107 protein-coding genes, 5 tRNA genes, 1 pseudogene and 1 riboswitch (2 of these 114 only partly in view) are annotated in these 111795 nt (G+C 69.5%); of the genes and pseudogenes, 54 read left to right on the top strand and 59 right to left on the bottom strand.

Translation table 11 applies throughout. The annotated features are described in order from the left end of the window. The 8 genes from serS to CGL27_RS24090 form a co-directional block, all read right to left on the bottom strand. Window positions 1–214 carry the 5' end (the start) of a serine--tRNA ligase gene (serS, locus tag CGL27_RS24125; RefSeq protein ID WP_078642366.1) on the bottom strand. Its footprint begins 1064 nt before the window's first position, so only the first 214 of its 1278 coding nucleotides appear in the window; it begins with the start codon at window positions 212–214; its stop codon lies off the left edge, out of view. A gap of 643 nt (window positions 215–857) precedes the next feature. Continuing rightward, entirely contained in the window at window positions 858–1793 is a 936-nt protein-coding gene (gene pheA / locus CGL27_RS24120) for a prephenate dehydratase (RefSeq protein WP_119989962.1), read from the bottom strand. 114 nt (window positions 1794–1907) lie between these two features. Continuing rightward, a complete protein-coding gene (efeB, locus tag CGL27_RS24115; RefSeq protein ID WP_078642364.1) occupies window positions 1908–3149 on the bottom strand; it encodes an iron uptake transporter deferrochelatase/peroxidase subunit in 1242 nt (413 codons plus the stop codon). Further along, the gene (locus CGL27_RS24110) at window positions 3146–5287 is read right to left on the bottom strand and encodes a copper resistance protein CopC (RefSeq protein ID WP_119989961.1); all 2142 of its coding nucleotides are present in this window, start codon (window positions 5285–5287) and stop codon (window positions 3146–3148) included. Before CGL27_RS24110 ends, efeB begins: the two co-directional genes overlap by 4 nt. A 6-nt stretch (window positions 5288–5293) precedes the next feature. Then, window positions 5294–5797 (bottom strand): copper chaperone PCu(A)C, encoded by a 504-nt coding sequence (locus tag CGL27_RS24105; protein ID WP_119989959.1) that lies wholly within the window; start codon window positions 5795–5797, stop codon window positions 5294–5296. Next, window positions 5794–6456: an SCO family protein gene (locus tag CGL27_RS24100; protein ID WP_119989957.1), complete on the bottom strand. Its 663-nt coding sequence runs from the start codon at window positions 6454–6456 to the stop codon at window positions 5794–5796. Before CGL27_RS24100 ends, CGL27_RS24105 begins: the two co-directional genes overlap by 4 nt. 144 nt (window positions 6457–6600) lie before the next feature. Continuing rightward, window positions 6601–7347 (bottom strand): YcnI family protein, encoded by a 747-nt coding sequence (locus tag CGL27_RS24095; RefSeq protein ID WP_119994524.1) that lies wholly within the window; start codon window positions 7345–7347, stop codon window positions 6601–6603. 105 nt (window positions 7348–7452) lie between these two features. Further along, the gene (locus tag CGL27_RS24090) at window positions 7453–8268 is read right to left on the bottom strand and encodes a hypothetical protein (protein WP_119989955.1); all 816 of its coding nucleotides are present in this window, start codon (window positions 8266–8268) and stop codon (window positions 7453–7455) included. A 201-nt stretch (window positions 8269–8469) separates the two neighbouring features. On the opposite strand from CGL27_RS24090, the gene CGL27_RS24085 reads away from it, so the two are divergent. Further along, a complete protein-coding gene (locus CGL27_RS24085) occupies window positions 8470–8973 on the top strand; it encodes an ATP-binding protein (protein WP_014061889.1) in 504 nt (167 codons plus the stop codon). On the opposite strand, the gene CGL27_RS24080 is transcribed toward CGL27_RS24085, so the two are convergent. Beyond that, on the bottom strand, window positions 8936–10453 hold the full coding sequence (locus CGL27_RS24080) for a PLP-dependent aminotransferase family protein (RefSeq protein WP_119989953.1): 1518 nt from the start codon (window positions 10451–10453) through the stop codon (window positions 8936–8938). The two genes, CGL27_RS24085 and CGL27_RS24080, sit on opposite strands and share 38 nt — an antisense overlap. A gap of 47 nt (window positions 10454–10500) precedes the next feature. Here CGL27_RS24080 and CGL27_RS24075 point away from each other — a divergent pair, with 47 nt between their 5' ends. Further along, the gene (locus tag CGL27_RS24075) at window positions 10501–11019 is read left to right on the top strand and encodes a carboxymuconolactone decarboxylase family protein (RefSeq protein WP_119989951.1); all 519 of its coding nucleotides are present in this window, start codon (window positions 10501–10503) and stop codon (window positions 11017–11019) included. A 68-nt stretch (window positions 11020–11087) separates the two neighbouring features. Here the strand turns inward: CGL27_RS24075 and CGL27_RS24070 are convergent, their stop codons facing one another. After that, window positions 11088–12584: an aminopeptidase P family protein gene (locus CGL27_RS24070; RefSeq protein ID WP_119989940.1), complete on the bottom strand. Its 1497-nt coding sequence runs from the start codon at window positions 12582–12584 to the stop codon at window positions 11088–11090. A gap of 101 nt (window positions 12585–12685) precedes the next feature. Beyond that, on the bottom strand, window positions 12686–14314 hold the full coding sequence (locus CGL27_RS24065; protein WP_119989938.1) for a PP2C family protein-serine/threonine phosphatase: 1629 nt from the start codon (window positions 14312–14314) through the stop codon (window positions 12686–12688). 583 nt (window positions 14315–14897) lie between these two features. Between CGL27_RS24065 and CGL27_RS24060 the strand changes: the two genes are divergently transcribed. Continuing rightward, a complete protein-coding gene (locus CGL27_RS24060; RefSeq protein WP_078642354.1) occupies window positions 14898–15572 on the top strand; it encodes a bifunctional DNA primase/polymerase in 675 nt (224 codons plus the stop codon). Window positions 15573–16158: 586 nt separating this feature from the next. Here CGL27_RS24060 and CGL27_RS24055 read toward each other — a convergent pair. The 3 genes and pseudogenes from CGL27_RS24055 to CGL27_RS24045 all read right to left on the bottom strand — a co-directional run bounded on the left by CGL27_RS24055 (window position 16159) and on the right by CGL27_RS24045 (window position 18948). Then, window positions 16159–17127, bottom strand: a complete 969-nt coding sequence (locus tag CGL27_RS24055; RefSeq protein ID WP_078642353.1) for a DUF5926 family protein — start codon at window positions 17125–17127, stop codon at window positions 16159–16161. 397 nt (window positions 17128–17524) lie between these two features. Then, a pseudogene (locus CGL27_RS24050) lies at window positions 17525–18061 on the bottom strand (ATP-binding protein); the annotation flags it as partial. 53 nt (window positions 18062–18114) lie between these two features. Then, the gene (locus tag CGL27_RS24045; RefSeq protein WP_119989934.1) at window positions 18115–18948 is read right to left on the bottom strand and encodes a glycerophosphodiester phosphodiesterase; all 834 of its coding nucleotides are present in this window, start codon (window positions 18946–18948) and stop codon (window positions 18115–18117) included. Between the two features lie 217 nt (window positions 18949–19165). Here CGL27_RS24045 and CGL27_RS24040 point away from each other — a divergent pair, with 217 nt between their 5' ends. Both CGL27_RS24040 and CGL27_RS24035 read left to right on the top strand, forming a co-directional pair. Next, entirely contained in the window at window positions 19166–20662 is a 1497-nt protein-coding gene (locus tag CGL27_RS24040; RefSeq protein ID WP_119989932.1) for a trypsin-like peptidase domain-containing protein, read from the top strand. A gap of 39 nt (window positions 20663–20701) precedes the next feature. After that, window positions 20702–20788 (top strand) — tRNA-Ser (locus CGL27_RS24035). A gap of 146 nt (window positions 20789–20934) precedes the next feature. Here CGL27_RS24035 and CGL27_RS24030 read toward each other — a convergent pair. Continuing rightward, entirely contained in the window at window positions 20935–21690 is a 756-nt protein-coding gene (locus CGL27_RS24030; protein WP_119989930.1) for a GntR family transcriptional regulator, read from the bottom strand. Window positions 21691–21768: 78 nt separating this feature from the next. Between CGL27_RS24030 and CGL27_RS24025 the strand changes: the two genes are divergently transcribed. From CGL27_RS24025 to CGL27_RS23995, 6 genes are all read left to right on the top strand, one after another. Further along, window positions 21769–22047 carry a hypothetical protein gene (locus CGL27_RS24025; protein ID WP_119989928.1) on the top strand — a complete coding sequence of 93 codons (279 nt, stop codon included), beginning with the start codon at window positions 21769–21771 and terminating at the stop codon, window positions 22045–22047. A gap of 13 nt (window positions 22048–22060) precedes the next feature. Next, the gene (locus CGL27_RS24020; RefSeq protein WP_119989926.1) at window positions 22061–22372 is read left to right on the top strand and encodes a hypothetical protein; all 312 of its coding nucleotides are present in this window, start codon (window positions 22061–22063) and stop codon (window positions 22370–22372) included. 256 nt (window positions 22373–22628) lie between these two features. Beyond that, window positions 22629–22919, top strand: coding sequence for a hypothetical protein (locus tag CGL27_RS24010; RefSeq protein ID WP_119989922.1), 291 nt, complete (start codon window positions 22629–22631; stop codon window positions 22917–22919). Window positions 22920–23823: 904 nt separating this feature from the next. Beyond that, entirely contained in the window at window positions 23824–24510 is a 687-nt protein-coding gene (locus CGL27_RS50175; RefSeq protein WP_162953059.1) for a hypothetical protein, read from the top strand. Between the two features lie 180 nt (window positions 24511–24690). Continuing rightward, complete coding sequence (locus tag CGL27_RS24000) at window positions 24691–25305, top strand: hypothetical protein (protein ID WP_119989920.1); 615 nt, start codon at window positions 24691–24693, stop codon at window positions 25303–25305. A 738-nt stretch (window positions 25306–26043) separates the two neighbouring features. Beyond that, window positions 26044–26838 (top strand): NUDIX domain-containing protein, encoded by a 795-nt coding sequence (locus CGL27_RS23995; RefSeq protein WP_119989918.1) that lies wholly within the window; start codon window positions 26044–26046, stop codon window positions 26836–26838. Here CGL27_RS23995 and CGL27_RS23990 read toward each other — a convergent pair. After that, window positions 26822–27865: an XRE family transcriptional regulator gene (locus tag CGL27_RS23990; RefSeq protein ID WP_205587941.1), complete on the bottom strand. Its 1044-nt coding sequence runs from the start codon at window positions 27863–27865 to the stop codon at window positions 26822–26824. The genes CGL27_RS23995 and CGL27_RS23990 overlap by 17 nt on opposite strands. A gap of 424 nt (window positions 27866–28289) precedes the next feature. Here CGL27_RS23990 and CGL27_RS23985 point away from each other — a divergent pair, with 424 nt between their 5' ends. From CGL27_RS23985 to CGL27_RS23940, 10 genes are all read left to right on the top strand, one after another. Continuing rightward, window positions 28290–28637 carry a hypothetical protein gene (locus CGL27_RS23985; protein ID WP_119989914.1) on the top strand — a complete coding sequence of 116 codons (348 nt, stop codon included), beginning with the start codon at window positions 28290–28292 and terminating at the stop codon, window positions 28635–28637. A 2-nt stretch (window positions 28638–28639) separates the two neighbouring features. Continuing rightward, window positions 28640–29995 (top strand): FtsK/SpoIIIE domain-containing protein, encoded by a 1356-nt coding sequence (locus CGL27_RS23980; RefSeq protein ID WP_119989912.1) that lies wholly within the window; start codon window positions 28640–28642, stop codon window positions 29993–29995. An 84-nt stretch (window positions 29996–30079) separates the two neighbouring features. After that, window positions 30080–30748 carry a DUF2637 domain-containing protein gene (locus CGL27_RS23975; RefSeq protein ID WP_119989910.1) on the top strand — a complete coding sequence of 223 codons (669 nt, stop codon included), beginning with the start codon at window positions 30080–30082 and terminating at the stop codon, window positions 30746–30748. Window positions 30749–30769: 21 nt separating this feature from the next. Continuing rightward, a complete protein-coding gene (locus CGL27_RS23970) occupies window positions 30770–30961 on the top strand; it encodes a mobile element transfer protein (protein ID WP_030830084.1) in 192 nt (63 codons plus the stop codon). Between the two features lie 14 nt (window positions 30962–30975). Further along, window positions 30976–31131: a hypothetical protein gene (locus CGL27_RS23965; RefSeq protein WP_119989908.1), complete on the top strand. Its 156-nt coding sequence runs from the start codon at window positions 30976–30978 to the stop codon at window positions 31129–31131. A gap of 20 nt (window positions 31132–31151) precedes the next feature. After that, a complete protein-coding gene (locus CGL27_RS23960) occupies window positions 31152–31481 on the top strand; it encodes a SpdD-like protein (protein ID WP_119989906.1) in 330 nt (109 codons plus the stop codon). Window positions 31482–31571: 90 nt separating this feature from the next. Next, entirely contained in the window at window positions 31572–31757 is a 186-nt protein-coding gene (locus CGL27_RS23955; protein ID WP_119989904.1) for a hypothetical protein, read from the top strand. After that, window positions 31750–33111, top strand: a complete 1362-nt coding sequence (gene repSA, locus CGL27_RS23950; protein ID WP_119989902.1) for a replication initiator protein RepSA — start codon at window positions 31750–31752, stop codon at window positions 33109–33111. Before CGL27_RS23955 ends, repSA begins: the two co-directional genes overlap by 8 nt. A gap of 2 nt (window positions 33112–33113) precedes the next feature. Beyond that, window positions 33114–33323, top strand: coding sequence for a helix-turn-helix domain-containing protein (locus CGL27_RS23945; protein WP_046085260.1), 210 nt, complete (start codon window positions 33114–33116; stop codon window positions 33321–33323). Next, window positions 33323–34429, top strand: a complete 1107-nt coding sequence (locus CGL27_RS23940) for a tyrosine-type recombinase/integrase (RefSeq protein ID WP_119989900.1) — start codon at window positions 33323–33325, stop codon at window positions 34427–34429. The genes CGL27_RS23945 and CGL27_RS23940 overlap by 1 nt, the downstream gene beginning before the upstream one ends. Before the next feature lie 1763 nt (window positions 34430–36192). Here the strand turns inward: CGL27_RS23940 and CGL27_RS23935 are convergent. Further along, window positions 36193–36663: a VOC family protein gene (locus CGL27_RS23935; protein WP_119989898.1), complete on the bottom strand. Its 471-nt coding sequence runs from the start codon at window positions 36661–36663 to the stop codon at window positions 36193–36195. Between the two features lie 327 nt (window positions 36664–36990). Between CGL27_RS23935 and CGL27_RS23930 the strand changes: the two genes are divergently transcribed. After that, window positions 36991–37323, top strand: a complete 333-nt coding sequence (locus tag CGL27_RS23930; RefSeq protein WP_228053110.1) for a helix-turn-helix transcriptional regulator — start codon at window positions 36991–36993, stop codon at window positions 37321–37323. Between the two features lie 66 nt (window positions 37324–37389). Here CGL27_RS23930 and CGL27_RS23925 read toward each other — a convergent pair whose 3' ends face one another. Both CGL27_RS23925 and CGL27_RS23920 read right to left on the bottom strand, forming a co-directional pair. Then, window positions 37390–38187, bottom strand: a complete 798-nt coding sequence (locus tag CGL27_RS23925) for a hypothetical protein (RefSeq protein WP_119989896.1) — start codon at window positions 38185–38187, stop codon at window positions 37390–37392. Between the two features lie 363 nt (window positions 38188–38550). Beyond that, window positions 38551–39564, bottom strand: coding sequence for a bifunctional DNA primase/polymerase (locus CGL27_RS23920; RefSeq protein WP_119989894.1), 1014 nt, complete (start codon window positions 39562–39564; stop codon window positions 38551–38553). Between the two features lie 688 nt (window positions 39565–40252). On the opposite strand from CGL27_RS23920, the gene CGL27_RS23915 reads away from it, so the two are divergent. The 6 genes from CGL27_RS23915 (at window position 40253) to CGL27_RS23890 (ending at window position 46569) form a co-directional block, all read left to right on the top strand. Further along, window positions 40253–41242, top strand: a complete 990-nt coding sequence (locus tag CGL27_RS23915; protein WP_205587744.1) for an OB-fold domain-containing protein — start codon at window positions 40253–40255, stop codon at window positions 41240–41242. A gap of 89 nt (window positions 41243–41331) precedes the next feature. Next, window positions 41332–41832, top strand: coding sequence for a MaoC family dehydratase (locus tag CGL27_RS23910; protein WP_119989892.1), 501 nt, complete (start codon window positions 41332–41334; stop codon window positions 41830–41832). Beyond that, window positions 41829–42995: a lipid-transfer protein gene (locus CGL27_RS23905; RefSeq protein ID WP_119989890.1), complete on the top strand. Its 1167-nt coding sequence runs from the start codon at window positions 41829–41831 to the stop codon at window positions 42993–42995. Before CGL27_RS23910 ends, CGL27_RS23905 begins: the two co-directional genes overlap by 4 nt. A gap of 53 nt (window positions 42996–43048) precedes the next feature. Further along, window positions 43049–43945 carry a DUF1906 domain-containing protein gene (locus CGL27_RS23900; protein ID WP_119989889.1) on the top strand — a complete coding sequence of 299 codons (897 nt, stop codon included), beginning with the start codon at window positions 43049–43051 and terminating at the stop codon, window positions 43943–43945. Window positions 43946–44217: 272 nt separating this feature from the next. Further along, window positions 44218–44748: a SigE family RNA polymerase sigma factor gene (locus CGL27_RS23895; protein WP_078642344.1), complete on the top strand. Its 531-nt coding sequence runs from the start codon at window positions 44218–44220 to the stop codon at window positions 44746–44748. A gap of 165 nt (window positions 44749–44913) precedes the next feature. Continuing rightward, complete coding sequence (locus CGL27_RS23890; RefSeq protein WP_119989887.1) at window positions 44914–46569, top strand: long-chain fatty acid--CoA ligase; 1656 nt, start codon at window positions 44914–44916, stop codon at window positions 46567–46569. A gap of 161 nt (window positions 46570–46730) precedes the next feature. Here CGL27_RS23890 and CGL27_RS23885 read toward each other — a convergent pair whose 3' ends face one another. After that, window positions 46731–51296, bottom strand: a complete 4566-nt coding sequence (locus CGL27_RS23885; RefSeq protein WP_119989885.1) for a PAS domain-containing protein — start codon at window positions 51294–51296, stop codon at window positions 46731–46733. A 213-nt stretch (window positions 51297–51509) separates the two neighbouring features. Next, a complete protein-coding gene (locus tag CGL27_RS23880) occupies window positions 51510–51959 on the bottom strand; it encodes an SSI family serine proteinase inhibitor (protein ID WP_119989883.1) in 450 nt (149 codons plus the stop codon). Window positions 51960–52284: 325 nt separating this feature from the next. On the opposite strand from CGL27_RS23880, the gene CGL27_RS23875 reads away from it, so the two are divergent. Next, window positions 52285–52375 (top strand) — tRNA-Ser (locus CGL27_RS23875). A 447-nt stretch (window positions 52376–52822) separates the two neighbouring features. After that, window positions 52823–52895: transfer RNA gene (locus CGL27_RS23870), tRNA-Arg, on the top strand. Window positions 52896–52986: 91 nt separating this feature from the next. Here the strand turns inward: CGL27_RS23870 and CGL27_RS23865 are convergent. From CGL27_RS23865 to CGL27_RS23825, 10 genes are all read right to left on the bottom strand, one after another. Next, window positions 52987–54036, bottom strand: a complete 1050-nt coding sequence (locus CGL27_RS23865; RefSeq protein ID WP_119989882.1) for a tyrosine-type recombinase/integrase — start codon at window positions 54034–54036, stop codon at window positions 52987–52989. Window positions 54037–54051: 15 nt separating this feature from the next. Then, window positions 54052–55068 (bottom strand): IS3 family transposase, encoded by a 1017-nt coding sequence (locus CGL27_RS23860; protein WP_346345717.1) that lies wholly within the window; start codon window positions 55066–55068, stop codon window positions 54052–54054. Beyond that, complete coding sequence (locus CGL27_RS53565; protein WP_346345718.1) at window positions 55065–55511, bottom strand: hypothetical protein; 447 nt, start codon at window positions 55509–55511, stop codon at window positions 55065–55067. The genes CGL27_RS23860 and CGL27_RS53565 overlap by 4 nt, the downstream gene beginning before the upstream one ends. A 58-nt stretch (window positions 55512–55569) precedes the next feature. Continuing rightward, on the bottom strand, window positions 55570–55833 hold the full coding sequence (locus tag CGL27_RS23855) for a hypothetical protein (protein WP_240450616.1): 264 nt from the start codon (window positions 55831–55833) through the stop codon (window positions 55570–55572). After that, entirely contained in the window at window positions 55833–56015 is a 183-nt protein-coding gene (locus CGL27_RS23850; protein ID WP_044572847.1) for a helix-turn-helix domain-containing protein, read from the bottom strand. Before CGL27_RS23850 ends, CGL27_RS23855 begins: the two co-directional genes overlap by 1 nt. Then, a complete protein-coding gene (locus tag CGL27_RS23845) occupies window positions 56012–57475 on the bottom strand; it encodes a replication initiator (RefSeq protein ID WP_119989880.1) in 1464 nt (487 codons plus the stop codon). Before CGL27_RS23845 ends, CGL27_RS23850 begins: the two co-directional genes overlap by 4 nt. A 131-nt stretch (window positions 57476–57606) precedes the next feature. Further along, window positions 57607–58281, bottom strand: coding sequence for a DUF2637 domain-containing protein (locus CGL27_RS23840; protein ID WP_119989878.1), 675 nt, complete (start codon window positions 58279–58281; stop codon window positions 57607–57609). A gap of 49 nt (window positions 58282–58330) precedes the next feature. Next, window positions 58331–59722, bottom strand: coding sequence for an FtsK/SpoIIIE domain-containing protein (locus tag CGL27_RS23835; RefSeq protein WP_119989876.1), 1392 nt, complete (start codon window positions 59720–59722; stop codon window positions 58331–58333). Continuing rightward, the gene (locus CGL27_RS23830; RefSeq protein ID WP_119989874.1) at window positions 59719–59925 is read right to left on the bottom strand and encodes a hypothetical protein; all 207 of its coding nucleotides are present in this window, start codon (window positions 59923–59925) and stop codon (window positions 59719–59721) included. Before CGL27_RS23830 ends, CGL27_RS23835 begins: the two co-directional genes overlap by 4 nt. Next, entirely contained in the window at window positions 59922–60260 is a 339-nt protein-coding gene (locus CGL27_RS23825; RefSeq protein WP_119989872.1) for a hypothetical protein, read from the bottom strand. Before CGL27_RS23825 ends, CGL27_RS23830 begins: the two co-directional genes overlap by 4 nt. Before the next feature lie 143 nt (window positions 60261–60403). On the opposite strand from CGL27_RS23825, the gene CGL27_RS23820 reads away from it, so the two are divergent. Next, the gene (locus CGL27_RS23820; RefSeq protein ID WP_119989870.1) at window positions 60404–60817 is read left to right on the top strand and encodes a GntR family transcriptional regulator; all 414 of its coding nucleotides are present in this window, start codon (window positions 60404–60406) and stop codon (window positions 60815–60817) included. Between the two features lie 1198 nt (window positions 60818–62015). On the opposite strand, the gene CGL27_RS23810 is transcribed toward CGL27_RS23820, so the two are convergent. Beyond that, complete coding sequence (locus CGL27_RS23810) at window positions 62016–62387, bottom strand: DUF6415 family natural product biosynthesis protein (RefSeq protein ID WP_119989866.1); 372 nt, start codon at window positions 62385–62387, stop codon at window positions 62016–62018. A 580-nt stretch (window positions 62388–62967) separates the two neighbouring features. On the opposite strand from CGL27_RS23810, the gene CGL27_RS23805 reads away from it, so the two are divergent. Continuing rightward, window positions 62968–63876 carry a transcriptional regulator gene (locus CGL27_RS23805; RefSeq protein ID WP_346345739.1) on the top strand — a complete coding sequence of 303 codons (909 nt, stop codon included), beginning with the start codon at window positions 62968–62970 and terminating at the stop codon, window positions 63874–63876. Here CGL27_RS23805 and CGL27_RS23800 read toward each other — a convergent pair. After that, window positions 63857–64516 (bottom strand): HAD family hydrolase, encoded by a 660-nt coding sequence (locus CGL27_RS23800; protein ID WP_119989862.1) that lies wholly within the window; start codon window positions 64514–64516, stop codon window positions 63857–63859. The genes CGL27_RS23805 and CGL27_RS23800 overlap by 20 nt on opposite strands. 350 nt (window positions 64517–64866) lie before the next feature. Between CGL27_RS23800 and CGL27_RS50170 the strand changes: the two genes are divergently transcribed. Beyond that, window positions 64867–65406, top strand: coding sequence for a hypothetical protein (locus tag CGL27_RS50170; protein WP_162953058.1), 540 nt, complete (start codon window positions 64867–64869; stop codon window positions 65404–65406). A gap of 362 nt (window positions 65407–65768) precedes the next feature. Then, window positions 65769–66881, top strand: coding sequence for a toll/interleukin-1 receptor domain-containing protein (locus tag CGL27_RS23795; RefSeq protein WP_119989860.1), 1113 nt, complete (start codon window positions 65769–65771; stop codon window positions 66879–66881). A 981-nt stretch (window positions 66882–67862) separates the two neighbouring features. On the opposite strand, the gene CGL27_RS23790 is transcribed toward CGL27_RS23795, so the two are convergent. Then, the gene (locus CGL27_RS23790; RefSeq protein ID WP_119989859.1) at window positions 67863–68261 is read right to left on the bottom strand and encodes a hypothetical protein; all 399 of its coding nucleotides are present in this window, start codon (window positions 68259–68261) and stop codon (window positions 67863–67865) included. A 463-nt stretch (window positions 68262–68724) separates the two neighbouring features. After that, the gene (locus CGL27_RS23780) at window positions 68725–69186 is read right to left on the bottom strand and encodes an ATP-binding protein (protein ID WP_205587743.1); all 462 of its coding nucleotides are present in this window, start codon (window positions 69184–69186) and stop codon (window positions 68725–68727) included. 217 nt (window positions 69187–69403) lie between these two features. Here CGL27_RS23780 and CGL27_RS51055 point away from each other — a divergent pair, with 217 nt between their 5' ends. Both CGL27_RS51055 and ribD read left to right on the top strand, forming a co-directional pair. Beyond that, window positions 69404–70567, top strand: coding sequence for a hypothetical protein (locus tag CGL27_RS51055; protein ID WP_205587742.1), 1164 nt, complete (start codon window positions 69404–69406; stop codon window positions 70565–70567). 298 nt (window positions 70568–70865) lie between these two features. Further along, entirely contained in the window at window positions 70866–71759 is an 894-nt protein-coding gene (gene ribD / locus CGL27_RS53210; protein ID WP_119989853.1) for a bifunctional diaminohydroxyphosphoribosylaminopyrimidine deaminase/5-amino-6-(5-phosphoribosylamino)uracil reductase RibD, read from the top strand. A 30-nt stretch (window positions 71760–71789) separates the two neighbouring features. Here ribD and CGL27_RS23760 read toward each other — a convergent pair whose 3' ends face one another. Together CGL27_RS23760 and CGL27_RS23755 are read right to left on the bottom strand one after the other, a co-directional pair. Beyond that, the gene (locus CGL27_RS23760) at window positions 71790–72251 is read right to left on the bottom strand and encodes a hypothetical protein (RefSeq protein ID WP_240450614.1); all 462 of its coding nucleotides are present in this window, start codon (window positions 72249–72251) and stop codon (window positions 71790–71792) included. 415 nt (window positions 72252–72666) lie between these two features. Further along, window positions 72667–73344: a hypothetical protein gene (locus CGL27_RS23755; RefSeq protein ID WP_240450613.1), complete on the bottom strand. Its 678-nt coding sequence runs from the start codon at window positions 73342–73344 to the stop codon at window positions 72667–72669. A 494-nt stretch (window positions 73345–73838) separates the two neighbouring features. On the opposite strand from CGL27_RS23755, the gene CGL27_RS23750 reads away from it, so the two are divergent. Further along, window positions 73839–74399: a hypothetical protein gene (locus CGL27_RS23750; RefSeq protein WP_078642336.1), complete on the top strand. Its 561-nt coding sequence runs from the start codon at window positions 73839–73841 to the stop codon at window positions 74397–74399. An 823-nt stretch (window positions 74400–75222) separates the two neighbouring features. Here the strand turns inward: CGL27_RS23750 and CGL27_RS23745 are convergent. The 4 genes from CGL27_RS23745 to map form a co-directional block, all read right to left on the bottom strand. After that, on the bottom strand, window positions 75223–75789 hold the full coding sequence (locus CGL27_RS23745; protein ID WP_119989849.1) for a GNAT family protein: 567 nt from the start codon (window positions 75787–75789) through the stop codon (window positions 75223–75225). Window positions 75790–75846: 57 nt separating this feature from the next. Beyond that, window positions 75847–76320, bottom strand: coding sequence for a hypothetical protein (locus tag CGL27_RS23740; protein WP_119994521.1), 474 nt, complete (start codon window positions 76318–76320; stop codon window positions 75847–75849). Window positions 76321–76592: 272 nt separating this feature from the next. Then, the gene (locus CGL27_RS53560; protein ID WP_346345738.1) at window positions 76593–76781 is read right to left on the bottom strand and encodes a hypothetical protein; all 189 of its coding nucleotides are present in this window, start codon (window positions 76779–76781) and stop codon (window positions 76593–76595) included. Between the two features lie 217 nt (window positions 76782–76998). Next, entirely contained in the window at window positions 76999–77781 is a 783-nt protein-coding gene (gene map / locus CGL27_RS23730) for a type I methionyl aminopeptidase (RefSeq protein WP_119989847.1), read from the bottom strand. 82 nt (window positions 77782–77863) lie between these two features. Between map and CGL27_RS23725 the strand changes: the two genes are divergently transcribed. Continuing rightward, window positions 77864–78166, top strand: coding sequence for a helix-turn-helix transcriptional regulator (locus tag CGL27_RS23725; protein ID WP_119989844.1), 303 nt, complete (start codon window positions 77864–77866; stop codon window positions 78164–78166). Between the two features lie 39 nt (window positions 78167–78205). Here the strand turns inward: CGL27_RS23725 and CGL27_RS23720 are convergent, their stop codons facing one another. Continuing rightward, window positions 78206–79918: an FAD-dependent oxidoreductase gene (locus CGL27_RS23720; protein WP_119989842.1), complete on the bottom strand. Its 1713-nt coding sequence runs from the start codon at window positions 79916–79918 to the stop codon at window positions 78206–78208. A 68-nt stretch (window positions 79919–79986) separates the two neighbouring features. On the opposite strand from CGL27_RS23720, the gene CGL27_RS23715 reads away from it, so the two are divergent. The 3 genes from CGL27_RS23715 (at window position 79987) to CGL27_RS23710 (ending at window position 80955) form a co-directional block, all read left to right on the top strand. Beyond that, window positions 79987–80601 (top strand): TetR/AcrR family transcriptional regulator, encoded by a 615-nt coding sequence (locus CGL27_RS23715; protein WP_119989840.1) that lies wholly within the window; start codon window positions 79987–79989, stop codon window positions 80599–80601. A 77-nt stretch (window positions 80602–80678) separates the two neighbouring features. Beyond that, a complete protein-coding gene (locus CGL27_RS50165; protein ID WP_159037810.1) occupies window positions 80679–80819 on the top strand; it encodes a hypothetical protein in 141 nt (46 codons plus the stop codon). Window positions 80820–80881: 62 nt separating this feature from the next. Further along, window positions 80882–80955, top strand: a tRNA-Met gene (locus tag CGL27_RS23710). Window positions 80956–81067: 112 nt separating this feature from the next. Here CGL27_RS23710 and CGL27_RS23705 read toward each other — a convergent pair. Beyond that, complete coding sequence (locus tag CGL27_RS23705; RefSeq protein WP_119989838.1) at window positions 81068–81694, bottom strand: hypothetical protein; 627 nt, start codon at window positions 81692–81694, stop codon at window positions 81068–81070. A gap of 310 nt (window positions 81695–82004) precedes the next feature. Between CGL27_RS23705 and CGL27_RS23700 the strand changes: the two genes are divergently transcribed. Beyond that, window positions 82005–82916, top strand: a complete 912-nt coding sequence (locus CGL27_RS23700) for an amidohydrolase family protein (protein ID WP_119989836.1) — start codon at window positions 82005–82007, stop codon at window positions 82914–82916. 71 nt (window positions 82917–82987) lie between these two features. On the opposite strand, the gene CGL27_RS23695 is transcribed toward CGL27_RS23700, so the two are convergent. Then, the gene (locus tag CGL27_RS23695; protein ID WP_119989834.1) at window positions 82988–83866 is read right to left on the bottom strand and encodes an LLM class F420-dependent oxidoreductase; all 879 of its coding nucleotides are present in this window, start codon (window positions 83864–83866) and stop codon (window positions 82988–82990) included. A gap of 197 nt (window positions 83867–84063) precedes the next feature. Here CGL27_RS23695 and CGL27_RS23690 point away from each other — a divergent pair, with 197 nt between their 5' ends. The 6 genes from CGL27_RS23690 to CGL27_RS23665 all read left to right on the top strand — a co-directional run bounded on the left by CGL27_RS23690 (window position 84064) and on the right by CGL27_RS23665 (window position 93064). After that, complete coding sequence (locus tag CGL27_RS23690; protein ID WP_078642327.1) at window positions 84064–84801, top strand: response regulator transcription factor; 738 nt, start codon at window positions 84064–84066, stop codon at window positions 84799–84801. Window positions 84802–84881: 80 nt separating this feature from the next. After that, a complete protein-coding gene (locus CGL27_RS23685; protein WP_240450612.1) occupies window positions 84882–86777 on the top strand; it encodes a HAMP domain-containing sensor histidine kinase in 1896 nt (631 codons plus the stop codon). A 26-nt stretch (window positions 86778–86803) separates the two neighbouring features. Next, complete coding sequence (locus CGL27_RS23680; RefSeq protein ID WP_162953057.1) at window positions 86804–88102, top strand: bifunctional glycosyltransferase family 2/GtrA family protein; 1299 nt, start codon at window positions 86804–86806, stop codon at window positions 88100–88102. After that, complete coding sequence (locus tag CGL27_RS23675) at window positions 88099–90510, top strand: glycosyltransferase family 39 protein (protein ID WP_119989829.1); 2412 nt, start codon at window positions 88099–88101, stop codon at window positions 90508–90510. The genes CGL27_RS23680 and CGL27_RS23675 overlap by 4 nt, the downstream gene beginning before the upstream one ends. 168 nt (window positions 90511–90678) lie before the next feature. Further along, window positions 90679–92202, top strand: coding sequence for an MFS transporter (locus CGL27_RS23670; protein ID WP_119989827.1), 1524 nt, complete (start codon window positions 90679–90681; stop codon window positions 92200–92202). Between the two features lie 79 nt (window positions 92203–92281). Beyond that, the gene (locus CGL27_RS23665; RefSeq protein ID WP_119989825.1) at window positions 92282–93064 is read left to right on the top strand and encodes a TetR/AcrR family transcriptional regulator; all 783 of its coding nucleotides are present in this window, start codon (window positions 92282–92284) and stop codon (window positions 93062–93064) included. A gap of 166 nt (window positions 93065–93230) precedes the next feature. Here CGL27_RS23665 and CGL27_RS23660 read toward each other — a convergent pair whose 3' ends face one another. Continuing rightward, window positions 93231–94082: a YceI family protein gene (locus CGL27_RS23660; protein WP_078642322.1), complete on the bottom strand. Its 852-nt coding sequence runs from the start codon at window positions 94080–94082 to the stop codon at window positions 93231–93233. Between the two features lie 31 nt (window positions 94083–94113). On the opposite strand from CGL27_RS23660, the gene CGL27_RS53205 reads away from it, so the two are divergent. Continuing rightward, complete coding sequence (locus CGL27_RS53205) at window positions 94114–94248, top strand: hypothetical protein (RefSeq protein ID WP_276147878.1); 135 nt, start codon at window positions 94114–94116, stop codon at window positions 94246–94248. Window positions 94249–94373: 125 nt separating this feature from the next. Here CGL27_RS53205 and CGL27_RS23655 read toward each other — a convergent pair whose 3' ends face one another. Both CGL27_RS23655 and CGL27_RS23650 read right to left on the bottom strand, forming a co-directional pair. Then, on the bottom strand, window positions 94374–96995 hold the full coding sequence (locus tag CGL27_RS23655) for an MFS transporter (RefSeq protein WP_078642321.1): 2622 nt from the start codon (window positions 96993–96995) through the stop codon (window positions 94374–94376). Window positions 96996–97003: 8 nt separating this feature from the next. After that, window positions 97004–97492: a MarR family winged helix-turn-helix transcriptional regulator gene (locus CGL27_RS23650; RefSeq protein WP_078642320.1), complete on the bottom strand. Its 489-nt coding sequence runs from the start codon at window positions 97490–97492 to the stop codon at window positions 97004–97006. Between the two features lie 203 nt (window positions 97493–97695). On the opposite strand from CGL27_RS23650, the gene CGL27_RS23645 reads away from it, so the two are divergent. Next, window positions 97696–97896 carry a hypothetical protein gene (locus tag CGL27_RS23645; RefSeq protein ID WP_059147250.1) on the top strand — a complete coding sequence of 67 codons (201 nt, stop codon included), beginning with the start codon at window positions 97696–97698 and terminating at the stop codon, window positions 97894–97896. A 68-nt stretch (window positions 97897–97964) separates the two neighbouring features. Here the strand turns inward: CGL27_RS23645 and CGL27_RS23640 are convergent, their stop codons facing one another. The 4 genes from CGL27_RS23640 to CGL27_RS50160 form a co-directional block, all read right to left on the bottom strand. Continuing rightward, entirely contained in the window at window positions 97965–98807 is an 843-nt protein-coding gene (locus tag CGL27_RS23640; protein WP_119989824.1) for a hypothetical protein, read from the bottom strand. A gap of 66 nt (window positions 98808–98873) precedes the next feature. Next, on the bottom strand, window positions 98874–99704 hold the full coding sequence (locus tag CGL27_RS23635; protein WP_078642318.1) for an RNA polymerase sigma factor SigF: 831 nt from the start codon (window positions 99702–99704) through the stop codon (window positions 98874–98876). Between the two features lie 188 nt (window positions 99705–99892). After that, the gene (locus tag CGL27_RS23630; protein ID WP_059147253.1) at window positions 99893–100726 is read right to left on the bottom strand and encodes an RNA polymerase sigma factor SigF; all 834 of its coding nucleotides are present in this window, start codon (window positions 100724–100726) and stop codon (window positions 99893–99895) included. A gap of 161 nt (window positions 100727–100887) precedes the next feature. Continuing rightward, window positions 100888–101052, bottom strand: a complete 165-nt coding sequence (locus tag CGL27_RS50160) for a hypothetical protein (protein WP_162953056.1) — start codon at window positions 101050–101052, stop codon at window positions 100888–100890. A 242-nt stretch (window positions 101053–101294) separates the two neighbouring features. Between CGL27_RS50160 and CGL27_RS23625 the strand changes: the two genes are divergently transcribed. Beyond that, on the top strand, window positions 101295–102320 hold the full coding sequence (locus CGL27_RS23625) for a 6-phosphofructokinase (protein ID WP_078642317.1): 1026 nt from the start codon (window positions 101295–101297) through the stop codon (window positions 102318–102320). Window positions 102321–102324: 4 nt separating this feature from the next. Here the strand turns inward: CGL27_RS23625 and CGL27_RS23620 are convergent, their stop codons facing one another. Continuing rightward, window positions 102325–103209 carry a universal stress protein gene (locus CGL27_RS23620; protein ID WP_119989822.1) on the bottom strand — a complete coding sequence of 295 codons (885 nt, stop codon included), beginning with the start codon at window positions 103207–103209 and terminating at the stop codon, window positions 102325–102327. 301 nt (window positions 103210–103510) lie between these two features. On the opposite strand from CGL27_RS23620, the gene CGL27_RS50155 reads away from it, so the two are divergent. Beyond that, the gene (locus CGL27_RS50155) at window positions 103511–104974 is read left to right on the top strand and encodes a DUF6777 domain-containing protein (protein WP_162953055.1); all 1464 of its coding nucleotides are present in this window, start codon (window positions 103511–103513) and stop codon (window positions 104972–104974) included. Between the two features lie 83 nt (window positions 104975–105057). On the opposite strand, the gene CGL27_RS23610 is transcribed toward CGL27_RS50155, so the two are convergent. The 5 genes from CGL27_RS23610 to CGL27_RS50150 all read right to left on the bottom strand — a co-directional run bounded on the left by CGL27_RS23610 (window position 105058) and on the right by CGL27_RS50150 (window position 108324). Next, complete coding sequence (locus CGL27_RS23610) at window positions 105058–105687, bottom strand: hypothetical protein (RefSeq protein ID WP_119989819.1); 630 nt, start codon at window positions 105685–105687, stop codon at window positions 105058–105060. Between the two features lie 984 nt (window positions 105688–106671). Then, a tRNA-Ser gene (locus CGL27_RS23605) sits at window positions 106672–106758 on the bottom strand. A gap of 79 nt (window positions 106759–106837) precedes the next feature. Continuing rightward, a complete protein-coding gene (gene tadA / locus CGL27_RS23600; protein WP_059148221.1) occupies window positions 106838–107338 on the bottom strand; it encodes a tRNA adenosine(34) deaminase TadA in 501 nt (166 codons plus the stop codon). 101 nt (window positions 107339–107439) lie between these two features. Then, complete coding sequence (locus CGL27_RS23595; protein WP_162953054.1) at window positions 107440–107976, bottom strand: hypothetical protein; 537 nt, start codon at window positions 107974–107976, stop codon at window positions 107440–107442. A gap of 180 nt (window positions 107977–108156) precedes the next feature. After that, window positions 108157–108324 carry a hypothetical protein gene (locus CGL27_RS50150; protein ID WP_162953053.1) on the bottom strand — a complete coding sequence of 56 codons (168 nt, stop codon included), beginning with the start codon at window positions 108322–108324 and terminating at the stop codon, window positions 108157–108159. Window positions 108325–108512: 188 nt separating this feature from the next. Here CGL27_RS50150 and upp point away from each other — a divergent pair, with 188 nt between their 5' ends. After that, on the top strand, window positions 108513–109148 hold the full coding sequence (gene upp, locus CGL27_RS23590) for a uracil phosphoribosyltransferase (protein WP_078642311.1): 636 nt from the start codon (window positions 108513–108515) through the stop codon (window positions 109146–109148). Window positions 109149–109245: 97 nt separating this feature from the next. Here the strand turns inward: upp and CGL27_RS23585 are convergent, their stop codons facing one another. Together CGL27_RS23585 and CGL27_RS23580 are read right to left on the bottom strand one after the other, a co-directional pair. After that, window positions 109246–109947: a LytR C-terminal domain-containing protein gene (locus CGL27_RS23585; protein ID WP_078642310.1), complete on the bottom strand. Its 702-nt coding sequence runs from the start codon at window positions 109945–109947 to the stop codon at window positions 109246–109248. A gap of 132 nt (window positions 109948–110079) precedes the next feature. Further along, the gene (locus CGL27_RS23580; protein ID WP_014061825.1) at window positions 110080–110379 is read right to left on the bottom strand and encodes a type II toxin-antitoxin system VapB family antitoxin; all 300 of its coding nucleotides are present in this window, start codon (window positions 110377–110379) and stop codon (window positions 110080–110082) included. A gap of 164 nt (window positions 110380–110543) precedes the next feature. Further along, window positions 110544–110715, top strand: a riboswitch (TPP riboswitch). Between the two features lie 25 nt (window positions 110716–110740). Here CGL27_RS23580 and CGL27_RS23575 point away from each other — a divergent pair. Next, window positions 110741–111795, top strand: partial view of an SDR family oxidoreductase gene (locus tag CGL27_RS23575; protein WP_240450611.1) — the 5' portion only. Its footprint extends 550 nt past the window's final position; the window shows 1055 of its 1605 coding nt (coding positions 1–1055); its start codon is at window positions 110741–110743; the stop codon falls past the right edge of the window.

The raw sequence follows: 111795 nt of genomic DNA, 5'->3' as shown, positions 1-111795 counted from the left end.
TCAGCAGCTCGGCCTTCTCGTCACCGGCGGCCTTGGGGATGAGCTTGCCGAGCGCCTTCTGTTCGGCGCGCAGCTCGTCGAAGCGGACACTGGAGGACCTGCGCCGCTCGTCGGCGGTCAGGAGGGCGTCGACGATGCCGACGTCCTCTCCACGGGCGCGCTGGGAGGCGCGCACACGATCGGGGTCCTCACGGAGCAGGCGAAGGTCAATCACCCCACCAGGTTACCGGTGTGACCTCGGGTGCTCGACGCGATATTCCTTTGCGTCCCGTTTTGCCCTCTTTTGGGGCTGTGGGTAAACCGGGGAATTCCTGTGACGGCCGCCGTCAAGGAATGCATGCGCATTCCCCGAAAAGGGGCAAAGAGGCGGCGTCGAGTCGACCTTCTTCCCTTGTGTACAGGGCGAGTTGAGGCCCGGTTGTCCACAGGGGTGAGGGGAATCCCCGAAGTTATCCACAGGCTGTGTGTGAGATCTGTGGATGCCGCGGTGATCGCTTGGGCCCCCCAAGTGCTCGGCGATGGATTCCCCCATCAAACCGCGTTCACACACTCCACAAGAGAGGAATCCCTCACTCCAAAGAGTTGGTCGAGGGAATTGGGGTGACAGATAAGCGATGTTCGGTGATGGGGGCGGATGCGGCTTATATCGTGATGTGACCGTCTCGCCGGATTGATGATGTCGACTTATCCCCAGCGTGCCGCATCAGCCTGTGGATAACTTTTCCGCAGCGATTCCGACGATCCCCAGCACCCGGGCGGCGGCGGCGCTCAGCCCCGGCTCCAGCCGCCCGGCCGCCCGCCACCGGAGTGCCCCCGGCGCACGCTCGCTACGGCCGGTCGCTACGGGTGGGCTCGGCTCAGGCCCGGCCGTCCTGGCAGCGGGCCAGCCACTCCGCCGCCTCCGTGAACGCCTCGTCCGAGGTCCCGTGCCGCAGCTCCGCCAGGTCCTCCGGCGTCACACCCGCCCGGGGATACGAGCCCAGGAACCGCACCTTGGGGCAGATCCGTTTCAGCCCCATCAGGGCCGAGCCCACCCGCCGGTCGGTGATGTGCCCCTCGCAGTCCACCGAGAAGCAGTAGCGGCCGATGCCCTCGCCGGTCGGGCGCGATTCGATCCGCATCAGGTTGACCCCGCGCGCGGAGAACTCCTGCAGCAGCTCCAGCAGCGCGCCCGGGTGGTCGTCCCCGAGCCAGATCACCACGGACGTCTTGTCCGCGCCCGTCCGGGCGGCGGGCCGGGCGGGGCGGCCGGCCAGGACGAAGCGGGTCATCGCGTTCTGCGCGTCGTGGATGTCGGTGACCAGCGGCTCAAGACCGTACCTGGACGCCGCGAACTCGCCCGCGAACGCCGCGTCGTACCGCCCCTCCTGCACCAGCCGCGCGCCGTCCGCGTTCGAGGCGGCCGATTCCCACAGGGCGTCCGGGAGGTTCGCCGCCAGCCAGTTGCGGACCTGGGGCTGGGCGACCGGATGCCCGGTCACCGTCTTGATGTCCGCGAGCGCGGTGCCCGGCCGTACGAGCAGCGCGAAGCTGATCGACAGCAGCACCTCGCGGTAGATCATCAGCGGTTCGCCGGTGGCCAGCTCGTCCAGGGTCGCGGTGACCCCGCCCTCGACCGAGTTCTCGATGGGGACCAGCGCGGCCGCCGCGGCACCGGAGCGCACCGCGTCGAGCGCCACCGGCACCGAGACCATCGGCACCAGCTCCCGGGTGGCGGCCTCCGGCATGGACCGCAGGGCGGCCTCGGTGAAGGTGCCCTCGGGGCCGAGGTAGGCATAGCGGCTGGCCGACATCACGGTCGCTCCCTGTGATCAGACGAGACCGCCACGATACTCGCGTCCGCGAAGCCGGCGGACTCGCTGTCACCCCTTGGACGCGGGCGACCGGGGGCGGCTCGTCCCCGTCTCCTATCCCTCCAAGAGTGCCTGACCCACGTACTCCCCCGGGGCGCAGCCCGGGGGCACCGCGAACAGCGCGCTGGCCTCGTGCCGCAGGAACCGCGACAGATCGTCGCCCAGGTCCAGCTTCCGCTGCACCGGGACGAACCCCTTCATCGGATCCGCCTGCCAGGCGATGAAGAGCAGCCCGGCGTCCGGCGCCCCGTCGTCGCGGAAGCCGTCGTGGTACGAGAAGGGCCTGCGCAGCATGGCGGCGCCCTGGTTGGACGCGGGCGCCGCGACCCGCACATGGGCGGCGCCCGCGATGGCCAGCGCACCGTCCCCGTTGATCTTGTCGAGCCGGACCGGGGTGGTCTCCGTGCCGCCGGACAGCGGGGCGCCGTCGGACTTGCGGCGGCCGACCACCTTCTCCTGCCGTTCCAGGGAGAGATGGTCCCAGGTGTCCAGCAGCATCCGGATGCGCCGGACGACCGCGTAGGAACCGCCCGCCAGCCACGCGGGCTCGCCCTTCTCCGGTACGAAGATCCGCCGCTCGAAGTCGTCGTCGGCCGGCTTGGGGTTGTTGGTGCCGTCGATCTGTCCCATGAGGTTGCGGGTGGTCATGGGGCGGTCGGTGGCGCCGGGGGTGCGGTTGAAGCCGTTCATCTGCCAGCGCAGCCGGGCCGTGCCCGCGGCCTCGCGCTGCAGGGCGCGCAGCGCGTGGAAGCCGACCAGCGCGTCATCGGCGCCGATCTGGATCCACAGATCGCCGTTGCTGCGCTTGGGGTCGAGGGCGTCCGAGGCGAAGTCGGGGAGCGGAGCGAGCGCCTCCGGCAGTTGGTCGTCGAGTCCCGCCTTGCCGAAGAAGGTCCGGCCGAAGCCGAAGGTGACCGTAAGGGAGGAGGGACCGGCGTCCAGCGCGATCCCCGTGTCGTCCGGTGGGGCCTCGCCCGCCATCAGCTCCTGGGCCGTGCGCGACCAGCGGCGCAGCAGTGCGGCGGCCGCCTTACGGTTCGCACCGGGCGCCAGGTCGAAGGCGAGGAGATGGCCATGGGCCTGGAGGGGGGTGGTGATGCCCGCCTGGCGCCTGCCGTGGAAGGGCACGGCGGTCGCGCCCAGGGAGCTGAGGGGTTCGGGTGCCTCCCGCGTCGCCTCGGACGCGTAGGCTCCGGCGGCTCCGCCGGCGACCAGTCCGGCCGCGCCGGCGGCGCCCGCCGAGCCCAGCAGACGCCGCCGGGAGATGCCGGACGAGGGTGCTTGCTCTGTCGTCATTGAGCGACTTTCACGTTCCTGGTCTCCGTCACCTGGTCGATGTCGGAGGTTCGTACGGTCAGGGAGAGCTGCCAGGTGCCGGCCATGGGGAGCTGGACGGTCTTGGCGCTCCAGTGCCCGGTCGAGAGGCGCTCGAGCGGGATGCGCAGCGGCCCGATCCCCTTCGACTTCAGCGTCAGCGACAGCTTGACCTCGGGGACGTCCACGGGACGGTCGGCCAGGTCGGTGGTGAAGACATGCAGCGCGTTGTCGCCCGGCAGAGCGGGTTCGATCATGACAACGGCCTTGCCACGGCCGCTCTTGGGGCCCGTGTTGTAGGGGACCAGCACGCTCACCGGGTCGACGTTCAGCTGGCCGCCGGGCTTCGTGGCCGAGGCGCTCGCCTGCTCGGTTTCGGCCCGGCCGGGCTGGGTGCCGCTCAGCACGGTGGCCACCGCGAGCAGCACGACGGCCACGATGGTCTCGGCGATCACCGACCGGCGCAGGGCGCTGCGCTCGCGGTCGGCGTCGCGCTCCCGCAGCGTGGCGGTCTTGTCCTTGGCGGCCCGCTGACGGGCGAGCTGGGCGGCGCGTTCGGGATCGTCGTCGGCGGCGTCCGAACCGGCGCCGTCACCGGGCCCGTCACCGGACTCGGTCTCGGCGTCGGCCGGGGTGTCGACCGCCGCGTCGGCCGCGCCGGTACGGACCGGCTGCGCGGCCTTCACCCCGGCCTTCACCCCGGCCTTCACCGCGGCCTCCGCCTCAGCCTCTGCCGTGGCCTCCGCTTCCGAGGCCGCCGAGGCCGCCGGAGCCGCCTCCGACGCGCTCTCCGCCTCGGCCTCCGCGTCCGTCTCCTCCGCCGTGTCCGCCGTGGCATCCGTAAGGCGGCCGGTCCAGCGTCGCGAGATGGCCGCGATGCCCAGGAGCACCGCCACCAGGCCCACCTTGACCAGCAGCCATCGCCCGTACTCGGTGTCGGTCAGCGCGCCCCAGGAGCCCACCTGCCGCCACGACTGGTACAGCCCGGTGACCACCAGGGCGACGACCGAGCCGAAGGCCAGCCGCGAGAAGCGGCGCACGGCCGCCCGCCCGATCGGCTCACCCGCCCGGAGCGTCACCGCGAGCGAGGCCAGGCCGCCCAGCCACACCCCGACCGCGATCAGATGGATCATGTCCACCGGCATGGCCAGTTGCCGCTGGAGGCCGACCGAGGCGTGCTCGGCCATCGCCCAGGTCGCGGAGAGGCCCACCGCCATCACCGTGCCGCCGAAGCCCAGCCCGAAGGCCAGGTCCTGGCGGCGCCGCGCGTCCGCCTCCCGCTCCCCGGTGCGACGGGTGTACGAGCCGAAGAGGACGGCCAGGAAGACCGCCGCCGCGCCGAGCAGCAGCAGCCGGGACAGCAGCGCCGCGCCCGGCTTGGTGGACAGCACATCGCCCAGCCTGCCGAGGTCGAGGATCCCGCCGATCCCCTCGCCGTCGGTGTACGGCCCGCGCAGCAGCAACAGCACCAGGCTGGCCGTGAAGACCGTCACCCAGCCGCCCACGGCGATCTTCCGCACCGGTCGGGAGGACCGGCAGAGGCCGGCGAACACACTGCCGCCCACCATGGCCGCGAAACCGCCGTAGGCGGCGTACCGGCCGATCCCGTAGAGCGTGCTGACGGTGCTGTCGGACGCCTCGCCCGTGGGCACCTTCGCCGTGGTCTTGGACGGGGCGCCGATGGAGAAGGTGAACGCGCCGCTCACCGGGTGGCTGTCCTCCGAGACCGCCTTCCACGCCACCGTGTAGGTGCCGTCCGGAAGCCCGGAGTGCAGCCCGGCGGCGGCGGTCGACGACTTGCCGCCGACATGGGCGGTCTTCCCGGTGTCCACGCGCTTGCCCTTGGGGTCGAGCACGCGCACCGAGTCGCCGGAGAGCAGCACGCCCTCCGAGAAGTTCAGCGTGACCTCCCTGGGCGCGGTCTTCACGACCGAGCCGTCGGCGGGGTCGGTCGAGGTGAGCGCGGCATGCGCGGACGCGGAGCTCGCGCCCACGCTCAGCGCGCACAGCAGCGCGGCGAGCAGGGTGCCGCAGATCGCCATCAGGCGCCGGGCGGTCGCGGTGGTCCGGGAGGGGGTCGCGGTGGGCCCGGCGGGGGCCAGGGAGGTCAACGAGGGCATCGGGTGTCAGTCCTTGGGGCGGTACGTCGTCGGCTCGACCGGGACTTTGATCTCGATGGGGGCGGAGGTGGCGAAGTGAAGGGTGAAGCTGACCTTCTCACCGACCTTCGGCCGGTGGGAGAGGTTTGTCAGCATCAGATGATCTCCGCCGCTGGACAGCTCGAGCCGGTTGTCCGCCGGAACATCGAGCGAGCTCACCTGCTTCATCCGGGTGCCCTTGGTGGTATGCAGGGTGACCTCGGAGGCGAGCGGGGTGGTGACGGACGTCAGCTCGTCGGCGCCGCCACCGGCGTTCCGTACGGTCAGATAGCCCGCCGCCATGTCGGTCATGGGCGGCTGGGAGACGTAGGCGCCGGTCACGGACAGCTTGGGGTCGCCCCCGCCCTTCCCGCCGCCGTCGCCGCCGCCGTCGTCGCCCGAGCAGGCGGCGAGCGTGGCGGACAGACCGAGGGCGAGGACCACGGCGGCCGCCTTACGGACGCCAGGAATGCCAGGGGCCGCCGCCGTCACGGGTTCCGCCCCTCGATGATCTTCGGCAGGTCCTTGGCGTAACGATCCGCCGTGGCCTCCGTCGTGTAGATCCAGTGACCCTTGTCGTCCTTGGGTGAGAAGCCGACCACCTCGGCGCCGTGGCTGACGGTGATGCTGCCGTCCTTCTCCTTCTTCGGCTTCTCGATGAAGATGCCCAGCGGCCGCGCGGCGGCCTCGATGGTGTTGAAGTCGCCGGTCAGGCCGACGAAGTCGGTGCCGCCCTGGGCGTCCAGCCAGGAGCGCATCCGCTTGGGGGTGTCCCGGGCCGGGTCGGTGCTGACGAAGACGACCCGCAGCTTCTCCCGCTCGGCCTTGGGCAGCTTCTTCACGGCGAGGCCGACGTTGCTCATGGTCAGCGGGCAGACGTCCGGGCAGTGGGTGTAGCCGAAGAAGAGCAGGGTGGGTCGGCCCTTGGTCTCCTTGAGCAGGTCGTACTTCTTGCCGTCGGTGTCGGTGAGGGCGAGGTCCGGCTTGGCCTTCGCCTGGTCGAGGACGATGGCCTGTCCTGACCTCTGGCCGCCCTTGACCTCGGCGGCGGCTTCGTTGTCGCCCTTGCCGCCGCTGTCCGAGCCGCCGCAGGCGCTGAGGGTGAGTGCGGCGGCGGCGACGATGGCGGTGGCCAGGATTTTGGTGCGCATGGAGCTGTTCTCCAAAGAGAGAAGTGGTTCGGTGGCGCGCGGGGGCGGCGGACACGGGGGCCCGCCGCCCCCGCCGGGATCACGCGGTCGGTTCAGGACCGGCGGTCACCGGCGGTACACGCGTCTCGGTCGGGTGGCCGGCGGTCAGGCGGAGCGGCGGCGGCTGGCGACCACGCCGTAGGCGACACCGGCGGCGCCGATGACGATGCCCACGATGCCCAGCACCCGGGCCGTGGTGTCGCTGCTGTCCTTGTCGTCGGAGGAGTCGGCCGAGGCGGAGTTCTCGGCGCCGGCCTTCTCGGAGCCGCTGTCCTTGCCCTGTCCGGAGGCCGCGGCGGCGTCATGGCCGTCCGAGCCCTCGGCCGGGGCGACCAGCTTGAGCACCGGCGCCGGGTTCTCCGGTTCGGCGGCGCCCTCCTTGGGCTCCTCGATCCAGCGCACGACATCCTTGTCGTCGTACGTCTGGAGCGCCTTGAAGGCGAGCTGGTCGGCGTCGTCGGGCAGCTGGCCGACCGACAGCGGGAACTGCTGGAACATCCCCGGCTCGATCTTGCCGCCGGACCAGGTGACCTTGGTGACCGCCTCGCTGATCTTCTCGCCGTGCATCTCCATGGGCTTGGGGAGCTTGGACTTGGTGACCTTGACGTCCCAGCCGGGCACCGGCTGCGGCATCACCGAGGCGAGCGGATGGTCGGCGGGCAGCGTCACCTCGAGCTTGACGGTGGAGGCGTCGTCGCGCTCGTTCGGCACCTTGAAGTTGATGGTGCTGTAGCCGCCCTTCTCGGCCTGGCCGGGCTGCACGCTGACGTGCGCGAAGGCGGGGCCCGCGGTGAGCAGCACCAGGCCGCCCGCGGTGAGGGCTCCGATGATCGGCAGACGGCGGATACGCATGGCGTTCATGTCAACACTCCAGGGACAGGAATGATCAGATGGGTTGGCGCGCGTGCGGCGACGTCGCGGCCACCCTCCGGTCCCGCTGGAGGAGCGTCGCGTCGGTCAGGCCGCGAGGTCGCAAGCCGGCGGTCCCCGCCTGATCACGCTGTGCTGGAGGGCGAGGGCCGTCGTCCCGCCCTCGTTCCGCTCGGCCGTGCGCGGACGGCACGGCCCGCCGTAAGGCGCCCCCGAAGGGGCCAGGAGCACCCGTACGAGCTTCAGGGCGGCGCGCAGCGCCCGTACGAGCGCGGCCTCCGCGACCCCGCGCGCCCCGTCCACCGACAGCCGCACCGCCCGCCATACGGCCATCTCGCCCCGGCGCAGCAGCCAGCCGATGGTGAGCGCGGCGAGCAGATGGCCCAGGGTCATGGGCAGCGACGGCAGCAGGCCCGCCATCCCGGCCGCCTGCTCCGCCGGGGCGGCGGACGACGGCATGGCGTGCGGGCTGTGCGCGGCGGACGGGTCGATGCCCGCGTGCGCGACGATCCGATGCGCCGTGGCGGCGTCGAGCCGTCCGGGGCCCGACGCGCACAGCAGCCTGGCGGCCAGGCCGATGACGTGGCCCTGGGTGGCGTCGGCCCGCTGGGCGGCCTCCTCGGCGGCCGTCGCCCGGTGCTGCCCGAGCGCGAACAGCGCGTGCAGCGCGAGCTGCCCGATGGCCAGCAGGGCCGCGATCCCGGGCAGCGACCGCTCCCGCCCGGCCAGCGTCAGCGCCACCGTGAACATCGCCGCACAGCCCACGCCCACCGTCCACAGCGGCACGGTCGCGCAGGAGGCCAGCACATGCCCCGCCGCGGACAGCACGACACAGACCGCGGTGAAGACCGCGGCCCGCAGCATTCGCAGATCGGCGCCGGCACGGGCGACAGGGGAAGCCATGGCGGCGACATCATCCCACTGGGCGGGCGCGTTCCCTACGGCGGGTGGGGCGTACCGGCGCACACCAGGACAGGCCCATACACCGGTTCGCGCATCGAGCGCGTCCGCCGAATGAGCGGAGTCACGTTGATAAGACGCTTACGGACCATGGACCCAGGCAATACGTAACGGTATGTCGAGCCGCGGCCGGGAGGCTGGAGCATGAGCATCTGGTGGTCACTCCATTTGCCCCGCGAGGCGGCGAGCGTTCCGCTCGCACGACGACTGCTCCTCGGCACCATGGAGACGGCCGGAGTCGATCCGGAGATCTCCTACGATCTGTCGGTCGCCCTCTCCGAGGCGTGTGCGAACGCGGTGGAGCACGGGGGCCGCGACGGCACGGGCGGGGATTACCGAGTCACGGCCTATATCGACGGCGACACCTGCCGTATCGAGGTCACCGACTCCGGCCCCGGCTTCGCCGGACGCGGTGCCGTCCGCCGCGAGGGCCGCACCCGGAACGAGCGGCGTCCGGCGGGCGCGCCGAGACCACAGCAGCCGCGCAGCCCGGCTCCGCCCCAGGCGGAGCACGGGCGGGGGCTTTTTCTCATCGAGGCTCTCACCGACCATGTCCGCTACCGGGACCGTCCGGGGCGCGGCGGGGTGGTGGTGAGCTTCGACAAGATCCTCAAGTGGCGCGAAGGGGCGCTGCTGAGGGCATCGTGAACGTGTCTTGTTCGGTCTGTTCGGGCGGCAGGGCGCGGCACAGCGCGTCCAGCGCTCCCGCGAAGGAGTGCTCGGGCGGGGTCGCGTAGCCCACCACGAGCCCGTCGGGGTGGGGTGTGGTGGCGTCCGGGTGGCGGTAGCCGCCGAGGCCGTCGAGCGCCAGCCCCTGCCAGGCGGCGGCGCGCAGGGCGGATCGCTCGGTGCCGGGCGGTAGCTCCAGCACCGCGTGCAGACCGGCCGCGATCCCCGAGACGCGGACGTGGGGCGCGTGTTCGGCAAGGGTGGCGACGAGCTGATCGCGCCGGCGGCGGTAGCGCTGGCGCATACGGCGCACATGGCCGTCGTAGCCGCCCGATTCGATGAAGTCCGCGAGGGTCAGCTGGTCGATGACGCCGGTCCAGCCCTCGCGCTCCCCCTTGGCGGCCAGCACGCGGTCGACCAGGTGGTCCGGCAGGACCATCCAGCCCAGCCGCAGGGCCGGGGAGATGCTTTTGCTGACCGAGCCGAGGTAGAGCACCCGGTCGGGGTCGAGGCCCTGGACGGCGCCCACCGGACGGCGGTCGTAGCGGAACTCCCCGTCGTAGTCGTCCTCCAGGACCAGACCGCCGCTCTCCCGCGCCCAGGCGACGGCCGCGGCCCGCCGCTCGGGGTGCAGCGGCCCGCCGGTGGGGAACTGGTGGGCGGGGGTGAGCAGGGCCGCCCGCAGGCCGTCGAGGGCGGTCAGTCCATCCGTAAGGGCGCCATCGGCGTCCAGCGGAAGCGGGATCGTACGGATCCCGGCGGAGCTCAGAAGCGAGCGGTGGAACGCCAGGCCGTAGGACTCGACGGCCATCCGGGGACGCAGCAGCCGGGTGCCGCTCAGCAGCCGCAGGGCGTGCGCGAAGCCCGAGCAGACGACGATCCGGCCGGGGTCGGTGCGGACGCCGCGGGCGCGGGCGAGGTAGTCGGCCAGGGCGCGGCGCAGCTCCGGGCGGCCGCGCGGATCACCGGGGCCGAACGCCTCATGCGGCGCGGCGGTCAGCGCACGGCGGGCCGAGGCGAGCCAGGCGGTGCGGGGGAAGGCGGCGGCGTCCGGCTGGCCCTGCAGCAGGTTGTGCACCGGTCGCGGGGCGGGCCGGGGCGTGCGAGGGCCGCCGCTCGCCCCGGTCGGCCGCCCGCCGAGCCCCCGCCCGGCCGTGCGCCGCCGGGGCGGGGGCGGTGCGGGGCGGGGCGCCACCCGGGTCCCGGAGCCCTGGCGGGCGGTGAGCCAGCCCTCGGCGACCAGCTCGGCATAGGCGTCGGCGACCGTGTTCCGGGCGATGCCCAGGTCGGCGGCGAGGGAGCGGTAAGGCGGCAGCCGGGTGTCCGGGGCGAGCCGGCCGTCGCGGATGGCCTCGCGCAGCGCGGCCATCAGGGCGGTTCTGCGGCTGCCCGCGCGGGTGAGCTCCAGATGGAGGTCACTGCCGAGGATCTTCGCCGAATTGACCCATGAATCCGCCATGGAAATGCACCCTACAGAGGGTCGCTTAGCGGCCTAATTTCATTCCCATGACGACTACGACAGCGACAGCGACGACGGCGGAGACGACGACCACAACGGCGACGGCGAGGGCGGCGCGGCAGACCGGCCGGGTCGACTTCGCGAAGGCCGCCCCCAAGGCGTTCAAGGCGCTGATCAGCCTGGACGCGGCCGCCCGCGAGGGCCTGGACCCGGCCCTGGTGGAGCTGGTGCAGATCCGCTCCTCCCAGCTCAACAACTGCGCCTACTGCCTCCATATGCACACCACCGACGCCCATAAGGCGGGCGAGAGCAACGAGCGCATCGCCCTGGTGGGGGTCTGGGAGGAGGCCGGTAAGGGCGGGTTCTACACCGAGAAGGAGCAGGCCGCCCTGGCGCTCACCGAGGCGGTCACGCTGCTGCCGGGCGGCGTTCCGGACGAGGTCTACGAGCGGGCCGCCAGGCACTTCGAGGAGCGGGAGCTGGCGCAGCTCATCGCCCTCATCTTCACGATCAACTCCTGGAACCGGATCGCGGTGACCACCCGCAAGGTGCCGGGGCAGGGCTGAGAACGGACTGTGGGGAGCGGCGGCGCCGCTCCCCACAGGACCACGTGATCACATGATGAGCCGCCGCCTCACGCGGTGAGGCGGGCCATCCACGCCTCGACGTCGTCGGCGGTCCGCGGCAGCGCGGCCGACAGCACGCGGTTGCCGTCCTCCGTCACCAGGATGTCGTCCTCGATGCGGACGCCGATGCCCCGGTACTCCTCGGGCACGGTCAGATCGTCGGGCTGGAAGTACAGCCCCGGCTCGACCGTCAGGCACATCCCGGGCTCCAGGGTGCCGTCCACATAGGTCTCGGTACGGGCCACGGCACAGTCGTGGACGTCCATGCCGAGCATGTGGCCGGTGCCGTGCAGCGTCCAGCGGCGCTGCAGCCCCAGCTCCAGCACCCGCTCCACCGGGCCCTCGACAAGGCCCCACTCGACGAGCCTGGTGGCCAGCACGTGCTGGGCGGCGTCGTGGAAGTCGCGGTACTTCGCACCCGGCCGGACCGCGGCGATGCCCGCCTCCTGCGCCTCGTACACCGCCTCGTAGATCTTGCGCTGCAGCGGGCTGTAGGTGCCGTTCACCGGCAGCGTGCGGGTCACATCGGCGGTGTAGAGGGTGGTGGTCTCCACGCCCGCGTCCAGGAGGAGCAGATCGCCGGAGCGGACCGGGCCGTCGTTGCGCACCCAGTGCAGCGTGGTGGCGTGCGGGCCCGCGGCGCAGATGCTGCCGTAGCCGACGTCGTTGCCCTCGACCCGGGCGCGAAGGAAGAACGTTCCTTCGATATAGCGCTCGGAGGTCGCCTGCGCCTTGTCCAGAACCTTGACGACGTCCTCGAAGCCGCGGGCCGTCGAGTCGACGGCCGCCTGCAGCTGCCCGATCTCGAACTCGTCCTTGACCAGGCGCTGCTCGCTGAGGAAGACCCGCAGCTCCTCGTCGCGCTCACCGGTGACCTTGTCGGTCAGCGCGGCCTCCAGAGCGGCGTCGTGACCGCGCACGATACGGACCGGCCCGGCCGCGGCCCTGAGCTCGTCGGCCAGCTCGCGCACGTCCTTGGCGGCCACGCCCAGCCGCTTCTCGGCCTCCGTAAGGCTGAGCCGGCGGCCCACCCACAGCTCGCCCTGGCCGTCCAGCCAGAACTCGCCGTTCTCCCGGTTGGAGCGCGGCAGCAGGTACAGCGTCGCGGTGTGGCCGCCGCCCGCCTCGGGCTCCAGCACCAGCACACCGTCCTCGGTCTGGTCGCCGGTGAGGTACGCGTACTCGGTCGAGGCGCGGAAGCCGTAGTCCGTGTCGTTGGAGCGGGTGCGGAGATTGCCCGCGGGGATGACCAGGCGGTCGCCCGGGAAGCGCGCGGAGAGCGCGGCGCGGCGGCGGGCGGTGTGCGGAGCCTGTTCGACGGGCTCCAGGTCGTGCAGCTCGGTGTCCGCCCAACCGGACTGCATGTTCGCCGCAAGCTCATCGGAAACGCCTGGGTAGAGGCCGTTCTTCCGCTGCTTGATGGGCTCCTCGCCTTCCGGGTTCTCCGGGGCTTCGGGAGTGGGCTCCTCGGTCACGTCTTCCTCCTCGAACTGGACCCCACCCATCGTATGTGCGGGGGCGCGGCGGCAGGGAGGGCCCGAAGCGCGGGGGACCACGGCTCCAGCGGGTGCCGTGGTCCCCCGCGAGCCTCAGTCGAACTCGAGCCTCAGTCGAAGTGGGCCACGAGCAGGACGAGGTCATCGGTGCCGTCCTCCGAGGGCCGCCCCACGGGGGCCGCCGGGCCGTCGGGGAGAACCGTACGGAGCACATGGTCGGCGAAGGCGTCCGGATCGCCCCGGACGCCCTTGGGAGCGCTCGCCGCGGCCGTGTGCAGCCGGGTGAAGGCCCGGTCCATCGGCTCACCGGTGCGGTGCAGCAGCCCGTCGCTGTAGAAGAGGAGGGTCTCTCCGGACGACGGTTCGATCTCGACGCTGGGCGCCTCCCAGCACGAGAGCATCCCCAGCGGCGCGGACAGGGTGGTCTCCACGAACTCGGTGCGCCGCTCCCCGGTGAGCAGGGGCGGGCAGTGCCCGGCCCCGGCCAGCACCACCTTGCGCGTCCCGGGCTCGCAGTAGGCGAAGAGGGCGGTCGCGGAGCGGGCGGGCTCGGTGAGCCGCAGCAGCAGCTCCAGATCGGACAGGACGGCGACCGGATCCTCGCCCTCCATCACCGCGTACGCCCGCAGCGAGGCCCGCAGCCGCCCCATCGCGACCACGGCACTCGGCCCGGAACCGGTGACTCCGCCCACCGAGAGCCCGAGCGCCCCGTCCGGCAGCGGCAGCGCGTCGTACCAGTCCCCGCCGCCGTGCGGACCGGGGTGGTGGCGAACGGCCAGACGCACCCCGGGGACCCGGGGCAGCCGGGTGGGCAGCAGCTCCTCCTGGACGGTCGCGACGGCGGCGCGGGCGCGGGAGAGCTCGATCAGCCGGGCGATGTGCGCGGCGGCGTACTGGCAGTACAGGCCCACGAGATGGCGCTGGCGCTCCCCGGGCTCCGCGGGCTCGTCGTAGAGCCAGGCGGCTCCGCCGAGCCGCCCGGAGGGGCCGCCGGCGCCCATGGCGGCGGCGATACCGGGCGGGGCCGCGGCGGCGGGTACGGCCTCGTGCCCATGGCCGGTGCCGTGGGCGCTCGCCGTGCCGTGGGCTCCGGGGGCCGGGCGGTCGTCCGCGCCCGCCGGGGATCCGGCGCCGGACCCGTCCGTGTCGGGGGCGGGCGAGGGGATGGCGGTGAGGCCGGGCGCGGTACAGGAGGTGGTCCGGAACGGGTCCAGCGGCACCGCGTAGCTCGCGGCGAAGCCGAGCCGTGCGGCCACCTCGCGGTGGCGCGGGTCGAGGTCGGCCTCCCCGGCGATATCGGGGTGGGTCACGTCGGCACGCCGCTCACCACCCGGCTCGGGCAGCCCGTCGAGGAGATGACCGGCGGAGGCGGAGCCGCGCGGGATGGTCTCGATCTGGCCGAGATCGGCGTGGCCGAGGCCGAGCCCCACGGTGGTCACCGGGCCGAATCCATCGGCCGGTTCGAGCGCCACCAGCCCGCGCCGGGCGCCGACCAGGGCCGCGCCCGCGCGCAGCAGTTCACGCAGCGCCTCGTCGAGCGTCCCGGTCCTGACCAGCCGCTCGGTGAGCTCATGAAGGGTGGTGAGATCCGAGACCCAGCTCGCGAGCCGGTCCTGGACAGCGGAGTTGGCATCGGTCAGGGGCGGGGGAACGGGGCCCGGGACGGGGTCCGCAGTTTGCGTGGGCGAGGGGAGGGAAGGATCGATTCCAGCCACTTTCGGCGCGTGGGGCGAGTTCATGGCCCGCTGCCTTCACCCGCCGGGTCCGGCTCGCTCAATAGCATCGCAAACCCCCTGTCGTGCTGCGCCGCTACTGTGCCGCTACTGTCTCCAGATGTACACGGAGCGGAGATGCGATGTCCAGCATCGTCCCGGTGGTCTTGTTGGTGTCTGGGGGGAATTGAACTTGGCTGAAAAAAAGTCGTTAGGCTGTCCCTTCGAGGTCGACTGACGTCAGTTCGACAGCGCGTCGTCTCCACCGCGGCGGGTACACATTCGGAGAAGGGGCAGGGGCAGTTCGGATCGCCCCGGAACCCCGCGGCCGGTCCAGGCGTCATAGACCACAACGGCCGCGCCCATCCCCGAGTGGCGAGGAACGCACCAACCGGACGGCAAGCGCCATGCGCGCGCCACCCCTCGCCACGTTCCACGCTCGGCCCGCGGCATGATGCGCTGCCTTGTACGCGCAGTGACTTGTGATCCACCTGCTGTGACGGGTCGAACGATGCCGTACAGCGCCACGTAGTGCCTAGTGAAGTGCCATCTGAAGTGCGATGTAGTGCGACGGACAGCCCTCGGCGTTAACGGAAAGGAACGAGCGCTCATGCGCGAGATCCTCGGAAGGCGACGCAAGTTCTCGCTGCGGCGCGGCGCGCGATCGCCGCTGCTGCGTGCGGCGCTCACCTGCGCCACCGAGTGGCAGTGGCCCGTGGTCCCGGGCGTCGGACTTAGGTCCGGCGTCGGACGACCCCGGGTATGCGGCTGCCCCGACCCGGAATGTGCGGTTCCGGGTGGTCATCCGTTCGACCCTGTTCTCCTTGCCGCCACCACCGACCCGCGCATGGTGCGCTGGTGGTGGGGCAACCGGCCCACCGCGCCCCTGCTGCTGGCCACCGGCGGCCTCGCGCCCTGCGCGGTGAGCCTGCCCGCGGTCGCCGCGGCGCGGGCGCTGGCGGTCTTCGACCGGGCGGGGGTGCGGCTCGGTCCGGTGATCGCCACGCCCACCCGCTGGTCGCTGCTGGTGGAGCCGTATTCCCTCGAAGACCTCGGCGAGCTGCTGAACCAGCAGGACTGGGTGCCCAGCTCGCTGCGGTTCCACGGCGAGGGCGGCTATGTGGTGCTGCCGCCGTCGCAGACGGGCCTCGGGCGGGTGCGCTGGGAGCGGCCGCCGCTGCGCCGCTCCGGGCGGCCCTGGCTGCCTCAGGTGGCCACGGTGGTGAACGCCTTGGTCGAGGCGAGCACCAGCGCGCCCGACGGAGGCAGCCGGCTCGCCTATTGAGGGCGGGCCCCGGGTGCGGGGGTTCGGGGGCCGCTGAGCGCGAGGCTCAGGGGCAGGGGTGTGTGGGGCTCGGAGGCCGGGGATGCGTTTGCCCGGGCTCCGAGCCCGTTCTTTTCCGGCGGTGGTACAGCGCTCTCAGGGCACCATGCCGAAATTCAGGGCGCTGGGGTTCCGGGCTCCGAGGTCAGGGCTCCGCGCTTTGGTTTTCGGGCCCAGGCGCTGGGCTCGGGCTTCGGGCTCAGGCTCCGAACTCACGCTTCGGACTCGGACTCGGACTCGGACTCAGAGTCGGACTCCGGGCTCCGGGAGCAACTCCCGCGGCGCCGAAGGCAATTGGTCCGTACCTTCTCCCGGCCGCCCGTGCCGCCCCGCCCGTCTCTCGCGCCGGCGTCCGGACGCGGACATGGAAGCGCCCGGTCGCTGGCGACGGGGGATGCACCAGCGACCGGGCTTTTAGAACCGTAACAAGAGATCGGCCGATAGCAAATTCGATCGCGGATTTCCGGACGCCTATTTGCAGGGCGTAACGGTGAGTTGTGAGCAGCGTCACGTCCCCCGGTGGCGCCCTCCGGCCGTCCGGCGACCGTCAGCTCAGCGTCACCTGACGGTTGGTGAGACCGCCCCGGGCGCGCCGCTGCTCGGGCGTCAGCGGGGCGTCGGAGGCGAGCGCCTCCGCGAGCCGCTCGGCGAGGTCCACGGCCGGCTTCTCGGTGTCCTCGGCGCTCATCCCGCGGGGCAGATCCCACACCGGCACCGTGAGCCCATGGGCCCGGAACGAGCCCACCAGTCGGGTGTTGTCGCCGAGGGAGGAGGCACCCGCGGCGTGCAGCCGCGCGAGCGCGTCGAGCAGCTTCTCCTCGGGGTGGGACATCACCCAGCGCAGGTGGTTCTTCTCCGGCGTCTCGCACCAGTAGGCCGCCTCCACGCCGGTGAGCCGGGCGGTGGGGATCGCGGCCGCGTTGGCCCGTTCCAGGGACGCGGCGACCTCTCCGGTCGCGTTCGCGGCGTCGTCGACCCAGAACTCGAACCCCTCGTGCAGGGTCGGCGAGAAAGTGCCCTTCGGGTCGAGCAGATCCTGCAGCCGTGGACCGTCGCCCGGCGCCCGCTCGGCGGCCACCGGAGTACCCGGATCGGCGGTCAGTGCCCGGCGCAGGGTGTCGGCCAGGTCGCGGCTGATGTCCCCGGAGGGTGTGTCGTTCTGCAGGCCGAGCAGCACGGCGCCGCTGTCACGGCGCAGCGCGGGCCACGCCATGGGCAGCACGGTCGCCAGGGTGACCGACGGAACCCCCTCGGGCAGCCCGTCGGCGAGGGCCAGCTCGACGGTCGCGGCGGGCACCAGCTCGCGCAGGGCAACCCAGTCGCATTCGTTGGGGAGCCCCTCGAAGGGGCGCTGCACCAGCTCGGTGGCGGCGTGTGCGGCTTCCCTGCCGTGACAGGCCTTGTAGCGACGGCCCGAACCGCACGGGCAAGGCTCCCGCGCGCCCACCACAGGGATCTCGCCGTTCGCGACCTGTGGGCCTGTGGCCTTCGTCTGGGGGCGGCGCTTCTTGGCCATGGTGAGGCTGTCTCCCGATCTGCGGCTCAGGGCTTGCTCGTACGCCCGTGACGGTCTGCGTACGGCCGTGGCAGTGCTCTCTTACGGCGCGTACGACTAGTACGGGCGCGAGCCTAGCCCTTTGGCCGAACCGCGTCGGCTCCATGAGCCGCGTCGGCTACGCGAGCTCGTCCAGATCGGCGAAGTCCAGCTCGCGATCGAAATCGGGGTCGATGTTCGCCTCGACGTTCGGGCCCAGGTTCGCGTCGAGGTCAGCCTCGAGGTTCGCCCCGAGACTCGGCCCCAGGTTCGCGTCGAGATTGGCGCCGAGCCGCGCGTCGAGATTCGCGTCGAGGCTCGGACGCAGCCCGGAAGCCAGCTCCGTACCCAGGTCGGGGGAGAGATCCGAGGGAAGCACGACACGACGGGCGAAATCGTCGTCAGGCGGAAGAACGGCCCATACGGTGACCTCGCCGACTCCATCCCGCACGCCCCATTCCTCGGCCAGGGACATGATGATGTTCAGCCCACGACCGCCGCGTGCGGTCACCGAGGGATTGGCCGGAAGTGGCCTTGTGGGCCCTCCGCCATCCGTCACCTCGACCGTCAGCCGGTCGTGCTCGTCGACGCTCCATGCAGCCCGGACCGTGCCGCCACCATGGCCGGAACGCCATGGGCGGCCATGCCGCCATGCATTGCTGAGCAGTTCTGAAAGGATCAATACAGCGTCGTCTATGACCGAATCCGATACCCCAGTCCTGCCCAAATCGACACGCATCCGCTGTCTTGCCGCGCGGACACCCGCAGGACCATGGGGTACGGCCATGGTCGACGACGTCGGCACCTGCCGTGCCACCACCAACGCCACCCCCGAGACCTCCTTCGCCCCACGCCACGGGATGAATGCCCCGCGGTGCTGGAGCGGAAACCGGCCAAGTGGCATCGCGTGACGCACTCGTCACGATTGAATACGTACCGAACGCGCCGGTGCACGCCTTGTAATGCCCATTATGAGCGTCCGAGTTGGGACAGTACCTGTTTGGGGCGATTGGTGATCAGTGCGTCGACGCCGAGGCGGACGCACAGGTCGACGTCCTCCGGTTCGTCGACGGTCCACACGTGCACTCGGTGCCCCTCACGCTGCAGTCGCGCCACATAGCCGGGATGGTTCCGCACGATCCGGATGCTCGGCCCCGCGATCCGCACCCCGGCCGGCAGCTGCCCGTCCCGGTGGCGCGGCAGTATGAACTGCATCAGATAGACGGTCGGGATGGCGGGGGCCCCGCTGCGGATCCGGTGCAGTGAGCGAGCTGAGAAGCTCATCACACGGACGGGTGAACGTTCGCCGGGCGGCGGCGCGTCCAGGCCGTAACGGCGCAGCAGCGTGAGCAACCGCTCCTCCACCTGGCCCGCCCACCGGGTGGGGTGCTTGGTTTCGATCGCCAGTTCGATGCGACGTCCCGCGTCGGCGATGAGCGCCAGGAGCCGCTCCAGGGTGAGGACGGAAGTGCTGTCCCGGCTGTCGCGGTCCGGCTCCTCCTTGTCGGTGGCCCGGCCCTTCCAGGAGCCGAAGTCCAGGGCCGCCAGATCGGACAGCTCCAGCGCCGAGACCGCGCCCCGGCCGTTGGAGGTGCGGTTGACGCGGCGGTCGTGGACGCAGACGAGATGGCCGTCGGCGGTCAGCCGGACATCGCATTCCAGGGCGTCGGCGCCCTCCTCGATTGCCTTACGGTAGGCGGCCAGGGTGTGCTCCGGGGCATCCTCGGAGGCCCCGCGGTGGGCGACGACGGAGACGGTGGGCGGCCCGGGGTGGCTGTCCCGGGCAGGGCGCGCATAGGTCACCGCGTTATGGTGCCACCGCCCGGTGATAGCCGGTGGACGTGGCCCCTCCGTACGTTCGCACGGAATGGCGGTGGGTCGAATTGTCCGGGATAAAGGGTGGTAGTCCGCAGGACCGCCGCTCCTTACGGCCGTCTGACGCGCTGTGGGAAAAGCTGATGACGGTAAGACGTACACGTGGGCCGTCGAGGAAATCTGTCGTGCACCTGAGGAGATTGCTGTGAGCACCGAGAACGAGGGCTCTGCCGTTCCGCCCGCGCCCGGGCCGCATCCGGCCCCTCCGGCGCCGCACCCGAACCCGGCCGTGCCACCCGCGCCGGACTATGAGCCCACCGCGGGGCGGCCGACCGCACCCGACGCGCCAATAGGCCCGTCCGACGCGGCAGGGCCGCCGGGAGCGCCCGGTGCCTCGGGCTCCGGCGACTCGGGTCCCGGCGCCTCGGGTCCCGGCGCGGACGCCGGCCAGTCCAGCACGTGGTGGTCGGCCGACGGCGGTCAGCAGCCCGGCGGCCCGGGCGAAGGACAGGGTGGGCAGGGCGGCCCGGGCGGACCGTGGGGGACCGCTCCCGTGCCGCCCTCCGGCCCCTCCGAGCGCAAGCCCCGCGGGCTGGTCGCCGCCATGCTGGCCGCCGTACTGGTCGCGGGCGCCATCGGCGGCGGCATCGGCTTCTGGGCCGCCGACCGGGAGAGCGACGGCGGCGACACCACCACTGTCTCCGCCTACGGCAACCCCAAGACGGAGAGCCGCGCGCCCGGCTCGGTGTCGAGCATCGCCAACAAGACCCTGCCCAGCGTCGTCACCATCGAGGCCCAGGGCAACAACGGTGAGAGCGGCACCGGCACCGGCTTCGTCTACGACAAGCAGGGCCACATCCTTACCAACAACCACGTCGTCGCCTCGGCCGCCGACAACGGCAAGCTGACCGCCACCTTCTCCAACGGCAAGCGGTACACCGCCGAGGTCGTCGGCCGTGCCCAGGGCTACGACGTCGCCGTGGTCAAGCTCAAGAACGCCGCGGGCGCCAAGCTCGACCCGCTCCCGCTCGGCAACTCCGACCGGGTCGCCGTGGGCGACGCCACCGTCGCCATCGGCGCCCCCTTCGGCCTCTCCGGCACCGTCACCACCGGCATCGTGAGCGCCAAGAAGCGCCCGGTCGCCTCCAGCGACGGAGGCGGCGGCAACGCCTCGTACATGAGCGCCCTGCAGACCGACGCCTCCATCAACCCGGGCAACTCCGGCGGCCCGCTGCTCAACGCGGACGGCGGCGTCATCGGCATCAACTCCGCCATCCAGTCCGCCGGCAACGGCAGCGGCCTCGGCGAGTCCCAGCAGTCCGGCAGCATCGGCCTCGGCTTCGCGATCCCGATCAACCAGGCCAAGAACGTCGCCGAGCAGCTGATCAAGACCGGCCAGCCCATCTACCCGGTGATCGAGGCCACGGTCAGCACAAAGGACTCCGCCAACGGCGCCACCATCGCCTCCAACGGCAGTGGCGGCAGCCCCGCCGTCGTCCCCGGCGGTCCGGCCGACAAGGCGGGCCTCAAGTCCGGCGATGTGATCACCAAGCTGGACGACATGGCCATCGACAGCGGCCCGACCCTCATCAGCGAGATCTGGACCCACCAGCCGGGCGACAAGGTCACTCTCACCTACAAGCGCGGCGGCAAGGTGTCGAAGGCGGACGTCACCTTGGGGAAGCGCAAGGGTGACAGCTGACACGCTAGGCTGATCCCCGCGCCACCGCGAGTGGCGCGGGGAGGCTTGCCCGAGCGGCCTAAGGGAACGGTCTTGAAAACCGTCGTGGCAGCGATGTCACCGAGGGTTCAAATCCCTCAGCCTCCGCAGTGTTACGGCCCCTGACCAGGCAAGACGGTCGGGGGCCGTCGTCATGCGCGCTACCCGCCGGGCACCGCCGTTCCCCATGATTCCCCGACCGATCGGGCACGGAAGGGGCACGGCTGGACACCGGCTGAGAGGACCCTCACCGACTACCGATTGATCGGAATCTCGTACACGATCTCGCAGTGAGCGGCGGGTACGACGATGTCCGCCGTCTCCACGGGCCGCCCCTGGTCGCTGTAGTACGTCCGCCGGATGTGCGTGACGAGCGCGGCCTTCTGGATGCCGAGAAGCGACGCCTCCTCGGCGGTCGCCTGCCTGGGCTCCGGCTGCTCCACGGCGTGGCTGACGGTGACTCCGATAGCGGCCATGCGGTTCACAACGCCCGCCCCGGCGTGCGGCCCTCCCTCGGGGAGGACGACGAGCGTGCCTGCGGTGAGGTCGTACGGCTCCCAACTCGTCGACAGCTGCACCGGCCTGCTGTCGGCCAGGAACTCGTACGACGTCCGGACGCACAACTCGCCCTCGGCGATGCCGAGCCGCGCTGCGATGTCCGCCGGGGCCGGCACCTTGGCGTCGGTCCGGCTCTCCCAGTCGCCGTGCTTGCCGACTGCCCTCATGTCCGCACGGAACGGCGACCCTTCAGGCTGCTCGCGCGCCGACGACCGGACGACCCGCACCCGTTGCCGGGGCTCGGCGACGTAGGTGCCCGATCCGGCTCGGCCCTCCAGCACGCCCTGGGAGATCAGCAACTCCTGCGCCCGGCGGACCACGTTCTCGCCCACCCCGCACTCCTGGCCGATCTGGGCGCGGGACGGCAGGCGGTTCCCCGGCTCCCATACGTGCTCCGCGATCCGCCGCCGGAGCTCGTCGGCGATGCGGAGATAGGGCGGCTGCTCAGGCATATGGAAAATCTAGTCCACTAGCTCTAATCTAGTTAACTAGCTTCACTGAAAGTGATCGCCAGTTGACGGAGGCTGCCTGTGCCCGTTCCGGGAGTTAGCGCGGCGGCCATCGCCGCCCGGCTGTCCGCCGTCGGGCTCCCCACGCGCGTGGAGGAGCACGCCCGATTCACATCGGTCGAAGCGGAGGTGCCGGAATCACTCTCCGCCGAGTCATGGAAGGAGGTCCTGGCGGCGCTGGCCGAGGCCGATCGGTTCGGGCTCCTCGTCACCTGCCAGAACGGCCGCACTCTCCGGGCGGTCGTAGAAAAACCGGTCCCCACGACGGGCGATGTCAGGGGACCGGGCCATCAGCGATAGGAGCTGATTCAACGTGCTCAACCGTATCCGCCGCGCCGCCTCCCTCGCCAGGGCGCGGCACTTCTCCAAGGGCAGGCACCGCCGCCCCCTAACGCCGCCCCCGCCGGTCGCTCCGGTCTCCTCTGCGCGTCCTGACGAACCGACGCTCAGCATGGGCCGGGCCACCGACTGGGCGAGGCACCGCTACTCGCTCACGGCCGAGGAGACCGCGCTTGTCCGCCCGTACGTGCTGGCTTGGGAGAGGCGCGCACGACAGCACCCGACGGTTGTCGTCACGCCCCACCTGCCGACCGAGGCATGGTCAGCCCTCCTGGAGGCCCGCTGATGCCCTCTCAACGGCAGCCCGACAGCCCGGACGCTTCGGTTGCCCCCTATCAATCAACCGCCTGCCGGATCGGCACACACCACGCTTGCGCGGAGTCCTCCCCAGCTTTGGCACCGGTCGACGTGCCGTTGATCTACGAGGCGTGCGACTGTCCGTGTCACTTGGTGCCCGGCCAAGCCCGGCCAGCAGAGGCGAAACAATGAGCGATGACGCGTCGGCATCCAATATCAAGATCCACCGAGAGGCAGTCGCAGGAATGACGGCACAAAGCAAACTGAGGCTTCTCCCGTGGACGGGGCCTGAGGGCAAACCGTGCTATCTGGACACCGACGACCGGGAAGGCTTCATGTCCCGCATGGCGGACCACGTCGAGGCGGAGCAACTCGGGATGGCGTCCGAACTGCTGGGGCAGGCGCTTCCAGTACTCGACGACGAGAACGCAGACCTGGAGAAACTGAGGCTCGTTGCCGCGCAGTTGGTAGGCGCACTGCGGGACGTGCTGCGTGTGGCGACCAGCCGTGGAAGCCGTCTAGTAACGCCCGATTAGTGCTGCGGGGAACGACTGGTCGCTTCCGTGGGCGCCTCTGCTTAGAACTCGTGTGCCGTGCAGCAGGGGGGGCTCGGATGCGTTTCGAGACCTCCCTGCTCTCCGCGGGCGAAACGCGCATATGGTCACCTTTTCGCCCTCGCTGGCTCCCGGCTGCTCAGCGTTACGGTGAGACTGATGGGATCTGAGGACATCAGCTTGGGAATCCGGAGCCCTTCACTGGCCGTACCTCTTGTAAGGACACTCCGGCATAGCGGCCGCTGGTTAGGCTCTCACGCCTGCCATGGCTCCACGTGGTGACACCTCTTCCGCTGGGTATAGCCGCCAGGAACGTCCACGCTTACAGAATTCCAGAAGGGTTCGGACTCCCGGAAGTGCCCGCCGGCCGTGTGCCACTGGTATCCGGGATGACCGCGGTGTAGAGATCGCAGAGCGGCTGAGGCTAGGCCGCAGCGCGTGTAGCCCTCATAGGAGTGAGGCGACTCCACCCAGCCGATCTGGCATGGATCACAGACCACGTACTCAACCTCAAAGGCCAGATCAGAGCCGAAGTATGCTGCTCGGATGCGCCAACCTGTCCGCTCATAGGCCCCGGCGGGCCGATCGACCCAAGGTCTTGGCGGTATGGCAGTCCTGTCAAAGTGGTACAACTCGGGATTTATCCATCGGTGAAGCCGGTCGCGCCAAGTCGGCTTGCTGGGCCACTCCCGCACCCAGTGCACGTGGTCGGCAAATTGTGCTAAGGCACGGATCGCTACTGCCTTCTCTGTCATGCGGTTCTTCTTCCAGCTCGCCATCGGTCTCTCAGCCCGCGCAGCACGGTCCTGCACGGGACAGGAGTGTCCACAGGCCACGATTCCCTAAAGTCGCGTGGCGTAAAGACCCTGTGTGAGATGATGCCGACATGTCGAGTATGGGGACAGCCGTCATAGCGGCCGTACTGACAGCGATGGCGACAACAGTAGTGTTGGAGTTGACGGTGAAACCGTGGCTCGAAGCGCGCAATGCCAGGATAAGAGATCGATTCCAGGCTCGATACCGACTGGCTCAGCATACGAATGTGATCTTGGCGGCTTGCGAGCGATTAGAAGCGAGCAAGACGATCTCAGATGCTGCGATTGTTACCGAGCGGAAGGAAGTCAACGGAACGCTCGTGGAGAGTACGCACTACGGGGGCGCCGTACATAAGCTGAGCGCAGAAGAGAAGCGCTGGCTTATTCAAATTGACGAAGCAACACAGGCAATTGTTGATACATACGAGTCAGGAGGGTTATCTCTTACGTGGCGGGTTTTTCGTAATCTATTGGCGGAATATGCGCTAGCGGTCCGATGGGTTGTCATATCGGAGCTATCCACTGACGTCAAAGTTCGTTACTTGCGAAGCCTGGCCGAACCCGCTCATACATTGTTTTTCTCGAATCTTCCTGTCTGGTTTCGTAGCGGTGCGGGCTCAAAACGTGTCGAAGTTGTGCGGACTGATCTCAGGTTGGCGATTGATGCCGTCAAGCGAAATGAAGTCCTATCCTATGAATTGCCGTCAATCATGGACCTGATGCACGCGGGTCAAGCCCGTCGGGGTCGGAGTGAGTGACTTCCAATGTTGATTTCTAATCGGAATAAACGCCTGTAGACGTCAAGCGCACGTTGGGCATCCAGGTCTGGTGCGCGATGGCCCAGCGCGACCTGCATGCGCGGCACTTCAGCAGTGAGGAAGCATCATCTACACCAGTAGGCTGCTGGTCGGCTTCATCCCCCGGGGGAGAATAGAACAATGCTGCTCGCCTTAACTTCGACGCGGTTCGCCATGACGCAGGACTTCGCTGCGATCAGCTCAGCCACACTGGCAGCTCTCTTGATCCTGGCATTCACGGAGCTCCAATCCGGGCTTACCGTAAGCCGACAGCTCAAAGACTCCCTTTACGCCGAGTACGTGAATGAAATCCGTTCGAGCTTGGATGAGTACTACAGCGAGACCCCGATCCCTGAACCAGAGAAGATGAGAGTTGAGCGGGAACTCAAGCATTTCCGGGAAAGGATGGTGAGGGGGGCGAGAGTGGAGCTCGCGTGGAAGTTCTGGTACGGCATCGCGATGGCCTACCTCGCACTTGGGCTTTGGCAGGCGATTCAGTGGTCAGCGCTCGCTAAGCAATCGCGTGGCTATGATACGGCATTCACTATTGTTTTATCTATCGCCTCTGGCGGGCTTCAGCTTGGTATGGGTTTTTTGGTGCGTCAACTAGCGATATGGCGACGACGTGCGATTGATTTTAAGGTGAGATTGTCCAAGGATCTTGGTATCCCGGACGCAGACCATGCCCAGATTCTTTACGATGGATGGCAGCGTGCAAAGAAGGTCCACACACGGGATATTATGCGTCTTCGCTAAATGGACAATCACGGCTCCCATCTCCTTATGCTGATGTCGAGCGAATAGGGTGTGTATTCGTAGCAGAACTTGGCGTGAGTCTCGACGTAGGCGGTGCGGAGGGTCGTAAAGGTGGGATCTCTGGAGAGATTAAACAGAATTCTGGTTGACCAAATGAACATCACTGGGAATACCAGAAATGAGCCTTTGCGTGAACTAGCCAGCGGGCCGTTACGGTGCACCATTCATGCGAATCGACGCGGTTAGGCGTTCGAATGGCCATGTCGCAGTTACCGAGCGGGCGGCGGAGCGGCTTTGGGCTGGAGCTGCTTTGGGGCGAGAGATCATGGCCCCGTAAGCTTCCGGCGCGTCGGGCAGTCTGTGGACCTGCCCGCTAAAGCACGACGTTGGGGCCATGATCTTAGAGGCTCGCCCCAAAGTGGCTGCCTAAAGCCGTGGAGCCGACCGCCCTAGCCACGACGTACCCCTTCTCTGACGTCAGGCGGCTGATTGCTCTGTGCGCGGCACGGGCGGCGGCCGGGCTGGAGCGGGGCGGAGACAGGAGCGCAGGCCCGGCCGGGGGCCGGGCCGCGCGCGGGGAGCGGAGCGAGCCGCCTTGATCGAGTAGGGAAAGTTCTACCGCGCTCTGGTTGATCGTCTTGGTCTGTCGGTGCCTACTCACGTGAGTAGGCATGTGGATACCCTGTTTGTCACTACGTACGTAACGAACACCAGCGACGGCGGGAGCGTGCTCACGGGATGGGACCGAAGTCGGAGCGGGTCTACCGCACGATTCGCGAGTGGATCGCTACGGGCAAGTACTCGCCAGGTTCCAAGCTCCCGTCCGAGCGGACCCTGTCGGAGGACCTGGAGATCGGCCGTACGGCCCTGCGCCAGGTGCTGGCCAGGCTTGTTGCTGAGAGCGTCGTCGAGGTGCACGGCCGTAGCTCCTACCGGGTGCCGGACCGGTCAGTAACCACCGAAGCGCCGGCGGACCTCGAGCCCTGGCAGATTCATGGTGAGCGGACGCTGTATGACAACCGCTGGGTGAAGCTGAGCCTCGTCGATGTGGAACCGCCCGGCGTGAAGCGCTTTGAGCACCATGTCGTCAAGCTGCACCATGTGGCCATCGCCGCCGTGATCGATGACCAGGACCGGGTGCTCATGATGTGGCGGTACCGCTTCGTCCCTGATGCCTTCGGCTGGGAGCTGCCGGGCGGCATCGTCGATCCGGGGGAGGAGCCCCTTCAGACTGCCTTGCGTGAGGTCGAGGAAGAGACCGGTTGGCGGCCGGACGCCTTGCAGCATGTGGTCACGTACCAGCCCATGGTCGGCATGGTCGACTCGCCGCACGAGATCTTCGTCGGTCATGGGGCGAAGCTCATCGGTGAGCCGACCGATCTGGAAGAGGCCGGTCATATCGCCTGGGTGCCTCTGTCCGACATTCCCGGGCTAATGGCTCGTGGTGAGCTGATGGGGTCCGGCACCTTGGTCGCCCTCCTTCATGTGCTCGCTTCGCGGGGTACCGGCGCGTCCCCTACAGGCGCTGCGTGAGCTGCTCGATCCGGCGCCTGTGACGTACTGACCTGGTTCGACTTGCCACCAGTTGGGCTTGCCGCAGGTGCTTCTGCGCCTGGTCGTGCTCGCCGCGGGCCAGGTGGGCTTGGGCCAAGTCGCAGTGGAGCCCCGCCGAGGACCTGATGAACGTGGGGTCGGTCGTCTCCAGCGCGGCGTACAGGCTGTCCACTGCTTCGGAGTCGCCAATCAGGGCGAGGGCGTTCCCGCGCCACCTGGTGAGGTGGCCTTCGTTCAGGAAGATGCTCAGCATGTCCGGGTCGCGGGCGTCTTCTCCTGCGGGCAGGTGTCGCATCGCAAGCTCAAGAGCCTGTCGACACTCGTTCTGAAGCCCAGCTCGGGCGCAGATCTCCGCCTCGGCTGCGTACAGCCAAGCCCTGAGGCGCGGAGACATGCCCTTTCCGCCGAGCCGTTGCGCGTCTCGGACCAGATGCACCGCCATCTCAGGACGTCCGGCGTCGCAGAGCACGTATGCCTGTTCGGCGGTGGCGTGCGCGAGGTACATGGGCTCCTCGGCCTCCTGGGCGGCGCGCTTCCCCAGCTCGTAGTGACGCCAGGCTCGATCCGCGGCTCCGACGTCGAGGGCCTGCCAGGCCGCCAAGGTGGCTGCTCCGGCCAGAGCCAGAGCGACTGGGCGTCGGGTCTCTGGGAGTACCGCGAAGGTGAGGGCGTCTTCCAGCCGCGTCAGGTGGGCGGTCATCTGGTCGACCAGGCTGGCGGCGCCCATCTGCCGGTCAATGGTCCGGAGCAGTTCGGTCTGTTCCATGAACGTCTTGACCATCGTCAGGCTGACGTTCTCGGCCTCATCGATCCGGGCAATCAGCTCGTCGTACCCGTCGGCCGTGGCGAGTGCCAGCGGCGGCTGTGATCCGCCCGCCAGTTCATCGTCGGTGATCCCGAGCAGCGCGCGGAGGATCTTGGCGTAGTGGCTGGAGATCGTCCGTCGGCCGTTCTCCCACTCCGAGACGTACACTCGCAAACTCGCGGTTGAGGCGACGGTGAGCATGTGCTGGCGCGCATGGCGTTCGATCTCCCGCACAAGACGCTCTTGTGACCATGCCCGTGCTGTCCTCGCTGCTTTGAGTCCACTCATCGCGTACTGCCGCTCCGCGTTGGGGTGTTGAGCCGTAACAGCAGCATGCCTTACATCGGCCCAGGTCGGCAGGGGTTAACCGATCCGCTGTTAACCCCTGTTGGCTACCGGCTCGTTGCTCGACGCGCTTACCTGGAACTGTCGCAGTCAGGCGAGTTGAGATGCCGGGCCAGCGACGGCGCTTGACATCTGGTGCGCACCAGATGCAACCTTCTGGTGCGCACCAGAAGGAAGCGCGAACACTCCGCAGGTTTGCTGCGGCATTCAATCAACGTTCAGGAGCGGCGACCCACCGCCAAGCAAGTACGCCGCTCCCGCCCCTGAAGGGACCTCCATCATGCGTCAGATTCCCGTCGACACGTCCGCCGCGACCGTGATGGTCGCCAAGCCCGCCCAGCCGAAGGTCCGTGACCGCCGTACCGGTGAGATCGCCTTGGACGCGGACGGTATGAAGCTGATGACCGTGGACGTGATGTTCGCGGCCAACGACGACGTCGAGATCCTGTCCATCGCCGTCCCGGAGACCGGTATCTCCGGTGACCTGGCCATGGGCACCCCGGTCGCGCTCACGGGCCTGATCGCCCGGCCGTGGGAGAACGAGTTCAACGGTCAGAAGCGGCACGGGATCGCCTTCCGCGCTGTCGCGGTCACCTCGCTCGCTGCCTCGGGCGCGAAGGCGGCCTGACCATGACCTGGTTCATGGTCGCTGTGGTGGCGGTCGCTGTTGCCGCAGGTCTCCTGCGGTGGCGGCGCCCCGCCTGGTACTGGCTCTCTATCGGCGTCACCTTCGCCACCGTGCGGGTCCTGGTCCGCTACGCCTCCGTCATGGACGCCTGTGGGCTGACCGTTCCGCCCGCCCGCTGGCGCCTGGCTTTGGCTCGGATGACTGATCGGGAGGTGCCGGGCCCCCGCCCGCCGCGCATCCTTCGTCTGCGTCCGACCCGCACTGGCCTGGTACTACGGCTCAAGCTCAGGCCCGGACAGGACGCCTTCGACGTCGCCGCCACCACTGACCGACTCCGTCACTCCTTCGGTCTGTACGGGGTCACGTCCCGTGAGGTCCGCTCGGGTGTGGTGGAGGTGCGGATGACCGGCTACGACGTGCTCAAGCGGGTGCAGATGCCCGCCCGGCTCGATACCCGGCCGATGCGCATCCCGGTCGCCCTGCGCGAGGACGGCTCGGTGCACTACCGCGACTACCGCGCCGTCCCGCACGGGCTGACGCTCGGCGCCACGGAGTCTGGTAAGTCCGTCTACCAGCGCAACCTGGTCGCCGGGCTCGCCCCGCACCATGTCGCCCTGGTCGGTATCGACTGCAAGCAGGGCGTGGAGCTGTCCCCGCTGGCCCGCCGGTTCTCCGCGCTCGCCGACAACCCCGACGCCGCGCTCGAGCTGCTGGAGGCGCTGGTGACGCACATGGAGGAGGTGTACCAGCTCATTCGGGCCGAGCAGAGGATCAGCGTCGCCGTGCCGGATGCGGAGATCGCCGCCGACGTCTGGGACTTGCCCGAGGACGTCCGGCCGGTACCGGTCGTGGTCCTAGTCGACGAGGTCGCCGAACTCGCCCTGTACGCCACCAAGGATGAGGAAAAGCGCCGGGACCGGATCATCACTGCCCTGGTCCGCCTCGCCCAGCTTGGCCGCGCGGCCGGCATCTACCTGGAGATCTGCGGGCAGCGCTTCGGCTCCGAACTCGGCAAGGGCATCACCATGCTCCGCGCCCAGCTCACCGGCCGTACCGCTCACCGCGTCAACGATGAAACGTCCGCCAACATGGCCTTCGGCGACATCGCACCCGATGCCGTGCTGGCAGCGATCCAGATCCCGGCCGAGACCCGCGGCCTGGCCATCGCGGGCGATTCGACCGGCGGCTGGCACCGCATCCGCGCCCCGCACACCTCGCTGCGCGAGGCCGTGAACATCTGCAACAAGCACGCCCACCGCACCCCTGACGTGCCCGCCTTGGCGGCCTTCCGCCCCGCCACCGCCGCGGTGCCCTCGGCCCGGGTCCGGCTGTCCAAGACAGCCCCCGCTTCCGCCTGACCTCACCCTCTCCTCCGGTCGGCGTGACCGTCTTCGTGCCAGGTCCCTACCCCTCCCATGCCTGACGACAGGAAGGAACCCCTGATGGCCCGCCCACGTGTCGACGCCGTCCTGGTCCAAGCCGTCATCGCCGGGGCGCTGTCCTTCGCCCACCTGCACGATCTGGCCGCCGCTGCCGGACAGGACGGCTGGAAAGCCTGGGCCTACCCGATCAGCGTCGACCTGCTCCTGGTCGCCGCCTGGCGACGACTGCGCACTGGTGGACTCACCCGGCTGGCCTGGTGCTGGTTCCTCATCGCCCTGGCCGCTTCCCTCGGCGCCAACGTCGCCACTGCCGGACTCCTCGACATGCGTCACGTCCCCGCCTGGCTGCGCATTCTCGTCGCCGCCTGGCCTGCCCTCGCCTTCATGGGCGGGACTCTCCTCGCCCACACGGAGTCGGAAGCGTCGGCAATCCCCGACCCGACACCCCAGCCCCCGGCCGTCGAGGACGACCAGAAAGCCGAACCCGTACTCGCGCCGGTGGCTGACGTCGAGGCACTCGCCGCGCCTTCCGCCGCTGAGCCTCAGCCCATCCCGGCCCCGTCCGCGGCTCCCGCCGTGCCCGTTCCGGCCGCGCTGGTCGACCACGCCCGCAAGGTCGCCGACGACCACCACGCCCGCACCGGAACCCCGATCGACACCGACACCCTCCGCGCCCGTCTCGGCGTCCCGCCCCAACTCGCCGACACCATCGCCGCCCAGCTCGCCTGACCAGGAAGGAGACCGACCGTCATGCCCGCCCGCGACCACTTCCACTCCGTGATGCGGATCGGTCCGGTGCAGATCGGCACCCACCGCGATCGGAACGGCCGCACCGTGCACGCCGCCGTGTGCACCGCCGACCGCTGCGGCTGGTCCGCCGACTACTCCAGCCGGTCCGCTGCCCAGCTCGCCGCCCGCACTCACCGCTGCCGCATCAACTGATCGGAGGTTCTGCCATGGACGTCCCGCTCTGGCTCGCCCTGATCGTCGTCGGCTGGCTCGGCGTCAAGCTCATCCGCCCGCCTTGGTGGCTCATCGCCGTACTCCTCCTCGGCGGCTACCTCCTCGCCGAGAGCGGCTTGGCCTCCGTCGCCGACACCACCGTCAAGTAACGCAGGAAGGAGAACCACCCATGTTCCGGCCCAAATACCCGACCATGCCCCAGCCGACCGGCCTGGTCACCCCGAGCCCGCAGGCGCCGACCGTGATTCAGCCGACCACCATCACCCCTGCCACTCCAGCCCCGCCGCCGATAGCCAGCGCCCCGGCATCTACCCGGCCGGTCGTGCAGCTCACCCCCGGCACCGCGATCGCCCTCGTCGGCGGCGGCACGGCCGTGGTCCTGGTCGTCGGCGCCGTGCTGGTCTCCATGCTCCTGGCCGTCGCCATCACAGGCGTTTCGGTCGCCGTCTGCGCCGTCGTCCTGCGCTCCCTGCTCGCCTCCAACACCAAGCGCCGCTGAACCGGCCCCCGGGCGGCTCCGATACCGCCAAGCATCCGCCGCCCGGGCGCCGCCCCTGCCCGATCCACTGAACCGGAAGGAAGTCCCAGCATGACGCAGCGCACCAGCCCGCTGCCCCGTAATTGCCCGAACTGCGACGGCTTCGCCTCCGCCGCCATCACCACCGGCGCCCGCGACCAGCTCGGCCACCTCCACACCATCACCGCCGACTGCCCGGCCTGCCACGGCACCGGCACCCGCACCACCCGCCGCAACCGGGAGGGCGCCCGTGTCTGACCTGCTCGACCCGACCACCCTCGGCGACCTGCTGAGGGTGGCTTCGGCCACCGACTACACCCGCTGGGAAGACCAGATACGCCGCACCGGCGGCTGCGCCGACCCCATCCACCTGCGCGGCTGGATGATCCAAAAGGACAAGACCACCGGCGCCACGCTGCACCACTACACCACCGCTGACGAACCGGGCGGACGGCTCCGCGTCGCCTGCGGCAACCGCCGCGCCTCCCGCTGCCCGGCCTGCGCCTGGACCTACGCGGGCGACACCTACCACCTCATCCGCGCTGGCCTGGCCGGGGACGACCGCCGAGACATCCGCGCCACTGTCCGCGACCACCCCCGCGTCTTCACCACTCTCACCGCTCCCTCTTTCGGCCCGGTCCACAACCGCCCGGACCATGGCGCCTGCCGCTGCGGCACTCACCACGCGCCAGACGCACAGGAACTGGGCACCGCCCTCGATCCGGCCACTTACGACTACGCGGGCGCCGTGCTGTTCAACAACCACGCGGGACAGCTCTGGCAGCGCTTCACCAACCGGCTCCGCCGCGAGATCGCCGCCCGTGCCGGCATCACCCAGCGAGAGCTGAAGGAGTGCGCCCGCCTCTCGTACGGCAAGGTCGCCGAGTTCCAGAAGCGCGGCGCCATCCACTTCCACGCCGTCATCCGCCTCGACGGCCCCGACGGACCCAACACCCCGCCACCGTCCTGGGCCACCGTGCAGCTCCTCACCGATGCCATTCATGCCGCCGCCACGCACTCCTACACCTCCGTCTCAGTCCCGGCCGCTGAGGACCAGCCCGCCCGTACCTTCCGCTGGGGCGCCCAGCTCGACGTACGGCCCGTGAAGGCGTTCGGGGACGGCTCGGACATCACGGAACAGGCCGTCGCCTCCTACGTCGCCAAGTACGCCACCAAAGCCGCCGAGACCACCGGCACCCTGGACCGCCGTATCGGCGAACTCTCCGAACTCGACCGCCATCACGTTCCCGACCACACCCGTCGCCTGATCGAAGCCTGCAAGCGCCTCGACCCGCTCTACCCCGACCGGCGCCTGTGGGCCTGGGCGCACATGCTCGGCTTCCGGGGCCACTTCTCCTCCAAGTCGCGCCGCTACTCCACCACCCTGGGCACTTTGCGCCAGGCACGCGCCGACTACCGGGCCGCCCAAGAGTCCGCGGCCCTTGGCCTGGACGACGCCGAGCCGGACACCGTCCTCGTCTTGGCCGACTGGCAGTACGCCGGGCACGGCCACACCCCGGGCGAATTCGCCCTGGCGGCCACCATCCACCGCGGCCTGCAACTCAACCGCGAGACAGCCCGTGACGCACTGGCGAACGAGGGGGAGTGGTGACCATGGACCGACTCCTCACCGTGTACGAGGTCGCGGAGCGGCTCGGTACGGGTGTCCGTTTCCCCCGCCGCCTCATCGAGGAACGCCGCATCACCTTCGTCAAGGTCGGTCGGCATGTCCGCATCCCTGAAAGCGCCGTCGAAGCGTTCGTGGGCGCCAACACCGTGGAACCGATCGCCCTGCGGCCTACGGGGCTCAGGAGGGCTGCCTGATGGCTGGCAAGCGCAAGTCCCGCCGGGACTTTGGACGCGTCCGCAAGCTGCCCTCCGGCCGGTTCCAGGCTCGGTATCCGGGACCTGACGGTGTCCTGCGTCCGGCGGATCGAACCTTTGCGACGTCGACGGACGCTGATCGCTGGCTGATACGGAAGCGCATCGAGATCGAAGAGGGGCGCTGGCTCGATCCTGTCGAGGGGCAGACGACCGTACGCGACTGGGCTGCGCGCTGGCTCGCTGCCGTCTCGCCGCAGCTCAAACACAAGACGCAAGCCTCGTACCGGTCGCTGATCAACTCGCTGATCAATCCGGCGCTCGGGGACCGCGAGCTGTCGACCCTCCGGCCGATCACGATCGCTGAGTGGGTCGGCGCGATGAAGACCAAGGGGCTCAGCGCTTCACGTATCCGGCAGGCGTACCGGGTCCTGTCACAGATCATGCGGGCGGCTGTCGACAACGACATGATCCCGCAGACCCCGTGCCGGGGCGTGAAGCTGCCTCGGATGCCGCAGACCGAGCCGCACATCCTCACGCCGCTCGAAGCCTCCCGGATCGTACGGAGTGCCGACAAGCCGCATGACTTGTTGATCGCGCTCCTCGCATACGCGGGACTGCGCGTCGGCGAGGCGTTCGCCCTCCGCCGCGTAGACATCGACGTGTCCGGCGGCTTCGTCCTGGTCGATGAGAACCTGGCGGAGGCCAACGGCGCCTTGGTCTTCGACACACCGAAGTCCCACCAGAAGCGGCTCCTGCGAGTCGGCCCGTCGCTCGCCAAGCGGCTCGGGCGACATCTGGAGACTCTGCCCGGTGGAGATGACGCGCTCCTGTTCACGACCCCGGGCGGCAAGCCGCTGCGCTACAACCAGTGGCGCAAGGCGTACTTCGACCCCGCGGTGACGGCGGCCGGGCTGACCGACGTGACGCCGCACGATCTGCGAGCCTCGCACGGCACGTGGGTTGCCGACCGGTACGGCGTCATGACCGCCGCGCACCGGCTCGGCCACTCGAATGCGAGCGTCACCACCCGGCACTACGCCCGACCGGTCGCCGGACGTGATGACCAGGTTGCCGCTGCCGCAGACGAGTGGTTGGACGAGACGTGAGGCTGCGGAAAACCGGCTGTCGGGCTGGTGGCATCGGGCTAGGCTGCTGCTGCCCCGGGTGCTGACCAATTTGGGGACATGGGCCGGTGATCTTGCTGTTCGCTCCTGCCGCTGGCAGGGCCGCCGCAGTGCGGGGGACCACCGGTTCCGACATGCGCACATGCGGTCAGAAGGGGCGTCTCTCATCAAGAGACGCCCCTTCTTAAGCATGTCGTCTCACCTTCAAAAGGGTTACCCCATTGGGGTGATCAGTGGCGAGACCTGAGCCACAGCGCGATCAGGCTGATAACGGTGGTCCCCGCACCGTAGGACGCTCCTCGGAGGGCTTGCAGCGCAGCAAGCTTGCGGTGCCGAGTGATCCAGCGAAGTGCACGTCGCGGCCATTCGGTGGCAGGGCTGTACGGGGCCGGTGTCGGCTGCCTATCATTCACGGGTCGTGATTTCTCCGTTCCTAGCGGATGAGTGAAGCACGCGTAGAGAGCCCCACTGGCCTGTGGTTTGGACGCCCGAGGCCGATGCCGGGGCTCTCTTTTGCGTTCGTCTTGCACTGCTTCAGTCCCGCTGGGGCCGAGCCAACTAGCTGCCCCTGGCAGGTGGTTCAGCAGCAACGCAAGGAGAAGTACACCGCGTTCGTGGGGCGGATACAATCCCTTCTGGAAAGTTTTTTTTGATTCCTCGGCACTAAGAGTGCTGGCGCCGATGTTAGATAGGCACTATCCGTTGGATGCCTTTGTTTTGATGGCAATGAGGCTCGTTTGCCTGTCGATGGCCGTACGGAACTCCGTACACTGCCTCAAGGTTTCTGACGGCTCCTCTATTGCCTGAACTTCTAGGGCGATGCGCTGTTCTCACCGATGTTTTGAAGGGTCCTTGCTGTCTGTGCAGGGCAATCGCTTCAGCCAGCGCTGCCTCAATCATCTGGCTGGGACCCTCCGTGCTGGCCTGGGGGTTTCCGCATGATGGCCGAACGGTGCCCCGCCCGTCGGGTCGCATGCACCGGCCTGCTCTCTGCAGTGATCCACGAAGAGATTGCGGCTTACCGCACCGACTAGGGTGCCTCGGCAAGCGGCGGACTCCTGGCTCAGCGGGCATGACCACGCCCCTGGGGCACGTAGCGGGCACGACGACGATGACGACGGCTCCGCTGGGGCGCTCGCACCCCTCTGACCTGCGGCAGAGCGATCGGGCCGCATGATCGCCGAGAGATCTTGAAAACCGTCGTGGCAGCGATGTCACCGAGGGTTCAAATCCCTCAGCCTCCGCGCAGGTCAGCGAACTAGCTGGCCAGAAGGGGTGCCCCTGCTTCAGGGGCACCCCTTCTGCGTGTCCGCCGTCTCGCCCCTGGTTTGCCGGGCTCCCACTGTTGACCAGGGCGTGTGGGCCAGGCGTGGGCCAGGATCTGGCGTGGTTCCCGGCGCTTTGACGAACCAACGCACCAGCCCGCCAATGCCGGTGAGCACAGCGGCAATCACGGCGCTGAGAACCTGCGAGCCCACGGCCCCCACGATGCTGCCCATGCCATTCGCCCCCTCGGCTCCCGCAGACCCTGACGTCGCTCCTGGTCGTCGTCCTTCAAGGCGGTCGGCTTGCGCGGGCCGCGCGCTGGCGGCCCGTGACGACTCGCCCGCTCCTGTCCGCCGCCCCGCTCAGCGGCCATCGGCACCGGGGGCCTGAGCAGAGACTCTCGACCGGACTACCTCTCGGCCTGCCAGGGCTTACGGATCAAGAGGCCCAGGGCCCGGCTGGCGGGTGAGGTGACTGGGCTATGAGTGGATCGTTCCGTCGGTGTTGGACGGGGTCTCGCGGGAGGCCGCGCCGACGCAGAATTCGTTGCCCTCTGGGTCAGCCATCAAGATGTGGTGTCCGTCGAACTCCTTCAGGGCGTTTCCGCCCGCCCTTATGAGCCGCTCGGACTCAGCTCTTATCCGCGCCCACCGCTCCTCAGGGCTGCCGTGCCCTGGCACCCGGATGTCGAGATGAAGCCGGTTCTTCGCTGTCTTCCGCTCGGGGACCTTGAGGATGGAGAGCCTGGGGCCGATGCCGTCGGGATCGCAGAGCCACGCGCCGTCGTCCGCGGAATCGTCTTCTGGGAGATCGAACTGCGCGAGCCACTCCTCGCGGGTTCTGAAGGGTGCGGGCGGCGGCTCGTCGACATACCCCAGGGCCGTTTTCCAGAACTCGGCGAGGAGCTTCGCGTCCGTGCAATCGAGGGTCAGATCGATTCTGGCTGCCATGTCGGGACCATACTGCGCGCCGCTGACAGTCGTGGCCGAGCCGACGGAGCGCCTGCTGTGTGGACCATTGGTGGGCCCGGGGCTCCCGGCGTTGGCCGTTCGAGGCACAGGGGGCGGCGGTAGTCCTGGCCGGGGGTGGGCGGTGTTAGATCTGGCCGAAAAGCTATGGGCCGGGCGTTGGTGCAGGTCGGGGCGGGTGGAATGGGCGAGTGGAGGTGGGTCGGGTGGCGAGGGTGGGGGATGCGGGCTTTTAGTTGTAGCTAAAGGTGGGATCCTGTCGCTGAGGGGTGTGAAGCCCAACGGTCGGCACCATGCGCTGGGAGAGTGATGAGTGTGCCGTGGAAAGGCAAGGGTTCGAAGGGGGAGGCCGCGGACTGCGCGGGGGCCCGGCTGGCGCGTCAGGCCACCGTGGAGGTCGCGGGGTTGCTGGGGAAGCGCGACATGAGCCGTGCTGACCTCGCCCGGCTCATGGATGTCAGCCCGGGACGGGTGAGCCAGATACTTTCCGGAGACGAGAATCTGACGCTGCGGAGTCTCGCTGCCGTGGCCGAGGCCCTGGATCTGGACATCAAGATCAGTTTTGTGGAGCCCAAGGAGGACGGGGCTCGTCGGACGCGTGGGCTGGGCGATGGGTCCGATGCCTTTGTCTACGCTCCTTGAGCGTGTCGGTGTGCGTCCCTGACGGGCGGTGTGGTGTGCGGCGGCGTGTCAGCAGGGCGCGTCGCGTCAGGGGTGCGGGGTGCCTGTCGTGGCCAGGGGGCGCGCCGCCAGGGCCTCGTCGCGGAGCCGCGTGAGCTCCCGGTCGCCGCTCCGCTTGCCGGTGCGGTAGCCGAACTCCAGCATGCGCGTGCAGGCGTCCATGGCCATCGCCAGGGCCTGGCGGCGGTCCTCCGTCTCCTCCCGGGTCGGGGTGTGCAGCTCCGGCGGGAACTCCTGGACCTCCCGCTGCCGGCACCTCGCCTCGACATCGGCCTCGACCTTGGTCGCGTCGTCCAGGAGTTGGTCCACCTCCTCGTACAAGGTGTTGATCGTCGTCCTGTCCTTGGTCGCGGCGGCGCAGCCGCGCAGGTGGCGGCGGGCCTCGAAGGCGAACATGCGCAGTTGGGCCACGTTCTCGAAGTCGCGGACCAGCCGGTGGCAGTGGATGTACATGTCGTGGACCAGCCGCCGCTCCAGCTCGCTCAGCAGCACCGCGATGCCCAGCGTGATCACGGCCACGAAGGGCGGTGTGGACTGCTGGTTCTGCTGCTGACGGACACGAGGCGCCAGGGCCCCGCCCGCGGCGGCAGCGGCCACGGCGGGGGGCACATCGGCGGCGTGCGGCAGCAGCAGGGCGATGGTGAGCAGGGCCGCCGCGCAGGTGCAGGCGATGATGCCGCAGCACAGCGCCGCGGACCTTACGGTTCCCAGCAGGCGGCCTTTGTCGGAGAAGCGGTGGACCAGCGAGATCCAGGTGACCAGTGCGCAGACGCCAATGGGTAACGCGAAGTCCGCGAACCACCCCTGTGCGTAGAGCTCGTGCAATGCTCCCCCTGCTCGCGCCTTGGTACCGGTGCGCCGGAGGCGGTCGGACGGTCACCGGTCGGCCGGTCAGCAGTCACCGGTCGCCGATCACCGGTCACGGGGAGAGCGGGAATCCGTTCACGGTCCGCCTCGGGGCGGAAGCACCGGCGAACGGGCCTGGTTCCTGCGCCGCCTGGTCACCGCGCGGTGCGGTCCCTGCGCCTTTCGGTTCCTGTACGGAGCGCCTCGTCGCGTGGTCACGATAGTGCTCCTCGTTCACGTAACGCACGGCTCACCGTCCGTATACCGCTGGATCGCGCCGCCTCTGGCGTCCTGCCGTACGGCTGCCGTCACTGCTCCGTTCATCCGGCCCGGGCGTATGCGTCAGGCCCACGCGTCCGGGGGCTGGAGGTGGCGGGCGGCGCTGCGGGCCGCGGAGGCGACGGTGGCGCGAGCCTCGCGGGGGGCCAGGCCGGTGTCGAGTGCCGCCTCGATCAGGGCGGGGGCCAACTCCGGCCCGTCGCCCGTCTCGTAGGCGCGGCAGGCGGCCCAGAACAGGCGGTCGTTGCGCTGGCCCTCCCGTGAGGCGCGGACGAACCGTACGAGCCCCTCCAGGGCGGCGGGATGCGGCCCGGGGGACGGCGGGCCGGGGCGGTACGAGCGGTGCGGGGCCGGGCGCGAGGGTGTGAGCAGGCGCAGCAGGGCGGCCGGGGCGGGCGCCGGCGCCCAGGTGGGGGAGCCCGGCGCGAGGCGGTAGCTGCCGTGCGAGCCGTACGAGCCGGGGCCGACCAGATAGCCGCCCAGCCCGCGGATGTCGATGCCGGGGGCCAGCCGTCCGGCGGAGTTGGGGACGGCGAGGCAGGGTGGGCCGCACAACCAGAGATGGCGACCGCCGCCCGGGGTGAGCACGGTGACCGTAGGGGGGATGGCGAAGGCATGCTCGCGGGCCAGCCGGGCGAGGGCGGCCGGACCGTCCGCGGCCAGACCCTCCGTGCTCTCCGTGCCGTCCTTACGGCTTGCACAGGGCTTCCTGGTCCTGGCCCGACCGTCCGTGGCGCCCGCTTCCCCGGGTCCACGGGGTCTTCCTGGTCTTCCGCCCTTGAGGTCGAGGTCGAGGCCGATGAGGTGGTACGGGGCGCGTCCGCAGGCGATGCCGTAGCCGGTGGCCCAGGGGGCGGCGGCGAACAGGGCGCGGATCGCCTCGGGGTCCGCCGACGCGTCATGGACTCCGTGGCCCAGCCGGCCGCATTCGCCGCGGCATGGCAGAGGCGCGGGGTCGTGGTGGTGAGGGGAGCGCACGGCGGGCAGCTTCGCGCGGGTCAGCGGGATCACGCGGAAGCCGTGGGCCGCGGCGGTCAGGGCGTGGGCAAGAACATGGGCGAGTGCGGGATTCGCCATGTGACCCATTTTCGGACAAGTGTTCGGTAATGGGAAGGGGGCCCGGCAGGTCGCCGAGGATGGCCGAAACTATGCGGAACCGGTTCCCTCGTAAGGCCCACCCTGCGGCGGGGCGGGGTGGCGCGCCCCGCACCGCCGCACCGCCGCACCCGGCGCATCGGCGCTGTGCGGGGAGCGGGGGTGTGTTGGGCGTTTAAAACAGTTTCATCATGCTTGCGTGGTAATTCCCGTGGCCCGTGTGCATCGTCCGGGAATCGGTGGGCAACTCTGCTTCCGCGACACTTCCCGAGCGTCGGAGGATCGGAGGAATCGAGATGGTGGGCACAAGGGCGGGCTCCGGGCGCACCTTCGCCGCACCGCCGTTGTCCGCGTCCAGGGCGGGGTGCGGCTCCTGGGATCTGCCCCGATCACACGGGGGCAGGTCGCCGCCATCGCGGGCGCCCGTAAGGGGACGCAGGGGTGGGGCAATGTCCGATCGATCTGAGTGAGCTGTGGTGATTCATTGAGCGAACGGGACGGGTGAGGTCGTGCGGTCGCGCGGTGGCGTATCGACGCCATCGCGCGATCGTGCGTGGTGGGCCTGGGGGTGGGTGGCGGGTGGCGGCGCGCTTCAGCGTTCTTGACGGCGTCCACTTATCTGACGGATAGTCAGATTGCTTTCTACGGCAGACATGCGGCAGGGGCAGCGATGACGCGCGATGAGCTGCACGACCTGGATGACCTGAATGAGCTCGATGAGCTGCACGGACGGCTGAGAGCGTACGAGGGGCGAACGGCCGCGAGCGGCGGCGCGGGCAGGGACCCGGTCAACGAGCCCATGATCAGGCATTGGTGCGAGGCGATGGGCGACACCAGCCCCGCCTATCCGGGTATCGCTCCGCCGACCATGCTGCAGGCGTGGACGATGGGCGGGCTGGCCGGGCACCCCGACGGTTCGGCCCGCTCCGAGGCGTACGACGAGCTGCTGGCGTTGCTCGACGACGCGGGCTGCACCTCGGTGGTCGCCACCGACTGCGAGCAGGAGTACATGCGGTCGCTGCGCCCCGGCGACGAGATCACCTTCGACGCGGTCATCGAGTCGGTGTCGCCGCGCAAGACCACCAAGCTGGGCACCGGATACTTCGTCACGACCCGGATGAACGTCCGTACCGGGGACGGGGAGCTGGCCGGCACCCACCGCTTCCGCATCCTCAAGTATGCGCCCGCGCGGTCGAAGACGGAGCCGAAGCGGGAGCCGGAGCCGAGACGGGAGCGGGAGCCGGAGCGGGCGGCCGACCGCCCCCGTCGCCCTCGCCCCGTCATCAACCGCGACAACGCGGGCTTCTGGGAGGGCGTCGCCCGGCATCGGCTGCTCATCCAGCGCTGCCTGGGCTGCGCCGTCCCGCGCTTCCCCTGGCTGCCGGGGTGTGGGGCGTGCGGTTCCCAGCGTTGGGAGGCGGTCGAGGCGTCCGGCGCGGGCACGGTGTTCAGCTATGTGGTCATGCACCATCCGCCCTTCCCCGCCTTCGACCCGCCCTACGCGGTCGGCCTGGTCGAGCTCGCGGAGGGGGTGCGGATGGTCAGCGGCATCACCGGGGTGCCGTACGACAAGGTGCGCATCGGCATGCCTGTCGAGCTGGAGTTCCTGCGCGTGGACGAGGAGCTGGAGCTGCCCGTGTTCCGGGGCGCCGAGGCATGAGGGACGGACGAGGTGAACCCTCCGGCGGGCGCGGCAGACCCGGCAGACCCGGCGGAGTTGGCGGACGGTACGGACGAGGAGGCGGCCCCATGACGGTGCGTACGGGCGATGAGCTGCCCCCGCTGCGTATCCCGATCACCCGGACCCTGATCGTCGCCGGCGCCCTCGCCTCCCGGGACTACCAGGATGTGCACCACGACGCCGAGGCGGCCAAGGAGAAGGGCTCCCCGGACATCTTTATGAACATCCTCACCACCAATGGGCTGGTCGGCCGGTACATCACCGATCACTTCGGGCCGCGGGCCCGCCTCCGTAAGGTCGCGATCCGGCTCGGGGCGCCCAACTACCCCGGCGACGAGATGGTGTTGACCGGCGAGGTCACCGCGGTCGCGGAGGGTACGGCGGAGGTCGCCGTCACCGGCAGGAACGGCATCGGCCACCACGTGACCGGCAAGGTCACGGTGCAGCTCCCCACCGACGCCCCGGGAACCGGTGACGCCCGTAAGGGGACCACCGACACCCCAGCGACCACCGACGCCCCCACCACCACCCTGGGCAGCCCCACCACCACCCCGGACACCCCCCGATGAGCGCCCGTAAGGCGGACACCCTGGGCGGTCGGGCCGCCGTCGTCGGAATCGGTGCCACCGAGTTCTCCAAGGACTCGGGCCGCAGCGAGCTGAAGCTGGCTGTCGAGGCCGTTCAGGCGGCCCTGGACGACGCGGGGCTCACCCCGGCCGATGTGGACGGGCTGGTCACCTTCACCATGGACACCAGCCCCGAGATCACCGTGGCGCAGGCGTGCGGCATCGGCGATCTCACCTTCTTCTCGCGCGTCCATTACGGCGGGGGCGCGGCCTGCGCCACCGTGCAGCAGGCCGCGCTCGCCGTCGCGACCGGCGTCGCCGAGGTCGTCGTCTGCTACCGCGCGTTCAACGAGCGCTCCGGGCGCCGCTTCGGCTCCGGCGTACAGCACCGCGAGCCGTCCGCCGAGGGCGCCGCGCTCGGCTGGTCGCTGCCCTTCGGGCTGCTGACCCCGGCCTCGTGGGTCGCCATGGCCGCCCAGCGCTATCTGTACGCCTATGGGCTGACGCCCGAGGTTTTCGGCCATGTGGCCGTCACCGACCGCCGCCACGCGGCCACCAACCCGGCCGCGTATTTCCATGGCAAGCCGATCACCCTCGCCGATCACGCCGCCTCGCGCTGGATCGTCGAGCCGCTGCGGCTGCTCGACTGCTGTCAGGAGACGGACGGCGGCCAGGCGCTCGTGGTCACCAGCGTGGAGCGGGCGCGCGACCTGCCGCGTCCGCCCGCCGTGATCACGGCAGCGGCGCAGGGCGCGGGCCGCGGCCAGGAGCAGATGACGAGCTTCTACCGCGACGACCTGGCGGGCCTTCCCGAGATGGGGGTGGTCGCCCGGCAGCTGTGGCGCGGCAGTGGGCTGACCCCGGCCGATATCGACGTGGCCATCCTCTACGACCACTTCACGCCGTTCGTACTGATGCAGCTGGAGGAGTTCGGCTTCTGCGGGCGCGGTGAGGCGGCCGGATTCGTCGCCGAGGACGCGATGCCGCTCAATACCCACGGCGGTCAGCTCGGTGAGGCGTATCTGCACGGGATGAACGGAATCGCCGAGGCCGTCCGGCAGATCCGCGGCACCTCCGTCAACCAGGTGCCGGGGGCCGCCCGCGCCCTGGTCACCGCGGGCACCGGGGTACCGACATCCGGGCTTCTCCTCGGCGCAGACGGCTGAACCGCGCGCGTGTCGGCGGTATCGGGCCGCCGAGGTCCACCTTCACTCCTCATATGACCCGAAGAAAGCAGAGCAGGCGGAGCAGGCCGAGCAGGCGGAGCAGCCCGAGCAGTTCGAGTAGCTGGCAGGCCACGGGGTGGACCGCCGGTCTGGCCGCGGCGCTGGCCACCGCGATCGCCGGTGCCACCCCCGCCGCCTCGGTGGAGGTCCTGCCCGACCCCCGCCCCCTGGGCGCCAAGGTCTTCCAGGGCTGGGCCTTCGACACCTGCCACGCGCCGTCCCTCGCCACCCTGCGCGCGTGGAACAGCTCCCGCTACCGCGCCGTCGGCGTCTACTACGCGGGCCGCGGCCGGGCCTGTGCGAGCCAGCCCAATCTCACCGTCTCCTGGATGCGCGGCGTCAAGAGCATGAAGTGGCGGGTGCTGCCCATCTTCGTCGGATCCCAGGCCCCCTGCGTCCGCAGCGCCAACAAGAAGCATGTGCCGATCGGCAGCAAGCCCTTCTCCCAGGGGCGCGCGGAGGGCAAGGACGCGGTCGCGCGCGCCAAGGCGCTGTCCCTGAAGAAGCGCAGCGCCCTCTACCTCGACATGGAGGCGTACGACCTGACGAAAGCGAGCTGCGCCGCCAAGACGCTCTCCTTCATCCGCGGCTGGAACCGCGAGGTCCGCTCGCGCGGCTTCTTCCCCGGCTTCTACAGCAGCGCCGAGTCCGGGGTTCGCCATGTGGAGCAGGCCCGCCGGGCCGGGGTCCATGACCTGCCCTCCGCCATGTGGTTCGCGCGCTGGAAGGGGAAGCCGTCGCTGTACGGTGAGCCGGCGCTGGCCAAGAGCGCGTGGAATCCGCACCGCCGCATCCACCAGTACAAGGGCAACGTCGATGTGACGCACGGCGGCCGGACGCTGCGCATCGACCGCAACAAGGTGGACGCACCGGTCGCGATCATCAAGTGACCCACCGCCACCGGCCCCCGTCCGGGACACCCTTGGATGCTCGGAGGCGTCCTCAGAGGCGTCTTCGGAGGCATCTTCGGGGAATCCTCGGGAACTCTCCCGGAGCGCCTTCGGGGACGCTCTGGGGGAACCCTCGGGAGGAACCCTGACCCTCGGCTTGCCCCCTCCCCCCGGAGGAGGTGGTGCCAGCGCTACCCGTACAACCTGAGGCTGATCCCTCTTCGGCACTTATGGCCGATCCGCTCCGACCTGCCCGCTCCTAGCGTTAAGCCATGACCACGACCGTGTGCACAGGCGTATCCGCCGCCGCGTTCCCGTCGTTCACTTCGTATGTACGGGCGCGGGGGCCGGTGCTGTTGCGCACCGCCCGCTCGCTGACCTCCAACGTGTGCGACGCCGAGGATCTGCTGCAAACCGCGCTGACCAAGACGTACCTGGCGTGGGAGCGTATCGAGGACCACAACGCGCTGGACGGCTATGTACGGCGTGCGCTGGTCAACACGCGGACCTCGCAGTGGCGCAAGCGCAAGATCGACGAATTCGCCTGCGAGGAGCTGCCCGAGCCCGAGACGGTGCCCGCCCCGGACCCCGCCGAACGGCAGGTCGTCCGCGACGCGCTGTGGCGGGCCGTACTGCGGCTGCCGGACCGTCAACGGGCGATGGTCGTCCTCAGGTACTACGAGGACCTGAGCGAGGCGCAGACGGCGGAGGTACTCGGAGTGTCCGTCGGCACCGTCAAGAGCGCGGTCTCGCGCGCCCTCGGCAAGCTCCGCGAGGACCCGGAACTCGGCTACGCGGCGTGACCGGCCGGGCGGCGGTCGACGGGGGCCGACCGGAACTGACGGCGAGGGTCAGCAGGGGGACCGACGGGGCGACCGACGAGGTCCGGGGGTAGTGACATACCGAGCGGTCGGCTGCAGAATCGGCGGAACCTCAGCCCGCGCGTAACCGGAACCCTGGAGGCCCCGGTGCTCAGCACGATGCAGGACGTACCGCTGACCGTGACCCGCATCCTCGTGCACGGGGCACTCGTGCATGGCCGCACGGCCCATGTGACCACCTGGACCGGTGAGGACGAGCCCCGGCGCCGCAGCTTCCACGACGTGGGCATGCGGTCGATCCAATTGGCGAACGCGCTGCGCGATGAGCTCGGGGTCGAGCCGGGGCAGGCCGTGGCCACCTTGATGTGGAACAACGGCGAGCATCTGGAGGCGTATCTCGCGGTCCCCTCCATGGGCGCCGTGCTGCACACCCTCAACCTCCGGCTGCCCACCGAGCAGCTCGGCTGGATCGTGAACCACGCCGCCGATCGCGTGATCATCGTCAACGGCTCGGTGCTGCCGCTGCTCGCCCCGCTCCTCCCCGGCCTCACCACCGTGAAGCACATCGTGGTCGCGGGGCCCGGCGACCGTTCCGTCCTGGACGGCTGCGCCGCCCGGGTCCATGACTACGAGGAGCTGATCGAGGGCCGGCCGTGGCACTACGCCTGGCCGGAGATCGACGAGCGCCAGGCCGCCGCGCTCTGCTACACCTCGGGGACGACCGGGGACCCCAAGGGCGTGGCCTACAGCCACCGCTCCATCTACCTGCACTCGATGCAGGTCAACGCCGCCGAGTCGTTCGGGATGTCCGGGGGCGACACCCTGCTGCCGGTGGTGCCCATGTTTCACGCAAACGCATGGGGCACCGCGCATGCCGCCTTCATGGCGGGCGCCTCGATACTCATGCCCGACCGCTTCCTCCAGCCCGAGCCGCTCGCCGAGATGATCGAGCGCGAACGTCCCACCATCGCGGCCGCCGTCCCCACCGTCTGGCAGGGGCTGCTCGCCGAACTCGACGCCAGGCCGCGGGAGGTGAGCTGTCTGCGGGACGTCTTCATCGGCGGCTCGGCCTGCCCGCCCTCCCTGATGAAGGCGTACGAGGAGCGCCACGGCATCCACGTCGTCCATGCATGGGGCATGACGGAGACCTCGCCGCTCGGCTCCGTGGCCCATCCGCCGGGCGGGCTCTCGGCGGAGGACGGCTGGCCGTACCGGCTGTCGCAGGGCCGCTTCCCGACGTCCGTCGAGTGCCGGTTGATCTCGGCGGACGGCGAAGTCGTGCCATGGGACGGGAAGACGCCGGGTGAGCTGGAGGTACGCGGGCCGTGGATCGCGGGCGCGTACTACGGAGGGGCGGACGGCGAGCCGTTCCGCCCCGAGGACAAGTTCACCGAGGACGGCTGGCTGAAGACCGGCGATGTCGGCACCATCAGCCCCGAGTGCTACCTGACGCTGACCGACCGGGCCAAGGACGTCATCAAGTCGGGCGGCGAGTGGATCTCCTCGGTCGACCTGGAGAACCAGCTGATGGGCCATCCGGAGGTCGCGGAGGCGGCGGTGGTGGCGGTGCCGGACGAGAAGTGGGGCGAGCGGCCGCTGGCCACGGTGGTGCTGACGGACGGCGCCACGGTCGACTACGAGGGCCTGCGGGCCTTCCTCGCCGAACGGGTCGCGCGCTGGCAGCTGCCGGAGCACTGGGCGCTGATCCCGGTGGTGCCGAAGACGAGTGTGGGGAAGTTCAACAAGAAGGTGATCCGCAAGCAGTACGCGGACGGGGAGCTGGATGTGACCACACTGGGCTGAGGAACACCCGGGTCGGGGGCGCGGGCCGAGCGGGCCCGAGCCCCCGACGGTCGGTGACGCGGCCACCGTAAGGAGCCGAGTGTCTCTTTACGGGCGGCACGTCACCGCATGGACAGCGGGCGTGCCCTTACGGGCCGCACGTCACCGTGAGACCGCGCGCGTCAGTTGGTGCCGATCTTCGCCAGCAGGTCCACGATCCGCGACTGCACCTCAGCGCTCGTCGAGCGCTCCGCGAGGAACAGCACCGTCTCGCCCGAGGCCAGCCGCGACAGATGCGCCGGATCGATGTCCGCGGAGGTGTAGACGACCAGCGGGGTGCGGTTGAGCAGTCCGTTGCCGCGCAGCCAGTCGACGATCCCGGCCCGGCGGCGGCGTACCTGCATCAGGTCCATCACCACCAGATTCGGCCGCATCTGCCCCGCGAGCGAGACCGCGTCCGCGTCCGTCGCCGCGCGGGCGACCTGCATCCCGCGCCGCTCGAGCGTCGCCGTAAGGGCCGCCGCGATCGGCTCGTGCTCCTCGATCAGCAGAACGCGCGACGGATGCTGCTCGCTGTCGCGCGGGGCGAGCGCCTTGAACAGGACGGCCGGGTCGGCGCCGTACGCCGCCTCCCGTGTCGCCTGGCCGAGCCCCGCGGTCACCAGCACCGGCACCTCGGCGGCGACCGCGGCCGTACGCAGCGACTGCAGCGCGGTCCGGGTGATCGGCCCGGTCAGCGGATCGACGAACAGCGCCGCCGGGTACGCGGCGATCTGCGCGTCGACCTCCTCGCGGGAGTTCACGATCACCGGACGGTAGCCGCGGTCGCTCAGCGCCTGCTGGGTGGACATGTCCGGCGCGGGCCACACGAGGAGGCGGCGCGGGTTGTCCAGCGGCTCCGGCGGCAGTTCGTCGTCGGGCGGCGGGGTGCGGTCGTCGACGATCTCGACGGCGCCGTTGGGCCCGTCCAGCGGCTCCGGCCCCTCGGCGCCCTCGTCCGGCGCGCCGATGGCGAATGCACGGCCCGAGCTCTGCGACGCACTCGCCGCACGCTGCGGCTGCGCCCCCGGCCCGGGCTGGGGGCGGGGCTGCGCGCCGGTCTGTGCCCCGGGGTGCGGTTGCGAACGGCTGCCGGCCGGCTGTAGTTCGGCCGAGGTGCCCTGGTCCGCCATCTCGGGCCGGGCGGCCAGTTTGCGGCGCCTGCCGGAGCCCAAGCTGGTGCCTCCGGAGGGCGTCTGGGGCTGGCCCTGCTGCGGCTGGCCCTGGGGGTGCTCCCCCACCTGCTGGGCGAACGGCACCCCCTGGCCCAGGGTGCGCACACTGATCGCGCGCCCCTGGGCGGCGTCGGCGCTCTGCGGGGCCTCGGCGGGCAGCGGCTGCGGACGGGGCTGCGTGGGCGCGTCCGGCCACTGCGTCGGCTGCTGGGCCGGCGGGCGCCCGCTCGCCTCCACGGGCTGCGGACCACCCGGGCCACCTGGACCGCCTGGACCACCCTGGGGCGTACCACCCGGATTACCCGGATTAGCCGGACCACCCTGGGTCGCCTCCGGCTGCTCCTCGGCCAGTGGCCGCCGGGCGCGGCGACGTCCGGTGGGCGGGACGTCCTGCGGCTGGCCTGCCCCGGTGTCCTGGCCCCAGTTGGGCTGCTGTTCCTCGGGCGTACGGGCGGCGGGCAGCGCGGGCCTGCCCGATCCGGCGGGCTGAGCGGCACCGGAGCCCTGGGCCTGCGGTTGCGGGTGGGGCCGACGCGAGTCCTGGCCCGGTGCCTGACCGGGGTCGGACGGCCAGCCCCCGGGCCGTGCGGTGCCGTTGGGGGGTACCGGCTCGCCTCGTACGGCCAGGCCCCCGCCCGGCTGCGGCTGAGGCGCGCCGCCCCGCGCCTCGCGGGCGCCGTGCTGCGCGGGGACGAGCCCGGCCGGGCCGAGCTCCGGCGGCAGCGCGCCGGGCTGCGCCCGGTCGGCGGCGGCCGGGGGCAGCGCGAAGGGAGAGCGGACGAGACCGGGCTCCCCCGCGGGCTGCGGCTGCGACTGGGCTTGCTGCGGCTGAGCTTGAGGCTGGCCCTGCCCCTGGCCCTGCCCCTGGCCCTGGGACTGCGCCTGGTCGGGCCCCGACAGCTCCGACGCCTCGGCCAGCGTGCGACGGGCGCGGCGACGTCCGGTGGGCGGGACTTCTTCCGGCTGGCCTGCGCCGGTGTCCTGGCCCCAGTTGGGCTGCTGCTCCTCGGGGGCACGGGCGGCGGGCAGCGCGGGCATGCCCGATGCGACCGGCTGGGCGGGCCGCTGGGGCGTGTCGGAGGCGCCCGCGGGCAGGGCGAGGGCGGGCCGACCGCTCGCGCCCTGAGCGGGGGCACCGGCAGCCTGAGGGCCGCCCTGTTCCTGCGCCGGGGCGCCGCGCCGGGCGCGGCGGCCCTGGGGCTGCTGCTGGGCCGGAATGCCCTGAGGCGGCACAACGCCCATGGCGGCGGCCCCCGTCGGCTGCGGACCGGCCGCTTCCGGTGCGTCGCCGCGAGCATGGCGATGACTGCCGGTCGCGGCTTCCTCGGCGTTCTGGGCGGGGTGCGCGGCCGTGGCCACGGCCGCCGCCTCGTCGGGGTGGGGGCGCGCCCTGCGCCGCCCGGTGGGCCGTGGGGTGTCCCCGGCCTCGGCCGCGCCCTGCTGCTGGGCCGCGGTGTCCTCGCCGACGACCGCGGGAAGTGCGGGGGGCGCGCCCGGGGCGCCCTGCTGAGCGGCGGTGCGCGGGTCGGCCGTACGGGGATCGGCCGTATGCGGGTCGGCCGTATGCGGGTCGGCCTTACGGAGGTTGGGCGGAGGCGTACCGCCCTCCGTGCCGCTGCCCAGCGTGCCGTTGCCCTGCGTACCGCCGCCGCTGGTGTCGCCTGACGTGCCGCTGGGCGCCGCGCCGTGCCGGGCGCGGCGTCCGGTCGGGGTCTGGCCGGTGGCGTTCCCGCCCGCGGTGCCCGTACCCGTGCCCGTGCCTGTACCCGTACCCGCGTCGGTGCCCGCGCCGGAGGTGCCCTGTCCCTGCGTACCGTCGCCCTGCCCGGCGGTGTCGCCGTCCGCGCGCTCCTGCTCGGCCGCGGCCGCCGCCGAGATCGGCACCTCCAGGACGTAGGCGTGCCCGCCCATGCCCGGCATCTCATGGGTCTGGAGCACGCCCCCGTGCCGGCGCACGATCCCGCGCACGATCGGCTCGTGCACCGGGTCGCCGCCCGCGTACGGTCCGCGGACCTCGATCCGTACGACATCGCCGCGCTGCGCCGCCGCGACCACGATCGTCGAGTCGCTCGCCGAGCTGCCCGCGGCGGTGTTGCCGGTGGAGTCGACCCCGGCCACGTCAGCGATCAGATGGGCGAGCGCCTGGGCGAGCCGCTCCGGGTCCACCTCGGCGTCGATGGGCGGCGCGTGCACGGCGAACTGCGCGCGCCCCGGGCCGATCAGCTCGACCGCGCCCTCCACACTGGCCGATACGACCTCGTCCATCGAGACCGTACGGCGGGCCAGCTCCTCGCTGTGCGCGTCGAGCCGCTGATAGCTCAGGACGTTGTCGACGAGCGTGGTCATCCGGGTGTAGCCGGCGGCGAGGTGGTGCAGGATCTGGTTGGCCTCGGGCCACAGCTGCCCGGCCGGGTCGTCGGCGAGCACACCGAGCTCACCGCGCAGCTGCAGCAGCGGTCCGCGCAGCGACTGGTCCAGCACGGCGAGAAGCTGGCTGTTCCGGGCGGTGACGGACTCCAGTTGTGCCGTGTACCGCGCGCGCTCCTCGGCGAGCTGTGTCCGCAGCTCCTCCACGGTCTTCGTGTGCTGGGCGGTGAGGTTCTCCAGCTCCTCGGCGTGCTGGGTGGTGAGGCTCTCCACCTTCTCCGTGTGCTCGGTGGTGAGGCTCTCGACCTCCTCCGTGTGCTGGGTGGTGAGGCTCTCCACCTCCTCGGCGTGCTTGGCCGCCATGGCCTTCTCGGCACGCCGGTCGGTGAAGGTCATCACCGCGCCCACGAGTTGCTCGCCGTCGCGGACGGGCGCGGTGGTCAGATCGACCGGGACCTCGTTCCCGTCCTTCGCCCACAGCACCTGGCCGCGCACCCGGTGCTTGCGGCCGGAGCGCAGGGAGTCGGCGAGGGGCGATTCCTCGTACGGGAACGGGGAACCGTCCGGGCGCGAGTGGTGTACAAGAGAGTGAAGCTCCTGACCGCCCATGTCGCTGGCCCGGTAGCCGAGGATCTGCGCGGCGGACGGGTTGACGAGGACCACCTTGCCCTCGGTGTCCACGCCGACCACGCCCTCCGCCGCCGCGCGCAGGATCATCTCGGTCTGGCGCTGCTGACGGGCGAGTTCGGCCTCGGTGTCGAGCGTCCCGGTCAGGTCGCGCACGATGAGCATCAGCAGCTCATCGCCGGTGTAGCTGTACTGATCGGCGTAAGGAGTCCGCCCGTCCTCCAGATTCGCGCTGGTCACCTCGACGGGAATCTGCGCCCCGTCGGTGCGCCGGGCCATCATCCGGGTCGGCTTGATGCCGTCCCGCTGCGCCGACTCGAGGCGCCGCATCGACCCGGGAATGCGATTGGGATCGAAGGAGGGGAGCAGATCGAGCAGACCACGGCCGACCAGGGCGGTGCCCGGAGCCTCGAAGGACTCCAGCGCGATGTGGTTGGCGTTGACGATCGTGCCGTTGCAGTTGACGAGCAACAGCGCGTCCGGGAGGGCGTCGAGTATCGCTGCGAGGCGAGCAGCGCCTCGGGATGGCCTGCTGCTCACGACGACGCTTCCTCCCTGACTACTGCATCTTGCTGACACTCGCGGTCATTCTGCCGTCCCGTCTGCGGAGTGTCTCTAGGGGAGTCTACGGCCACCGAAGCTGGACGTGACGGCGGATGAGAGGGAGGTCGCAGCACGACGTACGCGTCTCGACGCACGCCCGGACAAACTTCTCCGTGCTCTCCTCTTCTCACTCCCGTCCCAATCCCCAGGTCAGCTCCCAGGCGTGCGCAAAACGACGGAGAACCGATTCCATCGGGCGATTTCACACCCGTTGGTGCGGTTGAACCAGGCGTTGACGGGACGCCCCGCCCATTGGCCCGTCACCCGAGCCGTGGCCGGCCCGCCGTACTGCCCGGTGCACATCGCATCGGGCGACACCGGCGCGAACGGATCCCGGCCCCATACGGTCTGCGAATCCAGCTGCGCACACGCGGCCCGGGCCCGGGGGTGCGTACCGCCGGTCGGATGGCAGGACAGCACAAAGGTCGAGGCGTCGTCGGGATCACCGTTCTGGCTGACGGTGATCACGAGCCGGTCGGCGCTCTCCCCGTCGAACGGCAGCGGCAGCGGCAGCGGCGTGGCCCCGGCGGGGGCCAGCGCGCCCGCCATGGCGGCGGTCGTCAGAGCGGCGGTGACGACGAGGCGGTGCAGCAGGGGCATCGGGGCACTCCTGGAGTGATCAGACGGGGGCGCGCTGCCCCTGCCCCGTCTAACGCGCCGCCGCCGCGCGCGTTGCGCCGCCATAAGGGCTGCGCTCGGCCGTAAGGGCCGCGCTCCGCCGTAGGGGGCTGGGGGAGGCTGTGCTCCGCCGCGTACGCTCCGCCGTAAGGGCTGCGCTCCGGCATTGCGGCTGCGCCCGGGCGTTAGGGCTTTGCGATGGGCCCCGCCCGCCGAGTACCGTAGTCCGCGATTGGTGACATCCCGCTGGGCTGTGACATCATCTGCACACACCACATCGCGCTCGCGCGAGCGAAACCGGTGTGCTGGAGGCTTCGCCTAGTCTGGTCTATGGCGCCGCACTGCTAATGCGGTTTGGGCCCTAAAGCCCATCGAGGGTTCAAATCCCTCAGCCTCCGCTCTCTGATCAGGGAGCCCGTGCCTATGGCGCGGGCTCCCTGTGTCGTTTCCACGGGACGCCGCAAACGATCACGTAAGCGGCCCGGCACGACGATGCCCGCCCACCCTCCTCTTACTACGGTGACGGCGACTGCGACTTACTACGGTGACGGCGACTGCGACGCCGGACGACCGCAGTCCGATAGCCCTGCAATCCCCGGACTCTCACCGAAGCGACGCAGAGCGACGAGCCTGTAGCCTTCTGTGACGATGGCCGTCACTCCTCAAACGCCTCGCGACGCGAAGACCCACTCGTCGATGTCTCGCGACGACCGCTCCGGCAGCCCCTGAAAACGGAGTTTTCGCAGGTCAGTAGGGGTGTGGGAAACGGATTTCGCTTGGCGGCAGAGGTCATGTAATGTTGTCCCCGCAACGCCGACCGGCAAGAAAAACCGCCGGGAAGCCAAGCGCTCGTAGCTTAACGGATAGAGCACTTGACTACGGATCAAGAGGTTGCAGGTTCGAATCCTGCCGAGCGCGCACCAGCTCAGAGGCCCCTTCCAGTAATGGAAGGGGCCTCTTGCGTTGACCGTTGACGGCGGTCGTTGACGGCAACCGTCGAGCGCTCCGATCAGACGGCGACCAGGGCGCCGCGCGGGCCGTCATCGTCGTCCGGGCCGTCGCCGTCACGCAGGGCATCGCCGACGCGGTCGAAGGCGGAGCGCTGCGAGTCCAGCCGGACGAAGGTGTAGATGTCCATCGTGACGCGGATCGAGCTGTGTCCGAGGACTTCCATGATCATCCGAGCGTCGGCTCCCTGCTCGTGGAGCAGCGACGCGCAGGTATGCCGGAGGTCATGGAAGCGGACGCGCCGGACCTCGGCCTTGTCGCACAGGAGGGTGAAGGCGCGGTTGAGGTTGCGCGGCTCGATCGGTGTCCCCTTCTTCGTGGTGAAGACAAGATCGCTGCCGCTGCCCTTCCAGGTGTCTCCTGCCGCGAGCCGGTCCCCGCGCTGCTGGGCACGGCGCGCCCGGAGCGCCGTCACGCACTCGGCGGGCAGCGCCACCCGCCGGGCCGACCTCTGAGTCTTCGGGGCGGCGATCAGCAGTTCACCGCCAACGCGCTGGAGCGTCTGCCGGATAGTGACCGTCCCGTCGGCCAGGTCCACGTCCTTCCACCGGAGGCCCAGGACCTCACCGCGCCGCAGACCGATCCGTACGGCCAGCTCGTACACCGCCCAGAGCCGGTTACCTCGCGCCGCCGTCAGGAGCTGACGCCCTTCCTTCACGGTCAGCGGCTCTATCTCGCGCTTCGTGCCCATGCCCAGCTCCACGTTCTTGGCCACGTTGCGCGGCAACTCGTCCTCCCGCACCGCGTGCTCCAGCGCGGCCCGCAGCAGCACGAGGAGGAACCGCACGGTCCGATCGGACGGGTACGACTTACAGCACTTGGCCAGCGCACAGCAGCGGCGTTTCCGTTCCGGGCGCGCCTTGTCCTTCCCCTGAGCGCAGCACTGGCACGTACGCGCCGTCGCGGCGAGGAAGGCCCGGATGTCCCGTGCGGTGAGCCGCGTCAGCTTCTTCTTCCCGAGGCCGGGAGCGAGGTAGTTCCGCACGAGGGAGTCATAAGCGGCGTACGTGGCCGGACGGACCTTGATGCGTGCGACGTCGGTGCCTGTCAATTTCGGTGAGACACGTCAGGCTGCGGGTTCTTCCTGATGCTTCTCCTTGGCGGGTTGGTTGATCCAGGCCGCCTTCGGGAGGCGGGGTGGCGTCGGTCTTCGGCGGAACCGGTGCGGGTTGGTGGCGTAGGCGTCGGCCAGGACGTCGGCCCGCCGGGCTCGGATCGTGACTGCGGTGCCGTCGTGGACGGATGCGGGGGTGTGCAGTCCGATGCCGGAGTGCCGGTGGACGGTGTTGTAGTAGGTGAAAAACCGCTGGCAGAAGGCGCGGGCGTCGGCCAGTGAGCCGAACCGGTCGGGGAAGACCGGGCAGTACTTCAGGGTCTTGAAGTTTGCTTCCGAGTACGGATTGTCATTGGACACGCGTGGCCGTGAGTGCGAGCGGACGATGTTCAGATCGACGAGCAGCTGGGCGACTGGCTTGGAGGTCATCGAGGTGCCCCGGTCGGCGTGGACCACGTCCGGGACGACCCCGCCGTTGGCGCGGAAGGCGTCTTCGATGAACTCCTTGGCCAGTGCGGCCGATTCGCGCGGCACGACGAGCCAGTGGACCGCTTTGCGGGAGTAGATGTCGAGCATCACGAACAGGTCGTAGTACATCCCGCGGTCGGGGCCCTTGAGCTTGGTGGCGTCCCAGGTCCACACCTGGCTCGGGCCGGTGGCCACCAGCTCGGGCTTGGTCCTGGGCGGGTGGGCGGCCTGCGCGCGGCGCTCGCGGACCTCACCGTGCTCACGCAGCAGCCGGTACATCGTGGACACCGAGCACAGGTAGGTGCCCTCGTCCAGCAGGGTGGCCCAGATCTGCGCGGGGGACTTGTCCACGAACCGCTGCGAGCGCAGCACGCTCAGTACCCGTGCCTGTTCCAGCTCGGACAGGGCCGCCGGGTGCGTTGCCGGCGGCCGGCGCGGCCCGGCCACGCGGGGCTTGGGGTGGCGCTGCCGGTAGACGGTGGCCCGCGAGCGGCCGGTCAGCTCGCAGGCCGGCTTGATCCCGACGACCGACTCCAGGGCGGCGAACGCCTCGGTGATCACTTCCTCCGCTTGGGCTCGGAGTCCTCGCTCTCGGAGAGCAGTTCCAAGAGCTCGTGTGCTTTTCCCAGGATGGCCAGCGCCTTCTGGGACTTGGCCAGCTCTGCGGCCAGCTTCTCGTTCTCCCCCCGCAGCCGCTCGGCTTCCTTCTCGGCCGCGCTCTTGCCCGTCGGTCCGGACGGCCTGGCGGCCAGCGCATCCAGTGCGCCCGCGTCCCGGGCGGTCCTCCAGTCGATGATGTGCGAGTGGTACAACCCCTCACGGCGCAGAAGCGCGCCCTTCGCGCCCGGCTCGGTCAGCCGCTCGTACTCCTCCACGATCCGCAGCTTGTACTCCGCGGTGAAGGTCCGCCGCTTCGGCCCGCCCGCGCGGGGACCGCGCTTCTTCTTGCCCACGACCTCATCATCGGCCACACCGGCCAGGAGATCGGCATTGCTCAGCGTCACGCTCGAAAGATCCTGTTCTCGCCCTACTAACAACAGAAGACTCGATTGTCCTCATGTCTCACGAGAGTCTGACAGGGAGGGCGTTGGCCAGCCAGTACGTCAGGAAGTCGCCCAGGCTCTGTTTGCTCGTGGCGACGGGAAGTCCGTTGTTGGAGTCGGCCTTGAGCCTGGTCAGCTTGTCGTGGGCGTCATCCCAGGTCTTCCCGTAGACGCTGCGCCGCTTGTGCGTGCCATCGGTCGTCAGGACGTACGCGATGCCCTCCCAACGCCCGTCCTTGCGCTGGTAGATGCTTCCTCCGCCGTTCGCGTTCTTCTTGCCCATCAGGCGGCCTCTCGTTCGGTCTGGCGTGCGATGTAGTCGTGCAGTGCGGATTCGGTGATGCGTCGGCAGCGGCCGATGGTCAGGGAGGCCAGCTCGCGGGAACGGATGAGGTTGTAGACCGTCCAGCGGCTCACCTGGAGCCGGGCGGCGACCTGGTCCACGTTGAGCAGTCCCGGAGTCACAGCCACAGGTCCCCTTCTGTCTTGCGGCGGTCGGCGTGGTCGCGTGCTTGGGCGATGTCGTGGCGTACCTGGGCGGCGAGGAGTTCTTCGCCGGGGCTGTAGCCGGAGGCCAGGTATTGCCAGTGGGAGACGACGAGGGTGGTTTCCTCGTCCACCTCGGGCCGGTCGTCTGCCGTGCGGGCTTGCTCGGTGCGCCAGGTGCGGCGGACGTCGCGGAGTGCGCTGAGGGTGGTGGAGTAGCGGCGGGATTTGCTGGAGAAGTGGCCTCGGAAGCCGAGCATGTGGGCCCACTTCCAGAGCTTGAGTTCGGCGAACTCGGGCAGGTGGCCGAGGTTCCAGGCGGTGCGGATCATCTGGCGGACGTGGCTGTGCACGGGCAGGTCCGCGATGGGTTCGGACTGGCCGGTGCCCTCGCACTCGTCGCACAGGTCCCGGAAGCCGTCCGGACCGCACTGGTAGCCACGTCCGGTGCAGTGGGGACAGCGCAGGGAGCGATCCACCGTGCCGGAGTCCTCAGCGCTCTTGGTGGCGTACTTGGCGACGTAGGCGGCGACCTTCTGATCGGTCAGTTCACCGTCGCCCAAGGCCGCGATCTCGCGGATGTCGAGCTGATCGCCCCAGGTGAGTCGGCGTTCACCGATGGCGTTGGAAGTGACCGTGAGTACGGCACGCCCGGCCGCCTCCGTGACCGCGTGGGTGAGGGCGTCGGCGGTGGCCCACCGGGGCGGGGGCTCGTTGCTGCCCTCGGGACCGTCGAGGCGGATCACGGCATGGAAGTGGACCAGGCCGCGCCGCTGGTACTCAGCGACCTTGGCGAAGGAGACCCGCAGCGCCGCGTTCAGCGCTTTCTGTGTCATGCCGAGGTGTGCGGCCAGCTCTCGGCGGAGGTAGGTGGTGAAGCGCGCCCATAGGGCTCCGGCGTGGGCGTTCCAGAGCACGGCGCCGGTGTAGTCGTAGGTGGCCGGGGACAGCGGGGTGCCCAATGCGGGGTCGTCGGCGGGGTGGCGGGTGCCGCAGCGGCAGGCCAAGTTCTTGCCCGCGTCGGTGGTGCGGCGGTTGTGGACCGGCCCGAACGACGGAGCGGTCAGGGTGACGAACAGGCGCGGATGCGTGCGCACCGTCTCCGGCACGCTCTTGCCCCCGGAGAGTCCGGCCCGGATCAGGTGGTAGGTGTCGGCCGCGTACAGGCGCGAGCAGGAGGGGCAGCGCGAAGAGCGGCGGTTGCCGCAGGCAGTCAGCAGCCGCCCAGTGGGTTCGTCGGCAGTGCTGTACGAGCGGACGATGGTGTCCGTTGTCGTGTCGCGGGTTTGGGTGGAGCCGACGAGCTGAACCGGCCGGGTGCAACCGCGGATTCGGCTGATCTGGTCCTGGACGCGGTCGAAGTCGGGGAGATGGGCGAGGTAGATGAGGTCCCGCAGGGCCATGCTCGCCACGTGGCGCAGGTCCAAGGGGGCTTTCACGGGTGACGCATCCTTTCGGGGAAGAGGGCCCGGGCAGCACTGGGCCAGGACTGCGGGTGCTGCTCGGGGCATGGCGAATCGAGCCCGGTCGGGGCGGGGGTTTCTGGATTGCCGGGACGGCCGGCACGGGGTCAGAGCTGGGCGTGTGCGGCGGTGGCCAGCGGCAGTGCGACGCCGAGGCGGGTCCGGAGCTGAGCCGGGGTGATGGGCTCGCCGTGCTCGGCCCGGTAGGTGTCGGCGATGGTGCGCGCCGCGTTCAGCAGCGGCACGGGCACCGTGACCGCCGGGGACGTCTCCAGCTTTGACACGACCGGGGGCGAGACCGGCTCGGTGGTCGGCGCGAGGGCCGGTGCCTTCTCGGCCGGAGCGTCAGGCGCGGCCGGTGTCGGGGTCGGGGTGGTGTGGGCGACGGTGTGGAAGTGGCGCAGGAGTTGTGGGCCGACGGCTCCCCAGCCCAGGAGGAGAAGCGGGGCGACCGCGTCCACGGCGGCCCGGCCGTAGTGCCCGGCAACGATCGGCTCGGCGACGTTGAGAGCCAGGGTCAGCAGCCCGGACAGGTGCATCAGCCGAGTAGCGCCCTTGATGTGCTCGGCCGGGACGCCGCGCAGGGACAGGTACCGCAGGGCCACCAGGAGGCCGACGACGGACAGGTCCACCATCGGCGCGATCAGCGGTGCGATGGGGGCGGGGACGCCGAGGCGCAACGCGAGGGCCCAGACGTTGCCGAAGGAGAAGACGAAGGCCAGGGCCGCGATGATGCCCATGACCACGGTCACCGTGCGCTGAGTGATCCGGTCCTCAGACATAGGGGATTCACCTCCTTCCAGATCTCGTGACGAGCGGGCCCGGGGCGGGTCAGGCCGCCTCCCGCTTGGTGAACGGGTCGTCCACCCGCATCGCGGAGACCGCCAGTTGCTCCAGCAGTTCGGCGGGGTCGCGGGTCAGGTGCGCGGTCTCGGTGGCGATGCGGGCAGCGTCCGCGTCGGCGACGTAGGGGGTGCGGATGCGGGCGAAGCCGGGGCGGCCCTGGTGAGCCATGGCCGCCACCCCGACATAGGCAGGGTCCTGGAGCGCCGTGGGGCTTGCGTCCGGCCAGTTGCGGATGTCCTCCCCGAGAGCGACCACGGCCGCTTCGGCGGTCTTCTGGGCGAAGGACAGGCCGACCGGGCACACGTCCCGGATGAAGGTGGGGATGGCATCCCCGGTCGCCTTCTGCGTCGCGATGATCATCAGGATGCCGACGTTGCGGCCCTTCTTCACCAGGTCCTCCACCAGCCGCGCGTTCTCAGCGGCTAGCGCGGCGAGCTTCTTCGTCCGCGCGTCCGACCCCTTGTAGTCACGGAAGTAGGTATGCGCCTCGTCCACGATGAGCACGGTGAGCGGCCAGGCCGCCGAGGGGCCGACGTGCCACATGTTCTTCACGCCCAGCAGAGCACGGATGGACGCCGACCGGTCCCGCCGGAGCTTCACCAGCCGCGTGAAGAGCGCGTTCGCCTCTTCCAGATCGTCACCGACGAACGCGAAGATCCGCTCGGTCAGATCGGCGTAGTCGCCCTCATGGGCTGAGGTCACCTTGCCGTCCGCCACCGCGTACTGAACCGCATCGGACGGCGCCGTATCGCAGATGAACCGGTTGACCAGGGACGTCTTGCCGAAGCCGGGCAGCCCCGCCACGGTCACACCGGGCACGTTGGCCAGGCTGACGCTCACCGGCTGCGCGTACTCGTCCAGGCCCAGATCCCACACCGCCAGATCCTCCGGCACGGCCCCGGTCGGGGTGTGCTCGGTGGGGACGATCAGCGGATCAACCCGGACCCCACGGATCACGAGCTGTCCCGGCTTGTCCGGCAGGACCGAAACGCGTGTGCACCGCCATGCGTCGGCCAAGTACGGGGCCGCCTTCTGGAACTCCGCCAGGCCCACCTTGGGCAGGCAGACGGCGTGCACCAGCACCCCGTACCGGTCGGCGGCCACCCGGATCTTCGGGATCAGAACGCGGGGCTTGGGCACCTTCCCGTCCGGCGCCACGATCACGGCTGGAGGCGTCTTGTCGGTCACCGACAGCCCGACCATCGGGGCCAGCCGACGCCAGCGCCGCCGTACACCGATGGCCTGCCGCATGCTCGCCCGCGTCATGGTGTCGGCACGCACATAGCGCACCAGCCACCACAGGGCCCATATGCCGATCAGGGCCAGGGCCGCCCCGGCAACAGCCGGGGCAGACCCGAACACCTCCTGCACAGTCACAGCACGTCCTTGTTCGTGTAGAGGAATCGGTACAGGGATATCCGCAGTTCCAGCAGGTCACGGCCGGATGCGAGCCGGGGGTAGCCGTGCGACTCGATCACCTTCGCCACGTCGAAGAGCAAGCCGTTGGTGAACCGCGAATCGTCATCCCCGCTCTCCGGCGCCACCGGATACACCGGGTCCGGTCCGGTCGGGGCGCTCACTTGACCAGCTCCAGCGCTGCCGCCCGGTAGGCCACGCCATCGGACAGATGACCGTTGAAGAGCCGCGCCCACGGGGTGGCGAACAGTTCCGCCACCCGCACCGGCATCCCCGGCTGAAGCCCGCCCGGCAGGCCGCTCTCGGGAACGGTGATCTTCATCTGCTCGGCGCGGCCCTCTTCCATGAGGAACACGGTCAGGGTGTGCAGGGTCTCCCCGGTGTCGCGGTCGGTGGCGACCTCACCCGTGTTGGGGTCCTTGATCTTCGGCACCGGGAGGGTGCCAGCGATGAACTGGGTGGAGGGCAGCAGCCCCACGCGGATACGGGTCATAGCCATGCTCGAACTCCCTTTCGTGGCCGACCGCTTGTGCGATCGGGCCACAACTATTACCTAGCCAGGCTAGCTAGGTCAAGCGAGCTAGCCATGGGAGTTCAAGGGTCTGGGTGTGTTAGGTGGGCTAACACGGCTACCCTGGGACCATGACGCCGTCGATGCACGACGCCCGCCCGCCGTATCAGCAGGCAGCCGAGGCCATCCGGGCCGAGATCCAGGCGGGCAAGCTCAAGCCGGGGGAACAGCTCCCCTCGCATCGGGAGCTGCAAGAGCGGTTCGGCATTGCCAACATGACCGCCCGCAGCGCCCTGCGCGTGCTCCGCGAAGAGGGCTTGATCTACACCGTGCAGGGGCGCGGCAGCTATGTAGCCGACGTGATCGGCCCCGGCGGCGAGCTGATCGAGACGGCTGGAACGGGCGAGGCCCCGGCGAGCGCAGAACCCACCGGGACCATCACCGAAGCACTCCTAGAGGTCCGGGACCAGCTCCGCACCTTGAACGCGGAGGTCCAGACCCTCAAGCAGGAAGTCGCCGAACTGAAGGCGCGGCAGCACCCGTAGCCCGCTCCTCCTTGATCTCCGTCACCTCCGCGCGAATCTCCTCCAGCTCACCGCGCAGGCGCTCAGTCATGGCCGCGATCTCGGCCAACAGCGCCCGCTCCTGCTCGGTCAGCACCAGTTCCCCCTTGTCGTCTGCGCGTTGGTCGCGCGCACCCCGCATTGCGATCCTCCGGCGATCTTCTGGCGTGAGCTGTTCAGAGTTTCTTTACTGGATCAAGGCGGCCCGCTTGCGCGGGCCGCGCGCGCTGGCGGCCCGTGGCCGCCGCCGCTCCTGTCTGCCGCCCCGCTCAGCGGCGCCCCCGCGCCACTCAGCGCGCCACCCCACACCAGCACCCCACCAGAGGCAGTCAGCACTCGGAACAGCTCCCACGGAGCGCCTGACGATCGCTGCGAACCCGCCGACGCAAGCGGCACGGCCAGGCCACGGGCCCGACCTGCCAGCCGTTGAGGGACGGCTACGCAGAGCGGTTTACATGACTGGCCATCCGCCGACTGCGGCCATCGTCGTTGTGCGCGTAGCAACGGCCAGCGGGGAGGGGAGGGGTGCCCGGCCGGGGGCATGCCGATCGTCGGCCCCGGCTTGATGTGGCCGGCCGCCGTACTGTCGCCGTCACGGATGCGAGTGCGTGAGCAGACCGAACTGCCCGGTCCTGGCTGGCGGGGAGCAACTGCTGCCGCGCGGTGGCTCAGGCCGTCGTGGTCGCTCCGCGTCGGTTTCCGTATCGCGGTGGCTGACCAGCGTGTCGTAAAGGCTCTGGTGACCGCCATCACCGAGCCCGCCACTGCGCATCTGCCTCGCACTCGTCACCACCCCATCGCTTCGCCTGAACTCACCTGGAAATGGGCGGCGTCGAAACGAGCACGACAACCACCCCGGTACCATCGGCACCGGGGTCCTGATCATGGACTCCCCACCGGGCTACCCCTTGGCCTGCCAGGGTTTTGAGGGGTAGTCCGGTTTTGCGTATGCGGTTGTTGTGCTGTGCGGTCCGACCCCCGACCTCGCGGATCATCTGTTGGGCGCGGGCATGGGGAGCCGGACCGCTGACGGCGGATGGTGCAGATCCGCCGCTCCCGGGCGTGGTGGGTGACATCCACGAGGCGAACGGGGCGATGTCCGCCGCGCAGTCACCGCGCCCAGGAAGGGCGGGAGCTGCGGGTCCTTCCCATGGGCAGCAGCTCCCGCCCGGTCTCTAGGTCACCCGTCGCGTTCCTGGGCAAGACCGGAGTTGTTGAGCAGAAACTGACACGTATAGCCCAGGCTCCGAACGTGCCACTCAGCCGACTGCAAGCCGGAGCCCAGCCCCTGACTCACCTCATGCGGGATGGTGTTCAACCTGCTGCGCTTCGAGTACCAGGCCACGGTGCCCCGGTTCAGGCGGTCGATCCGCATCTCTGCCAGAGGCGTCAACGTCTGAATGTGCCCCAGCAATGCTTTGTGCAGGTCGCACAGCTCTTCGTATGGCGGCAGCACCGTCCGCGTCACTAAGGCGCTGACGATCGCCTTCTTGATCTCCTCGACGTCCACTTCGTCTTGCTGTTCATCCGCGCGTTGAACCGCCGCGCTCATGGCCTTCACCCCGCATGCTTGCTGTCTGTCCGGCCTTAGACATGGTGGGGCCACAGGACGTCCCACTGAAGGCCGCTTAGAGGACTCAAAGAGGACTTCTATAGGCCCTACTGGCGAGGTCGGGAAGATGAGGGTCCCCAAACAGGCCCTCCAAAGCTACGGTTGGCAGAGCTGACCAGCCCCATCGAAACCGTGAGGAAGTCCAGTGCCCAGGCCAGTGGGAAACGTTCGGCTCAAGGCCGCCCGGCAGGCGGCGGGATACGCGTCTCAGGAAGCGTTGGCGGAGGCGATCCGTAACACCGCTCCTCAGCTCGGCATACGGTCGTTGCAGATCAGCGTGCGCCAAGTCCGCCGCTGGGAGTCAGCGAATCCGCCATGGCCGCAGCCTGACGTTCAGCGGGTATTGACGCATCTGCTGGGCCAGTCCATCGAGGAACTGGGCTTCACTGCCCCGTGGGACGGAACGGGATCGACGCGAGAAGGCGCCAGCCGACGGCCCGTCGCAGCATCGGGAGCGCCCGCGATCGGACCCGCCCCCGGGCCATTTCCCACCGCGAGCAATGCCACGCAACCAGCCACCGTGGGCGGTGACTTCGCTGCGATCACGGCCGCTCACCGACGCCTGTACTGGTCCGTGCAGCCCTCCCAACTCCACGCCACCGTGGTGGAGCACACACGTCTGGGCACAGCGCTCATTGGTGAAACGTCCGGTCGCTGCCGTACGGCCCTTGCCGCCGCACTCGCCGAGTCCTACCTTCTGGCCGGACGTATCGACTTCTTCGACCTCCAGCAGCCCAGCGCCGCGAACAACGCGTTCGTGCGTGGCCTCCAGGCCGCCGGGGAAGCCGACGACGCGCTACTAGGGGCGGCGATCCTGGCTCATACTGCGTTCATCCCAGGCTGGGAGGGCCACAGGGAAGACGCCGAAGAGCGCATGTCCGCTGCCCGTGCGTACGCCCGCAGGGGCAACGCCCCCGCGATGATGCTGGCTTGGCTTGACGCCGTCGAGGCCGAATGCATGACACGGTGCAACGACCCCCGCACGGCGCTGCGCCTGATCTCCCACGCCGAAGGCGTACTAGCCGAAGGCGATACGGACGAGCCATGCCCGGTGTGGATGGACTGGTTCAGCCCCGTCCGCCTCGCCGCGTTCAAAGGCAACACCCAGCTCATCGCCGGGCACACGGCCCAGGCTCGGACCACGCTGCTCGAAGTCCTCGACAACTTGCCCGCCGACGACGGCAAGCAGCGGACCATCATCCTCGGCGACCTGGCCGCGGTGGAGGCCGCAGCCGGTAGGCCAGAGGCAGCCTGCCGATGGGCCAACGAAGCGCTCGATCAGCTCAGCGTGACCTGGTACGCCGTCGGCATGGACCGGATACGCGACGTCCGCAAGCGGCTGCATGTGTGGCGTGACGAACCGTACGTGCGCAGTCTGGACGACCGGATGTACGGCTGGGGAACGACCGTCAGCGCTCTTCAGCGCTGAGGCTGGCGACCAGCTCCGGCAGCTCGGCGAGGCTGTGCACGCGGAAGGTCGGCACAGCGACGGCATCCGGTTCATCCCACTGGATCGTCGCCCACGGCCCACGCCGGATCAGTGCCGTCTTCATCCCCACCTTGTCCGCCGGGCGGATGTCGTTGTCCAGCCGATCACCCACGTAGAGGATCTCCTCGGCCGGGCAGGGAGCCGCGTCCGCTACGTGGGAGAAGAAGGCAGGATCGGGCTTGGACACGCCCCAGTCGTCAGACGTGGCGATGAAGTCGGCCGGGAGGTCGAGCGAGCGCAGTATGCCCCCGGCCCGCACGGTCTGGTTGCCCGCGATACCCACCCACAGACCAGCATCCCGCAACGCCGTCAGCGTCGGACGGACATCCGCGTACAGATCGCTGTCATCGAAGTGCTCGGGCTGGCCGGCCTGGGCCCGCTTCTCTCGCTCTTCGTACAGGTCAAAGCCAGGGCGGAAGACCTGGAACGTCTCGCGGTAGTCCCGCCCCTGAGCGATCACCGCGCCGAACATTGCCGCGAACGTATGCCGAGGCACCCCCAGCCAATCCGCCCACGTGCCGTACTCGCGCGTCTCGTCAACCAGGCACTCACCGACATCGAAAACCACAGCTCGGATCATGATGAGCAGGGTAGGCCAAGCAGGGTGCGTGTTGCCTCGGGAGCCCCGCCTACACCAGGGCCAGACCTCGCAGCGCCAAACAGGCACCGGCTGATGCCCATGTGTCTCGCGCCCTGATGGCTGTGATGGACCACCTCACGCCGGGGATGGTGCAGCGGTCGTCCTGAGTTTCGACTGACCGGCGTAAAGCCCTCTCCGGCCTCATATGTGTGCCTCACCGCAGATCGGGTCACGCAAGATCAGTAGGGTGCCCTGTTTCGCGGATGGTCCTGCCTCGTTGCTAGGGGACTGACAGGTTCCTGCTGTTCCTAGGGGTGCTATTTCGCCCTGCACCCGCCACTATCAGCAGCATGGATCAGGGGGTTGCTGCGGTATGGGCCGCAAGTGTGGCTGGTGTGGCGGGCACGGCTGGGGCTGTTGTGGCGGCGGGGCTGGGTGGCCGTTCGGCTCGGGTTCAGGTAGCCGATCAGGGAGCACTGGAGAGAGAGCGTCTACTAGAAGAGCATCGGCGGCAGGTGTCCACCGCCTTCCAAGAAGAATTGTCTGCGGCGATTCTTGCGGTGGATGAGTTTGAACGGGCTATTCGCGAAGGGAACTCCTGTGATCAGGAGGAATCTTCCGTGCACAAGGCAATCAACGTTGCACTGAGTAGTACGTTCAAGGTGCGTTCCTGCTGCCCATCCTTTGTTACGGATTTTGCGAACGAGGCGTGCATGTCATTAAAGAAGTCCGCCGATAGCCTTCGAATTCTGTGGCGACATCCAGAGGCGGCAGAGGTCGTTAAGGCGGCGGCCAATCGCTGCTGGGAAGAAGAGCGACTTAGGGTGACTGTGGCCTATTCAATGTTCGCGGACGCGATTCGACTTGCTATTAATACCCCTGCAAACTGAATCGGAATGCACGACGAACGGGCGCTCCTTTATCGCTTGTTGGTTTGATGGTGGCAGCGCCCGCGACGGCGATACCGGCAGGGCGAGGCATGGCGAGTCGAGCACTAATGTGACCCGAAGTAAAATGGCATGATGGTCACTGCTTTAACTGTTGTCGCGGAAGAAGAGGGCTGATCCTCGGGAGCCCTTTAGACCGGCGATGGGGCATGGCCCACTCTTCCCGCACTTTGACCCTCATGACCACTCCAGTGGCGACATGGGGCTTGTTCTGGAATACTGGATTGGCAATGACCGTTGGGCCGCAGGGAAGGTTCATCGTCTCACCTTTCTAGGTGCGACCCAAATATGGTCAATCGGGAGGCATGACGATGGCAACCGATGCAGCAGTTCCGCAGGAATTGAAGAAGCCGCAAGCCTTCATTAGCTACACGCACTCTGATCGAGATGCTGTATTGCGTGTGGCGGGCTACCTAAATCGACTCGGTTTGACGACATGGCTGGATAGTAAGGAAATGTCGGCTGGCGATAATCTAATCGAAGAAATCGCCAGAGGGATCGAGCAGGTTGATCTATACGTGGTTTTTCTATCGCGGGCATCTCTCGGTTCATCATGGGTGAGGCATGAGCTCAATACAGCGCTCACCCTTGAATTGCGTGGTGGAAGCCCTAAAGTGGTGCCGGTTCTCTTGGAGAAGGTGGACTTGCCGGCGTCTCTGGTCAGTAGACTGTACGTGGACGCAACTAGATCCCTTGAGGAAGGGTTTGAGCCACTGCATCGGCTTATAGAATCTGCTGGTGTGGTAGGTGTGAGTGGATTGGAACGCCCTCCTACTGTCGAGCGTCAAGTGTGGCTTTCGAGCGCCCGATTCTCGCTGTACGAGGATACCGTAAAGACGTATGGCGGATTGTCGATGGAGCACTCCCAGGACGAAGTCCGTGAAGAGGCTGTACGGCGCTTGTCTAGATTGCGCAAGAAGGCGAATGGCATACTTTTGAATTTCATCCCGATCGCCAATATTGACTTCTCTAATCCGGCATTCACTTTCCCGAATGGCGAAGTGACGGAGAGGGTCGAGGAATTCGGGGGAGACGTGACTGGCACTATTGCTAATCGCTCTATCTTGGACGTTGATGTGGTGAACCCGGATCCGGATTCATTGTCCAAGCTTGTCGCGAAAACCCTCAAAGGTCTTGGTGTCCTTGGTGTTGGTTATCAATTCTCCATCACTCCACCCGTAGAGAATCTACCCAGGATTGCCTTGGAAAAACTGCGTGGCACATATCCAGTTCTTGCGTGGGATCCGGAGTCCGGTACGGAAGTTGCACTTCCTGATGATGTCCGTGTCACGGTTTCTGCGGCACCTGGAAGTATTGGTATCGATGTAAGAACAAAATATCCATTCCAGTTCGAAATGAGAGTTGATCAATTTTCCGCGAACAAATTTATTGAATGGCTACTTCCCCCGTCCTCATAACCCTGCGCCTGACCTGCTCCGCCGTGACGGATCTCTTCTCCTCGGCTGGCATAGGGGGCAGCAGCGACCGGACACGGTACGCGCCAACGACTTGCTGTGGGCATCAAACAGACCGCCGCTGAGACCCGGGCCAGGACGGTGCCCGATCTAGCGGATCGAGATGAAGTCGGGGCTGTTGCTCACTGAGCTGGTGGCCTGACGGCACTCGTTGACGGCAACGGGGGTGCACATTGCCGTATCGCGAGACGCGTCCGCGCACTGGGCGGGCTGGGGCGAGGTGTCGTCGGCCTGATCAGCACATCGGCGGCACGAACTTGTAAGGCGGTGGCCAGGTGGTTGCTGTACAGCAGGGAGGTACAGCAACCACCCCAACCACAGTCGATCGACACCGGCCCGAGCCGATCGACTGACCAGCCCAGCAGACCTCAGCGACGGCCCCGCCCGTAGTTCGCATCGAGGGGGTCAGGGGTTTCAAATCCCCTCAGGTCCACCGCAGCTCAAAGCCCCCGCCGGGGAAATCCGGCGGGGGCTTTTTGGCGCCGTACAGGAGCGAAGTACAGCAACTACTTCCGATCTTGCTTACCCAGGTGCTTGCCGAGCCAGGGTGTGGCCTACGCGTGCGTGAGGCTACGGAGTAGGAGAGCAGGCCCTACCAGAGTGGCCAGGCGGCGTGCGCCCGCGCTGTACGCAGACTCGTGAGGCCTGACTCGCTGACGGCAACCGTGACGGCAACGACGGCACATCTTCCCCATCAACGGCTCCCGCCGGGCGCCATGGCAGGCTACCGCCGAGGCGCGCACCAGCCCCCTGCCCGAACCTACGGATCAAGAGGTTGCAGGTTCGAATCCTGCCGAGCGCGCACCAGCTAAGAGGCCCCTTCCGATCATCGGAAGGGGCCTCTGGCGTATGCGGTGACATCAGTTCTGACATCAACCGCTGGGGGACGCTCAGGGCAGGACCGGTGAGTCGGCCGCTGGGCGATCACTCTTCAGGTGCGGTGGGTCGGAACAGCGCAAGGAAGCCGCCAAGCAGAGTGAATGCGAGAAGGAGGAGTTCCGTTTCCACCCTGCTGACGCCGCCCTCGGTCATCTGAGTCCCGAGAATGATCCACGCCGCCGATCCCATGGTCACCAGCAGCTGATTGTCTCGCTCCCGCAGCAGCCGCATCCCTGACCACAGCAGCAACGGCACCAGCGTCAACCAGGCGAATGTGGCCAGAGCCCCTTCGGCGAACCCTGTGCCGATGCCCCCGTCGGGGTTGGCATGTCGTGCTTCCGACTCCCACTGCTCGGCGGATTCCCACACCCAGTACGTCGCGTGGGCGGCGGCTGCCGAGACGACGATCCCCTTTAACCAGCGGCATAACTTGCTGCTCAACATGGCTTCACCATGCACAGCACAGTCCTCGCACACCTGAGTACCCATACTCAGAGAGGGCCAGAAGGTGCAGGGAAGGAAGCCTGACGACCACCGCTCGCCGCCTGCTTGACGTTATTGAGGGCGGGGGCCTCCGGTCCCTCCACGACTGCGACCCCCGCCCAGCCTTTGAGGTGCTACGCGTCAGGCGTCGCTGTTCGGCCTCGTGCAGCCGTCGTGGAAGAGCCCACATTCGCCATGGACGCGCGGAAAAAGCTGGTGATGATCATGCGGAATCCTGTGTGGCCTGTCTGGTTCGCGTGACGCAGGTACCACACCTGCGGCTGCTTCGCTTCATCGGCCGCGCCGGAGGAGTCGTCGCACGTCGTGCATTCGGCCTCCAAGATCGGTGGGCTTCCGGTGACGTCTGCGCTCAGGGTCCACAGGGTCCAATCGCCCTGCCGTATGACGGAGTTTCCGGCGGTCGTCACGACTGCCCCTCTCTACGCTCTCCATCGACCAGTGAGGCCCGTTCGTCGACAGGAAGTGCGAGGACGGCCCAGACCGCTTTGCCCACGGCTGCCCGTGGGCTCACGCCCCACTGATCGGCGAGCGTTTCGACCAGGACCAGCCCTCGGCCGCGTACGGATTCGGGGGTGGGAGTCCTCAGCTTGGGTAGTTGGTCGGCCGCGTCATGAATCTCGATCCGCACCTTGTCGCCCTGGTGCAGATAGCGCGTCTCGATCTGTCGTCCCGGCACCCGTGCATGACGTACGGCGTTCGTTATCAATTCCGACAGCACCAACAGCGCGACCTCTTCGACCGCGATCATCCCCCAACCGGCCAGAGCCTTAGGCAAGTCAGCTCGGGCCAGGGCGACACAACGGGGGTGGCGGGTCCAACGCCTCACCACCACTCGTCCTTCAGGGTCTGTCAGCTCTGGCTTCATGGCCATAAGCGTCCAGGTGAGACGCCCGCATCGGGACAGCCAACGGGGTACCCCGGGCGGTGAAATGGGGTACCCCGAAACTCGGCGCGATCTACGCTAAATGTGACGACGTCCCTACACCTCGTGAGCGGCCCATGAGTGAACGTGAAGCCAGCCGCAGCGGATACCCCCTCACCATCCCGTCCCGGCTACTCCACAGCGAGGACATGAAACGGGCGTGCAGGCGAAGGGATTTCGGGAGATCTTCCGTCTCGTCAACCGACGAGCCCCAGCGAGCTACGCGGCAATGGCCGCTGCCGTCACCAAGATGACCAGCGCGCGCGTCGGCGACGTGATCCGAGGTGATCGGGGCATTCGCAGTGTCGCCGTCATGGAACGCATCGCTGATGGACTGGGCATTCCCGGCCACATGCTCGACCTGCCCGAGCGGCCATGGGAGGGTACCCCGTCACCGGCCGCCGCTGCCCAGAACCAGGCTTACGCTCGCAGTAGCCCAGACGGCTCGAACGCCCCCGCACCCTTACCTGCAACGGGGGCGATCTCTGGTCTGCCGATTGTGCACGTGGACCCCTCGAATTCGGCGGACGCGGATGCGCTACCCGAAATCGTTCTGGTTTCGGTGTACGTCGATGGAAGAGAGCAGATCGTGCCGATAAATCGCCGAGCCCTTCTCGGGCACGCAATTGGTGTCGCCCTGCAAGGAAGCGGACCTCTCCGTGTCGTGAACGCTTCCGCTGAGATCGTGCGCCCAAAGCCCGCCAGACCACACCGACTCTCCGCCGGACGAGGCGAAGCGGCGATCGAGCACTTCCGCGACATGTGGCACACCCTGGTCAGGGCCGACAACCTCTTCGGCCCGCGTCACGCCCTCGCAGGAGTGCATCAGCAGCTCGACATGCTGCAAGGTCTTCTGGAGGACACCCGGGGCGAGCACCGGCAGGAGCTGTTGAAGCTCTCGGCCCAGTACGCCGAGTCAGCCGCGTGGCTTCACGAGGACTCCATGGACGTGGCCAGCGCTGAGACGTGGACGAGCCGGGCCATGGAATGGGCCATGGAGGCCGGAGACGAGGCCATGTTGTCGTGGACGCTATTCCGTCGGAGCCAGCTCGCAGCGGGGAAGCAGAACGCAGGTCAGACGATCGGCCTCGCGCAGGCGGTGCAACGCCATGAACGAGCTCTCACCAGGCCGATGAAAGCGCAGCCATCCAGCAGGAAGCGCAGGGCCTGGCACTCGATGGCGACGAAGTCGCCTGTCATCGAAAAATGGACGAGGCCCACGAATTCGCCGCTTCCGTGGATTCATCCGGGGATGCGCGATCAGGTCATGGCGACTTTTGTACGCCCAGCTATATCGAGATCCAGCGCGCGAATTGCTGGCTGAACCTCTCGCGTCCGGACCGTGCGGTAGCGACCTTCCAAACCGCGTTGGCTGAGCTTCCGGACGTCTACCAGCGAGACCGAGGGTTTGCCCAGGCGCGCCTTGCCATGGCGTACGTGGGCATCCGGGAATACGAGCAGGCCGCAGCCGAGGCCGCATCGGTCCTCGATATGGCCCGCGGCTCAGGCTCCGGGCGCACTCTGCAAGAGGCAGTCACGGCGATCAACGCGCTTGCGGCGGCGAGTAATGTTCCAGCGGTGCGAGACCTACTCGACGCAGTCAAGGAGAATGCGGGGTTCTGATGGCCACGCCGAACGAACTAGCGGCCATGCGGCGAGCAATCGCCATCTCTGCCCAAGGACTTGGGACGACGAGCCCGAACCCGCCCGTTGGGTGCGTGATCCTCGACCGCGACGGCGTACCGGTCGGCGAGGGATACCACCTCCGCAAGGGAGACCACCACGCCGAGGTGAACGCGCTCGCCGCAGCGGGGGAGCGGGCCGAGGGTGGCACGGCGGTCGTGACCTTGGAGCCCTGCAACCACCACGGCCGGACCCCACCGTGCCGACAGGCACTGATCGACGCGAAGGTCTCCCGAGTCCTGATGGCCGTCATGGACCCCACCTCGCGTGGGGAGGGCGGCGCGGCGGTGCTGGAACAGGCCGGCATCGAGGTGGAGCGTGGCGTTCTGGAGCAGGAAGCGCTGCTCGTCCTCGGCCCGTGGCTGCACTCGCTGCGTACGGGAAGGCCGTACATCACCTGGGCGTACACGGTCGGTGCAGATGGCTTCGATGAGAACGGCGCGGACATCGCCGAGCTACGCCGCACACAAGATCTTGTGATTCGGTGGACCGGGGCGATCGAGGAAGGCGTGCCAGGAGGCCATGGGGCAGAGGTTTTCCGCGTGCCTAGTGGACCGCTCGGAGACGTCCCCGGCAAGGCTCTGGGCACCTTGGCCGATGCAGGCGCACGGTCGGTGCTGATCGAGGGCAGCGCAAATGAAGCGGCGCAGTTGCTTGCCGACGCTGTTGACCGCCTGATCATCGATGTGCCGGGGACTCCGCCGTCATCGAGGCCGACCACAGCGAGCGCGGCGGGGCCGGGCCTGGTTCCCAGTGGGTTCCGGATGGTTGGCGTGCAGCCCCATGGTCTATACGTGCGCCTCATTGCAGAGCAGGCGATCCGAGACGAGTAGCCGGGTCGGGGGCTACGAGCCGCCCGCTCCCTACGCATCCCCGCCGCGTATGGCCGCCGAACTCGGCTGGCCCGGTCCACCCTCATGCGGAACGACGACGATTTGGTACTCGTCCTCGTAGACGATCCTCCCTGGGTCTGACGATCGCATCATGCGGCACCCGACCCCGTGAGCAGCAAGGACGTCCAGGTAGCCGTCTACTCGCTTGATCAGGTCCCGTGACGTGGACTTGAACCAGGCCGCCGCCCCGGGGTGAAGCTCGCGGTCGTAGACCGTTGGATCGACGGAGGAAGGGTCAGGATAGGCAGCGTTGTACCAATCATTGTTAGTCCGTCTGAAGCGCTCCTGCTCAGCAGTCAGCTTCCCGTCCCGTGCCAGCCCATTGACCAGTCCAAACACGCCGGTGAAGTATCCGCGCTCATTTCGGATTGTGCTCTGGAATCGTACGTATACCGCTTCGTCCACAAGCCCTCTTGCTTCGCCGATCTCCACGGCGAAGATGCTAGGGCTCCGGCTGACCGTGTGTCCCAGGGACAGCGTAAGAGCCACGCCGATGGCTGGCGGATCTGGCAGCCGGTTGGTGACGGCAACGCTGACGGCAACGACGGCACATGACGCCCGTCAACTGCCCTCCCCGGGCACCAAGTTAGGCAGCCACCGAGGCCTATACCAGGCCCCTGCCCGAACCTACGGATCAAGAGGTTGCAGGTTCGGATCCTGCCGAGCGTGCAGTTCAGAGGCCCCGTTCCAGTTGTGGGAGGGGGCCTTTGGCGTTGCTGCGTGACCGCTGCGTGGCTACGGGGTGTGGACGATCACGTAATTCCCCACGACAGGGCACATGAGCGTCACGTAATTCCCCACCCTCATGGCCACGTTTCCCATGGGGACGGCGGTCGCCGACGATGGCTCAGGCGGCATGGGCTCGCTCCGTCGAGTTGTCTGTGGAGCGGGAGGCATCGTGGTCATGCAGCGGCGCAAGGGCGGGAGTACGGCGGCGGCGCTGCCAGTAGGCGATGGCGAGTAGGGCCAGGAAAGGTCCCCACAGCAGGAGCGGGGCGTAGCTGGCGGTGAAGAAGGCGAGGTGCCATCCGTGCAGTGTCAGGGTGGGGAAGTCGCTCGGAAGCGGGTTGCCCTGGATGGTCAGCCCGGCGGCGACGGTGATGCCGGCGGTGGTCCACATGGCCGTCAGTATCGCGGCACCGAGCGCGGCAGGGACCATAGCGGCAGGCAACGGTACTCGGCGTCCGCCCAGGCCCGGGATCCAGCGAGGGAAGACCTCGCCCCATCCGGCGATCAGGCCGACTGCGGTGAACGCCAGCAGCTCGGACAGGATTGACAGGCAGATCACGTACACCTGGCCCGGGAGCCATGACGGGAGGTCTCCCGTCCCGTGCCGTGCAGCGTCCCCGCCGACCTGGAAGACGACCGTCGCGATCCGCCACACACTGGAGGGAAGGACCGTGAGCGGCACGGCATAGGCAACGAGCCGAGCCCAGCGGGGAACCCCCTGGACGGGTGCATGCGCGGCCCGCCACGCGCTGCGTAAGCGTCCCGTCTCTGCTGCTTCGGAGTGAGTGGTCGTCATCTGTGGCTCCTCAGGTCCGGCAGTTGTGCCACCGCTTCGCTTCGAAGGTCCCAGCCGCGGCGCTCAGTGAGCATCAACCTGTGGAATGGACTGGCTCCCCCATGCGGGGGAGTTGCGGTGAGCCGCCCCGATCCCCGAACAGAACAGGCCGCCCAAACGAGTCAGCGCGGTGTCAGATGTCCCGCGAGCACCTGGGGAATCGCGTGACGTCCGCCCTGGGGGATTACGTGACCGTCCACACGGGGGCCGGGGCATGCGCCGAAGGGCTTGTTCATGGTCGTCGTGCCGGTCTGGGCGACCGGTCGGATCCGCGTCCGGGGTCCGTCCGAGGCCGATGTTTTTCCCGGCTCAGCGGGCATGGTGCTCATCGGCGCAAGCGAGCTGTTATGCGCCGCTGGGTTCCATTAGGCGTCTGTTAGCCGAACGCCAACGCGATCTTCGAAGCTGGTTGTCGTCCGGGAGCGAGACCAGACAACACAGCAATGGGAGACACGATGAGCACCACCTCCACCACCAACCGCTTCCGCGGCCGTGCCGGCCGCCGCATCGCCGCCACTATCGTCGCCGCCGCGGCGCTGGGTCTGGGGGCCACGGCCTGCGGGCCTGACTCCGATGCTGCGGACTCCAGCGGCTCCTCGGCTTCTTCGACCGCGTCCCCCTCGCAGCAAGCCTCGAGCCAGCCCACGAGCGGTTCCTCCTCTGGCAACTCCGGCTCGCAGGGCCAGGACGGGGGCGGTGCCGCCAACGCGGGTAAGAGCCTCACGATCGTCGGCACGATGGAGTACCTCGCGCCCGGCAAGCTGATCGTCAAGCCCGAGGACGGCGGCACGGACCAGGCGTTCCTGGTCGCCAACGCCACGAACATCCGTGGCGCGGCCGCGATCTGCACCGCCCCCGACGGCAGCGTGGCCATCGGCGACGACGGCTACGGCACCGCGAAGTGCACCGTGGACGAGCTGGAGAAGGCTGCGAAGACCAACAGCGTGACCGTCCGCGTCACCATGGACCGCAAGTCCGGTGGTGCCGATACGGTCGCGGAGAAGTACCACCCGTAAGTCGTCGCCTTGGGCGTGAACGCCCTTGCCGCCCGGTATGGCATCTGCGGCGAAGCAGCTAAGAGGCCCCTTCCAGAGATGGATGGGGCCTCTTGCGTTGCCCAGTGACCGTGGTCGTCGCCTGCGGCACCCGTTGGGTTAATTCTTGCGGCGGCGCCGTTGTCCATAGGGGCCGCGGCGATCGTGTGCGCGCCACTCCTCCTCATGGATGTCGCGGTCTTCGCTGCCCGCGGTGCCTCCAGGAGTCGGGATTGTCTCCCCGGCGTCGATCCTGGCCTGTGTTGCGGCGAGTTTGCGGTCGGAGCGCTCGTCGTCCGAATGCTTGCGATCAGGCAGCGGTCCCGGGGGCGGCGGTGTGTGCGCTATCTGCTTGATCTTGTGGCGCCGCGGCTCGGGGGAGGCGTTCCCTGCCTCCGCGCCGTTCTGATGCGACCGTGACGTACTGCTCATGATCAGGCCCCCGCCTCACTGAAATTCTCTGACAGTGTGTATGGATCATTCCCTGGAAGGGCTGCGAGGAAACGGAGTTCAGCACGTGGGTGCTGCCCATGTGCCTTTCAATCCTGCCGGGGCCAGCGGCGTCTGGGGCGTACTTATTGGCAGCCTTACCCGTCGGACACTTCCTGGCGTGCAGAGGGGCTGATTCCGGAGCAAAAGAAAGGCCCTCAAGAGCTGAGGAAGGCTCTTTCGGGCATGGCTAAAGGACGTCGCTCATGAGGCCGGGACGCGGACCTGGGCGACGTCGCTTGGACGATCTACGGATCAAGAGATGTTTGTGTGTCGGAGCCGGACTGCCGGTGCTGCGACTCTGCGACTGGGCACTTCAGTTGGGCAGTGGGGCCTCGGCTTGGGCCATCTCGGTAGTGATGGCCCAGCGCTCGTGGTCCCTCCACTCGCCGTTGACGAACTGGAAGGCTGCCGAGTAGCCCTCGCGCTGGAATCCCAGGCGCTTGACGAGGTTCAGCGAGGAGGTGTTGTCAGGCTGGATATTGGCCTCCAGCCTATGCAGTGCCAGCTGACCGAAGGCGAGCTGAAGCACGAGCCTCAGTCCTTCGGTCATATAGCCACGGCCGGTGGTGGAGGCGTAGGCGGTATAGCCCACGGTCCCGCTCTGGAGGGCGCCCCTGACGATGTTGTTGATGTTGATGCCGCCCACGATCGCGCCAGTGCCGTTCAGACAGATCACGAAGCCTTCGTGGGTGGGCTGCTCGATTCGCTCAAGGTAGCTCTCGAAAGCTTCCGGCGTGTGATCGCGGGCGCCCAGCCATGGGCGGAGCATCTCGGCGCTTTCTTGGGCCAACGCTGTGAGTTCATCGTAATCCTGACGGCGGACGTGGCGTAAGGCCACTCGCGGCCCGTGCAGGAGGTAGCTGTAGCTGGTGGTTGCCATCCGGGGATCCTATGCAGCCTGCTCGTGGACCCCGGAGGCGGGAATTACCGCGGGCACTCACTGGTGCTGGACCGGCGGGCAGTAGCCGGTGTCTGCGCCGATGCTGTTGATCGTGGCGTTGTCCCTGGGGTCGTCCGCGTAGTTGATCTGGTTGGTGCAGCGCATGCCGGGCTTCCTGGGGGTGCCGGACGGGGTGCCGCCCTTTTGCGGCTCCGGGCAGTAGCCGGTGTCCGCGCCGATGCTGTTGATCGTGGCGTTGTCCCTGGGGTCGTCCGCGTAGTTGATCTGGTTGGTGCAGCGCATACCGGGCTTCCTGGGGGTACCCGACGGGGTGCCCTTGGCGGAGTCCTGGTCCGAGCCCTGGTTGGGCTTGGCCGCGGAGGTGGGGGATTGCGTGGCGCTCGCGGAGGGGGATGAGGACGAGGAGTTGGTGTCGCCGTCCTGGCAGGCGGTGAGGCCGAAGGCGGCGATGGTGATCAGCATGGCGGCGGCGGCCTTGCGGGCGTGGCGGACTGTGGTGCGGTGCGACATCTTCATTCCCGTTCGCTCGACGTGGTGTTTCGGCTTCGTGAGAACAAGACTGTCGGACACCGCTGATGAACTATCGCTGTACGGCTAACGCCCCGCTAACGTCCGCGGCGGACCGTCGAGGTGTCGGGCGGGTGAGGGGGTGACGACCCGCCTGGGCTGCGATGTCGGCCTGCCTGTCTTTGGGGTGACCATGTGTCTGGCCGTTGATGCTGTGCCGAGGGCTCGGTGGTGGGGCAGCGGCGGAGTGGGCGTGCATGCCGCCACTCGCCGCATCACTCCACGGGTTCTGCGCCGTCGTGAGCCCAGGGAATGACGACCACCTGGTCCGGGTCCTCGTAGATGATCTTTCCTGGGTTCGACGATTCGATTCGCTCGCAGGCGACTTCATGCAGGGCGAGGATCTTCAGGTAGCCGTCCACCCGGGCGATCAGTTCCAGGGAGGCGGCTTTGAACCATGCCACGGCTCCTGGATTCAGTTCGGGGTCGTAGACCGAGGGATCGACCTCGAGGGGTTGGCGAAGTTGGCGTTGCACCAGTCGTTGCCGGCTCGCCAGAACCGATGTTCCTCGTCACTCAGTTGGCCTGCCCGCGCGAGGCCGTTGGCCAGTGCGAAGACACCGGGGAAGTGGCCTCGCGGGCTTCGGACGGTCCCCTGAAACCTCACGTATAACGCGTCACTCACGGCCGCATCTGCTTGGGCAAGGTGAGGATTTCGGCTCCGTCGTCGGTGATGGCGATCGTGTGCTCACTGTGCGCCGTGCGGCAGCCTGTCGCGCTGCGGAGGGTCCAGCCATCGGCATCGGTGACGAGCTGGGCGGTGTCCGCCATGACCCACGGCTCCAGTGCCAGCAGCAGCCCAGGGCGCAGCTTGTAACCGCGGCCGGGCCGTCCGGTGTTCGAGACGTGCGGGTCCTGGTGCATCGTTGATCCGATGCCATGACCTCCGAACTCGGTGTTGATCGGGTACCCCGCCTCGCTGAGGACCGTGCCGATGGCATGGGAGATGTCGCCGATGCGAGCCCCGGGCCCGGCGGCGGCGATCCCCGCGGCCAGTGCGCGCTCGGTCGCGTTGATCATGGCGACGCTCTCCGGGGGCTTCGCGTCGCCCACGATGAAGCTGATGGCGGCGTCCGCGGCGACTCCGGCTTTGGAGACGGCGAGGTCGAGTGTCAGCAGGTCGCCGTCGGCAAGCGAGTAGTCGGACGGCCGCCCGTGGAGCACGGCGTCGTTGACGGCCGTGCAGATGTAGTGGCCGAACGGGCCGCGTCCGAAGGACGGCTCGTAGTCGACGTAACAGGACAGCGCCCCCGCCTCGACGATCATGGTCTTGGCCCACCGGTCGATGTCCAGAAGGTTCGTGCCGATCGTGCTACGGCTCTTCAGCGTCTGCAGGATGTCGGCGACCAGAGCGCCTGTGTCCTTTGCTCGGGTCAGTTCGGTGGGGCTCAGGATCTCGATCATGCGGCGTCCTTCTCGTGTACTCACGTACTCATGTAACCAATAACTATACCGGGCTTACTATACCGGTATTAGAATCGGGGCCATGGTCAGGTTGCCGCTCACTCCCGCAGAGGTCGAGCGCGGGCAGCGCCTCGGCGCCCTTCTACGTCGGGCCAGGGGGGAGCGCTCGATGCTCGATACCGCGCTGGACGCAGGTGTCTCACCAGAGACCCTTCGGAAGATCGAGTCCGGTCGCGTGGCCACCCCTGCCTTCCCGACCATCGCGGCGATCGCCGATGTCCTCGGCCTTTCGCTCGATGACGTGTGGGCCGAGATCAACCGGCCTGATGGCGAGGTCGAACCCACGGGGCCAGGTCGCACCGCGCGCGAGCGGTTGGCCTCCTGAGTCTCGGGCCCCGCAGCTCCGTTGCACCGACCGGCTCTCTCAGTGCGTGCCGACCCAACGCTGGACGGCGGTGTCGAGCTCCTTGAGGACGGCGTCGTCGGACGAAGCGGTGTCGCGTGAGGCGGCCCAGATGATGACGCCGTCCGGACGTACGAACAGGCTGGGCTGCGACGTCTCGGAGGCCGGATCCGCGACGTACGCGACCCTGTGCTCCAGCGGGCGTACGGCCTGGGCGAAGCGGCCGTCAGGGGAACGGTCGACGAGGACGAAGCGGGCGTCGTGGGCGTGGTCGGCGAGCCGGTCGCCCGAGGACAACGCGACATCCCCGGCGATCGATCCGACCGGTGCCGCCGCCTTGTCGGCGATCTCGTCGGCGATCTTGGCGGTGCCCTCGTCGGCGAGGTTGTCGGCGATCTTGTCGGTGATGTCGTCAGCGACCTTGTCGGCGGGGGTGCCGGTGACGTCGTAGTGCTGGGTGATCCCCGATGTCAGCGCGACCACGCGGTTCATCACGCCCGGCACCGTGAACAGTTCCTCGCCGACGACCTTGCGCAGTTGCGCGGTGCGTTCGTCGCCGCGCATCAGGGCGACCTGCGCCCGCGTCCAGTCGAGAACCCACGCCGCGATCGGGTGGCGTTCGCTCTCGTAGGTGTCGAGCAGTCCGGCCGGAGCGTATCCGTGCACGGTCGCGGCGAGCTTCCAGCCGAGGTTGACGGCGTCGCCCAGGCCGAGGTTCAGTCCCTGGCCGCTGAACGGTGAGTGCACGTGCGCGGCATCGCCCGCGAGGAGCACCCGGCCGTGCCGGTAGGACTGGGCCTGCCGGGCATTGTCGGACCACCGGGTCGCCCGGCCGCGAAGGCCGTTGAGCGTCACGTTGACGCCGGTGACGTCGCGTACGGCCTGCTGCAGTTCCTCGAGCGTGACGGGGGCGTCGCGGTCCTGCGGCTGCGGGCCGAAGCGGGCGATGAGAACGCGCCCGGGAATCGGGCCGTAGGCGTAGATTCCGCGAGGCGTCCAGGTCCAGCCGCGGCTCAGCTCGCCGGGGTCATCGAAGTCGGCGACCGCCTGGTATCCCACCATCTGCGGATCGGTGCCGACGAAGCCGATGCCCAGTTGCCTGCGGATCGCGCTGCGACCGCCGTCGGCGGCGACGACCCACCCCGCCGTCAATTCACCCGCGCTGGTCTCCACGACGACATCGGCGTCGACGTCGTCGTCCGTAAGGTTCGCGTCCGCGCCGCGCACACCGTGGACCTCGACACCGCGGCGAACCTCTACGCCGAGACGGGCGCAGTGGGCCGCGAGCAGCAGTTCGAGGTCGTGCTGGGGGACGAGGATGCCGTTGGCCGCCGCGGTGTGCCTGGCCAGTACCGGGTCGCCCTGATCAGCGACCGGGAAGCGGTGCGCGGCGCGCTCGCGCGAGGCGCGCTCATGCGAGCCCTCCTCGTGCGAGGTGCGTTCATGCGAGCCCTCCTCGTGCGAGTCCGGCTGGTTCACGAAGGCGTTCTTACGGCCGGCGAAGGCGCCGACGGAGGCGAGCAGCCGGCGCTGTACGTCCTCCGCGGCCGGGAGCAGCCCGCGCCGGTCGAGGATTTCGGCGCTGGCGACATTGATCGACCCGGCCTTGATCGTCGGGTCGGGCTCCGGGAGCCGCTCCAGAACCGTCACCCGCGCGCCCAGGAGTGCAAGTTCGCCGGCGAGGAAGAGGCCCGTGGGACCGGCTCCGACGACGATCACATCGGTGCGCTGCATGGCAAGCTCCTTACCCTTACTTGGTAAACTTACCGGATAAGGGTAACGGGGAAGGTTAGCGTTGTCACATGCCGAATCGAGGGGACCGCGGCGGGGCACAGACCCGGGCTCGCATCGCGTCCGTCGCAACCGAGCTCTTCCTGGAGCGCGGGTTCGATGACGTGACCATCAACGAGGTCGCCGCAGCCGCCGGAGTGTCGAAGGTGACGGTCTTCGCCCACTTCGACCGCAAAGAGGACCTCCTGTTCGACCGTTTTCCGGACGCCCTCGACACCATGCGGACCGTGATCCGCGAGCGCGCGGATCACATCGACCCCGTCGAAGCGATTCGCCAGGCCGCCCTCGCGCTGGCCACGCAAGGCCATGTGCTGTCCGGGCTGGGGGAGGGAGTCGAGCCGTTCATGCGCACCCTGATGGCGTCTCCCGCGCTGATCGCACGACTCCGCCTCTTCGCGTCCGAGATGGAGGATGCGCTTGCGGCCGAACTCGACGCCGACGCTCGCTTCTCCGGCGACAGCGCGCTGACCGCGGCCCTGCTCGTAGCCGCGTACCGCACGGTTGCGGTCGAAACGGTGCGGCGGCGGCTTGCCGGAGGGGATATCGGCGAGATCAGCGCCGCGCATCAACGCCGGCTGACGTTCGCCTTCGATGCGCTGGCCGGCGGATTGCCCAGCGTCGGGTGACGAACTTCAGGGCCGGTGGGGCCGGGCGGGGCGATTAGCTTAGGTAAGCCTAAGTCGCTGCTCTATGCTGCGGTGCCATGAGCATGGCCGAGTACCGGGACTACGGCTTCCACTGGCGGGTGCTCGTTCCCCGGCCCGTGCCCTGGCCGCTGCTGACGATCTTCGGTTACGGGGCGGTCGTCGGAGCCGTCTCGGTCGTGGTCGAGGTTCTTCGCTGAGTCGGTGCGAGGAGAGTGGATTTCCCTTAGCGGGGAGAACGACGTAGAGTTACGTTCATCGACGCGGGGTGGAGCAGCTCGGTAGCTCGCTGGGCTCATAACCCAGAGGTCGCAGGTTCAAATCCTGTCCCCGCTACTCAGGTATCGAGGGCCCGGCACTTTTTCAGTGCCGGGCCTTCGGTCGTTCGGTCAGGTTGTGGTTCGAGCAGCGGGAACCGGAGCGTCCCGCCGCCGTCACCCCGCTGCCGTCAGCGCTTGACCTTCCAGCTCACCGGCCGCTTGGTGTCGTCGCCTGTGCTGTACGTCACCACCGACGGCCGTATGCCGTTCGGCACCAGGAACACCTTGCACAAGGAGACCTTCCCTCCCACCGCGAAGTCGTCCGGGTCCTTGCCCGGGCATGCCGCCACCTCGGTGTCGCCGGTGATGAGCGGCTGGTCGTCCACACCGTTGGTGTCCTCGAGCCCGGTGGGGGTGTTGAGGAAGGGGTAGTGGAGGGAGTTCTCGCCGACGTTTTCGAAGGTCATGGTGACGTAGTACGGCTGGGTCGTCCGTACGTCGGACGGTTCCGTGCCCGCCTTCTTCAGCTCCGCATGTGTTCCCTTGCGCACGCTCACCGCCGTGACCCGCAGGGCGCCCCGCATATGGTCCGAGCCGCTCTTGTAGGTGATCGACGTGGGCTCGCCGAGCCGGAGCGTCTTGCCGCCGTCGCCGTCGGTCGCCAGGTCGGCGCGGGGCGCGGACTGCCGTCGGCCGGAGCCGGACGCGGCGGTGCCGTCCTCGCAGCCGGCGGTGGCGAGGCCGAGGAGGGTGACGCCGAGGGCGCAGACGAGAGCGGTCCGGAATCGGGTGGTGCGAGGCGGGCGGTTGGGCATGGATGGTCCCCCGTGGCTGGTCGTGGTCGGTGACGACGTCGGGCGGGCGGCGCCGGCCTGAGGTGGTGGCCCTCAGACGGTGGTCTTAGGCGGTGGCCTCAAGCGCTGGCCTCAGGTCGGTCCCAGGCCGGTCCCAGGTGGATACGCCGGTGCCGGAGCGTCAGTTCACCGTGTTGGTTCCCCTTGTGGTGATCTTGTCACTGCAGATCATCATGGCCGTGACAAAACCACTGGTTGAGGCTGTGATCAACTCGCAGTGGCCCTGAGACGAGGCTGTAGCACAGACGCCCGGGGCAACTACCGTGACCGTATGGACGATCCCGCCGTGGTGTCGGTGCAGCGGTTCTGGCAGGAGCTCGGGCTGCCCGGACTCATCGATGTACACACCCACTTCATGCCGCAGCGCGTACTGGACAAGGTCTGGGCCTACTTCGACGCCGTCGAGCCCCGCTGGCACATCACCTACCGCGAGGAGGAGGGCGAACGCCTCGCGGTGCTACGGGCGTTCGGGGTGCGGGCCTTCACCTCGATGCTCTATCCCCACAAGCCGGACATGGCGCGGTGGCTGAACGACTGGTCGGCCGGGTTCGCCGCCCGTACGCCCGACTGTCTGCACACCGCGACCTTCTTCCCCGAGCCTGGCGTCGAGGGGTACGTGGACGCGGCGCTCGAGGGCGGGGCGCGGGTGTTCAAGGCCCATGTGCAGGTGGGGGCGTACGACCCGGGCGACGCGCTGCTCGACCCGGTGTGGGGCACGCTCGCCGAGAGCGGGACGCCCATCGTCATCCACTGCGGATCGGGGCCCGACCCGGGCAAGTACACCGGACCGGAGCCGGTGGGGCGAGTGCTGGCCCGGCATCCTCGGCTGCGCCTGATCATCGCGCATATGGGGCTGCCGGAGTACGCGGACTTCCTGGGGCTGGCGGAGCGGTACGAGGGGGTGCATCTCGACACCACGATGGCCTTCACCGACTTCACCGAGAGCCGGTGGCCGTTTCCGCGGGCGGAGCGGGGAAGACTGGCCGCGCTGGGGGACCGGGTGCTGTTCGGGAGCGACTTTCCCAACATCCCGTACGGGTACCTGCATGCCCTGGACGCGCTGACGCGGATCGGCCAGGACGAGGAGTGGCTGCGCGCGGTGTGCTACGGGAACGCGGCGCGGCTGTTCGGGATACCCGGGATACCCGGGATACCCGGGATACCCGGGATACCCGGGATATGAAACAGCCCGCCCGGCGCCATGTCGGCGCCGGGCGGGGGGCGAGTGAAGGGCTGAGGGGGCTGAGTAGAGGCTCAGCCCTTGTCCAGCGGCAGTGCCTCGGCCAGCGTGCGCCACTGCGCGCGCGGGACGTCGGCCAACGGGCTGTCGGTCACCGTCTGGATCGCGACATGGTCCGCGCCCGCGGCCAGGAACTCGTCGACGCGTGCCCGGATCACCTCCGCGTCACCGAGGGCGAACATGGCGGAGATGAGACGGTCGCTGCCACCGTCCGCGAAGTCCGCGTCCTCGAAGCCCAGCCGCAGGAAGTTGTTGGTGTAGTTGGGCAGCGCCAGGTAGCGGGCGAGGTAACCGCGGGCCGTGGCGCGGGCGCGGTCCAGATCCGTGTCGAGGACGACCTTCAGTTCCGGCGCGAGCACGGAATCCTTACCCAGGATGTCGCGGGCCTCGGCGGTGTGCTCCGGAGTGACGAGATACGGATGCGCGCCGGTCGCGCGCTCGCGGGACAGCTCCAGCATCTTGGGGCCCAGGGCGGCCAGGACCCGCTGGGAGGCGGGGACCGGGGCCGGGGCGGAGTCCAGCGCGGTGAGGTATTCCTTCATCGCCGTGTACGGACGCCGATAGCGCTCACCGGCGAGCGCGCTGTGGCTCACGCCGAGGCCGAGGAGGAAGCGGCCGTCGTGGGCCGCGTTGAGCGCGGTGTGCCGCTCGGCCACATAGGCCGCCTCGTGGTCCCAGATGCTCAGGATTCCGGTCGCGATGGTGATCCGGGAGGTGGCGTCCAGGAGGACACCGGCCTGATCCGGGCTGGGGCTGCCACCGAGCCAGATGGCGCCGTACCCCAGCTCGTCCAGTTCGGCCGCCACCTCGCTGACCTGCTCTGACGGTAGGGAATCCGTCTTCAGGGCCGCGGTCCAGACGCCGATCTTGCCAAGTGCGGGACGAGAACTCATACAGGGGGAAGCCGGAGAGTCCTTCCGCTTATTCCGTGGCTCCCGGTAGTTCCGCTTATTCCGTGGCCCCCCGGTTGTCCCTCGTCCCTCGCCGTTGCTCCGTGTCCCCACGGATGCTCCGTGTCGCCACAAGATTCTCAGGTGATTCACAGGTAGCCGAAAGCGACCTCTCAGGACCCGCTCGGAGGGTAGGGCCCATGATGCCGACCTCGCCCCATGGGCGTACCGAGCTGCTGCGCCCCGACGGGAGCCCCGTCCGGGTGCTGGTCGTGGACGACGAGTCGGCGCTCGCCGACCTGCTGTCGATGGCATTGCGCTACGAGGGCTGGGAGGTGCGCACCGCGGGCGACGGCGCGGAGGCGATCCGGATCACCCGTGAGCTGCGCCCGGACGCGGTGGTCCTGGACATCATGCTGCCCGATATGGACGGGCTCACGGTGCTGGGACGGCTGCGCCGCGAACTGCCCGATATCCCGGTGCTGTTCCTGACCGCGCGGGACGCGGTGGAGGACCGGATCGCGGGGCTGACGGCGGGCGGCGACGACTACGTCACCAAGCCGTTCAGCCTGGAGGAGGTCGTCGCCCGGCTGCGGGGCCTGCTGCGCAGGTCGGGGGCGGCGGCCGCGCGCAGCGAGTCGGTGCTGGCCGTCGGCGATCTGATCCTGGACGAGGACAGCCATGAGGTGTCGCGCGGCGGCCGGGAGATCCATCTCACCGCGACCGAGTTCGAGCTGCTGCGCTATCTCATGCGCAATCCGCGCCGGGTGCTCAGCAAGGCGCAGATCCTCGACCGGGTCTGGAGCTATGACTTCGGCGGCCAGGCCAACGTCGTCGAGCTCTACATCTCGTATCTGCGGCGCAAGATCGACGCGGGGCGCAGCCCGATGATCCATACCCGGCGTGGCGCCGGGTATCTGATCAAGCCCGGGGAGTAGAAACCGTGGCGCACCCCCCGATCCGGCCGTCCGGGGTCCCTGAGACGCCTGGTGTCCCTGAGGCGCCTCGTGCCCATGAGATGCCTGGTGTCGCTGAGGTGTCCGGTGCCCGCGAGGTGCCCGGCGCTCCCGAGCCGCCCGTCGCGCCCTGGCCGCCTGCCGCCCCCGAGCCGCCCCGGAGCGCGGGAGCGGCGCAGGGGCGGGCGCACGCCCGGCGCGCTCAGCGGGGCGGGCGCCGTCCCTGGTCCCTGCGCACCCGTCTGGTCGTCTCGGCCGTCGCGCTGATCGCGGTGGTCTGCGCGGTGATCGGCACAGTCACGACCCTGGCCCTGCAGTCGTACCTCCAGGGCCAGGTGGACGACGATCTGCGCGCATCCGTCGGGCGCTTCCTGAACAAGCCGGGCCCGGCGCGCGAACTCCCCCGGGACGATGTGCTCTTCGTCGCCTCGCCCGGTCAGCCCATCGGCACGGTCGGGGCGCGTATCGGCCAGGACGGCGAGATCTCCATGTCCGGCAAGAGCAATGACTCGCCCATGACGAACGACATGGATCTCGAGGGCCGGGTGGACTCCCTGACCAGCGGTCAGCGGAAGGCGCTCGCCGCCGTCCCCCTGGACGGACAGGTGCACACCATCGATCTGCCCGGCCTCGGCGGCTATCGGGTGGTGGCGCAGTGGGATCACCGGGAAGGCGGCATCATCCTCGCCTTCCCGCTCGACCAGACCCAGGAGACGGTCAACACCCTCATCCTCGTCGAGTTCTGCGTGGCCGCGGCCGGGCTGGTCGCGGCCGGGATCGCCGGGGCCGCGATGGTCGGCATCTCGCTGCGCCCGCTGCGCCGGGTGGCCGCGACCGCGACCCGGGTCTCCGAACTCCCCCTGCACAGCGGCGAGGTGGCGCTGCGCGAGCGCGTCCCGGCCTCGGAGGCCGATCCGCGCACCGAGGTCGGCCAGGTGGGCGCGGCGCTCAACCGCATGCTCGGCCATGTGGAGTCGGCGCTCGCGGCCCGCCAGGAGAGCGAGACGCGGGTGCGGCAGTTCGTCGCCGACGCCAGCCATGAGCTCCGTACGCCGCTCGCCTCGATCCGCGGCTACGCCGAGCTGACCCGGCGCGGCCGGGAGGAGATCGGGCCCGACACCCGGCATGCCCTCGGCCGGGTCGAGTCCGAGGCCGGGCGGATGACCGGGCTGGTCGAGGATCTGCTGCTGCTGGCCCGGCTCGACGCGGGCCGGCCCCTGGAATGCGCGGAGGTCGATCTCTCCCCGCTGGTCGTCGACGCCGTCAGCGACGCGCGGGCGGTCGGCTCCGACCACGAGTGGCGGCTGGAGCTGCCCGATGAACCCGCGGTCGTCCACGGTGACGACGCCCGGCTGCATCAGGTGCTGGTCAACCTGCTCGCCAACGCGCGTACGCACACCCCGGCCGGTACCACGGTCACGGCGCGGGTGCTGTGGGGCGGGCCGCAGGCAGCATCGTCGTACCCCTCGCCGTATCCGGCGCCGTACGGCCTGTCCTACGGGGTGTCCGCAGGCATGTCGCCCGGGACCGGTGGCCCCCGTGGGCACCGTAAGGGCGGCGGCTCGCCATATGCCCCGCCGTACGGTTCGCCGTACGCGGCCGCCCGCGCCGCCGCCGGGGCCTTCGGCCCGCCCCAGCCGCCCTCGTACGTCTCGCTGGAGATCGAGGACGACGGTCCGGGCATCCCGCCCGAGCTGCTGCCGCATGTCTTCGAACGGTTCGCTCGCGGCGACGCCTCGCGCTCCCGCGGCGCGGGCAGTACGGGGCTCGGCCTGGCCATCGTGCACGCGGTCGTGGCCGCGCACGACGGGCAGGTGACGGTGGACAGCGTTCCCGGGCGCACCGTGTTCGGCGTCCACCTGCCGGTCCACCTGCCCGTCCACCGAGGCGTTCACCATGGCGTTCACCAAGCCGTAACGGACTCACAGGCAGGCCACAGGCTGACCACACAGCCGTGACAGCGCGGCTCGCGACTGTCGACCTCATGCGAACCGACACCCCTCTCGGGGCTCTGCCCGAGACACCCCTGCAGACCTTGCCCGTGCGCGGGCCGGTGATGGCCGAGCTGGGCCGTCCGGTGCTGGACGTCGTCATCCCCGTCTACAACGAGGAAGCGGACCTCGAGCGGTGTGTGCGACGGCTCCACGACCATCTGGCCCGCACCTTCCCGTACGGCTTCCGGATCACCATCGCCGACAACGCCAGCACGGACCGTACGCCCGAGCTCGCGGCCTACCTGGACGAGTCCATCGAGGAGGTGACGGCGGTCCGGCTGGAGCAGAAGGGGCGCGGGCGGGCGCTGCGCACCGTGTGGTCGCTGTCCGAGGCGCCCGTGCTCGCCTATATGGACGTCGATCTGTCCACGGACCTCAAAGCGCTGCTGCCGCTGGTCGCCCCGCTGATCTCCGGTCACTCCGACCTGGCGATCGGATCGCGGCTGGCGCGCAGCTCACGCGTGGTGCGCGGGCCCAAGCGGGAGTTCATCTCGCGGGCGTACAACCTGATCCTGCGCGGCAGCCTGGCCGCCCGCTTCTCCGACGCCCAGTGCGGTTTCAAGGCGATCCGTAAGGACGTCGCGGAGCGGCTGCTGCCGTTGGTCGAGGACACCGGGTGGTTCTTCGACACAGAGATGCTGGTGCTCGCCGAGCGGGCCGGGCTGCGCATCCACGAGGTGCCGGTGGACTGGGTCGACGACCCCAACAGCACGGTCCACATCGTGAAGACGGCCACGGAGGACCTCAGGGGTGTGTGGCGGGTGGGGCGCGCGCTGGCCACCGGTGCGCTGCCGCTGGACCGGGTGCGCCGTCCGTTCGGCGACGATCCGCGCGACCGCGAGCTGAGCGGGGTGCCGAAGGGCCTGGCCCGCCAACTGGTCGGGTTCTGCGTGGTCGGCGCGCTGAGCACGCTGGTCTATCTGCTGCTGTACTCCCTCTTCCGGCTGGGCACCGGCCCGCAGGTGGCCAACGCGCTGGCGCTGCTGCTGTCGGCGCTCGGCAATACCGCGGCCAACCGGAGGCTCACCTTCGGGGTACGCGGCCGGGACCGCGCGATGCGCCACCAGGCCCAGGGGCTGGTCGTCTTCGGCATCGGCCTCGTGCTGACCAGCGGCTCCCTCGCCGCTCTGGACGCCGCCCCCGGCACCGCCTCGCACGGCACCGAACTGGCCGTGCTGATCGCGGCGAACCTCGCCGCGACCGTTCTGCGCTTCCTGCTCTTCCGGGCCTGGGTCTTCCCGTCGGACAGCGGGGCCACCACCGACGACTTGAGGAACGACAACCGATGACGACGTACGACCACGGCACCCGGGACGTCGGACCGCCGCCCTCGCAGCCCTCGGCGACCCCGGCAGGCCCGGTGGCTTCGACGACACCGGCGGCCTCGCAGCCTCCACAGCCCCTGGCGGCCTCGGCAGGCCCGGCGGCCCCGGACGGGCGGCAGGCGGCGCGGCCCCAGGCCACCGGCGGTTCGCGCCTGGCGCGGGCCTGGCGGGGACGGCCTGAGGACCCGCGCTGGGCGCGACCCGCCCTGTGGGCCCTGCTGGCCGTGACCACCGTGCTCTACCTGTGGAGCCTGGGCGCGTCCGGCTACGCCAACCAGTTCTACTCGGCGGCCGTGCAGGCGGGCAGCGAGAGCTGGAAGGCGTTCTTCTTCGGCTCCTCCGACGCCGCGAACTCCATCACCGTCGACAAGCCCCCGGCCGCGCTGTGGCCGATGGCCCTGTCGGTGCGGCTCTTCGGCCTCTCCTCCTGGGCGGTCCTCGTCCCCGAGGCGCTCATGGGCGTCGCGACGGTCGGGGTGCTGTACGCGGCCGTACGCCGCAGGTTCAGCGCGGCCGCCGGGCTTATCGCGGGCGCGGCGCTCGCGGTCACCCCGGTCGCGGCGCTGATGTTCCGCTTCAACAACCCCGACGCGCTGCTGTGTCTGCTGATGGTCTCGGCGGTCTACTGCGTGCTGCGCGCGCTGGAGGACGCCCGCACCAAGTGGCTGCTGCTCGCGGGGGTCTGCTTCGGCCTCGGCTTCCTCACCAAAACCCTGCAGGCGTGGCTGATCCTGCCGCCGCTCGCGGTGGTGTACGCGGTGTGCGCCCCGGCGAAGTTCGGCCGGCGCATCGGGCAACTGCTGCTCGCGGGGCTGGCGATGGTGGTCTCCGGCGGCTGGTGGGTCGCGATCGTCGAGCTGTGGCCGGCGTCCTCGCGTCCGTACATCGGCGGTTCGCAGCACAACAGCTTCCTGGAGCTGACCTTCGGCTACAACGGTCTGGGCCGGATCAACGGCAATGAGACCGGCAGCGTCGGCGGGGGCGGCCGGGGTGGCGGCGGTGGCGGTGGCGGCAGGTGGGGCGAGACCGGGATCGACCGGCTCTTCGGCTCCGACATGGGCGGTCAGATCGCCTGGCTGCTGCCCGCGGCGTTCATCCTGCTGGCGGCCGGGATCTGGCTGACCTGGCGGGCGGCGCGCACCGACACCCGGCGCGCGGCCTTCCTGGTGTGGGGCGGGGCGCTGCTGATGACGTTCGCCACCTTCAGCTTCATGTCCGGGATCTTCCACCAGTACTACAACATCGCCCTGGCGCCCTATATCGCGGCGGTCGTGGGCATGGGCGCGGCGCTGCTGTGGGAGCGGCGGAACGAAGGCGGCCGGGCCGGGTCGGCCGCCTCGGCGGTGCTGGCCGTCACGGTCGCGGCCACCGCCTATATGTCGTACGTCCTGCTGGGGCGGTCGGCGGACTGGCACCCCTGGCTGCGCTGGGCGGTGCTGATCGGCGGACTCGCGGCGGCGGCCGGACTGCTGCTGACGGCGCGCCTCGGCCGGAAGGCGGCGCTGGCCGCGGCGGGCCTCGGCCTCGCGGCGGGGCTGGCCGGGCCGGTCGCGTACACGCTCAACACGGTGGACACCCCGAAGCGCGGCTCCATCGTGACGGCCGGTCCGTCGGTGGCGGGCGGTATGGGCGGCCCCGGTGGCGGCTTCCCGGGCGGCGGCCGGATGGGCGGCCCGCCGGGGATGCAGAACGGACGCCAGGGCGCGGGCCAGCAGGGGCAGGGCCAAGGCCAGGGCAATCAGCAGGGTGGCCAGGCCCAGCAGGGCCAGGGGCAGGGCGGTCGGCAGGGTATGCCGGGCGGGGGCACCGGCGGTGGTCAGCCGGGCGGTCAGAACGGCTTCCCGGGCGGCGGCCAGTCTCCGCAGAACGGTAAGGGCAACGCCCAGGGTCAGGGGCAGGGCCAGGGGCAGAACGGCCGACCGGGCATGCTGCCCGGTGGCGGCATGGGCGAGGGCGGCCGGCGCGGCGGCGGCATGGGCGGACTGCTCGACGGTCAGCAGGTCGACGCCAAGACGGAGGCGAAGCTGGAGAAGAACGCCGACGACTACACCTGGGCGGCCGCGGCGATCGGCTCCCAGAACGCCGCGAGCTATCAACTCGCCACCCAGAAGCCCGTGATGGCCATCGGCGGCTTCAACGGCAGCGACCCGTCCCCGACGCTCGCCCAGTTCAAGGAGTATGTGAAGCAGGGCAAGATCCACTACTTCATCTCCTCGGGCACCGGTATGGGCGGCGGGCCGGGCGGCGGCCAGGGGACTTCGTCCCAGATCACCTCCTGGATCGAGGCCACCTACAAGAAGGTCACCGTGGGCAGCACCACGCTCTATGACCTGACACAGAAGTCCTCGGCGTCCTCGAAGTCCTCCGACTGACGCCCGAATCCCGTACGTACGGGCCGGTGGCCGGGTTTCCCCCTGGCCACCGGCCCGTACGCGCGTGCGGCGCGCGGACGATAATTCGCTGTACGCCGTAGAGCGATACTTGTACGGTGTATAGCGACCATATCGTCATACACCGTAGAAGCCCTGCCTGGAGTCCCCATGACGGTCTCGACCGCCGACGCCGCCTCCGCTCCACCCGGCCAGTCCCCGGGTGGTCATCCACAGCGCTGGCTGATCCTCGGCGTGATCTGCCTCGCCCAGCTCACCGTGTTGCTGGACAACACGATCCTCAACGTCGCGGTCCCCTCCCTCGCCCGGGAGATGGACGCGAGCACCGCCGAGATCCAGTGGATGATCAGCGCCTATTCGCTGGTCCAGTCGGGGCTGCTGCTCACCGCGGGCAACGCCGCTGACCGCTACGGCCGTAAGAAGATGCTGGTCGCGGGGCTGGCCCTGTTCGGTGTCGGCTCGCTGTTCGCGTCGCTGGCGCAGGGGGCCGGCCAGCTCATCGCCGCCCGCGCGGGCATGGGGATCGGCGGAGCGCTGCTGATGACCACGACGCTCGCCGTCGTGGTGCAGATCTTCGACGCGGCCGAGCGGACCAAGGCGATCGGCCTGTGGGGCGCGGTCAGCTCGCTCGGCATCGCCGCCGGGCCGCTGATCGGCGGCTCGCTGCTGGAGCACTTCTGGTGGGGCTCGATCTTCCTGATCAACATCCCGGTCGCGCTGCTCGGGCTGATCGCCGTGATCTGGCTGGTGCCCGAGTCCAAGGACCCGGTCGGCGACCGGCCCGATCTGCTGGGCGCGGTGCTCTCCACCATCGGTATGACCGGAGTCGTCTACGCGATCATCGCCGGGCCCGAACACGGCTGGACCTCGGTCCGGGTCCTGCTGTCCGCCTTCGTCGGGGTCGTGGTGCTGACCGGCTTCGCGCTGTGGGAGCGTCATATTCCGTATCCGATGCTGGACATGCACTTCTTCAGGGACCGCCGCTTCGTGGGCGCCGTCGCGGGCGGCATCCTCGTCGCCTTCGGCATGGGCGGTTCGCTCTTCCTGCTCACCCAGCATCTGCAGTTCGTGCTCGGCTACGACGCGCTGGACGCGGGGCTGCGCACCGCGCCGCTCGCGCTGGTGATCGTGGCGCTCAACCTCACCGGAGCCGGCGCCCGGCTGCTGCCGAAGCTCGGGACGCCGCTGACGATCGTCAGCGGTATGGGGCTGCTCGCGGGCGGCCTCGCGCTCATCGCGGTCCTCGGCGCGGACGGCTACGGCGGACTGCTGCTGGGGCTGGTGGTGATGGGGACCGGGATCGCGTTGGCCATGCCCGCGATGGCGAACGCCATCATGTCGGCCATCCCGCCGGAGAAGGCGGGGGTGGGCGCGGGCGTCAACGGCACCCTCACCGAATTCGGCAACGGGCTCGGCGTCGCCGTCCTCGGCGCCGTGCTCAACTCCCGCTTCAGCTCGCTGCTGCCCGCGGCCGCCGCCGGAGCCGGCTCGCTCCCGGCCGCCCTCGCCGCGGCCCGTACCCCCGGAGACCGGGCGGCCATCACGGACGCCTTCTCCTCGGGCCTGGAGACCAGCCAGCTGGTCGGCGCGGCGGCCGTGCTGGCGGGCGGGCTGCTGGCCGCGCTCCTGCTCAGCAGGGCCGAACGATCTTCACAGGAGGCCCCGGCGGCATAGCATCTGCAGGTAGTGAGGTGTCGCGTGCCGGGTCCCGGGACACGTGGTGCCAGCTCATCGGAGAAAGTGAGGCGCCGCCATGGCAACCGGCAGCCGTACCGTCCGCCCGCGGTCCAGCGTCTGGCTCTCCGAACGCAAGGCCCCCAAGCGCAAGGGCGATCAGCAGCCCGTCGGGCTCGACCATCTGAAGATCGTCGCGGCGACGATGCGGCTGCTGGACGCCGAGGGTCTGTCGGGCTTCTCGATGCGGCGGCTCGCGGCGGAGCTCGGGGTGACCGCCATGTCGGTCTACTGGTACGTGGAGACCAAGGACCATCTGCTGGAACTCGCCCTCGACGCCGCCATGGGCGAGATAGCGCTGCCCATCGAGGCGGTCGGGCCAGTCGAGGGCCATGAGCAGGCCCCGGCCGAGCCGCGGGACTGGCGTGAGCAGTTGCGCCAGCTCGCGGCCGAGTACCGCCAAGTGATGGTCCGCCACTCCTGGCTGCCGGCGCTGCTGGGGGAGTACCTCAACATCGGGCCCAACGCGGTGGTCTTCAGCAACGCCGCGCTGGCCGTGATGCGCAACAGCGGACTGCCGGACGACAAGATCACCAGTGCGCTGTCCCTCGTCTACCAGTTCGTCTACGGCTTCGGCACGATCGAGGGCCGCTTCGCCGCCCGCTGCCGGGCGGCGGGAGTCACCCAGGACGAGCTGTTCCACGAGACGATGAGCTCGGTCGCGGACCGTATGGAGTTCGACGAGTCGCGGAAGATCATGAAAGCTCGGGGCGGCAATACGGTCGAGGAGATGCGGGACCGCGACTTCACCTTCGCCCTGGACCTCGCGATCGCCGGTATCGAAGCCCTGCGGGACCGGTAGCGCGCGCCCGGCGGGCCGGGGCGCCGCCCCGGGACATCAGCCGCCGGACGGCAGGGCCGCCGGACGGCAGGGCCGCCGGACGGTCAGGGCGCCGGACGGTCAGGGGGCCGACCGGTCAGGCCGCTGGGCGGCCAGGGCGCCCACCGGTCAGGCTGCCGTCCGGCGGTCAGGCCGTGGGGAGCTCCTCGCCCTGCACCGCCTGTATGTCCAGCTCCACCCGCAGGGTCGTGCCGATCGCCGCGATGCCCGCCGCGACCACCTGGTTGTAGTTCATCGCGAAGTCCTCGCGGCGCAGCTCGGCGATGGCCCGGAAGGCCGCCCGCACCCCGCCCCAGGGGTCGGGACCCGTGCCCAGGTACGTCAGGTCCAGGTCCACGTCCCGGACGACGCCGTGCATCGACAGCTCGCCATGGACCGTCCAGCGGTCGGCCCCGGCCGCGCTCAGATGCGTGCTCCGGTACGTGAGCTGCGGGAACTCCTCCACGTTGAGGAAGTCGGGCGACTTCAGATGGCCGTCCCGCATGGCGTTGCCGGTGTCGATGCTGGCGGCCTGGATGACCGCCTCGACGCGCGACTTCTCGATGTCCTCGCCGACCTCGATCCGCCCGCCGAACTCCGTGAACCGGCCGTGCACGCTGGAGATCCCCAGGTGCTGGGCGACCGCGGCCACCGTCGAATGCGCCGGGTCGAGCGTCCACACACCGGGCGGGGGAAGCTCCACCCCGCCCTGACGCGCCAGCACCACCGTGCCCACGTCGGCCCGCCCGGAGGCCGTGACGATCGCCGTGGACGCGACCGGGGCATAGCCGACGGCGGTGGCGATGATCGTGTACGGCCCCGGCGGCAGCGGCTCGCCGGTCCGCACGGCGCCGTCCGCGTCGGCCTGCGCGCGCAGCACCTGCGCGCCCGTCATATCCGTGACGGTCAGCACCGCGTGCTGGACCGCCCAGCCGTCGCGGGTGTGGATCCGGGCCCGCAGTCCCGCTCCCCCGCCTGCTCCTGCTCCTGTGGTCGTCATGCCGCGTTTCGCTCCCGCTCGGGTGTCGCTCGTGTTGCTCGTGCTACTGGTCGTGCTGGTGTTGCTGGTCGTGTTCGTGGTACTCGTCGAGCTGGTCGTGCTCGACCTGCTGGTCGTGCTCGGCGTGTTCGCCGTGCTGGTGCGCCGGATCCAGGCGGCGGTGTAAGGCCGTCCCCTGCCTTCACTACACCGCCGCCGGGATCCGGGTTCCGGGACCGGCGGAAAAATCCGCCACCCGGACCGGGCCCGGGGCGCGTCTCCGCTCTTACGCGCCCCGGGCCCGGAGTTCCGTCACTCGCCCGGGTGGGCGAGCTCGACGTCGTGGCCGTCGACGCCCGGCCCGGAGACCGTCAGCGCCCCCGCGACCGGCGGGTAGCCGCTCGCGATGACCGTGTAGTCGCCCGCGTCCAGGTCGGTGAAGGCGTAGGCGCCGTCCTCGCCGGTGGTGGAGGTGGCGACCACGTTCCCGGCCGCGTCCACGAGGGTGACCCGCGCGTCGGGCAGCGGGCGCCGGTCGGCACCGGCCCGGACTATGCCCTGCACCCGGGCACCGGCCTGCAGGGCTATCTCCACCCGGGTCAGACCCTGGGCGCCCACCTCGACGGGCAGGGCGGCGGGCCGGTAGCCCGGCGCGTTCACCGCGAGCGTGAAGGTCCCGGAGACCAGCTCCTCGAAGCCGAAGTCGCCCTGCTCACCGGTCTTCCCGGTGGCCAGCACCTCGCCGCGGACATCGGTGACCACGACCATCGCCGCGTCGACCGGACGGCCGTCGGCGGCGCCGCGCACGGTGCCCACCAGACCGCTGGTGCCCGACAGGACGATGTCGAAGCCGAGCGGGTCGTCCCCGACCACGATCGTGGACGCCTGCGGCTGGTGGCCGTCGGCCGCCGCGATCAGGACGTACGAGCCGGAGCTCGGCGCGTCCAGGGCGTACGAGCCGTCGGGGTGGGCCACCGAACGGCCCAACTGCCGTCCGGCGAGCGAGATCAGCGTCACCGCGGCGCGGGCGACGGGGCCGCCGTCCGCGTTCCGCACGAAGCCGTGCACACCCTGCCGGGGCTGATGGTCCGCGCCGTCGCCCCCGGCGGAGGCGAAGGCCGCCAGGCGCTGCGGGGCGGCGGCCGCGAGGGCGCCGTAGGAGTCCGGCTCGGGCACCCCGGCGGCCGGGGCGCCCACGAGCGCGGGCTCGAGGTCGGCGACCTGTCCGGCGGCGGCCGTGGCCGCCATCGCGTCGGCCGGGGTGGCGTCGGCGGCCGGGGCGTCCGAGGTGGCCGCGGCGGACTGCTGGGAGCCGGAGTTGGTCTTCAGGGCGACCTCCTTGATGAACAGGGTCAGCAGAAGGCCGAGCAGCGCGGCCGGGGCGGCGAAGAGGAAGACGTCCCCGACACCGTGGCCGTAGGCGCTCTCCGTGATCGTGCGCAGCGGCTCGGGCATCGTCTTGACGTTGGGGATGCCACCGCCGCCGGTGCCGGCGTGGCCCAGTGCGGCGCCCTTGGGGCCGAGGTCGGTCAGGCCGTCCTTGACGTAGTGGGTGACGCGGTTGGCGAGCACCGCGCCGAGCGCCGAGACGCCCACCGCACCGCCCAGGGAGCGGAAGAAGGTGACGACGGCACTGGCCGCGCCGAGGTCCTGCGGGGCCACCTGGTTCTGGGTGGCCAGCACCAGGTTCTGCATCATCATGCCGATGCCGAGGCCCATGAGCGCCATGTAGATCGCCATGTGCCAGTACGGGGTGTCGTACCGGATGGTGCCCAGCAGCCCGAGGCCCGCCGTCACCAGCACACCACCGATGACCAGCCATGCCTTCCAGCGACCGGTCTTGGTTATGACCTGACCGGAGACGGTCGAGGAGATGAACAGGCCACCGATCATCGGGATGGTCATGACGCCCGACATGGTGGGCGTCTCACCGCGTGCCAGCTGGAAGTACTGGCTGAAGAAGACGGTGCCGGAGAACATCGCGATACCGACGAAGAGCGACGCCAGCGAGGCGAGGGTGATCGTCTTGTTGCGGAACAGCCGCAGCGGGATGATCGGCTCGCGCGCCTTGGACTCGATCAGGATGAAGATCAGACCGAGCGCGATCGAACCGCCGACCATCGCGTAGGTCTGCCACGAGATCCAGTCGTACTTGTCGCCCGCGAAGGTCACCCAGAGCAGCAGCAGCGAGACCGCCGCGCTGATGAAGAAGGCGCCGCTCCAGTCGACCTTGACGTCCCGCTTGACCACCGGGAGCTTCAGGGTCTTCTGCAGCACGATCAGCGCGATGACGGCGAACGGAACGCCGACGTAGAAGCACCAGCGCCAGCCCAGCCAGGAGGTGTCGGTGATCACGCCGCCCAGCAGCGGACCGCCGACGGTCGCGACGGCGAAGGTCGCGCCGAGGTAGCCGCTGTACCGGCCGCGCTCACGCGGGGAGATCATCGCCGCCATGACGACCTGGGCCAGGGCGGACAGACCGCCGACGCCGACGCCCTGCACCACACGGCAGGCGATCAGCATGCCGGGGTTCTGCGACAGACCGGCCACCACGGAGCCCGCGACATAGATCAGCAGGGCTATCTGGACCAGCAGCTTCTTGCTGAACAGATCGGAGAGCTTGCCCCACAGCGGGGTGGCGGCGGTCATGGCCAGCAGGGTGGCGGTGACGACCCAGGTGTAGGCGGACTGGCCGCCGTGGAGATCGGCGATGATCTCGGGCAGCGCGTTGGAGACGATCGTCGACGACAGGATCGCGACGAACATCCCCAGCAGCAGCCCGGAGAGCGCCTCCATGATCTGCCGGTGGGTCATCGGCGCCGAGGAGTCCGCGTCGTGGCCGTGATGGCCCCGGTGCCCTCCTCCGCCGTGCTTGGCGTGGGCGGGGTGCCCCGCGGGTCCCCGCACACCGCCGTCCGGTGTGGTCGTTGCCATGAAGTTCCTTAACGTTGCGAAGGTGTACGGGTGATGCTGGTCTCGGCCTGATGCGGCACGGCCCGGGAACGCGTGTCCCCGAAACTCGTCCGCAAGCGGTCGAGAAGTTCGTTGAGGTGGTCGACGTCCTCGTCCGACCAGTCGCTCAGACAGCTGGCGAGCGCGTCCGTGTAGCGCTCGGAGACCTGACCGAGCAGGGTTCGTCCGCTGGCGTTGATGCTCAGCAGCCGCGACCGCCGGTCGAGCGGGTCGGGCTTGCGGTCCACCCAGCCGCGGTCCGCGACATGCGCCACATGCCGGCTGGTCACCGACATGTCGATGTCGAGCAGCTCGGCGAGCTTGCTCATGCGCATCTCGCCGTTGCGGTCGAGGAGCATCAGGACGATGGCGGCGCCGGATGGGCAGTCGGCCGGCAGGACGCGCCCGAGGCCGCGCTTGACGGTGCCGATGGCGCTGAGCTGCCGGGCCAGCTCCTCGTAGTGGCGCTGTGTGGCCACGGCACCCCCCAGAGGGATTGGTCAGTTGCTTGAGGCAACCATAGAAGAAGTTAGTTGCAACAGGCAAATGAAAGGGCGGTCTGGGCGGTAAATTGCCGTTAAAGAGTCGTTCTGGAGTCGGTCAAGTGGGGTGGCCGGGGCGTGCGGTGCCGCCGAGACCCGGGGGTGTCCCGGAATCCGCTCGTTCGCTAGGGTCGGGGCCCATGGCGAACAACCCCCAGAGCCCCAACGGCAACCAGGACCCGTCCGGTTCCACTCAGATGTTCCGCGCCTTCGTCGACGAGGGCACGCGGCAGCCTCAGGCGTCCACCGGATCGAGCGGCGGTTCGCGCGTCGGTGTGATCGTCGGTGTGATCGCGGCGGTCGTGATCGTCGCCGCGGTGGCCTGGCTCGCGCTGGGCTGAGCCTCGAAACCCTGACGCTTCCAGCGGGGGCATGAGCTCCCGCGCCCCTTACGGCTGCCGGGTCGGCATTACGGCTTCCAGGTGACCGAGACGTCCCTGGTCTCGATATGCATGCCCAGCGGCACCCGCCAGTCGTCCACGCACACCGTCCAGGTCTTCTCCTTCTTCTGACCCGCGCCGATCGGCGCGGGCAGCTCTTCCTCGGATTTCAGCGTCGCCCAGTCGATGCCGAGGAGGTCGATCACATGCGTCGAGAAGGTGACGGTGCCCGAGGCGACAGCGGATCCTCCGGTGTTGTGGAACTCGACCTTCACCTTCTCGCACCAGCGCTCATCGGTCGCCGTGCGCTCCGGCTTACCGACTTCGAGGACGGCCGGTCCGGTGGGCGTGGGGGAGCCGGAAGGGTCCGAGGGGTCTGAACCGGGTCCGGAGGGCGAGGGCTCGCCAGGCCCGTTGCCATCGGGTCCGTCGCCGTTGGGTCCGTCGTCGCCCTTGGGCCCGTCGTCCGTACGCCCTGGGGTCCCGGAGCCGCCCTTCCCGCCGCCCGGGCTGTTGGTACGGCCGGGGGCCTGTGTCGATGCCGAGGGTGCCCGCGAGGCCGGTCCGTCTGTTCTGCCGTCCCCGGTGGCGGTGGGGCCGGACGCGCCCCGATCGCGCTTCCCGCCCGTGCCGCCCTTACCGTCGCGATCGTTCCCTGTGCCGTCCTCGTCCAGGGGCACCAGGTCGACGCCGCCCTTGGGCGGTACGGCCTTCGCGCTCCGCTGGCCGTCGGGCCCGGCCGCCCCGGTGGCGACATAGCCGTCGCCGCCTCCGCCGCAGCCGCTGAGCAGGGCCCCCAGGCACAGCGCGGCCGCCGAGGAGGCAAGCGCCGTGCCTCGGCGGCCGGTTGTCCGGCTCGATGCGTATCGCATCGGGCCAGTGTGTCTGACGGCCCGTCAGGTGTACAGGGATCCGACAGGGCGACCGGTCGGTCCGGCTCAGTCCGAGATCAGGCCCTCGCGCAGCTGGGCCAGGGTCCGGGTGAGGAGCCGGGAGACATGCATCTGGGAGATCCCGACCTCTTCGCCGATTTGCGACTGCGTCATATTGGCGAAGAAGCGCAGCATGATGATCTGGCGCTCGCGCGGCGGCAGTTTGGCCAGCAGGGGCTTGAGCGACTCGCGGTACTCCACGCCCTCCAGCGCGCTGTCCTCGTACCCCAGCCGGTCGGCGAGCGACCCCTCGCCGCCGTCGTCCTCGGGGGACGGGGAGTCCAGCGAGCTGGCCGTGTAGGCATTGCCCACCGCGAGCCCGTCGACCACGTCCTCCTCCGAGACGCCCAGCGCCGTGGCGAGCTCGGGGACGGTCGGGGAGCGGTCGAGCTTCTGTGACAGCTCGTCACTGGCCTTGGTGAGTGCCAGCCGCAGCTCCTGCAGCCGCCGCGGGACCCGCACCGACCAGCTGGTGTCACGGAAGAACCGCTTGATCTCGCCCACGACGGTCGGCATGGCGAACGTCGGGAACTCCACGCCCCGTTCGCAGTCGAAGCGGTCGATCGCCTTGATCAGGCCGATGGTGCCGACCTGGACGATGTCCTCCATCGGCTCGTTACGGCTGCGGAACCGGGCCGCCGCGTAGCGGACGAGCGGGAGGTTCAGCTCGATGAGGGTGTCACGGACGTAGCCGGCCTCCGCACTGTCCTTGTCGAGTGTGGCGAGCCGCAGGAAGAGGGAGCGGGAGAGGGTGCGGGTGTCGATGGCGTCGCAGTCGTCAGGCATCAGCGGTGCGTCGTTGTTGAGCACCTTCGAGCTGCCCAGTTCTACGGACATGCCACCCCCTAGAGGTCGCGGACGGATCCCAGCTGCGCGGTTCGCGTCCGACGCAGCCTCCCCCTGAATACCGGAGGTCGGGCCCCGTCAAACGCGGTTCCTGCAGAATGTCACATGTCGGCAACACGCTGTAGCGCCAAGTCGACATTACAGCCTTGAGGTGCCGGGGCGCAGGCCCCTCGCAAGGATCAGGACTCGATCCGATTCGCGGACCTCAGCCTGGCGAAGCTGCGGGACAGCAGCCGGGACACATGCATCTGGGAGACGCCGAGCTCGGCGCTGATCTGAGACTGCGTCAGATTGCTGTAGTAACGCAGCAAAAGGATACGCTGCTCGCGCTCGGGCAGTTGTACGAGGAGATGGCGCACCAGATCGCGGTGCTCGACTCCGGCGAGCGCCGGATCCTCGTAGCCGAGCCGGTCGACCAGCCCGGGAAGGCCGTCGCCCTCCTGGGCGGCCTCCAGGGAAGTGGCGTGATAGGAGCGGCCCGCCTCGATGCAGGCGAGCACCTCCTCTTCGCTGAGCTTGAGCCGCTCGGCGATCTCGGCCGTCGTCGGGGAGCGGCCGTGCAGCACGGTCAGGTCCTCGGTCGCGCCGTTGACCTGCACCCACAGCTCATGCAGCCGGCGCGGCACATGGACGGTGCGGACGTTGTCGCGGAAGTAGCGCTTGATCTCGCCGACGACGGTCGGCATGGCGAACGTCGGGAACTGCACCCCGCGGTCCGGGTCGAACCGGTCGATCGCGTTGATCAGGCCGATGGTGCCGACCTGGATCACGTCCTCCATGGGTTCGTTGCGGCTGCGGAAGCGGGCCGCGGCGTAGCGGACCAGCGGCAGATTGGCCTCGATCAGCGCGGCGCGCACGCGGGTGTGCTCGGGAGTTCCGGGGGTGAGGCCCGAGAGCTCGGCGAAGAGCACCTGGGTGAGCGCTCTGGCGTCAGCCCCGCGGCTTCTGCCGCTTTCGCTGCCGCCATCGCCCTGGGGCGGGGTTCTGGGCGCGGTACGGGCCGACACGGTCACGCCACCCCTTCACGGTTACACACCCGGCAAAAGCGGTCATAGCATCACAAGACATGTGCACTGTGTGCAAGCACCGCTTTACCACGTGTTGGTGGAGGGATCGCCCAATAAGGGGCTAAATGGGGTGGCAGTTCGAGAGGTGGGAGCGGGGTGGACCGAGGCTATTTGGTCAGTTCCGTCATGAACTCGCCTACGCTCGTGGCGGCGTCCGATATGCCCTCGAAACCGACCTGGACGAGGTCGGCCGCCCTGGCCGGCGTCTTGATGATCGTGTACAGCACGAAGACGATCAGCGTATAGAGCACGATTTTCTTCGCCTGGGCCATCTGTGCTGCCTCTCCCGCTGTGCCCTTGTGCAGTCGCGAGAGTCTATCCACACCTCTGGCGCATCAGTCGTATCAGTCGGATGAACAGACTGATGTTGTGGAAACGGTCCTTCGCCGGTGTGGGCGCCGCGCTACAAAAGGGTGGATTCTGGAGAAAGAGGGGGTGGCACGAGTGGCGCCAGAAGGAGCGGCGGCAGAAGGAGCGGGGGCAGCGGCTCGCGGCGTCGGCGGAGGGAGCGGAGATGCGTGTCGGTGTGCTGACCGGCGGCGGTGACTGCCCCGGGCTCAACGCCGCGATCCGCGGCATCGTCCGAAAGGGCGTGGAGGTGCACGGCTTCGAGTTCGTCGGCGTGCGGGACGGCTGGCGCGGCGTGCTCGAAGGAGCCATCGTGCCGCTGGACGTCCCGGCCGTGCGCGGCATCCTGCCGCGCGGCGGCACCATCCTCGGCTCCTCCCGGACCAACCCCCTGGCCGGCGAGGACGGCGTCGGCAGAGTGCGGGAGACCCTCGCCGAGTACGAGGTGGACGCGCTGATCGCGATCGGCGGCGAGGACACGCTCGGAGTCGCCGCGGCGCTGGGCGGCGAGGGCATCCGGGTGGTCGGGGTGCCCAAGACGATCGACAACGACGTGGCCGGCACCGACTACACCTTCGGCTTCGACACCGCCGTCAATATCGCCACCGAGGCGATCGACCGGCTGCACACCACCGCCGAATCCCACACCCGCGCCCTGGTGGTCGAGGTGATGGGGCGGCACGCCGGCTGGATCGCGCTGCACTCGGGGATCGCGGGCGGTGCCAACGTCATCCTCATCCCCGAGCAGCCCTTCGACATCGGCCAGGTCTGCGCCTGGGTGGAGAACCGCTTCAAGATCAGGTACGCACCGATCGTGGTGGTCGCGGAGGGAGCCGTGCCGAAGAAGGGGCAGATGGTGGTCAAGGACTCCAGCCTGGACGAGTTCGGCCATGTCCGGCTGTCCGGTATCGGCGAGTGGCTGGCCCATGAGATCGCCGATCGCACCGGCAAGGAGGCCCGCACCACGGTCCTGGGCCATATCCAGCGCGGTGGCACGCCCAGTGCCTTCGACCGCTGGCTGGCCACCCGCTTCGGGCTGCGCGCGATCGACACCGTCAAGGACCAGGACTTCGGCACGATGGTGGCGCTGCGCGGCACGGACATCGTGCGCATACCGCTCGCGGAGGCCACGGCGGGCACCAAGACCGTCGATCCCGCGCTCTACTCCGAATTCGGGGTGTTCTTCGGCTGAGCGCTCAGAGCGCGGGATGCGGCACGACCGCCACCGGGCAGTGGGCGTGGTGCAGTACGGGGTGGGCGACCGGCCCCAGCCGCAGCTCGGTCGGCCGGGTGGCCGCACGGCGCCCGATCACCAGCAGCCCGGCCCGCTCCGAGGCCCTCACCAGCGCCTCCGCCGGATTGAGCAGAATGACGTCCGGCACCACCGTGACCTCCGGATATCTCTCCCGCCACGGCCGCAGGGCGTCGGAGACCACCTGGCTCTCCTGGTCCTCCCACATCGCGCGGTCCTCCTCCAGCACCGTGAGCATCCAGACCGACGGGGAGGCCGGGGGCAGCGCCCACGCATGCACGACCCGCAGCGGCACGCCCCGCTCCTGGGCGGCGCGGAACGCGAAGTCGGCCGGCGCCTCCGCCGGAGCATGCGCGTCGAAGCCGAGCTGCACCTCGTCCGTATGCGCACCGTCCCATCCGCCGCCCGTACGCCGCGCCTCCGGGACCGTGACGACCGGGCACTGAGCCATCGCCGCCACCCGCAGCGCCACGGAGCCCACCGCCAGCCCGTCGAAGCCTCCCCAGCCCCGGGCCCCGACCACCAGCAGCCCGGCGCCCGCGGCGGCCGTGAGCAGCGCCTCGGCCGGTTCGGCGGCGATGTGCTCCCCGTCGATCTCAAGGTCCGGATCGCGCGCCCGGAAGTCGGCGACCGTCTGCCCGAGCATCTGCTCGCCCACGTACTGCCAGGCGTCCGCCCCGGGCACCGGTGAGACCCTGCGCGGCAGCGGCGGACTGGCGTGCACGAGCCGCAGCACGCGCCCGCGCCGTGCCGCCTCCCGCGCGGCCCACTCGGCCGCCGTAAGGCTGCGCTGCGATCCGTCGACCCCCGCCACGACAGCACCGCTCATCCGGGTCCTCCTCGGCTGCCGTCCGTTCTCCGGTCCGTTCCCCTGCCAACTGGAGCAGGTCCGTTTAGTCTAGATACGTGGCGAACATCCGACATGGTCGGAGGGAGCGCCGCACACAGACCGCGAGGGGTAGCGACCGCCCCCGGTCCGGGCCACCGGACCGGGGGCGGTTCTGCGGGCAGCGGCGGGCAAACACGGGCCAAGTCCCCCAAAAGTGGGGTGAGATGTCAAGGTTTCGGGGGAAGCGGGGGCGTGCGGGGCGAGCGCAGGATGGGGGGCGAGGTAAGGGAAGGAGAGGGAAATGCGCTCAATCTCATGGCACCTCACCTCACGTCGCTCAGCAGTCTTCGTCGGTTTCGTCGTCGTGGTGGCCGTCGTGGTGGTCCTTGGGATGGTCTCCTCCTCCGAAAAGGCATCCGGGAAAGCCTCCAGAGAGGCTTCCGGGGAAGCCCCCCGATTCGCCTCGACGGTCGAATACCGGCGCGAACCCGTCGGAAGGACCTCGGTTCCCGCGTTCACCTCCTCCGTGGGCCATGACCGCAAACGCGTGGTCTCGCCGTCCAACGGAGGCCGGGCCTTCCGCGGCGACACTCCCGGTCTCTACACCGGCGTCCGGAACCGGCAGCCCTGCGACCGGCAGGGACTGACCCATGACCTCGACGCCGACAAGAAGAAGGGGGCCGCCTGGAGCCGGGTCCAGAACATCGGCCAGGACGACATCCCCGGCTTCGTCCAGCGGCTCACGAGCGTCACACTGCGCTCCGACACCTATGCGAAGACCTACGGCTACCGCGGCGGGGTGAAGCCGGTGTCCGCCGTCCTCCAGGCCGGAACGGCGGTTTTCGTCGATGAGCACGGCGCGCCCGTCGTGAAGTGCGACTCCGGAAATCCCGTTAGGGTCTCGGCCCCGCCGCGCAACGCCAAGCCGACCTTCACCGGGCCCCAGTGGAACGGTTTCTCCCGGACCACGGTGACCGTCATCCGGCCGGCCACGAAGGACGTCAAGCACCTCGTCCTGGTGGGAACCGGCAAAACCGAGCTCCTGAAGCGCCCGCTCGGCGACGGTGACGGCAGCGAGAACCCGCGCGACACCGTGCTGGCACGGGCCGACTACCCGTCCACCCTGGCGATGCCGGGCGAGCAGCACGCCCCGCGTCTGCGGGAAGCGCCGAAGGTCAGCCTGAAGCCGTCCGACCGGTTCACCCCGCTGGAGACCGATCGCCCGTCCGCGACCCCCTCGCAGCAGTCGCAGCCCTCCGATCAGCCGTCGGATCCGGGCCAGCAGCCGCAGGACCAGCCCACGGACCCGGGCCAGCAGCCCCAGCCGCAGGATCAGCCGTCGGATCCGGGCCAGCAGCCCCAGGACCAGCCCACGGACCCGGGCCAGCAGCCCCAGCCGCAGGATCAGCCGTCGGATCCGGGCCAGCAGCCCCAGGACCAGCCCTCCGACCCGGGTCAGCAGCAGCCCCAGGACCAGCCCACGGATCCGGGCCAGCAGCAGCCGCAGCCCCCGCCGAACCAGCCCCCGCCCAATCAGCCGCCCCCGAATCAGCCGCCCCCGAATCAGCCGCCGCCCAACCAGCCCCCGCCCAACCAGCCGCCGCCCAACCAGCCCCCGCCCAACCAGCCCCCGCCCCCGCCGCCCCCGAACCAGCCCCCGCCGAACCAGCCGCCTCCGAACCAGCCCCCGCAGGACCAGCCACAGCAGCAGCCCGACCCCAACCAGCAGCAACCCCCGCAGCAGCCGCCCCCGTCCGGCCCCTGACGGGAGGGGACGACCCCCGCACACACGTAGGGCCCGGTTCGTACGAACCGGGCCCTACGTTCTTCAGAGCGGTAGCGGTGGGATTACTCGTGGGCGCTGATCACACCGCCGGCGCTGAGCACGATGGACCCGCCGTTGGCGTCGAGACCGGTGTCCTGCTGGTTCGCCTCGATCGTGGCGGCCTCGCCCTCGAAGCCGTAGATCTTCGCACGGTAATGCAGCTCGCCGACCTTCGTGACCTTGGCCGTCCAGCCGCCCGCGAGCTCGAACGTGCCCGGTCCCTGCTGTCCGCCGCCCATCCAGGAGCGGACCTCGCCGCCCGCCGTGATCACGACGAACATGTCATTGGCGTCGAGACCGGCGTCGTGCCCGTTGGCCTCCAGCGTGGCCAGCACGTCACCGTCGTTAACGATCTTCAGGCGGTAGTGCTGTTCGCCGAGCTCGTAGATCTTGGCCGTGCTGCCGTCCACCAGGGTCTCGGTATGGGACGGGGATGCCGCCTTGCCCGCGGCGCCCGCCTTGGTGTCGACCTTGACATCGGAGCCCTGCGCCCCGGTGGAGGAGGACTCGGTGACGGCCGCGGGCTTCTTGCCGGCGGTGTCCTCCGAGCCGGAGCAGGCGGTCAGGCTGAGGCCGGCGGCGGCGATCAGGGCCGCGGCGGCAACGCGCAGGGTGCGGCGACGAGCGGTGCGGACAGTGTTGCTGGAGCTCATTTCGGGTCCCCCCGGGGTGGTTGGTGTCGTTGTCTCCTCGGTACGTCGACCACTCTGGTCGGGGCCACTACCGCAGGGCTGCCGCCCCGCTAACCTCCGGCTAACGCGGGTGTGGGCAGGGGATGCCGCCGCTGGGCTGATGCCGACGACCTGAGTCATGCCCATGTGTCCGTCCGGCCTGCGCAGGCCACGCGGAGCATGCGCAGCCGCGCGAGGAGCTGCCGATGCGCCGTCCGGTCGGCTCCCGCCGTACGTATGTCACGGTGAACCGCGTGGTGCGGCTCCCGGAGAGTCGGGCGTGGGAGAACGGCCACGCCGGAGAAGCTGACGCCGGTGTCGATCCTGTTGTCCAGCGTCCGGCGCGGCTTCGCCTACGCCGGACTGCCGTGGGCGGCGGGGTGCGTAACGACGCCTCGCCGCAGCGACCCGCGGCCCTGGGCGCGCCTGTGGCAAGCGCCCCGATGGCGCGGAGCGGCTCGGGCGGGGACCAGACCCGCGCAGCCCCTCAGCCTCGGCGCATACGCCGGCCCGGGCCCTAACTGCGTGCAGTACCGGGGAAGGGCACATCAGGAGTAGAGGTCATCGATGTCACCCTCCGCTGATCTCACAGATCCGGACCCGTTGCATTCGGGGCCCGCCTGTGCCCACACGGCCCTGGGCGGGCACTGTCGCCGAGGTGCAGTCGTTGGCCGGCTCGGCACGGGCGGGGATGGGTGCTCAAGGCGCTAAGGCGACTGCTGGAGGCCCGTGGAGACGCGGGCCGGCCCCGGCGACGCCTCACGGCCACTGTGCGGAGATGCCCATGCAGCCAGATCCTCGAGGCCGGGTCCCACGGTGGGTTCTGCCATCGATGGCCGTATCAGCAGGCCAGTTTGGGGTCATACGGGCCCACATGCCTGAACGTGTCCACCCGCCTGTGTGGGCACGTCCACACGCAAAACACCCCCCTGACTGCGTTTCCGCAAGTCAGGGGGGGCGTAAGAGCGGTAGCGGTGGGATTTGAACCCACGGAGGAGTTGCCCCCTCACGCGCTTTCGAGGCGCGCTCCTTCGGCCGCTCGGACACGCTACCGAGGGAGAGCCTAGCGGACGGGTGGCCGGTAACCGAAATCGGTTCCGGGACGGTTCCGGGACGGGACCGGGCGCAGGGGTCAGGATTTGCGGAAGAAGGTGGTCAGGGGGGCCGCGCACGCCTCCGCCAGGACGCCCGCGATGACCTCGGGGCGGTGGTTGAGGCGGCGGTCGCGGACGACGTCCCAGAGGGAGCCGACCGCGCCGGCCTTCTCATCCACGGCGCCGTAGACCAGCCGGTCCAGGCGGGACAGGACGATCGCGCCGGCGCACATCGTGCACGGCTCCAGGGTGACCACCAGGGTGCAGCCGGTCAGCCGCCAGCCGCCGAGGTGGTGGGCGGCGGCTCGGAGGGCGAGGACCTCGGCGTGGGCCGTGGGGTCGCCGTGGGCCTCGCGCTCGTTGCGGCCGCGGCCGAGTACCGAGCCGTCCGGGCCCAGCACGACGGCGCCCACCGGCACATCCCCCGTCTCGGGTGCCCGTACCGCCTCCTCCAGCGCCAGGCGCATCGGGGCGCGCCAGGGATCGCGCAGGGGGTCGGGTTCGGGGCCGGGCAGGAGGCCGGTCAGCGGATCGGTCATGACGTCAGTGTGGATCGGTTCGTGCGGATCGGTTCGGTTCGCTATTCGTGTGGATCACTTGGATCAGTGCGGTGACGGGGTGGGTGGCATGGCTGCGGTGGTCAGCGCACCGCCTCCAGCCCCTCCATGCTGCAGCCCAGCATCTCGGCGATCGATTCGAGGGCGTCCCCGTCGAGGGACTTCAGCTCCTTCTCGTCCATGCCGTAGTCGGCCAGGATGTCGGCGTCGCCGAGCGGGCCGAGCGGGACCGGGGCGTCGTCCGCGTCCTCGTCGTCCCGGTCCGGCTCGCCGTCCTCGGTGCCGTCCAGGTCGACCAGGCTGTCCAGATCGTCGTCGGGGTCCCGGCCGAGCAGCTCGTCGGTGAGCATCGAGCCGTACGAGGTGCGGGCGGCGGCTGCCGCGTCCGATACGTAGATGTGCGGGTCGTCCTCGCCGTCCACGCGGACGACGCCGAACCACGCGTCTTCGTGCTCGACGAAGGCCAAAACCGTGTCGTCGTCCTTGGAGGCCAGACGGGCCAGTTCGATCAGATCCGTCAGGGTTTCCACGTCGTCGAGCTCTGTGTCGCTCGCTTCCCACCCTTCTGCGGTGCGCGCGAGCAATGCGGCGAAGTACACCGTGACTCTCCCACTGGTCATAGGCGTGCCGGGGCGGGCGGGACAGTGTCCCGCCCCAATCGGAATCGTGGCAGAAACCGTCGCGTCGCGAGAGGTCTTCCACGCTGCGTCGTGCACCAGTCCAAAGAGATGTGGCTCACGCGGACGGAATCGAAACGCGCGGAAACCCCCTCCGGCGGTTCGGTGGAAGCCCACCAGAGATCACCAGGAAAAGGTCCGCATGTGTATCGCCCGGCGCATCCGGGCCGCGCGGGCCTGGCGGGGACGCACCCGGTTCCGCACCGCTCTGGCCTCGTTCAACGCGCGCAGGAAGCGGTCGCGGCGGCGGCGGCGTTCCGCGGAGGTTTCCTTCGCGGTCGCTTCGGCCATGGTCAATCACTCCTCGGGGCCGAGGTGTCGCCCGGGAGCACCCCGGGCGCTGCTGCCCACTTTCCCCCGAAACGGCGGTTTGATTCCAGTGCGGCGGCAGACGGTTGAGCGCGAGGGAGGCGCACGGAGGGGGCGGACGGGGTCACCGGCGGCAGCCGGGCTCCGGAGGCTCGGTTAGTGTCGTCGCCATGCGGATCCACGTCGTCGACCACCCGCTGGTGGCGCACAAACTCACCACGCTGCGCGACAAGCGCACCGACTCCCCCACCTTCCGGCGGCTCGCCGACGAGCTGGTGACCCTGCTCGCGTACGAGGCCACGCGCGATGTGCGCACCGAGCAGGTCGACATCGAGACCCCGGTGACGGCCACGACCGGAGTACGGCTGTCCCATCCGCGCCCCATGGTCGTGCCGATCCTGCGGGCCGGTCTCGGGATGCTCGACGGCATGGTGCGGCTGCTGCCCACCGCGGAGGTCGGTTTCCTGGGCATGATCCGTGACGAGGAGACGCTCCAGGCGTCCACCTACGCCACCCGGATGCCCGAGGACCTCTCCGGCCGTCAGGTCTACGTCCTGGACCCGATGCTCGCCACCGGCGGGACGCTGGTCGCGGCGATCAAGGAGCTGATAGCGCGGGGCGCCGATGACGTGACGGCGCTGTGTCTGCTGGCGGCGCCGCAGGGTGTCGAGCTCATGGAGCGCGAGCTGGCGGGCGCGCCGGTGACGGTGGTCACCTCGTCCATCGACGAGCGGCTCAACGAGCAGGGGTACATCGTGCCCGGGCTCGGCGACGCGGGTGACCGGATGTACGGGAGCGCGGGCTGAGCACCGCTCGAAGGGGCTGTGGGCTGAGTACCGCTTAAGGGCACTCCCCGGCGGTCAGCGGCCCCAGGGTGCTCGCACGCGAGTGGTCGGCGCCGGGTCAGCGGCAGGGCTTTCCGGAGGGCGCGGGCGAGGGCTTGGCCAGGGCGGCCAGCGCCTTGTCGGCGTCCTTCTGCTTGACCAGGTCCTTGAAACTGTTGCCGATGATCAGATCGATGTCCTTGCCGTTGCGCGCGTCGTTCTTGGTCTGGGCGCCGCTGAGCTGAGTGCCGAGCACATTGAAGGCCCCGTCGCCGGCGCCAGGGGCGCCGAGCAGCATCCCGGCGGTCTTGACCTTCTTGTCGTACTCGGCCGGGGCGTTGCCCACTTTCCCGATCTTGAAGCCGCGCTTCTCCAGCTCCTTCGCGGTGTCCTTGGCGAGGCCGGAGTGCGTGGTCGCGTTGTAGACGTTGACCGTGATCTGGGAGGGCTTGGGCAGTTTCCCGCCCGTACGGCCCTGTCGGCCGCCCTGACCGCTCTGGCCGCTGTCGGACCGGCCGGACTTCGCCTTCTCGTCGGGGCGCTTGTCGCCGCGCTCGCAGTCCCCGGTGCCGCGCGCCGCGCGGACCGTCTGGTCGTCGCTGTCGCCGGAGAAGACGTCGATGAGCTGAAGTGTTCCCCAGCCGACCAGGCCGAGCGTCAGGACCGAGCCGAATGCGGCGAACATCAGCCGCCGGCGGCTCCGGGGTCGGCTCATCCGCGGGTAGCGATCGCCCGTAATGCGGTACTTTCCGCCCATGCCGGGAGGGGTCAGCATGCTCATGAGCGCAGCGTAGTGCGGCCAGGTGGCGATGCCTACTAAATGATCAATGGTTGGTGCTCAGACCAACCCGAAAGGGTCAACAGAGATCGGAAGTCGATCAGCGACGATCGGTCACCGGGGGCGCGGGCGCGGTCAGCCCTCGAGCTCCAGGACGCGCGCGTGCAGCACTTGGCGCTGCTGGAGCGCGGCGCGCACCGCCCGGTGCAGCCCGTCCTCCAGATAGAGGTCGCCCTGCCATTTCACGACATGGGCGAAGAGGTCCCCGTAGAACGTCGAGTCCTCCGCGAGCAGCGTCTCCAGGTCGAGCTGCTGCTTCGTCGTGACCAACTGGTCAAGACGTACCGGGCGTGGGGCGACATCCGCCCACTGGCGGGTGCTTTCCCGTCCGTGGTCGGGATAGGGCCGACCGTTTCCGATGCGCTTGAAGATCACACGGAAAGCCTACCGGGCAAGCCCCTCCCGGCGCAGCCAAGGCGCCCGAGTGCCGGGGCGGGGCCGATCTTCGCCGGGTCTTCACCGGGCCCGGGAAAACGGAAAAAATGCCTGAAAGGGGCTAGGCACTCAAAGGGGGACGGAGTAACGTAAATAACAGCCTGCGGGGCGAGCGAGGGAGCTCGACCGGAGAGGCGCTCAGGACAGAGGACGTAAGTCCCCCGGAGTGTTTCCTAGATGGCCGTGCTGAGAGGCTCGAAGGTCGGGGAGACCGGAGAGCGACCTCCACTACCTGATACGGACAATGCCGCCGAAGGGAGCCCACCTCGCAGGTTTTGTCCTGCCCGCGCACCATGGCCTCATGGCTGTTCCCGAGCGTCCGCCGGAGCCGGATCGAGCGGTGGATGGTGCGCCGGACCGCGCGCCGGAGCCGCGCCGCTGTCTGGTCACCGGGGCCACCGGCTATATCGGCGGCAGGCTGGTCCCCGAGCTGCTGGCCGCGGGGCATCAGGTGCGGTGTGTGGCCCGCTCGCCCGAGAAACTGCGCGATCACCCCTGGGCGGGGCGGGCGGAGACCGTACGCGGCGATGTGACCGACGAGGAGTCCATCGGCGCCGCCCTGGAGGGCGTGGACGTCGCGTACTACCTGGTCCACGCGCTGGGCACCGGACCCGGCTTCGAGGAGACCGACCGCCGCGCCGCCCGGATCTTCGGCGAACGGGCCCGGGCCGCGGGGGTCCGCCGGATCGTCTATCTCGGCGGGCTGACCCCGGTCGGGGTCCCCGAGCGCGCGCTCTCGCCCCATCTGCGCTCCCGGGCCGAGGTGGGCCGGGTGCTGCTGGACTCCGGGGTGCCGACGGCCGTCCTGCGGGCCGGGGTGATCGTCGGCTCGGGCTCGGCCTCGTTCGAGATGCTCCGCTATCTCACCGAGCGGCTGCCGGTGATGGTGACGCCCCGCTGGGTGCACACCCGCACCCAGCCGATCGCCGTCCGCGATGTGCTGCGGCTGCTGGTGGGCTGCGCCACGCTGCCGGACGAGGTGCACCGGACCTTCGACATCGGCGGCCCCGACGTCCTCACCTACCTCGACATGATGCGGCGATTCGCGGAGGTGACCGGGCTGCGGCGGCGTCTGGTCGCACCGGTGCCAGTGCTCACCCCCAGGCTGTCCAGTCTGTGGGTCGGCCTGGTCACCCCCGTACCGGGTGCCATCGCCCGCCCGCTGGTGGAGTCGCTGCGCCATGAAGTGGTGTGCGCCGAACGGGACATCGTCCGCTATGTGCCGGACCCGCCGGGCGGGCCGCTCGGTGTGGACCGGGCGCTGGAGCTGGCTCTGCGGCGGGTCCGCGACGCGGAGGTGGCCACCCGCTGGTCCTCCGCCGCCACCCCCGGCGCGGCCGGCGATCCGCTGCCCAC

Origin of the sequence: Streptomyces sp. 11-1-2 (assembly GCF_003595545.1) — a bacterium.
Taxonomy (GTDB): Bacteria; Actinomycetota; Actinomycetes; order Streptomycetales; family Streptomycetaceae; genus Streptomyces; species Streptomyces hygroscopicus_B.
This window is presented reverse-complemented; position numbering and strand designations above follow the sequence as displayed.

Coding starts and splice junctions, on each gene's coding strand:
- CGL27_RS23695 (WP_119989834.1), bottom strand. CDS start 83,866: ATGAGTTCTCGTCCCGCACTTGGCAAGATCGGCGTCTGGACCGCGGCC.
- tadA (WP_059148221.1), bottom strand. CDS start 107,338: ATGACCGATCCGCTGACCGGCCTCCTGCCCGGCCCCGAACCCGACCCC.
- CGL27_RS23880 (WP_119989883.1), bottom strand. CDS start 51,959: ATGCCCCTGCTGCACCGCCTCGTCGTCACCGCCGCTCTGACGACCGCC.
- CGL27_RS23800 (WP_119989862.1), bottom strand. CDS start 64,516: ATGATCCGAGCTGTGGTTTTCGATGTCGGTGAGTGCCTGGTTGACGAG.
- CGL27_RS23840 (WP_119989878.1), bottom strand. CDS start 58,281: ATGTCTGAGGACCGGATCACTCAGCGCACGGTGACCGTGGTCATGGGC.
- CGL27_RS23660 (WP_078642322.1), bottom strand. CDS start 94,082: ATGACGACCACAGGAGCAGGAGCAGGCGGGGGAGCGGGACTGCGGGCC.
- CGL27_RS23625 (WP_078642317.1), top strand. CDS start 101,295: ATGCGTGTCGGTGTGCTGACCGGCGGCGGTGACTGCCCCGGGCTCAAC.
- CGL27_RS23635 (WP_078642318.1), bottom strand. CDS start 99,704: ATGTCCGTAGAACTGGGCAGCTCGAAGGTGCTCAACAACGACGCACCG.
- CGL27_RS23640 (WP_119989824.1), bottom strand. CDS start 98,807: ATGCGATACGCATCGAGCCGGACAACCGGCCGCCGAGGCACGGCGCTT.
- CGL27_RS23610 (WP_119989819.1), bottom strand. CDS start 105,687: ATGAGCTCCAGCAACACTGTCCGCACCGCTCGTCGCCGCACCCTGCGC.
- CGL27_RS23940 (WP_119989900.1), top strand. CDS start 33,323: ATGGCTGGCAAGCGCAAGTCCCGCCGGGACTTTGGACGCGTCCGCAAG.
- CGL27_RS23905 (WP_119989890.1), top strand. CDS start 41,829: ATGAGCGCCCGTAAGGCGGACACCCTGGGCGGTCGGGCCGCCGTCGTC.
- CGL27_RS23725 (WP_119989844.1), top strand. CDS start 77,864: ATGGTCAGGTTGCCGCTCACTCCCGCAGAGGTCGAGCGCGGGCAGCGC.
- CGL27_RS23995 (WP_119989918.1), top strand. CDS start 26,044: ATGGGACCGAAGTCGGAGCGGGTCTACCGCACGATTCGCGAGTGGATC.
- CGL27_RS23685 (WP_240450612.1), top strand. CDS start 84,882: ATGCCTGGTGTCGCTGAGGTGTCCGGTGCCCGCGAGGTGCCCGGCGCT.
- CGL27_RS23665 (WP_119989825.1), top strand. CDS start 92,282: ATGGCAACCGGCAGCCGTACCGTCCGCCCGCGGTCCAGCGTCTGGCTC.
- CGL27_RS23975 (WP_119989910.1), top strand. CDS start 30,080: ATGGCCCGCCCACGTGTCGACGCCGTCCTGGTCCAAGCCGTCATCGCC.
- CGL27_RS23965 (WP_119989908.1), top strand. CDS start 30,976: ATGGACGTCCCGCTCTGGCTCGCCCTGATCGTCGTCGGCTGGCTCGGC.
- CGL27_RS23740 (WP_119994521.1), bottom strand. CDS start 76,320: ATGTCGCACCGCACCACAGTCCGCCACGCCCGCAAGGCCGCCGCCGCC.
- CGL27_RS23745 (WP_119989849.1), bottom strand. CDS start 75,789: ATGGCAACCACCAGCTACAGCTACCTCCTGCACGGGCCGCGAGTGGCC.
- CGL27_RS23895 (WP_078642344.1), top strand. CDS start 44,218: ATGACCACGACCGTGTGCACAGGCGTATCCGCCGCCGCGTTCCCGTCG.
- map (WP_119989847.1), bottom strand. CDS start 77,781: ATGATCGAGATCCTGAGCCCCACCGAACTGACCCGAGCAAAGGACACA.
- CGL27_RS23645 (WP_059147250.1), top strand. CDS start 97,696: ATGGCGAACAACCCCCAGAGCCCCAACGGCAACCAGGACCCGTCCGGT.
- CGL27_RS50175 (WP_162953059.1), top strand. CDS start 23,824: ATGTCGAGTATGGGGACAGCCGTCATAGCGGCCGTACTGACAGCGATG.
- CGL27_RS24070 (WP_119989940.1), bottom strand. CDS start 12,584: ATGGGTGGGGTCCAGTTCGAGGAGGAAGACGTGACCGAGGAGCCCACT.
- CGL27_RS24095 (WP_119994524.1), bottom strand. CDS start 7,347: ATGCGTATCCGCCGTCTGCCGATCATCGGAGCCCTCACCGCGGGCGGC.
- CGL27_RS23795 (WP_119989860.1), top strand. CDS start 65,769: ATGACGATGGCAACCGATGCAGCAGTTCCGCAGGAATTGAAGAAGCCG.
- CGL27_RS23915 (WP_205587744.1), top strand. CDS start 40,253: ATGACGCGCGATGAGCTGCACGACCTGGATGACCTGAATGAGCTCGAT.
- CGL27_RS23855 (WP_240450616.1), bottom strand. CDS start 55,833: ATGGGCAAGAAGAACGCGAACGGCGGAGGAAGCATCTACCAGCGCAAG.
- CGL27_RS23900 (WP_119989889.1), top strand. CDS start 43,049: ATGACCCGAAGAAAGCAGAGCAGGCGGAGCAGGCCGAGCAGGCGGAGC.
- CGL27_RS23980 (WP_119989912.1), top strand. CDS start 28,640: ATGACCTGGTTCATGGTCGCTGTGGTGGCGGTCGCTGTTGCCGCAGGT.
- CGL27_RS24080 (WP_119989953.1), bottom strand. CDS start 10,453: ATGGCGGATTCATGGGTCAATTCGGCGAAGATCCTCGGCAGTGACCTC.
- CGL27_RS23670 (WP_119989827.1), top strand. CDS start 90,679: ATGACGGTCTCGACCGCCGACGCCGCCTCCGCTCCACCCGGCCAGTCC.
- CGL27_RS50150 (WP_162953053.1), bottom strand. CDS start 108,324: ATGGCCGAAGCGACCGCGAAGGAAACCTCCGCGGAACGCCGCCGCCGC.
- upp (WP_078642311.1), top strand. CDS start 108,513: ATGCGGATCCACGTCGTCGACCACCCGCTGGTGGCGCACAAACTCACC.
- ribD (WP_119989853.1), top strand. CDS start 70,866: ATGGCCACGCCGAACGAACTAGCGGCCATGCGGCGAGCAATCGCCATC.
- CGL27_RS24075 (WP_119989951.1), top strand. CDS start 10,501: ATGACGACTACGACAGCGACAGCGACGACGGCGGAGACGACGACCACA.
- CGL27_RS23705 (WP_119989838.1), bottom strand. CDS start 81,694: ATGCCCAACCGCCCGCCTCGCACCACCCGATTCCGGACCGCTCTCGTC.
- efeB (WP_078642364.1), bottom strand. CDS start 3,149: ATGACGACAGAGCAAGCACCCTCGTCCGGCATCTCCCGGCGGCGTCTG.
- CGL27_RS24090 (WP_119989955.1), bottom strand. CDS start 8,268: ATGGCTTCCCCTGTCGCCCGTGCCGGCGCCGATCTGCGAATGCTGCGG.
- CGL27_RS24085 (WP_014061889.1), top strand. CDS start 8,470: ATGAGCATCTGGTGGTCACTCCATTTGCCCCGCGAGGCGGCGAGCGTT.
- CGL27_RS23935 (WP_119989898.1), bottom strand. CDS start 36,663: ATGGCAGCCAGAATCGATCTGACCCTCGATTGCACGGACGCGAAGCTC.
- CGL27_RS23780 (WP_205587743.1), bottom strand. CDS start 69,186: ATGAAGCCAGAGCTGACAGACCCTGAAGGACGAGTGGTGGTGAGGCGT.
- CGL27_RS23945 (WP_046085260.1), top strand. CDS start 33,114: ATGGACCGACTCCTCACCGTGTACGAGGTCGCGGAGCGGCTCGGTACG.
- CGL27_RS24060 (WP_078642354.1), top strand. CDS start 14,898: ATGCGCGAGATCCTCGGAAGGCGACGCAAGTTCTCGCTGCGGCGCGGC.
- CGL27_RS23620 (WP_119989822.1), bottom strand. CDS start 103,209: ATGAGCGGTGCTGTCGTGGCGGGGGTCGACGGATCGCAGCGCAGCCTT.
- CGL27_RS24055 (WP_078642353.1), bottom strand. CDS start 17,127: ATGGCCAAGAAGCGCCGCCCCCAGACGAAGGCCACAGGCCCACAGGTC.
- CGL27_RS23675 (WP_119989829.1), top strand. CDS start 88,099: ATGACGACGTACGACCACGGCACCCGGGACGTCGGACCGCCGCCCTCG.
- CGL27_RS24100 (WP_119989957.1), bottom strand. CDS start 6,456: ATGCGCACCAAAATCCTGGCCACCGCCATCGTCGCCGCCGCCGCACTC.
- CGL27_RS23750 (WP_078642336.1), top strand. CDS start 73,839: ATGAGCACCACCTCCACCACCAACCGCTTCCGCGGCCGTGCCGGCCGC.
- CGL27_RS23715 (WP_119989840.1), top strand. CDS start 79,987: ATGCCGAATCGAGGGGACCGCGGCGGGGCACAGACCCGGGCTCGCATC.
- CGL27_RS23595 (WP_162953054.1), bottom strand. CDS start 107,976: ATGACCAGTGGGAGAGTCACGGTGTACTTCGCCGCATTGCTCGCGCGC.
- CGL27_RS23585 (WP_078642310.1), bottom strand. CDS start 109,947: ATGAGCATGCTGACCCCTCCCGGCATGGGCGGAAAGTACCGCATTACG.
- CGL27_RS23680 (WP_162953057.1), top strand. CDS start 86,804: ATGCGAACCGACACCCCTCTCGGGGCTCTGCCCGAGACACCCCTGCAG.
- CGL27_RS50165 (WP_159037810.1), top strand. CDS start 80,679: ATGAGCATGGCCGAGTACCGGGACTACGGCTTCCACTGGCGGGTGCTC.
- CGL27_RS23825 (WP_119989872.1), bottom strand. CDS start 60,260: ATGGCTATGACCCGTATCCGCGTGGGGCTGCTGCCCTCCACCCAGTTC.
- CGL27_RS50170 (WP_162953058.1), top strand. CDS start 64,867: ATGGATCAGGGGGTTGCTGCGGTATGGGCCGCAAGTGTGGCTGGTGTG.
- CGL27_RS50160 (WP_162953056.1), bottom strand. CDS start 101,052: ATGGCCCAGGCGAAGAAAATCGTGCTCTATACGCTGATCGTCTTCGTG.
- CGL27_RS24010 (WP_119989922.1), top strand. CDS start 22,629: ATGACGGCACAAAGCAAACTGAGGCTTCTCCCGTGGACGGGGCCTGAG.
- CGL27_RS23960 (WP_119989906.1), top strand. CDS start 31,152: ATGTTCCGGCCCAAATACCCGACCATGCCCCAGCCGACCGGCCTGGTC.
- CGL27_RS23930 (WP_228053110.1), top strand. CDS start 36,991: ATGAGTGTGCCGTGGAAAGGCAAGGGTTCGAAGGGGGAGGCCGCGGAC.
- CGL27_RS23920 (WP_119989894.1), bottom strand. CDS start 39,564: ATGGCGAATCCCGCACTCGCCCATGTTCTTGCCCACGCCCTGACCGCC.
- CGL27_RS23700 (WP_119989836.1), top strand. CDS start 82,005: ATGGACGATCCCGCCGTGGTGTCGGTGCAGCGGTTCTGGCAGGAGCTC.
- CGL27_RS23755 (WP_240450613.1), bottom strand. CDS start 73,344: ATGACGACCACTCACTCCGAAGCAGCAGAGACGGGACGCTTACGCAGC.
- CGL27_RS23720 (WP_119989842.1), bottom strand. CDS start 79,918: ATGCAGCGCACCGATGTGATCGTCGTCGGAGCCGGTCCCACGGGCCTC.
- CGL27_RS24030 (WP_119989930.1), bottom strand. CDS start 21,690: ATGCCTGAGCAGCCGCCCTATCTCCGCATCGCCGACGAGCTCCGGCGG.
- CGL27_RS23790 (WP_119989859.1), bottom strand. CDS start 68,261: ATGTTGAGCAGCAAGTTATGCCGCTGGTTAAAGGGGATCGTCGTCTCG.
- CGL27_RS23970 (WP_030830084.1), top strand. CDS start 30,770: ATGCCCGCCCGCGACCACTTCCACTCCGTGATGCGGATCGGTCCGGTG.
- CGL27_RS24000 (WP_119989920.1), top strand. CDS start 24,691: ATGCTGCTCGCCTTAACTTCGACGCGGTTCGCCATGACGCAGGACTTC.
- CGL27_RS23990 (WP_205587941.1), bottom strand. CDS start 27,865: ATGCTCACCGTCGCCTCAACCGCGAGTTTGCGAGTGTACGTCTCGGAG.
- CGL27_RS50155 (WP_162953055.1), top strand. CDS start 103,511: ATGCGCTCAATCTCATGGCACCTCACCTCACGTCGCTCAGCAGTCTTC.
- CGL27_RS23820 (WP_119989870.1), top strand. CDS start 60,404: ATGACGCCGTCGATGCACGACGCCCGCCCGCCGTATCAGCAGGCAGCC.
- CGL27_RS24065 (WP_119989938.1), bottom strand. CDS start 14,314: ATGAACTCGCCCCACGCGCCGAAAGTGGCTGGAATCGATCCTTCCCTC.
- CGL27_RS24110 (WP_119989961.1), bottom strand. CDS start 5,287: ATGCCCTCGTTGACCTCCCTGGCCCCCGCCGGGCCCACCGCGACCCCC.
- pheA (WP_119989962.1), bottom strand. CDS start 1,793: ATGTCGGCCAGCCGCTATGCCTACCTCGGCCCCGAGGGCACCTTCACC.
- CGL27_RS23810 (WP_119989866.1), bottom strand. CDS start 62,387: ATGAGCGCGGCGGTTCAACGCGCGGATGAACAGCAAGACGAAGTGGAC.
- CGL27_RS23985 (WP_119989914.1), top strand. CDS start 28,290: ATGCGTCAGATTCCCGTCGACACGTCCGCCGCGACCGTGATGGTCGCC.
- CGL27_RS23955 (WP_119989904.1), top strand. CDS start 31,572: ATGACGCAGCGCACCAGCCCGCTGCCCCGTAATTGCCCGAACTGCGAC.
- CGL27_RS23910 (WP_119989892.1), top strand. CDS start 41,332: ATGACGGTGCGTACGGGCGATGAGCTGCCCCCGCTGCGTATCCCGATC.
- CGL27_RS23690 (WP_078642327.1), top strand. CDS start 84,064: ATGATGCCGACCTCGCCCCATGGGCGTACCGAGCTGCTGCGCCCCGAC.
- CGL27_RS23655 (WP_078642321.1), bottom strand. CDS start 96,995: ATGGCAACGACCACACCGGACGGCGGTGTGCGGGGACCCGCGGGGCAC.